Raw genomic sequence first — 115,343 nt, 5'->3', positions numbered from 1 at the left:
GATAAATCAGACCCTTCTTGTACAGTTTAACGAATACCTCACGTACCGCTTGGGACAGTCCCTCATCCAGCGTAAAACGCTCACGAGAATAATCGAGAGAAAAGCCCATCTTTTCCCATTGGTTATGGATATTATCTAGATAAAGATCCTTCCACTCCCACACTTTCTCCAAGAACTTCTCGCGGCCCAAATCATAACGTGTCAGGCCTTCTTCACGCAGCTTTTGCTCTACCTTTGTTTGGGTAGCAATACCCGCATGGTCTGCCCCTGGCAGCCACAAGGCATCATACCCCTGCATCCGCTTGGCGCGAATAATAATATCCTGCAAAGTAAAGTCAAGAGCATGTCCAATATGCAACATACCTGTAACATTCGGTGGTGGAATAACGATTGTAAAAGGCTCTGCCTCTGGATGTTGCCCAGCGCGGAAATAGCCCTTCTCCATCCACGTTTTGTACCATTTTTGTTCTGCTGATTTTGGATCGTACGTTGTTGGCATTTCCAAGGTTGTCTTGTTGTCTTGTTCTGACATATCAGGATACCTCCATGATTTTTCAATTGGCAAATAAAAAAAGCCTTTCATCCTCAAAGGACGAAAGGCTGTTCTCTCGCGGTACCACCTTTGTTTCACCCCTTGTGTATGTATCCACTGATCCATTACACATGGTGTGACACTTTATGCAGATAACGGTTGCGGACCGGCCTTATTCTACCGTGAGCCTCTTATCTTCCGTAGGAATTAAATGAGGAACCGTTCAAACAGGCGACTCCCGGGTGACTTCGGCCAGTAGCTTCCTGCGGAACCTCACAGCGCTGCAATTCCACTCTCTGAAGGGCTTGCTGCCTACTCTTCCCGATCTCAGTCTTTCAATAACTATACCACATCATACATTTCCCATTGACTATAGTCAACACCCGCCGTGCATTTTTCAGCAACCGGATCAAGGGATATACAATACCTGTCCTTCTTCCACATGATGCTCCGCCAATCTGTTATACAGTTGAAGCTCACGTGTGCTGAGCTGATAACGGTCAGCTATGGTTTCCAGTGTATCCTCGCGCTGTACAATGCATAACCGCACCTTACGAAAAGGTGTTTCATCTTGTGTATGAAAAAAAAGGTTCTTCCACTTGGCATTCTCTCGCTCTTCTTCGGCTTTATGATCCTGATCCTGCGGCTCCTGCTCCAACTGCTGCTGGTATTCGGCTTCCTTCACCGAACGGCTGGATTGGAGCAATGATGAGTAGACAACCGGGTCTGGCTCGTCTGCCCCTTCATCCTTTTTACTGTTGAGCGCTACACGCATCTCTGGCTTATCCTCAGTAAAGGTATCATGGGCCTCGTGGTTAACCTGTTCTGACGCTTCAGGCCTGAAGTCGAAGTTATCTACTTGACTCGCTTCCAACTGTGTCTCCAGATAGACCTCGGACTCCGTGGCATGATGCGGTTCAGACAGCAAAGGTTCATATACTATATTAGGAGATGCGGAAGATACTTTAGGCTCATTTCCCCCTGCCCATGCTTCCTCTTGCTGAAATCCCCACACTTCCGGAGACCCATGCTCATGCTTGACCTCGGGAGAGCTGTCTTCAACTGCTTTGCCCGTCCAAGGCTCATAGAATCGGTTAGGATCTACTGCCGACTCATAAGCTTGCTGTTCCGACAATGACTTCTGTTCCTCATGGTCCTTAGACGGCTGTTCCCAAGAAACGGACTCCTGTTGTGCTGGCACTCTGTAGGAAGTTTCAGGATCTGTAACGTAATCGGAGGACGAGTCATTGGTAGAATAGGCCTCTGCATGATGCTCTCCATCGGCGGAAAGGGATTGAACCGGATGCTCAGGTGCATGCACTACGGTAAATTCCTCATCCAGCCAAACCGCCGTCTCCTCCGCGTGCGAGCTTTCCACGCCATGCAAAGAAAGAACGCCTGTAATATTTAGACTACGTAAAGAAAGCAGGTCCACATCAAAATTTTCAATCTCGACAGAGATATCTTCCAATCTCCCTACGCGGTTTAGCGGAATGGTAATTTCCACAGGGATCAAATGATGAAGCTCGCTCGTGATCTGTTCAGGTGTGCGGTACACGCCCTCCAGCAGCAAATGCCCTCGCAAAGCGGCATGGTCGCCGTGGGTTACAACCTGAATGCGTGGCAGAAGCTCAATTTCCTCCAACTCAGCAATCCCGGCAGCTTCCTCCGTCAAATGAATGCGTTCATAAATATCAAAACGCAAGCCTTGCGGCTGATCATTCTGTTGTTTGTTCAAGGATGGCATCCTCCTTTGGGCAGTCTCCGCACATCCTCTGACTTCTGGTCAGGCGCACGGAAACTCCATATTGCAAACCGTTTCTAGGTTCAAGTATATGCGCCAAAATAGAAGGCATGCCATCTTTTATAGCTGTTTGTGTAGCTTTTGAAAATCATCCGGCCAAGCATCCTCCACGGTAATCGTTTCGCCACTCAGCGGATGACAGAAGGTAAGACGCTCTCCGTGCAGCGCCTGCCTGCCAAAATCAGTAGCCCGCCCCCCGTATAATACATCCCCAAGCAACGGGTAGCCAGCATGACTAAGATGTACGCGAATCTGGTGCGTCCGGCCTGTCTCCAGCGTCAGATATACGAGACTCACTGCACTTGGACCGCTTCCCCATACTTCCCCGAGTTCAATATGGGTAACCGCCTTTTGCCCAGTTGGAGATACACGACGGCGCTGCTTATGATGCCTGTCCTTGCCAATCGGCCAATCCAACGTTCGCAGCGATGGGGGTACTTTCCCTCGTACCAAAGCTACATACCTGCGGCCTATATCCTTAGCTCGCATTTGCTCGTCCAGCTTGAGCAACGCAAATTCATTTTTGGCATATAGCACTGGGCCCGTCGTATCCACATCCAGACGATGTACATGCCGTACCGCCGCATGAATGCCATTCATCTCATAGTAGGATGCGACAGCATGATCCAACGTCAGCGGACCATCCTGCACAGCGCCGTCCGGATGTACTGCCATACCTGCCGGTTTATGCACTACCAGGCAAAAATCATCTTCATACAGTACCTTCAAATCATACCAACGAGGGGTGATTCCAAGGTTTATTACAGGAAAAAGGGCCAGCCGCAGCCGGTCCCCTGTAAGTTCAATCTCTTTTGCATGACGCAGTCTGCGCCACAGCTTTTCCGGTAATTTCAAACGATTCAGCAACCACTGATCTACAGCATCAGCATTGTTTTTTTCCCCGTCTGTGATTTCCCGTCCTGGCGTGACTTCCAGCCACGGTCCTCTTCTTTTCCAGCCACCTTGCCAGCTCATAGACGTTTGAGCGCGCGATAGTTCGCCTCAATGGTGGCATCAATATCCTCTACCGTATGCACGCCCGACACAAACATACCCTCAAATTGAGATGGTGCCACACTGACTCCCTCATTCACCATTTCAGTAAAGTAACGGCGGAAGTGGTCCTGATTACTCGTTTTAGCTGTGTCAAAATTGACAACCTTTTCTTCTGTAAAAAATGGACAAACCATGGAACCCACGCGATTGATCGTGACAGGGATACCCAGCTCGCTCGCATTACGTTCGAATCCGGCTTGAAGTCTTGCTGCCCGCTCTTCCAGGCGATCGTATACTTCTGGCGTCAGCAATTTAAGTGTCGAATAACCTGCTGCCATAGCCAGCGGATTTCCGCTAAGCGTACCCGCTTGATAAATTGGCCCCGATGGAGCAATCTGCTCCAGAATATCCCGACGTCCGCCGTAAGCACCTACAGGGAGTCCACCACCAATCACTTTACCCAGACAGGTAAGATCCGGCGTCACACCAAAGCGACCTTGAGCCGAATGAAGTCCAACCCGGAATCCAGTCATCACTTCATCAAAAATCAGCAGACTTCCGTACTGCTGGGTTACCTCACGCAAACCTTCCAAAAATCCAGGCTGTGGCGGTACAACTCCCATATTGCCTGCTACAGGCTCGACAATAATTGCGGCAATCTCTTCGCCAAATTTCTCAAAAGCTAGCTTCACCGAAGCCAAATCATTATAAGGGACGGTGATGGTATGGGTAGCTACGACTTCAGGTACACCCGGACTATCGGGCAAGCCTAATGTCGCAACACCAGAGCCTGCTTTAATCAGCAAACTGTCCGCATGACCGTGATATGATCCCTCAAATTTAAGGATTTTACTACGGCTCGTAAATCCGCGTGCGAGTCGAATCGCACTCATAGTCGCCTCAGTTCCGGAGTTAACCATACGTACAATGTCCATAGAAGGAACACGCTCACATACGAGCTTGGCCATTTCGGTTTCTGCCAACGTTGGTGCGCCGAAGCTGGTTCCTTTTACAACAGCAACCTGTAAAGCTTTAACCACTTCGGGATGTGCATGGCCCATAATAAGCGGTCCCCATGAACATACATAGTCTAAATAGGATTGACCATCAATATCATATACACGCGATCCTTCGCCATGGTCAATATATACAGGTGTAATCCCAACAGATTTAAAAGCCCGTACCGGGCTGTTAACGCCACCCGGAATGTATTGTTTTGCCTCATCAAAGGCTACTTTGGAGTTCGTATCCTTGCGCACTTTCCGTTGTTCGTCGATCAATCTGACCACTCCTATCTTCTGAAAATAGACTTATTGCTTCAACCATCTTGCCGCATCCTTGGCCGAATAGGTAATAATCATATCTGCACCCGCACGCTTCATGCTTGTCAGAATCTCCAGCACCATTGCTTTTTCATCAATCCAGCCTTGAAGAGCGGCTGCCTTGACCATGGCATATTCACCACTAACGTTGTAAGCCACCATAGGCAGATCAAATTGATCCTTAATCGTGCGCATCACGTCCAGGTAAGAAAGAGAAGGCTTCACCATCAGCATATCCGCACCCTCCAGCACATCAGACTCCGCTTCTCGCAATGCTTCACGTGCATTGGCAGGGTCCATCTGATAGGATTTGCGGTCACCAAACTGCGGCGCAGAATCTGCGGCTTCCCGGAAAGGACCATAAAAAGCAGACGCATATTTGACGGAATACGACATAATCGGAATATGTGAAAAGCCTTCCAGATCCAGCCCCTGCCGAATCGCTTGTACAAAACCGTCCATCATATTAGATGGCGCGATAATATCCGCACCAGCTCTGGCCTGAGAAACGGCTGTACGCACCAGCACCTCCAGAGATTCATCATTCAATACTTCACCGCATACCTCACCATCATGCTCATGCATTTGTACCATACCGCAGTGACCATGGTCCGTAAACTCACACAAACAAGTGTCAGCCACAACCAGCAGTTTGGGATAACGAGACTTGATCAAACGAGTAGCTTCCTGAACAATACCATCGTCCACAAAAGCCGAAGTCCCTACACTGTCTTTTGTTTCCGGTATGCCAAACAGGAGCACGGCGGGAATGCCAAGCTCACTAATCTCTTTCAGTTCTTCCTCCAGCCGATCCAGAGAAAAACGGTATACACCTGGCATAGAGCTAATTTCCTGTTTCACCCCAGTGCCAAATGTTACGTAGATCGGTTGGATAAAATCAGCGGGATTCAATACCGTCTCACGCACCATACTGCGAATTGCAGACGACTGACGCAAACGACGATGTCTAGTAAAAGGAACACTCATGAATACAAACCTCCATTTTTTATACATTCATTAGCAAAAACAAAAAATTATAATGTCATAAGAGTACTTGATCGTTTCCAGTCACATAACGATTGGATCAGACTTTCAATGGTTGCCTTCTCTGACATAAAACTCACAGTCAAACCGGCTTGGGTAGCTGTCTCACCGGTCAAAGGACCTATTACAGCAATCGTAACTCCCTCCAGCAGCGACAACGGATCATGGATCCCCATTTGCCTGAGCGCTTCCAGAAAAAAGGTGACGGTTGAGGAACTCGTAAACGTAATCGCATGAATGGCACGTTCCTCAAGCAGCTTGAGGAGCTCGTCATCCTGTGTGTTGGCTGCCAGCACAGTTTGATACAAATCAGCCTCGGTCACATGAAGCCCCATCTCCCTCAGCTTTTCTGGCAGCCACGGCCGTGCTAGATCACCTCTAGGTAGAAATACGTTCTGCCCTGCCTGCAAGTCCTGCTCAAACCCTTCGAGCAAGCCTTCTGCCTGAAAAGGGCCTTCGATCTGTTCTGCCACAATTCCGTGTGTCCGAAGCGCGGCTGCTGTAGCCGGTCCGACTGCGGCAATACGCGCTTTGAACAGCATGCGTACGTCCTTGCCCTGTTCCTTTAAGTGCGTGAAAAAGTATTCAACTCCATTAACGCTGGTAAAAAACACCCAATCATATTCAGGTAGTCGCGCAAATGCCTCTTTAATTTCCTGTTTGGTTGACTCGTCCGAAGGGGCGACAGTCTGAATAACTGGAAATTCATAAGGCTCGCCGCCAAGCTCCTCAATCCGGTGAACCAGACTGCTGGCCTGCGCACGCGCGCGAGTAACCAAAATCCGCTTGCCAAACAAAGGCATGTCCTCAGCCCATTTCAACTGTTCACGTTGATTGACCACTTCTCCGACAACGATGACGGCGGGAGGTTGAAAATTCGCGGCCTTCACCTTAGCTTCAATATCCGCCAGCGTACCCACCAGCGTATCCTGCTCGGCGCGGGTCCCCCAACGGATCAAGGCAACAGGAGTATTTGACGGCTTGCCGTGTTTTATCAGCTGTTCACTGATATAGCCGATCTTGGCTACACCCATCATAAAGATCAGTGTGCCCGTTGCGTTCGTCACTTTATCCCAATGAATACTTTTGTCGAGTTTATCGGGACTTTCATGACCTGTAATGATAGACAGCGATGAGGCCATATCCCGGTGTGTGACTGGAATGCCCGCATAGGCGGGCACACTGATTGCTGATGTGATGCCGGGTATAATTTCATAAGAAATACCATGTTTACGCAGTAGCCCGGCTTCCTCGCCGACTCGTCCAAATATAGTGGGGTCTCCCCCTTTAAGACGAACAACTGTTTTTCCTTCCAAGGCCAAATCCACCAGCAGCTGATTAATTTCCTCTTGCTTCATGGTGTGACGATCTGGCAACTTGCCGACATAGATTTTTTGGGCACCTGGCTTCATCAATCCCAAGAGGCGCGGGCTTGCCAGTCTGTCGTATACAATGACATCGCCCAATTGAATGCATTCCCAACCCTTGACCGTAATTAATCTTGCGTCTCCTGGTCCTGCACCTACCAAATATACTTTTCCTGCCATGCTATCATCCCCTCACCTGCGCAAGAATCTGTTCCGCTCCTTTGGCTATCAAACTGGCCGCCACCGCTTCTCCCAGCTTTTGCGGATCATTTCCCTGGAGCGTTTCCTTCAAAATAACCTCGCCATCTGGCGAGCCTACCATGCCCGTGAGGCTGATTTCTTGACCAGCCCAGACCGCATGAGCCCCGATCGGCACTTGGCACCCCCCATTTAACACGCCCAGAAAGGTTCGTTCTGCCGCAACGGTAGCCGAGGTATCCCGATCGTTGTAAAGGCGCAGCAAGGCCAGTAGCTCTTCATCGCTCGCACGACATTCAATACCTAGCGCTCCCTGCCCGACTGCCGGCAAACAGTCTTCTTCCGGTATATAGGACGTAATTCGCTCTTTCCAGCCCATCCGATGCAAGCCTGCTGCCGCCAAAATGATAGCGTCAAAACCTTCCGTCTCCAGCTTTTTCAGACGGGAATCAATATTACCACGCACAGGCTCCAATTGTAGATCAGGTCGCATGGACTTGATTTGACTGGCTCTGCGCAGACTGCTCGTGCCCACCTTTGCCCCTTGAGGCAAATCCTCCAGGCTCTTGGCGCCCAATGTGATCAGGCAATCACGCGGGTCCTCACGGCGCGGCACAGCGCCGTTAACAAGCCCTTCCGGCAATTCGGAAGGCATATCCTTCATACTATGTACTGCCATATCAATCTCACCAGCCAGCATGGCCTGTTCAATTTCTTTGACAAAAAGCCCTTTGCCACCCACTTTGGACAAGGTTACATCCAATATTCGATCACCCTTGGTCAGGATTTTCTTCACGACAAATTGCAAATCCATTCCATGCTTTGCGCACAGCGCGTTCAAATCTTCAATGACATGCCCGGTCTGAGTTAACGCCAGCGCACTCTGTCTGCTGCCTACCACAATTGTTCGCATGTTATTCCTCCTGATTTTGCGCAATCCATAGGTCTATTTCTTTTTCGGTCCAAGCCATAAATTCATGACGCCGTATTTGATCCAAAATTCCGCTACTCGCCAAGCGCCTCAGTAGTTTGGTCCTTTGCTGTGGGGAACTTATCTTACGTTTGATGATCTGTCGCATATCGTGCATGAAATCCAGATATGGCTCGTATTCGCTACCAAACAACGTATTCAAAGCTGATGTAATATCAGTGGTCACAGCAGGGCCAGCCCCTTCTGTGGAAATACTAATCGTCAGTCTTCCTCGTCGAATGATACCCGGCGTTATAAAGTCTCCCTCTTCCGATCGATCCGCCACATTTACCAGTATACCCCTTTGTCTGGCCTCATGCGCAACCTCATAATTCACTTCTCTCTGGTTCGTCGCCGCATATACAAGAAAGGCTCCCTGGAGGTCACCCTCGCGATATACGCGATTTACCCAGTGGAGCTGCTTGTGATCCGCCAGAACCTGTAAATCCGGCGTTATATTCGGGCTAATGACGGTAATGAATGCCCCACTTTCCATCATCCCCTTTACCTTTCGTTCCGCAATCCTACCGCCACCTACAACACAACAGATCTTATTCTTACAATTCAACGAAATCGGGACAAAATGCTGCAAAAGGCTTTCACTCTCCCGTCCACTGATGAAATACAGACCAGGAATTCAGCAAAAAATTAAGAATCAATAGCGTGTAGCCCACCAATGCCCACTTTGCCATGACAAGCCCTGAACGCTGATTCAATCTTTTGCTCACTAAAAATATAATATACACGCACAAGGCAATCGCTGTCATCAGCACCTTGGTATCTAGCAAAAGACGCCAGCGTTCCTCGGCAATAATAGAAATAACGGCAACTACAATAGAGACTCCCAACAAAGGAGTACCAATCAACAGCGCCATATGCGTATACCGATCCATCATTTCCAGACTCGGCAGGCGTCTGATCGTGTCATTCCATTTCTTTACTTTCAATTTACGATGCAAAAACAGATATAACCCCGAAAATACAGCTGCTACCGTCATTGCTACAAAACCAAGATTAGCCAGCGCAATATGAATCAGGAGCAGACCATGAACTGTATGCCAATTTCCAAGTGGGTTGTCGAGAGGCTCCATCCATATATTGTTGAGCACTAGCACTGCAAAACTAATAATATTAAGCAACAATACCGCAAATTCGGATCGCTGATAACGTGTCAGAATCAAAGAAATCAGTACCAAAATAACTGAGAACAGAAATAGAAAATCGTAGGTCACAAAAATAGGAAGATGCCCTTCATTCCAGGTTCTTATCCCCATATAAGCAAGCTGGAGCACCAGAACGACAACAAGAAGCCCTGTACCTGTCCGTTTAGCATTCGCATTGCGACGAATCCCATCCGAGAATACAAACAGAAGGCTCAGGGCAAAAACATAAATCATTGAATCATATATAAGCATGCCTGAAGCCACTTCTGTTCACCCACCTTTACAGGCTGGCCGGCGCAAACGACGCTGGCAAAGCCTGAGCCTGAACGGTTTTTTCATGAACACCGGCTTCCGGTTTCATTAACGCAGACGCATCGCTTTTATCTACTTTCTGAGCGGCGTCATCCAAACGATCCTCTAGAGCAAAAATATGGCTAAACATGTCTAGGGCCTCATTTCCCTGCTTTTGAACAGCCAGTTCCTTTACCCGATTGATCGGATCATGCATCATCTGATTCAGCATACTTTTCGTCAAGCGGCTAATCACTTTGCGTTGCCGTTCATCCAGCTCGGGAAGCTTATTGAACAAGCTTTCCAACGTATCCTGATGTACAGACTCCGCTTTTTCTTGTAATGCACGAATCACCGGACGCACTCCCATCGTTTTCAACCATTGATAAAACTCGCTAAGCTCATCTTCGATCATGTGCTCGATTTTTGTAGCTTCGGTACGGCGCATTTCCAAATTGCTCTCCACGATCCCTTCCAGATCATCAATATCGTACAGGAAAACATTCTGTAATTCACCAATAGCCGGGTCGAGATCACGTGGAACCGCAATATCAATCATAAACAAAGGACGGGACTGTCGACGTTTCATACTTGCTTCAACCCGAGTCCGATCCAGAATATAACCCTGGGCACCTGTCGAGCTAATGACAATATCCACATCCGCCAACCGATTCATACCTTCCTCCATCGTAACCGGCGTTCCATGGAACTTGGAGGCAAGGTCTTCAGCACGGGACAAGGTTCGGTTTGCTACAATAACCTCGGCTGCTCCACCGCTGTACAAATGCTTAACGGTAAGCTCGCTCATTTTACCAGCACCGAGAATCAGTACCTTTTTATCGGTAAACATCCCGAAAATCCGTTTGCCCAGCTCAACTGCTGCATAGCTGACAGATACGGCACTTTCTCCAATAGACGTCTCCGAATGGGCACGCTTGCCCAATGTGACGGCCTGCTTAAACAACATATTAAACCACGTTGCCGTAATTTTCTGGGATTGAGCCTGAAGAAAAGCGTTCTTTACCTGTCCCAAAATTTGTGTTTCTCCGATTACCATAGAATCAAGGCCACAAGTCACACGGAACAAATGCCGAATCGCCTGCTCGTCCTCATATATATATAAATGTTGTGTAAATTGATCACGCGGAATGCCAAACCATTGCTCCATAAAACTGCGTATAAAATAACCGCACATGTGAAGGCGGTCCACCACAACATATATTTCAGTCCGATTGCAGGTTGCGACAACTACGCCCTCCAACACACTTTTGGTAAGTTTGAGTTGTTTCAGCGCTTTTGGCAAATCTTCTTCTGCAAATGTAAAACGCTCTCTGACTTCCACAGGCGCCGTACGATAATTCAACCCAACAACGACGATGTGCATTGCAAATTCACCTGCCTAAACTGTAATAAGAATAACCACTGTTATCATAAACTATGTTAATTATATCACAGAAGTCCGAATCTCCTCCGGCTGTTTTATGAATTGTTTATGAAAATTGGATGGCTTTCATGAACATCTAGCACGTTCTGTATGATTTGATTTAGTGTAGACCACTTTTAAAACAAATAACCATGGAAATGTTCCATGGTTATAATATAGGACGCACAAATGGCTCCATAAAAGAACGATTTACACCAACTCGGCCAGCTTGCACTCCGGTGATTCCACCTGAAGTTCTCCCAAGCCGCGAATCAGCTTCTTCGCATATGTTTTTTTCGGTTTTAGAACGGATACCAGGTAATCAATAGCCAGCTGCGGATCAACAGTCTCACCGCAAGTATAACAATCAATAGCGGCAAATCCTCTCTCAGGATACGTATGAATAGAGAGATGACTCTCCGACAACAGTACAAGCACGGTAGCTCCCTGTGGTTCGAATTGCTTGGATTGAACGGACATCACCGTTGCTCCGCAAGCTTCAGCTGCTTCAACTAATTGAGCCTCCAAAAACTGCGCATCATTCAGTAATTCAAACTCAACACCCCAAGTATCTACGGCAACGTGTCTTCCGAAAGTTGAGTACTCCAATTCCATCTTTCGGTTCCCCCTTCCTAGGAATAAAATGTTTGAAAAAATTTCATCCGCTAGGACCTACGTCATTCACTTCCCGAGGGAATAACCTCTCGCAACATTCAATGTCCTGAGTGAACCCTGGTTCCTATATTCATTTTCAACGAGATTAAAAATAACATCTATGTGCAGCAAATGCAATCATTTTTTTGGAATAAAAAAGCCCCTTTCGGTAAAGAAAGGGACTACACTGCATAACGATTCATTCCATGTATTCATGCCTTATTAAGCTTCCAGTGCAAATAATTTCGAGCAACTCATTCGAAGCTTGTGGTCAATCTGTTCCAACTCCGAGAAAGTACGCGCCAAATTCCGCTGGTCAAGCAACGAATTAATGAGATGATATACGTCTGATATTTCATTTTCGACGTTCTGATGCTGAAAAAGCTGTTGCAGTTCCTGAACCGTATTTTTATATTCAAATACCAGCCTGGAGCCTACGGCATTCTTCTCCATAATTTTACGAACCGTACCTTCATTATAAAAATACACCATAGTGAATCCTTGATACATTCGGTAAACGATGCCTTCGCCCTTAAAACGAACAAAAAGTTTGCGTATAAACAGGGTTAGTTGCGGATGAATTAAGCGGCAAGTCAATTCACACACAAACGCTCCCTCTTGGGCTTCAAAAAACAAATGAACTTCCTCACCCGCACTATGCTCCAGAACGATTTCCTGTCTTCCGTTATCTAGAACTTTAATATAGTAATGCACCTGGGGATCATCCACTGCCCGCAAAAATTCGTCCATTTGAGTTTCCGACAAGGTCAAAGTGGTTTTAACATACTCTGTGGCTAACCGCTGAGCCATACCAATCTCCTCAATTCTTTCCTGAACCTATAAGTTTAAGCTTTATGCTTTATTATACATCAGACCTACAACGCTTTTCTTGCACATCAAATCATAAATTTCCGCCATACATCGGAAATAAACGGAAAATGATAGGGTTGAGACTGCATTATACCCCATATCCTCACTCTTCTACTTAAATTCCACGAGTTCCTTTAGTTATTATATATTATTCCCACCATTTTAGTGAGTTTAATATTTTGTGAAGCCCGAATCATGAAAAAAGGACGCCCTCAAGGACGTCCCTAACCTTACAATTCCGTCTGCTCTTCGTCGTCATTCTCTATATAGCTGGAGATGACAGACCACAGCTCTTCTTTGCCCATACCTTCTTCGGATGAAAAGGGGATAAACAATCCCCCGGGAAGTATTCCGAGTTCCTGCTTGATTACCTTATAATGCTTTTCTCGCCGCGTTTTAGGGATTTTATCTGCCTTAGTGCCTACAACGCAGACTGGAAGCCCGTGATGGCGCAGCCAATCGTGCATCATGATATCGTCCTTGGACGGCGGATGACGCAAATCCACCATTTGAAGCACCAGCTTAAGTGGCTCACGCTCCAGCAAATAAGACTCAATCATCTGCCCCCAAGCCTTGCGAGACGTTTTGGATACCTTGGCATAACCATAACCGGGAAAATCGACAAAATAGAGGTCATCATTAATCCGGTAATAATTGAGTTGCTGGGTTTTACCTGGCGTAGAACTGGTACGCGCCAAATTTTTACGGTTAATCAACCGATTAATCAGTGAAGACTTTCCTACATTGGAGCGCCCCGCCAGAGCAATCTCTGGCAAAGCGTCCACAGGAAACTGATCGGGGCCAACCGCACTTATTATAAATTCTGCTTTTGTTACTTTCATTGTGTTCTTAATTCCTCTCTAATGTACCCTTGCCTGCTCAACCAAAGCATGCTTTAGCACCTGATCCATATGGGCAACGGGGACAAATTCAACATCCTGCCGGATACTGTCGGGAATATCCTTCAAATCCCGTTCATTATCTTTGGGAAGCAGAATTTTTTTGTAGCCTGCCCGATGGGCAGCCAGCGACTTCTCTTTCAAACCACCAATCGGCAATACTCGGCCGCGCAAAGTAATTTCGCCTGTCATAGCTACATCCTTGGATACATGACGGTTGGTCAAAGCTGAAATTAATGCGGTAGCAATAGTAATTCCCGCAGATGGGCCATCCTTCGGAATCGCACCCTCAGGAATATGAATGTGGATATCATTTTTCTCATAAAAGTCCAGTTCAATGCCCAGATCAACTGCTTTGGAACGAGTGTAGCTGAATGCCGCCTGGGCAGATTCCTTCATAACGTCTCCCAGTTTACCCGTAAGAATCAGTTTACCACTACCAGGTACGACCGTCACTTCAATCATCAGTGTTTCACCACCGACCTCTGTCCATGCCAAGCCTGTAACCGTACCGATCTGATCCTCCAGTTCTGCAACACCGTAACGGAATTTAGCGATACCCAAATAATCCTTCAGATTATCCGGTGTGATTTGAATCGGCCCTTCGCCACCAGATACAACGGACTTCGCCGCCTTGCGGCACAGAGAAGCCATTTGCTGTTCCAGATTCCGCACACCGGATTCACGGGTATATTCACGAATGACACGCAGGAGCGTATCCTCCCCGATGACCAACTGTTCCTCGTTCAAGCCATGCTCTCTCTTCTGCTTGGGCAATAGGTACCGATTGGCGATTTCCAGCTTTTCCAGTTCGGTGTAGCCTGGAATATAGAGTGTCTCCATACGTTCCATTAGCGGACGCGGGATGTTGTGTGCAGCATTGGCTGTCGTTACAAACATTACATTGGACAGATCAAACGGCAGCTCGACAAAATGGTCGCTGAACGTATTGTTTTGTTCAGGATCAAGCACTTCGAGCAATGCCGCCGATGGATCCCCCCGAAAATCGGAAGCCATTTTATCAATCTCATCCAGCAAAAATACCGGATTAGACGTTCCTGCGGTCTTCATCCCTTGAATGATCCGCCCCGGCATCGCGCCAACATAAGTCCGGCGGTGACCACGGATTTCCGCTTCATCCCGCACACCTCCGAGAGAAATGCGGACAAATTCCCGACCCATGGATTTGGCAATCGAACGGGCCAACGAGGTCTTGCCGACCCCTGGCGGGCCTACGAGACACAGAATCGGTCCCTTAATGGTCTTCACCAGCTTGCGCACAGCCAAATACTCCAATACACGTTCCTTCGGTTTATCGAGTCCGTAGTGGTCGTTATTGAGTACCTCTTCAGCTTTGACGATATCCAGATCATCATCGGTAAACTTGTTCCACGGCAAGCTTAACAACCAATCAACATAATTACGGATGACGCCACCCTCGGCAGAGCTTGCCGGCATTTTTTCCAGACGATCGATTTCCTTTTCGACCTTCTCCTTCACCGGAACAGGTAACTCCAGTTCACTTAGCTGGTTGCGCAGTTCTTCAACTTCTCCTGCGCGGCCTTCCTTCTCGCCAAGTTCCTTTTGAATCGCCTTCATTTGTTCACGCAGATAATACTCCTTCTGCGTCTTCTCCATTTGCTTCTTCACACGCTGGTTGATTTTACGTTCCAGCTCCAGTACTTCACGCTCATTGTTCAAAATATCCAGAAGCTTCTCCAGACGCTGAGTAACGTCGACCGTCTCCAGTATATCCTGCTTTTCCTTAATTTTAAGCGTCAGATGACTTGTAATCACGTCTGCAAGCCGCCCCGGCTCTTCAATATCGGATACCGCAGCGAGAGTCTCCGGTGTTACCTTTTTGGACAAGTTGATATAATGCTCGAACTGAGTTAATACAGTGCGCATAAGCGCATCCGTCTCAGGCTGTACGTTTTCTGCCTCGTGCAGCTCCTTCGCCATTACCTCGTAATATTCTTCATTGTCCGTATATTGAATAATCTCGGCGCGTTCCAGCCCTTCCACCAATACTCGAATGGTTCCATTAGGAAGCTTGAGCATCTGGCGTACCTTGGCTACCGTGCCGACTCGAAAGATGTCCTCTTGTGTAGGTTCTTCAATATTTACTTCTGATTGAGAACACAGGAGAATCAAATTGTCTTCAACCATCGCTTTTTCCAAAGCCTTGACCGATTTTTCCCGGCCCACATCGAGATGCAGAACCATGCTCGGGTAGACCAGAAGTCCTCTTAAAGGCAGCAAAGGAAAACGACGACCTTTTGTCTTGGTGGGTCCCATTGCTTTCGCACCTCCAGTGATTCTCAGGTTCCGGATTTTACAATCCTCACGTTGTTATCTTTCATATTTTATCAAATGTTTTATGAAAAAACCAATGAAAGGGTGGTTCATCAGCAAGATCCTGTATCTGATATCGTCCCGTTATGCGTTCCATCAGCCTGTAACAAGGAAGATTGGGATGGGCGAAAAGTCTCAATTGGCGCATGCACAGGCAAATCTGACGTCATCTCTTCCCCAAACACATGTCGGAACACTTCGGTAACTGACTGTACAGGAATGACTTTTAAACCCTCAATACCGTCAAAAAGAGCTTGCCAGTTGTCCTGCGGAATGATCACCTTTTTAGCTCCAGCCTGAAAAGCGGCTTCAACCTTGGCTAATACACCACCAATCGGTTTGACACGACCATGGATGCTAACTTCGCCAGTCATAGCAATTTCATGATCCACCGGAATTCCCCGCATCGCGGAAGCAATAGCTGTTGCCATTGCAATTCCTGCGGACGGGCCATCTACTGGCGTACCCCCAGGGAAATTGATATGCAAATCGTAATTCGATGGAGACAATCCGAGCGTACGCAAAACGGTTAGAACATTTTCCACAGAACCTTTAGCCATGCTCTTACGGCGCAGCGTGCGGGACCCACCTCCAATTTCTTCCTCATCCACGACCCCCGTAATATTATAAATTCCCTTTCCCTCAGGAACCGGAACTGCTGTAACTTCAATTTCCAGCAGCATCCCCATGTTCGGGCCATATACAGCTAATCCGTTAACGAATCCGATTTGCGGCAAGCCCGGTATTTTTCGGTCAGGACGTGGTTGAATTTGACTGCTGCCCGCTACCCATTCCACGTCGGAAGCATTGAGACGCTCCCTTTTCTCGGTAAGTGCCAAACCAGCAGCCAGCTGGATCATATTGACCGCTTCCCGACCGTTCGTTGCGTAACGCTGTACAACTTCTACCGCCTCAGGGCAAGGGCCAAAGCCTAGCTTGTGGACAGCATCCTCTGCAATACGAGCAATCTCTTGTGGCTGCAAGGCACGGAAATAAATCTCCATGCACCGGGAGCGAATCGCAGGTGGCAGTTCATGCGGCGAACGGGTCGTCGCACCTACCAAACGAAAATCGGCTGGCAAACCGTTTTGGAAAATATCGTGGATATAAGCAGGAGTGTTCGAATCTTCCGAGTTGTAATACGCACTCTCCAAAAATACCTTGCGATCCTCCAGTACTTTCAACAGTTTATTCATCTGCGTTGGATGCAGCTCACCAATCTCATCAATGAACAGCATACCCCCATGCGCCTTCGTCACAGCTCCGGGCTTAGGCTGCGGGATTCCCGCCACCCCCATCGCTCCTGCCCCTTGATAGATTGGATCATGCACTGAACCTATCAGCGGGTCCGCAATACCGCGCTCGTCAAAGCGGGCCGTCGTAGCATCAATCTCCGTGAATTTGGCATCTCCCTTGAACGGGGAGGACAGATTCTTCTTAGCCTCTTCCAGCACCACGCGTGCAGCAGCCGTCTTCCCTACACCCGGCGGGCCATAAATAATGACATGCTGCGGATTCGCACTACATAACGCTGCCTTGAGTGCGCGCAGTCCGTCCTTCTGACCCACGATATCCTGTAATGTGGCAGGACGTGTGCGTTCAGCCAACGGCTTTGTAAGTGAAATAGAGCGCAACTTGCGCAGCTTATCCAATTCCTTGCGGGATTCCCGATCCACCGCACTACGGTTCGTTTTCTGGCTCCGCAGGAGGTTCCAGAAATACAGACCAATTACAATCCCGAAAAACATTTGCACCAATAACAAAATCATAGTCAAGTCCATCGTATTTCCTCCGTTTCTCATCTCAGCAATTTGAAAAATGCCACTCTATGAAAAACAGTATTTCCTTTTCCGCGATAGCTAAACGGCGGTCTTTCAAAAGATCAGAGAGAAATACAAAAACGCCGTGAAGAACAGTTCTGTAGCAGAGCTGCTCTCCACGGCGTTTAAATGATGACAATAGATTATGACTATGCCTCTTTATATAACTGCTTTGCCTACACCTTCTCGGCGGTATGACGTTCTTCACGTCCAGGGATTTTCCCTGTTTCCTCATAAGCCTTGACGATGATATCAATTTCTTTTTTCAATTCGTCGACCATATCAGCCTCTGGTACTTTGCGAATCATTTTTCCATAACGGAACAAAAGGCCTTCACCGCGTGCCCCAGCAATTCCGATATCAGCTTCCTTCGCTTCACCCGGGCCATTTACTGCACAACCCAGTACTGATACTTTAATCGGTACCTTGAGTTTTGCAATGTAGTCCTCCACCTCGTTGGCAATAGAGAACAGATCTATATCCAGACGTCCACACGTCGGACAAGAAATCAGTGTAGCTGCGTTTGTGATCAATCCAAATGTCTTGAGCAACTCACGTGCTACCTTCACTTCTTCCACCGGATCAGCACTGAGCGAAATACGCATTGTAGAGCCGATGCCTGAGGCCAGCAAAGCGCCCATACCTGCCGCGCTTTTAACCGTACCAGTAAAGAGCGTACCCGCTTCGGTAATACCCAGATGGAGCGGGTACTTAATAATTTCAGCGGCCTTCGTATAAGCTGCAATCGCCATAGGAACGTCAGACGCTTTCAGTGACACAATAATGTCATGGAAATCAAGTTCTTCCAGTATCCCGATATGATACAGTGCGCTTTCTACCATCGCTTCTGGCGTAGGGTAGCCATACTTATCAAGTAAATGCTGTTCCAATGATCCGGCGTTCACACCAATCCGAATCGGAATCCCTTTTTCCTTACATGCCTTCACGACAGCTTCCACTTTTTCACGTCGTCCAATGTTACCTGGATTAATGCGAACCTTATCAATTCCATTTTCAATTGCCAGTAGAGCCAGCTTGTGATTAAAGTGAATATCTGCAACCAACGGAATATGAATCCGTTTTTTTATTTCCTTAATGGCTGCGGCAGCTTCCTCATTGTTGACGGTAACCCGCACCAGTTGACATCCAGCTTCTTCCAAGCGAAGAATCTCGGCTACAGTCGCTTCCACATCTGCTGTTTTGGTTGTACACATACTTTGGATGATGACTTCATTGCTGCCGCCAATCGTCAGATTCCCGACTTTAACGGGACGTGTGTCTTGTCTTAAGAACATGTACTTTTCTCTCCCATTAACGCCAAACCTCCACCCCTTAAAACCTCATACAGGTTTAGTGAAGTGGAGATCCGGCTTCTCATGTTTTAGAGATCGCGAAGTATCAATCCTTAGGCGCTCTCTTCTTGTTTTTTATCCTTATCTGTACCACCGAGTTCCGGTGCAATTTTGTCTTTTACAACCTGCTCATTGATGACGCAAGTAGTCACATCCTCACGGGAAGGAACCTCATACATTACGTCCAGCATAATACCTTCGATGATCGCACGAAGGCCACGGGCACCCGTGTTACGCTTGATCGCTTCACGAGCAATGGCTTCCAGAGCATCTTGCTTAAACTCCAGTTGCACATTATCCAGTTCAAGCAGCTTCTGGTATTGCTTGGTTAACGCATTTTTCGGTTCGGACAGAATACGAACCAATGTGTTCTCATCAAGCGGCTCCAGCGTAGAAATTACTGGCAAGCGTCCTACAAATTCCGGAATCAGGCCGAATTTCAAAAGATCCTCAGGCAATACCATTGAAGTATATTCGCCTGGTTTCAGATCTTTTTGTTCGCTAGTAGCGTTGAAGCCGATAACCTTTTTACCGATACGGCGTTTGATCATTTGCTCCAGACCATCAAAGGCACCACCGCAAATGAACAGGATATTCGTGGTGTCAATTTGAATGAACTCTTGATGTGGATGCTTGCGACCGCCTTGCGGAGGTACAGAAGCAACTGTGCCTTCCAAAATCTTAAGCAACGCCTGCTGTACACCTTCACCCGATACGTCACGCGTAATGGACGGGTTTTCGGATTTGCGGGCTACTTTATCAATTTCGTCAATGTAGATAATGCCGCGTTCGGCTTTTTCCACATCATAATCGGCAGCTTGAATCAGTTTCAACAAAATATTTTCAACGTCTTCACCCACATAACCTGCTTCCGTAAGGGAAGTGGCATCTGCGATAGCAAAAGGAACGTTCAAAATTTTAGCCATGGTTTGCGCAAGCAACGTTTTACCCGAACCAGTAGGTCCAAGCATCAAAATGTTACTTTTTTGCAGTTCCACATCATCAATTTTGTTTTGAGTATTAATACGTTTGTAGTGATTATATACCGCTACAGACAACGATTTTTTCGCTTGATCCTGACCAATGACATATTGGTCCAGAATGTCACGGATTTGCATTGGTTTCGGAATGTCTTTCAGATCTACTTCTTCTTCATGACCCAATTCCTCTTCTACAATCTCCGTGCACAACTCAATGCATTCGTCACATATATATACGCCCGGTCCAGCAACAAGCTTGCGAACCTGATCCTGAGATTTACCGCAGAAAGAACATTTCAATTGTCCTTTTTCATCATTAAATTTAAACATAGAGCCACCCCTTTACAGATTAATCGGTTTAGACAGCACCTGGTCAATGATACCGTATGCTTTTGCCTCTTCCGCTTCCATGAAGAAATCCCGGTCAGTATCACGTTCGATTTTTTCGAGGGGCTGACCCGTACGCTCTACATAGATTTGATTCAGCTTAGCACGTGTTTTGATAATCCAGTCCGCATGAATCAGCATATCGGAGGCTTGCCCTTGAATGCCACCGAGCGGCTGATGGATCATGACTTCACTGTTGGTAAGCGCGTATCTCTTGCCTGGCGCACCCGCTGTGAGCAGCAACGAACCCATACTTGCAGCCATGCCTACACAGATCGTCGATACGTCCGGCTTAATGAATTGCATTGTATCATATATACCCATGCCCGCAGTTACAGAACCGCCTGGCGAGTTAATGTACAAATTAATATCCTTCTCTGGATCTTCCGCAGAAAGGAACAATAACTGTGCAATGACGAGATTGGCGACATCGTCATCAATCGGGCCACTTAGGAAAATAATACGATCCTTAAGCAACCGCGAGTAAATATCGTAAGATCGTTCTCCTCGATTCGTTTGTTCCACAACCATAGGGACGAGACTCATCACGACCAACCTCTTTTCTTTATTAAAATGAACACCTGTATTCATCCGCTTCCTTATGTCTCATTAAAACGGAAGCAGCAAGCATGAAACGTGAACACCTTACAAAATATTTTAACATGTTCAGAGTCTCGTGTCATATTTGCATGCGCTCATATATGCAGTGCGGGCTGTTTAAAGTACACTCTGCCGAGACCTTCTCATATTTAACCATGTTTCGTATGTATGTGCAAATATACGGTAGTGACTTATGTAAAACAAAAAACACGACTCACAGCACTTTCCATAAACGACTAAAATTTGGGTTACCAAAGGTAAAAATAAGGCACGTAACTTTCACTACGTGCCTTATCCCTATCTAATTGCTACGTTGCAGCTTGTTACAGCATACTCCGTATATTTTATCGTCTGAATTATTCAGCAGCTTCAACTGGCGCTTCTACTTCTTTGCTGTTTTCCACCAACAAAGCAATCGTTTTGCGCAGTGAAATTTCTTCTTTCAGGTTAGCGAACGAGCCGTTACCTTCCAGAATGCTGCGGATTTCCTCAACTGAACGTTTGTAAGCTTCAGCCATGTTTTTCAGTTCTTCATCAATTTCCGCTTCGGAAACTTCGATGTTTTCTGCTTTAGCCACTTGCTCCAGCACGAGGTTGTTACGTACGCGCTTCTCAGCATCAGCTTTCATTTGCTCTTCCAGGTCTTCCTTGCTTTGACCAGAGAATCCGAGGAACATTTCAAGGTTCATACCTTGGCTACGCAAACGGTTGTCGAAATCGCGAACCATGTTTTGCACTTCGCTCTTCACCATTGCTTCAGGAATGTCGATTGTTGCATTCTCAGCAACTTTCTCTACTACAGCACCCTCGCGGGCTGCTTTAGCTTCGTTTTCCTTACGATCCAACAATTGCTTTTTCAAGTCTTCCTTGAATTCAGCCAGTGTGTCAAATTCGCTTACATCTTTAGCAAATTCATCGTCCAGTTCAGGAAGAACTTTGCGTTTCAGTTCGTGAACCTTCACTTTGAATACCGCTTGTTTGCCAGCGAGGTCAGCAGAATGGTAGTTCTCAGGGAACGTTACTTCAACGTCCTTGGAATCGCCAGTGTGCAAACCAACCACTTGCTCTTCAAAACCAGGGATAAATGTGTTAGAGCCCAGTTCCAAAGAATACTTCTCAGCTTGTCCGCCTTCGAATGGTACACCATCCACGGAACCGTCGAAGTCAATAATAGCTGTATCACCGGATTGAGCAGCATCTTCATCAACGACAACCAATTCAGCATGACGTTGTTGCAGGCGCTCCAGTTCTTGAGCCAGTTCTTCGTCGCTTACTTCGAGTTTGCTTACAGGCACTTCTACGCCTTTGTAATCGCCCAAAGTCACTTCAGGTTTAACAATAACCTTTGCTTTGAATTTGAAAGATTCGCCTTTAGCAAATTGATCAATTTCAACGTCAGGGCTGTCAACCGGGAAGATGTCTGTTTGCTCTACAGCTTGGCTGTAAGCTTCTGGCAACAGGATGTCAATTGCATCCTGGTACAGACTTTCAATACCATAGCGTTTTTCAAAGATAGGACGTGGTACTTTACCTTTACGGAATCCTGGTACACTTACTTGTTTTGCCACTTTATTAAAAGCTTTGTCGAGTGCAGCGGCTACACGATCCGCGTCAACCTCAACTTCAAGAACCCCAAGGTTCTTCTCTATTTTCTCCCAAGTTGCTTTCATTTTATGCTTTCCCCTCCAACAAAATCTTCACTTAGTTTTCATTACAATCAACGCACACAAAATAACCACTATAGTATATCTAACATTACTGTCTTTTTCAAGAGCAGCCCTTTGAATGCTTCACAGGTAAACGTTTCCGGTCATTAAGGAGTGTTCATTCCCGCCGCTACGAATAGTCGCATCGACCGATACGCCTGCTCAAAACGGAAGCGCAGCGCATCTGTAATACCATATATAGCACGGGTTTCTTCCTCATTATTATTTCCGTTCAAACTTTCCGAAACTGTCTGATGGAGTGCTGCAGCCCAAATATCCGGCATTCCGTCCTCTTCCACCAACATTGATCTATAATCTTTTGTACCGTATACCGCCATCACAAACTGTGACCACAACTCCTGTGCAAAATAGAATAGTGTAGGCTCGTGCACCTCAGTTTGATCGGCCACCCGTTCCAAAATACGCATAATAGACTCTGGAAAATCACCTGGCTGTAACGGAACCGTTTCAATGTCGATTTCCGCTTGTTCATCACCCCGTCTGATTTCTATCGTCCCTTCCATTCCGCGTCGTCGCATTGTCTGTAGAACACGGAATTGAAGTAAGGGATGGATTTCCCGTTCCGTAATCCAGCGAAGCAAGGCATCGTCGATTTCTGGCAGTTCCAGATAGGACAACTGCTCCAACGCTAAAATCGTCTGTTCGGATAAGGGTTCATCCATAGCCATCCGCAACAGCTTGTTGCCGTAGCCTGCATCCTGCTCCTGCTTAAAGCGTGCATGACGGCGAGCTAACTCTACTTCACTGACCTCTTCTTCCACAGCGTCCGTTACCGCCCCGCTGTCAGCGTACTGTGGAAATGCAGCCTCCAGCCATTGTAATAGAGCGTTCCATTCATCGTATTGCTTCTGCTCCTGTCCCTGACACTGCATTAAAAAACGCAGCATCGCCATCGCCTCTCCGTAACGTTCGTTTTCAAGCATCACAGTAAGTTGAATTTGATAATAGTCCAGTGTCTTCGGAAACAATACAATATTATTTTCTTTTGTCGTCACCTTGGAGTCCTTTATTCAAGGCACCCCCTCTCCTTCGCAAGCTCAAGTATTTGTAGATTATATGAGAAACAGTAGCCGAAGTCCAACCACTCGTCTTACACATATTCACCTGTATTCTAACATACCCTTTTATAAGGCAAAAAAAACTACGTCTACTCAGAATTTATGCTGTATAAAGCCTAAATAAGCGATATATGCAAAATAAGACTTGAATTTCTTTTATCCATATGATATATTAATATTCGCTTGAATTTTATGTCCCAGTAGCTCAGCTGGATAGAGCAACGGCCTTCTAAGCCGTCGGTCGGGGGTTCGAATCCCTCCTGGGACGTCATAACAAGAAGCCTCCATAATGGAGGCTTTTTTTGTTCTCATGAGATAAACCACGGGGGAACGTCGGGTCATCGGTATCGTTAGCCTATACTTCGCAGCCGACCATAGGGAGAGTATCTCTCTTAATAAATTACACCAAAAATAGCTTCCGCAAGGGAGCTTTTTTTCATTATAAATAATGTAGAAAGATTAGTCTGCCCATCACTACTTTAGGCGCTGGTTTCAAGTCTCTACTCTTTCAAAAAAACGCAGAAATTGCTATCATCTATCATGTTGCACCATTTCAGGACCATTTTGATGAAAAACCTATGAAATCCAGCTAGAAGACATTTATAAGCTTATGTCAACAAAGGATATACAAATCACATCGCTTGACCGCGTGAATTAGCAAGGAGATTAACAAATGAAATTAATATCTTGGAATGTAAACGGCTTAAGAGCCTGTGTGACCAAAGGATTTTATACTTATCTAGAAGAAACAAATGCCGATATTTTTTGCGTACAGGAAACCAAGCTTCAAGAAGGGCAGATCCTCATGGAGAACATGGAGGAATACACACAATACTGGAATTATGCTGAGAAAAAAGGATATTCCGGCACGGCTATTTTCACCAAAATCAAGCCGCTTTCTGTGCACTATGGCCTTGAAGAAAATGAAGAACCGGAGGGCCGAACCATTACTTTGGAATTCGAAAAATTTTATCTCGTCAATGTGTACACACCAAATACCAAACGGGACTTATCCCGACTGCCCTACAGACTGGAATGGGAAGACCGTTTTCGCAGCTACCTGCAACAACTGGATGCTTTGAAGCCTGTCATCGTTTGTGGAGACTTGAACGTAGCTCATCAGGAGATCGACCTCAAAAATGCCAAAGCTAACTACGGAAATGCCGGATTTACGCCTGAGGAACGGGAACGCATGTCACAGCTGCTAGACGCCGGATTTATAGATACCTTCAGATACTTTTATCCTGACCGGACGGATGTTTATTCCTGGTGGTCCTACATGCTAAAGGTGAGAGAAAGGAATATCGGCTGGCGGATTGATTACTTCCTCGTCTCGGAGAGACTTCGTCCGCTATTGATGGATGCGAGCATTGATTGTCATATTACAGGCAGTGACCACTGTCCTGTGATATTGGAGTTGCAAGATATTTCAGCATAGCCCCCCCCTGCCTGGCACAAGGATTTATGAAGTCTTAAAAAGCCGTCATGCTCTGTTATTGCAGCATGACGGCTTTAATTAATGGAGCTATTTCCCCAAATATACCTCGATACGGGAAATCAACCGCTCTCTCACATCTTGCGCCTCTTTTTGATCTAATACAGCCTGGCTTATCGTCTTCTTTTCGCCACTGGCGTAATGCAGTACATACTGGGTCACTATGCATTCCGGTGCATAAGTATCCTTGCGATCCGTATTAAAATAAGTCACCTGGCAGCTTCCGAGAAAACAGAAAGATAGCTCACCTGTAGCTGTGAACAGCCAGCCTGGCAGCTTGGGCTCCAGTCTCAAGGATAGGCCCCTATGATCATAGCCAAACGGTTGCCCGCCGGTCATCATCCATATCCACATATGAATAAATTCTGCCGTAGATCCGCTCAGCCTCGCAATATATCCCGTTCCATGCAAACTTGCATCAGGATTAGCAATACTAGCAATAAAGGAGCTGTTCTCCAGCGTGCTTCTTCCGTAGACCTCTGGGTCCATAAAAGGCGGTAACGCTTTTTTAATGTCTGAAAAAAATTCAGTGTATAGACCCGCCCTTAAACACTCAAGTAAATATTTATATTCCATATGCATAAATATAGATTCATTTTCTAGCCAACCCGGCGTAAAAGCTCTGGAACGACCGAGTTCAAACGGCTGCCCCGCCAGACTTTCATTCACCTTATACATACCCAGCTTCCTGTCGTAAAGCCCGCTCTGCCTGATTTGCCGATATAGCTCCTGCCCATTTACAATGTCGCCAACCACTTTCATAGCCCGGGTCGGTCCCTCTAGAAAATATGGTGTATCCTTACGTTCGAAGGAATGTATGTTTACGAGCTTGCCCCCGCAGTCATCCTCCTGTACCTCGAATTCTCTGGCTTCGTAATAAAAGAAAGTTGGGTATATCCCCCCACCGATAAGCAGAGCCTTATCCATCCCCTGCTGGAGTTTACGTTCAGCCTGGCGCAAAAACACCAGTACATTTTCAAACGCTAGTGGTGTTTCTGTTCCTTCAAATCCAAAATGAACTGTTTCTCGATACGCTTCCCTAGCATCCGAAATTCGTGACCAGAAGCTGTAATCCTTGCTTTCATCCCTGCAATCAGCCTCATCAGAAGCGTGGTAGTATTCCTCCATTGAGAGCCTCAGCTGTTGGATCAACTTAGCAACTTCTCGCGGCAACCGTAGCACAGAATCGCCCGAAAGCTTCACCTGTGTATTTATTAAAAATCTTACGAGTCTCTGTAATTCACACAGTTCACTGAATCCAGAAGCAAACAGCCCCGGAAGTCCGTTCATGGAATCATTCCATCCCGGCTTGCCCGCCTCCATCTCAATTCCCAAGCCCTCCGGGTCCAGCGTGGACAGCTTGATGGCTGCTAATGACAGCAGCTTTTCATATAAATTTGACTTATAAATCTCTCCGCTTCCATGTTCGGTTCGAACCCAATGAACATCGCGATCCCGGGCGTGCAGCTGAGCTTCTTTCTCCTTGCTCTCTACGACCGCCCCGTACTGACGGATACGTCCGTCCTTCATCTGCACGTATTTGTTTCGACGTGGCTGTACCCATGCCGGACTGTCGTAATACATGTACTCTCGGGTCGTTAGCAAGAGTTCCTCTTGTTTGTCTGGATAGATACTTAGATAACTTTCGATTAGATCCATGTTATATGTCCAATGGTCGATCCAGAAACCTTCACCAAAATCAGCCTCATAGCATTGTTCGGAATGCTTGAGAGCTTCGGTTACAAACGTCTCAACCGTTTGCTTTAGCGCGATGTTGTCATGAATGATATGTTGAATCAGCTCACCCGGGGTGAACGACGATTGAAAAAAAGCACGCAAAGACGAATGATCTGCCACCTCCACCTGTCCCAGCAACGGTTCCAGCTCTCGTATTTGAAAGCTACACCCCTTTACAACAAGCGGATTATAGCCGTCCGGCTGAATCAGGCTCATAAACAAACGGATATTGAAATCTCCTATGCCGGGGTTAAACCACACATCATTTCTCCGGTTCTGGTTTGCATCGCGAAAATTACCATTTCCTTGAGAATAATATCCCGCCTGGAGCTTAAAGAAATTATAGTCCCGTTCCAGATCCCCATGCTTGCGTGAAAATACATGATATACAAATGGTTGCTCAGTGCCGTTGTCCAGCAGCAATGGATAACCACCACGTAACAGGTTATCCAGATAGTTCTGACGGCAGTATTCGTCAAATAACGGAATGGATGTCCACGTTGCCATTTCATCCGTCAACTCCTCGATCAACGCTTTGGCTTCCTCCGCCTTCCGCTCGATATAAGGCATGGTTGCGATTTCCGTAATCCGTTCATTGATAGAGTGAATATCATTCACATGCCCGATGATCGTACAGTGATTGACGGCAGTACCTACTGCTAGTCGTGCTGTGTAGCCGCTAAACCCACAAGGCACTTTATTCGTCGTCACAGGCTGCTGTGAAACCAAGTCTTCGACGCGTGTTTGGATAAAGCGATCCGGGAAGGTCAGTGCCGTATTTTCACCAAATATTACGGACGGATCGACAATTGGACTCAATAGCCTGGTCTTGCCCTCCTCCTCCACAAAGCTGTACATAAAATGTCCCGCTTCAATTTGATGAATCTCACTTGTATCTGCTGTACTTCCACGTACCTTATAGTAAGGAATGCTATTGTTGAGATTATACACATCCATCCAGCTTTTCAGTGTATGTCCAAGCTCCTTGTATGCCGCATTATCAATACCGAAGGGCAGTACGGCAGGCATGCCGTCCAGCACCTCCAGTTCAAGCTCTTGAGCGGAATGATTGACAATCTCCACCTTGCGCACCAAAGCAGCGTAACTTTCATGAGGAAGTGTGAAATATTGCACACGCACCTCAAGCCCTGTGTCTGGATTAGAGCTGTGTATTTCCAGCATATGGCGGGATATCAGCATTTTTTGCTGTTCACGCTCCACAGGATGCACAGCCGAAAATGGCTCCACATAGCTCCACTCCCCCTGCATCTTCACCTTTAAAAACGTTCGAAAGCCATGTATCGGCACGAGACTATAGCTGCGGTTGGCCGGAAAAAACTCCATGATTGCTCCATTCTTATCCTCCACACCAAAGCTCGCAATTCCTTGTCCACGATTAACATAATACGCCCACAGAGGAATTCCCTGAACACCAGCAATACCGGGTAGAAAACTGGAAAAGGGCTTAGCCTGCGCATAATTCTCAATCACAAAACGTCCTTGATCGTCAAAATAATACTGCTGCATCGTGCACCCCTTTTCTATTTAAAACCCGTTATTCGCCATCACTTGCTTGAACCACAGCGCACTTTGTTTGGGTGTCCGTTCCTGCGTGTCGTAATTGATGTGTATAATACCAAAACGTTTGCTGTATCCCCAGGCCCATTCAAAGTTATCGAGGAATGACCAGACAAAATAGCCCTTAAGATGACCTCCCTCCCCAATAAAGCGATGGCATGCCTTTAAATGTTCCTCAATGTAATACTGACGTCCAATGTCCTCAATCTTTCCATTCACCAGTTCGTCCTTCATCGCTGCTCCGTTTTCCGTAATCAGGATGGGTAATCCCTTGGAAAAATCCTTCTCAATCCGCGTTAGCAGCTTATAAAAGGATTCAGGGTGAATCTCCCATCCCATATCCGTTACCGGTTCCTCTATGGAAACCTGCTCGACCTGAAGCAACGAAGCGTCTGTAGTCGCTCGAATGATACTGCGGGCGTAGTAGTTGATGCCTAAAAAATCCCCTGGCTGCTGAATCAGCTCCATATCACCAGGCTGTACAAAATCCAATCCATTCAAGTGCGCCCCGTACCATTCCACCATATCCTCAGGGTATTTCCCGTTAAACAATGGTTCGGCAAACCATCGATTAATAAAACCATCCCGCCGGACAGCAGCGGCTACATCTTCGGGGTGTTCAGAGGCTGCATCGACATGCTCCATGTTCAGCGTAATACCGATGTTGCCCGTCAGGCCCTTTTCCTTGTGTAAGTTCATGGCTATCCCGTGACACATCAGAATATGATGAGCGGCAGCAAAGGCTTCCCTCCAGTTCTCATGGCCGGGGGCATGCTCTCCTGTGCCATAGCCCAAAATAGAGGCGCAGTAGGGCTCATTTATCGTATTCCACCAGCTTATACGCTGTCCAAATCGATCCAAGATTACAGAAGCATACGTTTTAAAATGTTGGATAATCTCTCGCTGCGTCCAACCGCCTTCGTCCTCAATCCACTGCGGTAGATCCCAATGATACAGCGTCAGCATTGGAATTAGCCCGGCCGACTCAATCTCATCCAGCAGACGCTCATAGAAGAGCAACCCCTGTTCGTTAACCACGCCGGGTGCGGGAATAATGCGCGGCCAGGCCACGGAAAAACGGTAATGTAAAAAGCCAAGTTGCTTCATTAATTGCACGTCTTCCTTAAAGCGGTGAAAATGGTCACAAGCCACATCTCCGCAGTCCCCTCCTATCACCTTCCCGGGTGCTCGACAGAAAGTATCCCAAATAGAAGGCGTTCTTCCTTCCTCATCCACGCCACCTTCAATTTGATAAGAAGAGGTCGAAGTTCCCCACATAAACGTGGTGGGGAATGTATAGGTATTCTCACTCATACTTGGTATCATCCTTTCAGGAATCAAGACTTCACAGCTCCGGCCATTGCACCGCCGACAATAAAGCGCTGGAGGAAAATATACAAAATAACGAGCGGTAGTGTAACAATCAGAATGCCGCAAGCGAGCAGCGGCCAGTTGTTCATGTATTGTCCGTAGAAGGAGAACAATCCCTTGGTCACTGGCTGATAAGCAGGATCAGACAAATAAATAGTAGGACCTATAATGTCGTTCCACGCCCCAATCGCTGTCAAAATAATGCCTGTCGCCAACACCGGCTTCATCAGCGGGACAAGAATTGTAAACAAATATCGTGAATATCCGCACCCGTCCATGGCAGCCGCTTCATCCAGCTCTCGGGAGACAGACTTGATATACCCCACAAACATCAGAAAAGCGATGCCGGTACCTGTTGTTTTCAGCAAAATAAAACCAAGCTGGGTATTGTAAAGTCCCAGGCTATTAATGAGAGCAAATTGCGGAATCAGCGGATTCGGGAGATACATGGATATCAGGAAAAACACATAAAAGAAGGTGCTGTACTTAACGTATCCCCGCGCCAGCGGAAAAGCCGCAAACACGGATATAATCAGTGTTAATAACGTAGATACACCTGTATACAAAATGCTGTTCCACATATATTGAGAGAAGTTTCCTTTTTCCCAAGCATCCATGAAATTCTCCAAGCGTATACTCTTGGCTAGAGCTACAGGGTCCATCAGATACTCACTTTGAGTCTTCATCGATACATTAAAAAGGTAGAAAAGCGGGAACACATACAACGAAAGCATGAGCAGTACGATAATGTAGCTCAGTATTTTGGCTCCTTTGGTACTGCTCATTACATTTCCACCTCTCTTCTACGTAAGTAATACAGGGCAATCATAGATACCGTAAACACGAACACGAACTGGATCATAGCAACTGCGGAAGCAAGGCCGTAATCTGACGTCCCAGTACCAAAGGCAGTTGCATATACATCAAACGCAAGTGTCGTCGTGTTGAATTTACCACCTGTCAGCACATAAATAATGTCAAAGGTCTGCAATGCGCCGATAATGGACAGCAGCATATTGACGGTAAAGGAAGGCGCAATCATCGGAAAAGTAATATTTTTGAACGCTTTCCATCCAGAGGCACCGTCCATATACCCTGCTTCGTATAAGTCACTGGGGATAGATTGGAGTCCGGCTAAGAAAATAGTCATCGAGTAACCCATGTACATCCAAATTTGCACAAAAATAATTAACTCAAATGCAATATCGTAATCCCCGAAGAAGTTGGAGCTGGTTCCAAAAAAGTTCATCAAGGCTTGCGCAGGACCCCCAAGCGGATTGGCAAGCAGTTGCCAGATCAGGCCGGATACCGTTACCCCGAGCACAACCGGCAGGAAAAATACAGAGCGATACAACATATCCCCTTTGAGCTTTTTATTAATAAGGATGGCCATGAACAGCCCTACTGCGTTTTGAATCACAACCACCGCTACGGCAAAATATAAGGAACGGCCAATGGAAGCGATGCGATCTCCAGAGTCGGAGGAGGTGAAAAAGGTCGTGTAATTCTCGAATCCGATAAAATGCCACGTCTGCCCCGGAACCCCGGTAGCATCTGTAAAGGAAAAAAGCACGGTTACCATAGAGGGTCCAAAACCAAGAAGCAAATAGAGCAGCACCGGAATACTCAGCAAAAGATAGGGCATTATCCGGGCCGCACCCTTTCCGAAGGGATACATGGGTCTCACACCTTTTTACATTATTATGGGAGCTTTGCAGTTGCCCATTTGTTCTCCTGTAAAATCTATAGATTTATTTAGGGGCTGCCGCATCCCAGTCTGCCTGAGATTTCTGGGCAAGCTCCAAAGGCGTCTTTAACGGACCGGCAGGCGCCAAAAATTCCGCATGTACGCTGGCTTCCTTAATGTACTGTCCAACATTCTTACGATTGATAAACAGCTGATCCCAAGAGAGCTTGAAGTTTTCCAGTGAAGGCTGGATTTCATTAACAAAGTCGCTGCTTATCTTCACATCAGACTGTGTTGGCAAAAATCCAGCAGCGTTCACGAAATCGGTATAGTTCTGCTTCTCGGAGAGCATTTCAAGCCATTTGATCGCATAATCCTTGTTTGGCGATTTTTCCAATACCAGCCAGGTCATATCGTACTTGCCTGCAAGGTTTTTATTTTTGGCTGGATCGTTACTGCCCGGAATCGGGAAATAACCAAATTTCAGCTCTGGATTGGCTGTCTGGATCGTAGTTGCATCCCACGTACCATCCGCAATCATAGCTACACGCCCTGAAGCAAACAAACTTGGCAAGGTTCCATAGTCAATCCCCATAAATCCACCAATGGCGTTGTTCATCAAAACTTGTGTTTTTTCCAGCACTTCAAGCTGGGCGGGGTCTGTCAGCTTCGTCTTACCTGTCCACAGCCCTTTGATATACTCCAGCTGATCATCATGGATAGAGGCTTGAAGTCCTTGGACAGCAAGGTTAATAGGCCATACATCCTTACCGCCAAAACCAAGCGGCTCTACGCCATTATCCTTAAGTACCTTCATCACATTCACCAGTTCGTCCCATGTCGTCGGCACAGTAAGATTATATTTTTCAAAAATCTCTTTGTTGTAAAACAGACCTGTCAGGGCCACCTTTCCCATGTTTACGCCGTATACTTTGTCGTTATAGGTCATGGCATTTTTGACATCTGTAGGATTATAGTTTTTGATAAAAGCTTGATCCGACAGATCTGCAATGAGTCCTCCCTCAATCCACTGCTTCCACATCGGATCAGCAGCTCCCTTAGACCATTCCTGCGGTGCGCCTACGAAGCTGAATTTCAGAGGAATAATGTCTGCATCACCGGTCGAACCAGCATTCATACGCGTTTGCATCAGTTGATCATAAGTTGAATCAGCAGGAACCGTCGTATACTCCACCTGAACATCGGGATACTTCTCTTCAAACTTTTTATTAAATTCCTTAATATAGTTATTAATATTTTCCTGCTGCCAATGAATAATCTTTAACGTGACCTTTTTATTCCCGTTCTGTCCAGCTTCACCACCTTTGCCGCAAGCGGCCAACACCACTATTAAAGCGGTTACAATAAGTAAAGAAAAACACTTTTTCAGCATTGCAAAATTCCCCCTGTACTCTTAGAATAAATGCATTTACTTTCACGAAAGCGGTTTAGTTAATTACAGCTACTATTATGTATCGGATAGCCTGTATTTGTAAATAGAGAATTGTAAATTATCAAATAAAACATAAATCACCGTTATTACTCCTTAAAATATTAGGCAACATCCTTTATTCACACTGTTGACTCACTTCTATGAGGTAGCATAGAATACGAGTAATCATTAAGTTTGAAAAGAAAAGTCAATTTAACTAAATCAGTTTAGTTACGGAGGATTCCATGAATATAAAAACAATAGCTAACATGGCAGGCGTTTCAGTGGCAACGGTTTCGAAAATCATTAACAATTACACAGACATCAGTGAGGAAACCCGACAGCGGGTACTTAAAATCATGGAGGAAACAGGCTATAGACCCTCCTCCTCGGCTAAAACGCTTGCTACCAAAAAATCTAACCTGGTAGGCGTTATATTTGCTGGCAAGCTGAATGTTGATTTTAGTCATCCCTTTTTTGTAGATATCATTAATGTCTTCAAAAAACAGATTGGCTTGCTCGGTTACGATCTGCTATTTTTCTCAAATGAGAAATTTCTGGATAATGGAGAGGACTATTTGGCTCGCTCGAAATATTTTTCAGTGGACGGGTGCATTATTATTGCTGGAGATGAAGTGGAGAAGAGTGTTTTTGATCTCGATGCCAGCCCTATCCCCTGCATCGGTGTCGATATTGAGCTAACCGGAGCTAGTTCCTGCTACATTATGTCTGACAATCAGAAGATTTCAATGAAGGTTGTTGAGCACTTTTACATGAATGGATACCGCGAAATGGGTTTTATAGGCATTGAACGCCCCTCCTTAGTTATTAAAGAGAGAGAGGATGCCTTTATCGCTTCACTAAAACGGTTTAGTCTTGATGTTAGACCTGAATGGGTCGTGTATGGTAAGGACTACGCGGCAGAAGATGGATACCAGGTCGCGAAGGCGTGGATACAGCAAGGAAATTTACCAAAAGCTATTTTTGCAGCTACCGACCTGCTTGCTTTTGGTGCCGTACGTGCTTTCAAGGAAAGCGGCTTGAGGGTACCCGAGGATATTGCTGTGGTGGGATGTGATGATATAGAAGCCTGTCGTTATACCGAACCTCCACTGACGACTGTAAAACAAGACAAGCAAAAAATAGGCCGTCTAGCCGCTATGGTGCTGTTTGACCTGATGAATAAACAAATGGATACGAAATGTATTAAAGTAGAACCGGAACTAGTCATTCGTAGCTCCTGCGGAGCCCGGCAACATTGGAACCATACGAAGGTCAAGAGTTAGCATATGCCTTAAAAAAGATGACTCCTGATAAATTCAGAAGTCATCTTTTTGCAGTTTAATATTCATAGACCCATCGCTTAATCTATTACTTGTAGGCCATCGTCGCATTCACAGCCTTTTTCCAGCCTTTATACAAGCTTTCACGTGTTGCTTCATCCATATTCGGGGCAAAAGAGGTTTCCACTCTCACCCGCTTGCGAAGTTCATCCGTACTCTTCCAATATCCAATAGCCAAACCTGCCAGACATGCAGCTCCCAGTGCCGTCGTCTCATGGATAACTGGCCGCTCCACTGTTGCATCCAAAATATCGCTCTGGAATTGCATCAGAAAATTGTTCAATACAGCTCCTCCATCCACCCGCAGCAATTTCACTGCAATACCTGAATCAATCTCCATGGCTGTAAGCACATCCTTGGTCTGATAAGCGAGTGACTCCAATGTGGCGCGGATAAAATGCTCCTTCGTGGTCCCGCGTGTCAAACCGAACATCGCTCCGCGCACCTCGCTATCCCAGTAGGGGCTGCCCAGTCCGACAAAAGCGGGGACAAGATACACTCCTTCCGTAGACGAAACACGGGCGGCATAAGGCTCACTGTCCTTCGCTTCACGGAACATACGCAGCCCGTCTCGCAGCCACTGGATCGCCGACCCCGCTACAAACACACTCCCCTCAAGTGCGTATTGCACTTTGCCTTCCTCCAGTCCCCAAGCGATGGTCGTAATCAGGCCGTGCTTGGATTCCACTGGTTGATCCCCCGTATTCATCAGCATGAAGCAGCCTGTGCCGTAAGTGTTTTTGATCATCCCTTTTTCGTAACATGCCTGACCAAACAAGGCTGCCTGCTGGTCACCTGCTGCACCAGCGATCGGTACATTCTGACCAAAGAAATGATAATCCACAGTGTGCGCATATACCTCGGAAGAAGGTCTTACCTCAGGTAGCATGATTTTCGGAACACCCAGAATGTCCAGCAGCTCTTCGTCCCACTTTAGTTCATAAATGTTGTACATCAGCGTCCTGGCTGCATTGGAGTAGTCCGTTACATGTGCCGTTCCGCCGGATAGTTTCCAGATCAGCCACGAGTCAATCGTACCGAATAACAGGTCACCTCGTTCTGCCTTTTCCCGCGCGCCCTCCACATGGTCCAGTATCCACTTTACTTTAGTGCCTGAAAAATACGGGTCGATCAACAGGCCTGTTTTGCTGTGAAATAGCTCCTCGTGCCCTTGCCGCTTCAATTCTTCACAGATGTCCGAGGTTTGGCGTGATTGCCATACGAGTACGTTATACACGGGCACTCCTGTATTTTTGTCCCATACAGCCACCGATTCTCGCTGATTGGTAATGCCGATGGCAGCCACTTGATTTGCTTTTACACCGGATTCGGAAAGACAGGAGGCAATGACCCCGAGAATAGAGCTCCAGATTTCATTCGCATTCTGCTCTACCCAGCCCGGATGAGGAAAATACTGCGGAAATTCTCGCTGAGCCGAGTACACTACATCTCCTTCGCTATTGAACAAAATTGCTCTTGAGCTTGTCGTTCCCTGATCTAGTGACAAAATATATTTTCCCATTGTTCATCTCTCCCCGTGTAAATCCATCGTTTTTACGCTGTAAGTTTGTGATCCATTTTATGATTTTTATAAGTTTGACTCATACGGAAGGTAAACAAGAGTACAACCACGATGACCCCTAGCAAAATCCAGAAAGCCGGAGTCACACTCCCCTTAAAAACAGCCTGATAAAATGGCCCTGCGAAAGATCCCCCCAATAGCGGTCCTATAACGGGCACCCATGCATATTTCCAGTTGGACGCCCCCTTACCGGGAATCGGTAGTAAATAATGCATCAGACGCGGCCCAAAATCCCTCGCTGGATTGATGGCATAGCCCGTTGTGCCTCCAAGGGATAAACCGATACTGACAACTAAAAAACCAACAATCAGCGGTTTCAGGCCGTCTGTAAATGAATTGGCGCCAAACGACAGTAAAGCAAGAACAAAGATGAAAGTACCTATCATTTCACTAAGCACGTTGCCAAACGGATGATCAATAGCTGGTCCTGTCGCGAATACACTGAGTTTGGCTGCTGTGTCCTCCGTCTCTTTCCAGTGGGGCCAATAATGCAAAATAACGATCACTGCACCTGCCATAGCTCCAAGAAGCTGAGCCACAATATAGCCGGGAACATCTTGCCATGGAAAACTACCCTGAAATGCCAACGCCAGTGTAACTGCCGGATTCAAATGCGCTCCGCTGATTTGACCCACTGCATACACCGCAATAGCTACCGCGAGCCCCCAACCCATTCCGACCACAATCCAGCCGGAAGCGTGGGCAAATGACTTTTTCAGGGATACCCCTGCGCACACTCCGCCACCTAGGGCAATAAGAATCATTGTCCCTATGAATTCGGCTGCGTATGGCGACATACAACCTACCTCCTCAATAGATCATCCGATTTTGATCGCTTTCATCGCACAAAAAAAGAAAAGCCATCACAAACCAACCCTGTGCTGTACCATGGGATGTCTGCGTGGCTCTCTTGTCTCCGTCACGATTATTAACTTAAATTTGATACTATATAAGCATGTAAGCGATGTCAACTGCGGATTTACGTCTTTTCATAGCTTAAAATAATCGTTGACCATGTTAGATTCTCCGATTTATGATGTAAAAAAATGGTTTAATGTGAGGATTTCAGGATGAATACGACACTCCCAAACTCGATGAAGAAGGGAAGAATGTTATGCTGAAATTTCTGCAAAAAATCGGCAAGTCGTTAATGCTTCCAGTAGCCACTCTACCCGCTGCAGGGATCTTGCAAGGATTAGCTCTGATTAATTATGAAACGGATATACCACTTGGTCCCGGAGTTGGCGGATTTCTGAATCATTATGTCACACCTTTTCTGAACGAGGGGGCGGGGGCCATCTTCGGTAACCTTGCGCTCATTTTCTCCATTGGTGTTGCCATTGGTCTGGCAGGCGACGCAGTAGCCGCATTATCGGCAGTCATTGCCTATATGGTGCTGACCCGTATTTTGGCGGCAGTGCCGGGTATATTTGCATATATTCCAGACGACGTCAAGCTGGACATGGGCGTATTGGGTGGTATTTTTATCGGTGGATGGTCTGCTTTTCTGTTTAAAAAATATCATAATATTCAGCTCCCGGATTGGCTTGGCTTCTTCTCAGGCAAACGCTTTGTCCCCATGATCACCGCCTTCACGACCATGATTCTGGCCATTCTGCTCGGTATGATCTGGAGTCCGATACAAGATGGGATTGCAGCCTTCGGCAACTGGATTGTCGGCTTTGGTGGAATTGGGTCGATGGTATTCATGGTTGCGAATCGGCTGCTGATCCCGCTCGGTTTGCATCATGTGTTGAACTCGATCGCGTGGTTTCAAATTGGTGACTACACCAATGCTGCAGGTGAGGTTGTTCATGGTGACCTGACGCGTTTCTTCGCAGGCGATAAATCGGCAGGTATGTTCATGTCCGGCTTCTTCCCCATTATGATGTTCGCTCTGCCGGCAGCGGCCCTCGCATTCATTCATACAGCCAAACCGGAAAAACGTAAAGCAATCGCTTCCATCTTCATCGGTTCTGCGGTGGCATCATTCCTGACTGGAATTACCGAACCCCTCGAATTTTCATTTATGTTCATTGCACCATTGCTTTACGGCGTTCATGCTCTGCTGACAGGACTGAGTGGCCTAGTCGTGTATCTCCTGGATGTCAAACTCGGTTTTTCTTTTTCAGCAGGACTCATTGACTATCTGGTCAATATGAAGCTCTCCACCCACCCATTGCGAATGATCCCAGTCGGGCTTGCCTTTGCCGGCGTGTATTACTTCCTGTTCCGATTCATCATTCTCAAATTCAACCTAAAAACTCCTGGGCGTGAAGACGATGTAGAAGACAGTCTCCTGTCTGAGGCTAACGAATCTGTACCCAATGGAAAGGCAAGCACCACATCCAACACTCAGTCCAGTCAGGCAGGCAAGGTACTAACCTACCTCGGCGGTTCAGACAATATCCAAAGCATTGATGCCTGCATCACGCGGCTGCGTCTTGTCGTCAAAGACGACAAAGCGGTTAACGATCAAGCTCTCAAGCAGCTCGGAGCGTCGGGAATCATCAGGCTTGGTAATGGTACCCTGCAGGTTATTTTCGGGACTCGGTCCGAAATTCTGAAAGATGAAATACAGCGGCTGATGTAAGTAAAAGGGTATCTCTTCAATCATCGAGATACCCTTTTGGGTTGCCGTCAATCTGCCAATAACTTAGGTACACCTAAATTGTAGTATAATATATACGTTGTTACATGTACTATTTTCTTTTAGGTACTTATCTTAGATTGGTGCTGTGCGCTCTTTTTTTGTTTCAACAATAACCATTCACGACATACCTTTACCTTTATCTGCGCAAAGGCATAGACGACGCCGAAGGAGCAGGCCACAGTCGTCAGATAAACCAAAAGCAACGCTACAAATAAAGGAAGCTGACTTACCAAGTCACCGACCAAGCGCAGCACGATGACCAGAATGAATACGTTCGCTGTAAAGGCCCTGTACGCATAAGTAGAGAACCATTTGTAATAGGGAAGTGAACGGGAATTTACGCTGATCAAATGTCTTGCCAGCATGTAAATCAGGAAAATCACTACCAAACTGTACAAGGTCATGGACGGCTTCAGATAAATCAGATTGCCAAATGACATATGCTTGAATCCAAAGCTGAAAAATTCGCGATTTATCCAAATGAGAATAAGTAGCATCACCGGAATGAGTATGAACTGAATCCGTCGAAGCACCCCGTCAAATTTTCCCTTGAACACCCAAGCGATTCCGCCTAGTAGAGCATATATAAAATAGCTGACGAAAAAGCGGTCAAGGTATAGCAAACTGGACGCATAAGCTCCATGGAATACATAGGTATGATACATCCATACCCAGGCGCCGAAGATTATAAAGCTCACAATAAGCAACGGAATGACCCGTAAAGGCTTAGCCAGGTACTTATAGCAGACGAAAATAATGACTGGCATCAGTAATTGAAATTGCAGCATCATCACTGTGTACCAATATTGCGGTGATGAATTACCGAGCACATAAGACTCAATGAGCGTCCAAAACGAAGTAACGTGTTGATTAACCTGTATGTGCGGGAAGAAGAGCAAGCTGGCTGACGCCCACAGAAAATAAGGAATCACGAGCTCGCTGAATTTTTCCTTGTAAAAATGTGATACCCTGGTATGCTGATTATTCATCACCATTCCATACACGATGGCAAAAATAAAGACTGGCGCGGTATATTTCACTAAATTATAAATAACGCCTAGTAAGGCCAGATCCGTGTTAGTGTGGGCATACTTCAGTAACATGCCCAGCACGCTTTGCAGGATCGCTCCGCTGACGGCAAACACCTTTAAGATGTCGCTTTCATTAATATTAACTTTTGGGCCGGTAGTGTTTTCCATAATACGCACTTCCCCTTTGAGAGCTTATGTTGGCTTACGTCAAATGGTCGTGCATTCCTCCCTTTTGCCGTTGGTATAGTACATCCATCATTGCCAAGGATTGCGGACGAGCTTCGGACCTGAAGAAGTTCGCAGCACCACGGTGCTGGTCCGTCGCTCAAGGATCTCGCGCAGGACGTAGGCGCCGCCCTTCACCTCCAATTGAATATCGATTCGAACATCCAACTGCTCCAGCTTGCGCAAGAGGCCTTCAGCTGTAGAATAATCAATAGTCTCAGAACCATCTATTACGAGATCAAGATCACTAGTTGCCTTCACAGCGGGGTATCCTGTCGCTATTTCGAATCCCGCACTTCCCGCTGGCCCCCAGCGCCAATCTGCCATCATTTCTGCTAGCAAGTCCATCAACTGAAGAACAGGCTGTTGTCGTCTCTCTGTGGACAAGGAGTTCCACATCTGATGTTTCGCTATCGCGTAGGGAGACACGATCTGGCACACCCCCTTCGGGTCCAGAAATGCAGCTTCCCGTTGATTCCGTTCCTGTCCACGTACTCCGACGGGAATATAACCATCCGCCGACGGATCAGATCGGCGAACGACCACAAAGGGGGTCCGCCTCAGCGAGGCGGTTACCCACTCCTTGTCTTCATTTAAGGAGAGATATTTCAAATTGGACACTTCAATCAGATCATGTGGATGGATTACCATTGCTCCAAAAGCGCATCTCGAACGCTACGGGTTGCAGTCCGCCCGCCCGCCATAGCTTCCTTGGTCTGCAATCGGAAGCTAAGGTCACGGGGCGCTCCTTTCGTACTCTCGATAGCCTCGGAAACGGTCTTTTCCACGATGGCTACATCGCTGCTCTGTGGATCGTCTGCATGGATACCGCTCAGCATCTGATATAATGCCCCCAGAGTACTGTAGCTACGAACGTCGTAGGCCATAGCTGGAACCTTCTTGGTAGCTTCATCAAGCTCGGCAATCGTCCGCTTGGTAATTCGAGCAGCAGAAGCCTTGGACATGGCCTGAATATTGACCTTGCTGTCATCCAGTGCGATCAAACGATTCGATTGCAGCCCATGCGCGAGGAAGCCTCCGGAAATCGCGTTACCGACAATCACACCGATGACTGGATGACCTTCTAATCTAGCGGTTGCGTAAGCATCTGCACTTGCAGCCAGTGCAAGACTGATACCGACCATTTCTTCCTTATAGCCATAGGCTTGACTCGGTACATCAATGATGGCAATGATCGGACGTTTGGTTTCTTTTTTCTCATCTTGACGGATTGCGTCTCTGATGATTTGAGCCACCGTCCAGCCTTCAAGCATACCAACCTCGCCGTTTCTGACACGCGGGAATCGGTTGGAGGCATCCGGAACAATGGCGACATATCTGCACAATTGCCCGTTCTTTTCCACGTCGACCGCAAGTACTGAAGGAACATCGCTGACCGGGTGAGCAATGCCCGTCAAGCGGGAGAACCAGCGATAACCTCTACTGTCCGACATGTCGGTTGCGCCCTCTTTTGCCAGCGGGACAGGCTGCTTCACAGGCTGTATCTGCTTGTAAAATTCGCGATAACGATCAGGTGTCCAAGGTTCTGTAGGATCAAGATTTTTCAACAGGGTCAGATAGAAATCGATTTGCTCTGTTTTAGCAGGCTTCGCCGGTGCCTTGAGCGCAGTATCAATCGCTTCGATAACTGCATCCGTCGTATCTTCCACCATTTCGTCAATCAATCCGGTTTGGAAGCGCTGGTTGGCTCCGATTGTGTTCCAAATTAAGGCTTTGTCGCTTGAATCGAACTCCATAACCCCTGCTTCCTGCTCAATGACCTCCGGCCCGTTCAGACCGAGGCGCGCTTTCTTCGTAGCAATCAGAGTGGTAAACAATTCTGCAGTAATGGACATTCCCCCAAATGCCCCTACGCGGCCCGGGATCAATCCGATAACAGAAACGTATTTACGCAGGGCAACGATCTGGGTGGCAACCTCCGAAATCGACAACAACCCATAGTTCGCTTCCTGTAGCCGAACGCCTCCTGTATCGAAGATCATGACGGGATATAGTTTGTTCCCTCTCTTATTCTCTTCCAGTGCCAGTTCGAGCGCTCCGGAAATTTTGGCCCCGCTGACTTCTCCAATCCCCCCTCCTTGAAAAGCGCCTTCCATCGAAATGATCAAGACCTTCTGTTTGTGTATTTCGCCAAGAGCCAGAATGATCCCGTCATCGCTCTGAGGAACAATGCCTTGCGGCTCTAGATGGGGGGATTGGATTTTGTCCAACGGCCCAAGTATCTCACGGAAAGTCCCTTCGTCCAGCAGCGCTTTAGCTCTCTCGCGTCCATTCAGCTCCACAAAACTATTCTGCATAATCCAGCACCTCCAGCACTTGCGTAAATCTAAGCATTACTACACCCGGAGTAGCTCCGAAGTCATGAACTGTAATATTAGCAGTAATTGAATAACGGTTAAAAAAACGGGTCAGAACATTCTCCCATACTTGTCCAAATCCTTCACTGCCTGTTAAAATGCTGACGTTGGTGGTCTGGCCTTTTACAGGCTCTACAATAATCTCCAAATCTCCCGAACCGACAACACCGATATGTGCCGGCTTACAGATGGGCTTCGTAGTCTGGTATTGAAACTGTAATTTTTCCATCCTTCAGAAACACCTCCAATTAAAGTATCAATCGATTAGAAATAATGTGGCAGCTAGCAAATCGGCACTGCCTCCGGGTGAGAGTTGTCTAACATTACAATACTCGGACAAGCGGTAGAGCAGCTTTCTGCCCGACTGGGTTCTTAATCCATCTGCTGCAAGGAAGGCTGCGGCCATACTCTGAATCGCCATCAGATCCGTCAACTGACCGCGGTGTAGGATGCAGGTATCATCCACACATGCCACCAAGGCCAATAAAGCTTCTAAGCGTGCTTCGACCTCTGTCTTCCCACAAGCCCTGGCGCGCAGCAAAGCAGGTAAAGCTTCGTCCCGGATGTGCGGAAAGCCTAGCTTCGCTTCTTCCTCTGCCCCCACTACCGCGTATTTCTTCTTAACCGTTCGTCCATTCGTCTGCTGCATCGGACGGTATCGGTCATGGAACGATGCGATTCTTCCTGCAATGCTCATAATCTGATGTGGGTCCCGCTCCCTTGGAAAGGCTGCCCGTGCACTGGTTAAAAGCCCAAGGGCCCAAATGGCACCCTTATGTGTATTGACACCGTTCGTTGCACTGAGCATCACCTTCTCGCCCTCCCGCCCGATTAGAGCGATCTGCTCACGCAAAGTCTGGTCCACCGGGTGAAGGTATGACACAATGGCTATTTCCCGAAACGTATCCTCCAATACTCTCGCGGATGCAAGCATTAGCTCGATGGACATATCTGTATGAGAGCCATTGTCTCTGGCATCGACAAGTCCAGGCTTGGGCGTAAGAAGAGCCTCTTCCATCAGTGCCTTTACAGCTTTGGTAGCCAGAGAAGCCGCGAAAGCTGAATGCTTCATCGTGAGCATGGCTTTAAGACCAGCTCCGGAATTTAGCCGGCGGATCATACAATCCGTCTGACCAATCTACGAGATCGTTAATCGTCTGTGCTGCCAGCAGCGAGCGTTTGGCTTGTCTGCGCATGATCCCAAGATCCTCCGGATAGGCCACGATCCCTCTGTCACGCAGCAGGCTTACATCGCTCTCATTGCTTTCCATCCCTAAAGGCGTTACGCCTCCGATTGCCGCGAGCGCCTTCTTTCTCTCCTCTATGCTGTCCGTCTTGTAGAGGTATGCAATGCCTTCCTCGGTAAGGACGTGGGTGACATCATCCCCGTAAATCATGACTGGCGTAATGGCGAGACCAGATTCATCCTTCACCTTGATGGCATCTAGCGAATCTACAAATACTGGCTTTTTGTTGGCACCGTATGTTTCAACCATCTGAACGACCAATTTCCGGCCTTTGGAGAGTTCCGTCGGGCGCTCGATCATGTCAAGCCAGGCAGGAGTCGCATGTCGCCGCCCCCGAGGATCATGCCCCATATTCGGCGCTCCTCCAAAACCGGACAATCTGCCGGAAGTAACGGTAGACGAATTACCTGCACAGTCCATTTGTAGCGTTGATCCGATAAACATATCTACAGCGAACTGGCCTGCAACCTGACACATCGCGCGGTTGGAGCGCATAGATCCGTCCTTGCCGACGAAGAACACATCTGAACGAGCCGCAATGTATTTCTCCATGCCGACCTCGCCTCCAAAGCTGTGAATGCTTTCGACCCAACCCGATTCAATCGCCGGAATCAAAGTTGGGTGCGGATTCAGGGCCCAGTGCTTGGCAATCTTCCCTTTCAGGCCAAGCTGTTCACCATAGGTCGGCAGCAAAAGCTCAATCGCTGCAGTATTAAAGCCAATGCCGTGATTAAGCGACTGCACCTGATGTTTTCCATAAATACCCTTGATCGCCATCATGCCCATCAGGATTTGCAGTTCAGTAATATTCTGCGGATCACGGGTAAACAGTGCTTCCAGTGCGTACGGTTTTTCGGCCTGTACAATGACGTCGACCCAGGACGCTGGAATATCGGTTCGCGGTAGCTCATCCACGATTTCGTTAACCTGCACGATTACGATCCCATCCTTGAAAGCCGCCGCTTCCACGATCGTCGGAGTTTCTTCCGTATTGTTTCCGGTATACAGATTGCCCTCGCGATCTGATTTGTCTGCCGCTACCAGCACCACATCTGGAATAAGGTCAATGAAGAGACGTCCGAACAATTCCAAATACGTATGGATGTCACCGAGCTTAAGTATCCCGTCATCAATCATTTGCGCAACACGCAGGCTTTGGGAGCCACTGTAGGAGAAGTCCAGCTTCCCGGCGATGCCCTTCTCGAAAATATCCAAATGTTCGGGTCTTGAAATGCTGGACATAATCATATGCAAATCATGCACTTTGCCAGGATCGACTTCCAGCAGCTTCTGGGAAAGGAAAGACGCTTGCTTCTGGTTATCTCCTTCCAGGACGACCTTCGCGCCTGGATCAATTAGCGCCTCCATCAGGTCGACAATTCGGGAGGAGTCGATGTATTTTCCGTCGAGCCACTTTTCCACCTTTCCTAACTTTTCCTGCTTTTTATCACGTTTTTGTGACCAGGATCGCAGTACTTTATTCATTCTTCTTGCTCCTTCCATTTTCTAATCAGATACTGAGTCGCTTCCAGACCGATTTCGTCCACGGCCATTTGCCGGGTACTCTTGTGGGCTTGCTTAACAAGTCTGGAAAGAGTATGGCCCGGCGGCATTTCAATGAAACAGTCAGCTCCCGATTCGACGCAGACAGCCGCCATATCCATCCACTGGACGGGATTTGCTACGTTTAGGGCAAGGTCCTCCGCAATTTTTTCCTTGGCTTTCGTCTTTCTGCCCGTATGATTCACCAAATATGGTATTTGAGCGTCCCGCAAAGAAAAAGTGTGTATTTTCAGCAATAGCTTATTGGCTACCTCTGACATCAGCGGGGAGTGTGAAGGAATCGGAACCTTCAGAAGCGCCGTTTTAGCGCTCCCAAGCTCTTTCACTTGCATAAATGCTTTATTTAACCCTACCAATGATCCGGATACGACGATTTGTTGCTCTGAGTTTATATTCGAGAGATAGACTGGCGTCGCCTCACTATGGGAGAGAAGCACGGCTTGTTGAACCTCTGCCTTCGTAAGCCCCATAATCACACCCATTCCATAGCCTTCAGGGAAGGCTTCTTCCATCAACCTGGCACGGAGCCATACGATCCGAAGCGCATCCTCGAACGAAAGAACTCCCGCGATGACCGCCGCAGGAAATGCACCAATGGAGTGCCCTGCCACGAATTGGGGCCGGATACCCTGCTCGATCAACCGATAGGCTATTGCCGTCTCCTTAACGAAGAGTGCCGTCTGAATCCAGACCGTTGAGCCCATAGCCTTCTCATCATCACGCAGTTCATTTCCGATGATACTTGTTGCCTTTTTCACATACTCGGGCACATCTTGGAGCATTCCAGGAACCTGTGACCCCTGGCCGGGAAATGTAAAAACGATGTTCAGAATCTCACCACCTTTAGCGGATTCAATTTCTTACATTGTCAATTGTAATAAGTGAGCAAATACCTGTAAAATATATATATTCACATATAATCGATAACCTAATGGTTATAAAGGAGCTACTCCATAATGGATTATTTGCAGCTTAAGTATTTTCAAGTGACCTCGAAGTATGAACATGTCACACGTGCCGCGAACGAATTGTTTATCTCACAGCCTGCCTTAAGTAAAATGATTAGAAACCTGGAGACAGAATTGGGTGTGCAGCTATTTGACCGCGAAGGAAAACATATCGTACTGAATGAATATGGAAAGAAATTTCTGAAAAGAGTGAATCAGTCGCTCTCAGCGCTAGAGCAAGGCGTATCCGAAGTCAAAGAAATGAAGAACGAAAAGGTAGAGGTCATCACGTTATACGTCGCCGTTGGCTCTATGCTATTACCCAACCTTGTCGGTAAGTTTCGCGATCTCTACCCTCAAATTAGATTCAACCTGACCCAGCACCCTGCGATGGTGAAGAAAGGACTGGCGTACGATTTTGCGATTACGTCCGAAGAGTTGGCAGACAACGAGCATGCGATCCTGCTGGAGGAGGAAATTTTGCTTGGCGTACCAAATTCTCACCCTCTGAGCGCTCAGAACACCGTATTACTGAAAGATCTAGAGCATGAGAAGTTTATCAGCCTTACACCTGGTAATTCGCTTAGGAAAACAACGGACCGCTTTTTTACTCATATCCCTTTTGAACCGAACATCGTCTTTGAAAGTGATGATCCGGCTACGGTAAGAGGGTTGATTCAAACAGGACTTGGCATCTCCTTTATTCCTTCTATCCTGTGGAGGAACGTCGTAACCGAAGACATCAAGCTGCTTCAAATCAGGGAGCCTCGATGTATGCGAACAATCTATCTGTCCTATCCTGCTGGGGAACTGCACACTGATATAGAGAAATCGTTCTTCGAATTCATCATTGAATTTTTCCAGGATATTGCTCAGCATTGACGATTTAGATTCCTTTTGACATAATATCTGCCTTATTGTTTTATCATCCTTCGAATCAGTAGGATCAATATCTTTATAGTATTTAATTTCTATACATGCTTTGTTTCAATTTTTTTGTTTTTGGTTAAGTCAATGCACATAAATGGGTAACAGCTTCATATGATGGAGCTAAACCATTTACAACTTGTTTAGCAGGCAGATTATCTCAGACAGCAAGGAGGGAAATGATGTGAAGACAGTACAATGGCTGGTATTATGTCTTGCTTTTCTCACGATGTTCAGTGCTTGTAGTGAACCCTCGTCCTCTGAAAGTCAATCATCTGAAACTAATTTGTCAAACAGAAAAAAGATAACGCTTACATTATGGTACTGGAACCGTTCCATTGACGATGAACTACTCGCTCAGGCGGAAAAACAATTTCCCAACATTGAATTAAAAACTCAAAAAATAGGCGGTGACTTCAAAGCCAAACTGAAGACAACGCTCGCAGCCCGTTCCGGTGAACCAGACATCGTAGCTCTGAACGATTGGATGGTGGAGCTGTTCCCCAGTGCGGATCGTTTTTATGACTTAAGGGAACTCGGAGCAGACCGCTTGAAGGATCAATATTTGGAATGGAAATGGAATCAAGGGATCACTCCTGATGGTAAAATGATTGCATTTCCCATGGATACTGGGCCTACCGCCCTCTTCTATCGAAGTGATCTGTTTGAACAAGCAGGCTTGCCTAGTGATCCTGAAAAGGTTAGTGCCTCCATCCGCACATGGGATGATTACATGGCAGCCGGAGAACAACTTCAGCAGAAATTCGGAAGCCGTTCATTTTTGGCTGATAATATTGTAAACGTTTACAATCAGGTACTCGCTCAGCACACAAACCTTTACTTCAAGCCGGATGGCAGCTATATCGGCAATCAATCTCCTGACATCCGTCTGGGCTGGAAAACCGCTGTCGATTTCCACAAGAAGCATCTGCTCGCCAATGCGGATGGCTGGACTCCCGAATGGAACGCTTCGGTCAATAACGGCAAAATTGCCTCTTTTGTAGGGGCTATCTGGATGAAGCAAGTTCTCACAGAGGCCGCGCCGGATACAGCGGGCAAATGGAGAGTCGCCCGTGCTCCTGGAGGAGACGGCAACTTGGGTGGTTCTTTCATTTCTATCCTCAAGTCCAGCAAACATCCCAAAGAAGCCTTTGAAGTCCTGACCTGGCTGCAAAACCCGGAACACCAGCTGGAAGCCTACCACAAAATCGGACTGTTCCCGTCCACTCCCGGCGTCTATAACGATCCTATCATGGGGACACCCGAGCCTTTCTTTGGTGGTCAGGCCACCGGACTCATCTTTGCCACCTCCGCACGTCATGTGAAAAGCAGCTATTTCGGCGAGCGCTATCCTGTCATCCACGGCATTGTGACCCGTCGCCTTGCTAATGTCGCCAAGCAGGATGCTAATCCTGATGCATTATGGACGGAAACCATGGATCGAATCGAACGAGAATTACAGCGGTAAAAAACAAAATTCAAAAAAGGCGTGTGGACATTATGCTGAGAGAAATCTGGAAGCACCGTGCCGTTTATGCTGCGATCTCGCCGTTTTATCTGCTGTTTGGCATCTTTGGACTGTTTCCGATTGGCTTTTCATTATATCTAGCGTTTCACAAATGGGACGGGATCGGGGACATGACCTACAACGGCTGGGGCAACTTTCGCTACCTTGTGACAGACAATGAATTTTGGCAGGCTGTAGGCAACACCTTTGTGATCTGGGTGTATGCAACGATTCCGATGCTATTCTTCGCACTGATTATTGCCTTTCTGCTTTATGCCCCTTTTGTGAAAATGCGCACCTTATGGCGAGTTGGATTCTTCCTGCCCAATGTGACGTCTATTGTGGCTGTTGCCATCATATTTGGTGCCTTATTTGCCAACAATTTTGGATTTCTCAACTACCTTCTGCAACTCTTGGGACTACCCATGGTTCAATGGTTGAATGTGCCATGGGGTATCCAAATTGCCATTTCTTCTATGGTCGTATGGAGATGGATGGGCTATAACGCAATCATCTATTTGGCCGGACTCCAGAGTATTCCGCATGTGCTGTATGAGGCCGCCAAAATAGACGGGGCAACCGGAGCGCAAGCTTTTTTCCGCATCACTATCCCCATGCTGCGCCCAGTCATTCTGTTTACAGTCATTACGTCCACCATCGGCGGTATGCAGCTCTTCACCGAGCCACAGGTCCTGGTCGGTAATGACGGCGGTTCCGGGGCAAGTGGCATGACCATCGTTTTATACCTGTACCGCGAGTCGTTCATTAACAACTATTTTGGATATGGTGCAGCCGTCGGATGGGGCATGTTCCTCATCATTGCTCTATTCTCCATCATAAACTGGAAACTCGTTCAAGGTAAAAAATAACGATGGGAAGGAGCTTCACAACATGATGCAGACACGCGCAAAATCCTTTGTTTTATATGCCGGATTGTTGGTGGGAATCATCCTGTCGATGTTTCCATTTTACTGGCTGATCGTCATGGCAACCCGTACAACCTCAGACATCTATCGTTTTCCACCGCAATTGTGGTTTGGCAGCCACTTCTTGGATAACATAACGAGAGTATTACAACAGATTAATTTTGCCGGAGCCTTTTTTAATACCCTTTTTGTAGCCGGTTCGGTTACCCTATTAGTTCTGTTTTTCGATTCACTGGCAGGTTTTGCATTCGCCAAGTTTGATTTTCCGGGCAAAAAAGTGCTATTTATCGTTCTGCTAGCTACGATGATGGTCCCTTCACAACTTTCGCTTGTCCCCTCCTTTGTCATGATGGCCTCCTTTGGATGGGTAGGTACGTTCAAAGCGCTTATCATCCCGGGGATGGTAAATGCCTTCGGCATTTTCTGGATTCGTCAATATGCGGAAGAATCCATCCCAAAGGAGCTGCTGGATGCGGGCCGGATGGACGGATGCAGCTTTTTTCGACTGTACTTGAATGTAGCACTGCCTATTCTACGTCCTGCGTTCGCTTTTCTCGGCGCCTTTACCTTTATAGGAGCCTGGAATGATTATTTATGGCCGCTAATCGTCTTAACGGATGAGCGTAAATTCACGCTCCAGATTGCACTGTCACAATTGAACGGGATTTACAATACGGATTATGCGATGGTCATTGCGGGCACCCTGCTGGCTGTACTGCCACTTATTATTTTGTTTCTTTTCATTAGTCGCCAGTTTATTTCCGATCTTGCCGCTGGAGCGGTCAAAGATTAGATTTACTTGAATTCCCTTATTCATTTCATGTATAATGGTTAATCGTCATTTCAAATAGCTTACATGATGAAGTTAGGTATCCAACAGGCAATCAGGTTAAGCGATTTACGATTTGAACATGAACTATGAACTGAGGGGAACTTTCCAGATGAACAAATTCACATATTATAACCCCACCAAATTAATATTTGGAGACAATCAAATTGAAGAACTGCAGCAGGAGCTGCTGAATTACGGCAAAAATATTTTACTGATATACGGAGGCGGAAGTGTCAAGCGAAATGGTCTGTATGACCAGGTATTAAACGCGTTAGAGCCGCTACATCTTAACATTCATGAATTGTCCGGCGTAGAGCCGAATCCGCGCTTGTCCACCGTTAAGAAGGGCATCGACATTTGCCGAAATGAAAACATCGACTTCTTACTTGCAGTAGGCGGCGGAAGCGTTATTGATTGCACCAAAGCCATCGCAGCAGGGGCTAAATATGACGGCGATGTGTGGGATATTATCAACAAAAAGCACATGCCGACCGAGGCTCTACCATTCGGCACCATCCTCACACTCGCCGCCACCGGTTCAGAAATGAATCCGGATTCTGTCATCACCAACTGGGAAACGAACGAAAAATACGTATGGGGCAGCGCGGTGACGCATCCGAAATTTTCGATTCTGGACCCCAAAAACACCTTCTCTGTGCCACGTGATCAGACGGTATATGGCATGGTGGATATGATGAGCCATGTGTTTGAACAGTATTTTCACAATGTTAAAAATACACCGTTGCAAGATCGTATGTGCTTTTCCGTGCTGCAAACCGTGATCGAAACTGCACCTAAACTGCTGGAGGATTTGCACAACTACGAGCATCGTGAAACGATTTTATATGCCGGAACGATTGCTCTTAACGGAACACTGCAAATGGGCTACTTCGGGGATTGGGCTTCGCATACGATTGAACATGCATTATCCGCTGTATATGATATTCCTCATGCTGGCGGTCTGGCAATTCTGTTTCCCAACTGGATGAGACATACAGTGGATCAGGATGCTGCACGCATGAAGCGGCTGATGCTCAGCATGTTTGACTTAGACACCGTAGGTAAAACAGATAGAGAAATCGCCTTGGAAGGTATTGACCGTCTTAGTGCATTCTGGACAAGTCTCGGTGCCCCTTCCACCCTGGCCGATTACAATATTAATGATGAGCAATTGGAAAAAATCGCAAACATTGCAGCCCGTGAAATGGAATACGGAGGCTTTGGTAATTATAAAAAGCTAAATCAAGAAGATATTTTAGCTATTTTGCGTGCATCGTTATAACATTCAAAAGGGAGTGTCCTCAAGCCTGTGATGGCTGAGGGCACTCCCTTTTGGAATTTATGAATTAACCGTGTGTCCCTTTTCTTCTACTTGAATAGCTGCCCCTACACTGGCACCTGCAAGAATGCCCTTTTTCTTACTAGAATTCAGAGAATCCATATAGGTTCGGGTTTCTGCAACTACAATTCCTGATAAGCCGAGCAGTGCAATCAGGTTCGGGAAAGCCATCATTGCGTTAAAGATATCTGCCAGCAGCCAAATCGCATCCAGTTTAATGAACGCGCCCCCGGCAACGAGTAGAATGAACAGATAACGGTATGGCTTAATCCACTTGACCCCAAGCAAGTATTCAACACAGCGTTCCCCGTAATAGTTCCAGCCGAGCATGGTGGTGAACGCGAACATAATCAGAATAATTGTGAGCAGTTCTGCCCCCAGCGGGAATGCGCTGGAAAATGCTTGCTGAGTCATCAGGCCCGCATCGGTAGGCCCGCTCCACACACCGCTAACCAGCAGCGTCAATCCGGTCATCACACAAATAACCATCGTATCAATAAACACGCCTGTCATGGAAATTAGCCCTTGCTCCGCAGGCCATTTGGTTTTAGCAGCTGCGGCTGCAATCGGTGCGCTCCCCAATCCGGCCTCATTGGCAAAAATACCTCTGGCTACCCCACTTCGCATCGCCAGCATAATCGTAGCTCCGGCAAATCCGCCCGTTGCAGATGTAGTTGAAAATGCCGAATGAAGCACCAGCGCGATTGCGGCAGGAAGTTGGTCAGCAAACCGAATCAGTACGATGAGACAGATCAGTACGTACAAGCCTGTTTTAAAAGGAACGACCTTCGTCGATACCTTGGCAATGCTTTTGAGTCCTCCAATGGTAACCAGTCCTGTAAGGATCGCAATAATCAGTGCCGTTACAATAGGCGGAACGCCAAAGCTGTTCTCGGTCGAAGATACAATCGCTTTGACCTGCGGAAACGTTCCAATCCCGAACAACGCTACCAGCATGCCCGAAAAAGCAAACAGCATCGCCAGCGGTTTAAAACGGCGTCCAAGACCTTTCTCAATATAATACATCGGGCCGCCGGAAAATTGTCCATTCCGATCTTTCACCCGGTATTTTACCGCAAGTACACCTTCCGCATATTTTGTCGCCATCCCAAAAAAGGCGGCAACGACCATCCAGAACAAGGCACCCGGCCCGCCCAGCTTAATGGCTGTTGCTACGCCGACAATACTTCCTGTGCCAACTGTAGCCGCCAACGCTGTACTCAAAGCCGCAAAACTACTTACATCCCCGCTGCCTTCATTCGGGGCTTTACCGATCAGCTTGATCGCTAGGGGCAGGCGGAATACCTGCAGCATCTTCAAACGTATGGTCAGCCATAACCCCGTTCCCATGACAAGAATGATGAGAGGCGCCCCCCATATCCAGCTACTAATCGCTTCTAACACATGTACCAAATTCATTTCAACCCGCTCCTCCAGCATATTAGAAAACAAAAAAGAGTCAAATCCGCTGATTCGACTCCTGGAGAGGTTAAAGGCACGAAAAAATACAACCATCTTGTGCAGGTTTCTACCTCTAATAGCTCATAAAAAAGCCTAGGGCATTCCCTGTCACAGGTTATTCGCGTCTCTGTCCTTTTGCCTGAGAGTTTAAGCAGATGTTCTCTGCGGTGCACCTTCGGCGCCCAATTAAGGGTCTCTCCAGAGTTCTGTCCGTTTACGGTCCCCGCTTGTTGCTGTAATCAGCCTAAGCACCTGAGAGTTTTGCCCCTTCGGTCGGAACCTTCGTTCCATCTCCCGCAAACATCAACCAGACATATGAAATTTTTATTCATTATACAGAAAACTTTCAGCTTATTACAAGTGAAAAGTTTGTGAAGCCCTCTGAAATATTATTATTGTGTCTATCAAAAAAGCGGGTACAGCAGATTGCATCCTTAGGATGTCCTCTGCTATACCCGCCCGAGATGATATGAAATTACAATTCTTCACCATTGGTTGCTATCACATTTTTATACCAGTTAAAAGAGTCCTTTTTGGAGCGTTTGAGCGTTCCGTTACCGTCATCATCCAGATCGACGTAAATAAATCCGTAGCGCTTGGACATTTCGGAAGTAGACATGCTCACAAGGTCGATAGGGCCCCAGCTGGTGTAACCAATCAGATCAACACCGTCGGCAATCGCTTCCTTCATTTGGGCAATATGCTGACGCAAGTAATCAATGCGATACGTGTCATGCACAGAGCCGTCTTCTTCCACCTTATCATACGCACCCAAACCATTTTCCACGATGAACAGCGGCTTTTTATAGCGGTCATAAAACGTATTCAGCGTAACACGCAGGCCGATCGGATCGATCTGCCAGCCCCAGTCGGAGGACTGCAGATACGGATTTTTCACGCCACCAATCAGGTTTCCTGCTGCTTTCTCACCTTCTGGACCTGCAGATACGGTCAAGGTCATATAGTAGCTGAATGAGATAAAATCAACCGTATTATTTTTCAATATTTCGGCATCGCCTGGTTCTGTGTGTATTACAACATTATTTTCTTCAAAATAACGATTCATGTAGTTGGAATATTCCCCACGGGCATGCACATCCGTAAAGAACAGGTTCATCTGATTTTCATGCTGGGCTTTCAGTATATCCTCTGGGTTACACGTATGTGGATAGCTTTCCATACGTGCCAGCATACAGCCGATCTGAGCGCCCGGGATGATCTCATGTCCCCGTTTGGTCGCCAGTGCACTAGCTACAAATTGATGATGCAATGCTTGATATATCGCTTGTTGTTTGTTTTCTACACGGTCAATAACCACACCGCCACCGGTGAACGGGCTCATGGTCATTACATTGATTTCATTAAAGGTCAGCCAGTATTTTACTTTATCCTTATAGCGTGTAAACACCGTTTCGGCATAATTTACGTAATGCTGTATGACTTCACGTCCCAGCCAGCCATTATACTTCTGAGTCAGACCTAGCGGTGTTTCATAATGCGACAATGTTACCAAGGGCTCAATATTATACTTGCGCAGCTCATCAAATACATTGTCGTAGAATTGCAATCCTGCTTCATTCGGCTCGGCATCATAGCCATTCGGGAAAATCCGCGACCAGTGGATGGACATACGAAATACTTTAAAGCCCATTTCAGCGAACAATGCAATATCTTCTTTGTAATGGTGGTAAAAGTCTACACCTTCACGCTTTGGAAAACGTGCATTGACTTTGCCTGCCAAAATGTCTTCGAGTCGTTCGGACGAAATCTCTATAGCGTGATCGTTCTTGCGCTCTGCTTTGGGTACATAGGCAACCATGTCTGCGCTGGACAATCCTTTTCCATCTACGTCAAAAGCGCCTTCCAATTGGTTGGCTGCGGTTGCCCCGCCCCACAAGAAGTTTTTCGGAAACCCTTTTAGCGTCTTCGTCATAGTATAAAACCTCTTTCCGTATTTAAGATTTTTACTTTGGTCAAGTCATCCCATCAAGTGCTGCAAATATGAATCAATACCTAACGATAACCGTTCTCCTTTGAAATGCATTGACAGATACTTTAAAATAAACGTAATGCCTTCATAAGCATCCTAATCGTTGTAACGCGTTTCATGTCAAGAATTTATTTTTTTCTTATGTGAGGAGAAGCACCATGTCGAATCTTGATCAAATTGCAAAACTGGCGGGCTTTTCCAAAGCTACGGTATCCAGAGTATTAAATCAGTCCCCCCATGTTAGTCACGAAACAAGAGCTAAAATTTTGAAAATCATGCAGGAATTAGATTATGTTCCTAATCGAAATGCCATTTCTCTATCCAAGGGTCAGACGCTTCAGATCGGTATCATTACTTCAACTATTAATGAAATTGTTCTCGCTTTTCTGGACAGCTTTGTGGAAGTAGCGGGCCAATATGAATTTCAAACCATTATTTATACTTCGGGAGAAGACAAAAAGAAAGAGCTTCAAGCTTTTGAGGACTTAAAAAGAAAAAGAGTCGATGCGCTGGTCATCATTTCCTGCGTGAATGACACTGATTTTTTGAGCACCTATTGCAAATATGGCCCGATCGTGTCGTGGCAACGAATGGAGCATACCGATATTCGCTCCGTCGCTATGGATCAGTATGAAGGATATATGTTAGCGCTCAAACATTTGATACAAAAAGGCTATACTCGTATAGCCAATGCTTTTGGCCGTCCGAGCAGCATCAATACCCATAGTAGACAACGAGCCTACGAACAGATCATGAGTGAGCACAATCTGCCAGTGTTGCAACACTGGAATCACTCTTCTATTTATAATATCCGTGATGGCGAACAGGTCGTACGGGATTTGTTACAGCATCGGGACGAATTCCCAGAGGCTATTTTATGTGCTAATGATTATGTAGCAGTGGGCATTCTCTGCGAAGCACGCAGACAAAAACTGAACGTACCGGAAGATCTGGCAATTGTTGGATTCGATAACACGGAGCTGGCGCATACGCTGGGGATTACAACGATTCAAAATCCTATCATGGCTCAAGCACAAAATGCCTTTTTCATGCTTTCCCCTCAGCTGATTGGACGCCAAATGAAGCTTCATTCGCTAGAGTACAGCCTCATTGAACGTACGACTACATAAGGTAACGATTTACTTGCAAATTAGGCAAAAGGGCCTTGATATGAAATATTTTTTGTCGAAACAGAATAAAATATGTTGAAATCGCTTTTTTTTGTGCTACAATAGCACTATATCGAAGGATTGTGACCGGTGATGCGGGCAATGCCTGAGTTCAATTGAGTGCTATTGCTAACAATAGTATTGAATTGTGCTTAGGCATTTTTTATTGGTAAAGGATGGGAGGGGGAACTTCAATGATTATTGAGAAGGTGCTCAATAACAACGTCCTATTGACTAAAAACGATAAAGGCAAAGAGGTCATCGTGATGGGAAGAGGTATTTCCTTCAAAAAGGTGGCTGGTGATCAAGTCGATGATGATAAAATAGATAAGATTTTCATGTTAAATGAAAACGAGTTCACGGCCAAACTAACCGAGTTGCTGAACGATATTCCTGTATCTCATCTGGAGGTCGTGAATGAAATCGTAAAGCATGCAACGGAAGTGTTGGATACGGAGTTAAGCGATAATATTTATTTAACGTTGACCGACCATATTCATTTTGCCATACAACGGCAAGAAAAAGGACTGGCACTCCAAAACGCGATGCTGTATGAAATTAAACGCTTTTACAAAAAAGAATTTGCAGTTGGACTGGATGCTCTCCAAAAAATTGAAAATACGCTCGGAGTAAAATTGGGCGAAGATGAAGCGGGATTTATTGCATTGCATATGGTGAATGCACGAATCGACGGTAACGAAATGAAATCTACGCTGAAAATGACTGAGATCGTCCAACATATCTTGAACATTATTACGTACCATTACGGGATTGTGCTGGATGAGTCTTCTTTTAGCTATTCGAGATTTTTGACACATTTGCAATATTTTGCGATGCGAGTGATTCGCAAAGAAGTCATTCACAGTGGCGAAGAATTTTTGTACAACCAGGTGAAGCAGACGTATACCGAAGCTTTTGCTTGTGCCCAAAAGATCAATGAGTATCTGGAAAAAACATACGATCAATATTTAAGCAAGGATGAATACGTATATCTAACTATCCATATTCATCGGGTAACTGAGCGTAATAACATATAAGACTAACAACTTCATACCCCTCATCGTTCATGGATTGTGACTGGTAAGGCAGGCAAAACCTAAACTGATGGTGAAATCGACGTTCCTCTATAGGAGAGTGCGTAGTTTTCACCACGAGTTTAGGTTTTTCTTGTTTACGAGTTTAAAAAGATGCACGCCGGCGCATCTTAGCAACAGATGTAAACAGTAAACCCTATCAGTAGCAAGAATAACCCATAAGGAGTTCTGAATATGAGTGATAAAGAACTATCTAAAAAAATAGTGACCCTCGTTGGTGGCGAAGAGAATGTCAATTCGGTATTCCATTGCGCTACACGCTTGAGATTTAAATTAAATGATCGTACAAAAGCAGACAAAGCCGCACTGGAAGCAACCCCTGGTGTCATTACAGTAGTGGAAAACAGCGGCCAGTTTCAAGTGGTCATCGGCAACAATGTAGGTCAAGTGTTTGAGCATATGATGGCAGAAACAAATTTACAGGATGCAGATAATCCAAATGCGAAAAAGGAAGATTCTTCCGAAAAAACGAATTTTCTTGGCAAAGCGGTCGATATCATTTCCAGCATTTTTTCTCCCATTCTCGGTGCTCTTGCCGGGGCGGGTTTGCTTAAAGGACTACTGGCGTTAATTTTATCTTTTCAATGGATTAATGATAAAAGCGGTACGTACCTGATCCTAAGTGCAGCTTCCGACAGTGTTTTCTATTTTCTACCTGTGTTTTTGGCTATTACATCGTCCCGTAAATTTAAGACAAACACCTTTGTATCGGTGGCAATCGCCGGAGCTCTGGTCTATCCAGCAGTTATAGCGGCGGTAAGCAATCCAGAAAGATTGGCGTTTCTAGGTATTCCGATCATTCTGATTAATTACAGTTCCAGTGTCATTCCAATTATTCTTGCGGTCTGGGTTCAGTCCTATGTGGAGCGCTGGTTCAATTCCTTTATCCATCAATCGGTTAAAAACATTATCGTGCCGATGCTTTCGCTCTTGGTCGTTATTCCGTTAACATTTCTGGCCTTTGGTCCAGTAGGTAACCTGATCAGTCAGGGCTTGGCAAACGGTTTTACATGGGTATACAACTTAAGTCCATTGATCGCTGGGGCTGTTGCCGGGGCATTTTGGCAAGTATTTGTTATTTTCGGCGTACACTGGGGCTTCGTTCCGGTCATGCTGTCGAATATTGCAACATTGGGCTATGACACGATGCTTCCGATGCTTACAGCAGCCGTACTTTCTCAGGCTGGTGCAACATTGGGGGTATTCCTGAAATCCCGGAACACTCAGATGAAGGCTTTGGCAGGTTCCTCTACACTGGCGGCTATTTTCGGGATTACAGAACCAACAATTTATGGCATAACTTTAAAATTGAAAAAACCGTTCATTTATGCTTGTATTTCCGGGGCAATCGGCGGGGCGATTATCGCTTCTGGCGGAGCGCACGCACAATCCTTTGCATTACCGGGTCTACTGGCGTTGCCGACTTATTTCGGACCTGGATTCTTGTGGGTAGTCATCGGTTTGCTCGTTGCCTTTGTACTCGCAGTTGTGTTGGTTATGATTTTGGGCTTTGAAGATCCAAAAGAAGAAACTGCAAAAACAGAAGCTGCACCCGTAAAGAAAGAAGTGGCAATCGAGAAGGAAATTCTCGTAAGCCCACTGCAAGGTAAAGTATTGCCTTTGGAACAATCTTCTGATGTTGCTTTTGCTTCAGGTGCTATGGGGAAAGGAATCCTCATTGATCCTACAGAGGGTGTGCTGACATCTCCTGTCAATGGAACGATTACGACAGTATTCCCGACCGGACATGCAATCGGTATTACTTCCAATGACGGAGCAGAAATTCTGATTCACGTGGGTGTGAATACAGTGAAGCTGAAAGGACAATTCTTTGACAAGCGCGTCAAGGAAGGCGATATGGTTAAGCAAGGACAATTGTTGCTTGAATTTGATATCGAGCAAATTAAGGCGGCAGGCTATACTACAGCTACACCAATTATCGTAACAAATTCCGCTCAATACCTGGATGTGTTGAACACAATGGAAACTGAAGTGAAGCGTGAGGATTACTTGTTGACTGTTGTGGTCTAACGTTTTAACTATCAGACTAAAGAAGCTTTCCCAACAATGGAAAGCTTCTTTTTTTATACATAATGAGACAAGTGTTACAGCTAAAAATGGAAATATCATTTACTGTAAGTGTAAGATTGTAAAAAAAGGAGGATTTCTGTGAAAAAAGGATATATCGCCGGGTTAAGTGTCATTGTATTACTTATCATTGGTATCGCTATTTCAGCTGTAGCTAAATTTCAAGACCTGGAGCAGGTTGTTCAACAAAAAGACAAAGAAATCCAAGCGAGCAAAAGCAATTACCCGGAAATATATGACCACTTGAATGCGGTTACAGTTGATGGTTTTAAGCGTTTGATTCAACAGGATCAAAGTGTATTTGTCTATGTCGGCAGACCGAGTTGTGGCGACTGCAATCGGTTTGAGCCTAACTTTAACAAGATGATTGAGCAGTATAATCTAGGCTCTAAAATTACTTTTTTGAACGTTCACAAAATCCATAAGGACAAGTCCCAATGGAATAAATTCAAAGAGGATTACAACGTTAAATACACCCCCACCATTGCAGAATTCAGAAACGGCAAACTGGTTGATAAAATAGAATGGACACCTAAAAGAGACCTCAGTACGGACGCCGTAAAAGAGTGGCTGACTTCCAAGAAAATTATTTTATAAGTCTCTTTTCTATTCCTTTTATTACAAACACAAAGAACTGTTTATGCAAAAAAGGTATTCATGTCTATAATGCATGAATACCTTTTTTAGGAATGTACAGGTCATCTAAGCTCTAATAAAAAATAGTTCCTCCTACTCTTCACTGCGTTCTGATAAACGCTCATTCATATCTATCAGTCCCTATATTGTATACACTTCATAGAGTATGGTCGTCAATCGAATCAGGAAATTCATATCGGATAATATCTGTTTCGGATACGATATGTCCGATTTGTGACTCAATGAATTCTAAATCTCCCTCTACTGCCCCTATAAAATGCTTTGTACCGGGTTCTACGACAATAACCTCACCTGGGCTGACTATCTGTGTCACACCATTGATAGAGACACTTCCGGTTCCAGAAACTATGGTCCATACTTCTTTACGGTACTGGTGCTCATGATAGCTGATAAATCTTCCGTTCGATATGACCACGCGTTTGGTCACTGTCTGCAATCCACTTGCCGCCTGCTGATGGGATAATACAGTTTGCTTTCCCCAGAAGCGCTCCTCAAAACGCGGGCCGATTTCAATTTCCGCCACCATATCCTTAATTCCTGTTGACGACTGTCGGTCCGTAACCAGCACGCCATCTGGACCAGCAACGACAATAATGTCCGGGACATTCCAGATGCTAACCGGAATCTCCAGTTCATTGATGATATGCGAGTCATGTGAAGCCTCTGAAATATATCCCGGGCCACTTAGCTTCGAACTTACTTCCCGCACCAACGAATCCCATGTGCCCAAGTCTCTCCACTCTCCATGGTATGGAAGCACTGAGAGCTTATGAGTATGCTCTACTACTGCAATATCGAAGCTAGTTTTAGGCAAGTCTGCATAATTTGTCGAAAGAGAATTGTAGTCGGCTGGTAAACCCATTTGCTCCAGAATATCCAACAAAAAGCCCAGTCTAAAAGCAAACACCCCGCAATTCCATAAGGCCCCTTCGCGGATCAACGCTTCTGAACGGATCAGATCCGGCTTTTCTACAAATGAACTAACTCTATAATATGGCTGGTCAAGTGAAGAAGAGGCTGAAGGCACAATATATCCGTATTTATCAGAGGGCTCCGTTGGCGCAGCCCCCATTAATGCGATATGGCTTCCTGATTGCTCTAATATTGAAGGAAGCCTGCGCAGATGTTCAAAAAATTCATCCCCCGCATACCCGTCCACAGGCATGACCCCTACGATCTCGTCGCGTGATGCGCCTGCAACGTCATGCAAGTAGGCCGTAGCCAGGGAAATGGCCGGGAAGGTATCCCGCTGAGTAGGCTCCTCAATGACTACAGCACCTCCGCCAATTTGCCCCCGGATCAGCTCGGCCTGAGTTCCACTCGTCGAAAAATAGGCCTCATCTGCCAAATTCGCCTCATCTAATTGCCTCCATATTCGTTGCAACATGCTTTCTGGACGTTCATCATGACGTAAAATAGAAAGAAACTGCTTGGGGCGGTTCACATTGGATAAGGGCCATAGACGTTTACCCGAACCTCCAGATAATAAAATCATTCGCAAAGATGCAACCTTCTTCCTCTAAATTAATATTTTTCTTTCATTATAGGACTGTTCGATTTTCGCATTTCTGCCGAATACATAAGTATGTATTATTGTGGAAAATACATACTTATGCACTGCTATTGTATCTTTGTCTGTACAGGAGATGTCAGTCATGCCCATAAAAATACTCATCATTGAAGATCAAAAAAGTTTGGCAGATATGATTGCTCTTCATCTGCAGGAGGAAGGCTATCATACCGAGCTTATTTATGACTCTAAACTTGCAATTCCTACACTTATGCGTTTTAAGCCCGATATTATTGTGACCGCTCTAATGTTTTCCGGTAAAGTCGAATGTGCGCTGATCAGCCAAATCCGTCAATTTACCACAGTCCCTATGCTGGTCATCTCTAATAACACCCTGCTGAATATAAGAATAAAGGCTCTGGACGACGGAGCAGATGACTTCTTATGCAAACCATTCAGCCTGATAGAGTTAAATGCCCGCATCAAAGCCCTGCTGCGCCGCTGCGGCCCCAACATGCCCATTGAATCGCAAACGGTAACTCAAAAGCTTAAAAAGGTAAGGGTTTGGGTGAATGATTACCGTCATAGCCTGTTAGTCGATGACCAAGAAATAGAAGTCACTCAAATTGAATTTTCCATTATAAAAGAGATGTCCTGCAATCCAGGTAAAGTCTTTACCCGCAGCGAGCTGATGGATCGGATCAAAGGCGGAGATGGCGCTTATCTGGATCGTACCATCGACGTACATATTTCCAGCCTTCGCAAAAAAATAGAACGTGACCCTAAAAATCCTCAGCATATCCGTACCGTCTGGGGCAGAGGCTACAAATATGAGATGTAGCCGTATCATGGCTACCTATTTCCCCACTGAGCAGCTTGCTTTTTATGGAAGATTTCGCTTCTTCCATCGCCGATAAGGAAGAAAACAAGCTGCTCCACCCAGTATCCCTATGAGGAACAGTACCCAGCCGAAACGGTAGGCGGAAGCCAGAATAACGACGACTTTCCCGTTCCCGTTACCATTGGTAATGAATCCGGTAGTCACTCCATTGACGGACAGACGGGCTCGCTGATTTTCGCTACCTAGCCTGAACTCCCACAGTGGATTGGGTGATTCGGTCTCCCGGATCAGCACCTGTTCATGCGTTGGATTATATAGCGTAAAACTGCGTTCCATGGAATTTTCACGAGTTGCCTGAATGCTCTCCGATGCATGTGGAGCCATAAAAAAGGTATCCATATCCGTTCCCTCAAACAACGTAAACTGATCCACTGTAATCATGGCTTGATAAGGGATGATGGAATATTGCTTCATTTGAAATAAGCCTGACTGCTTCTTGTGCGCATGCGCCAAAATCTGAAACTGAATCAAGGCAGTTCCTGCCGGAGCCTTCACAATTTGATCGTAATGATTCCATTGTTCCTTATCTCTCTCCTCCACCTCATCAATATAGGAGGTTTGGAGAACCTGGGACGCTTTATTCAAAAAAATGACCTTCATATGCCGACTTCCAATTTGTTCTGATCGCGCATCCAACTGAACGGCATACTCTTGCAGCGGCTCTGCCTTCATTTTCTTGGACGCATAAATATTCCAGTCACAGGAATAGCTAGGTGCGTAACGGATAGAGAGTCCTTCGTCCTTGATTGACAGATTCGTCTGCCCAGGTCGAATATCCGCCACACATCCGACATCCGTCGTGCTCAATGATTCCTTCGTATCCTCCCCCGGCATCACCGTCACTTCCTGCGCAGCCATTCGATGAATATCTCCAAAACGGCTCAATGAAGGCACCTGACTATCCAGGACAAGGGTTAAGCGATACTTCCCCTTGGTTAGGAACAGATTTTTAAATTCGACTCGGCCATAGTCATTCAGCAGACCGGGAATCTGTATGATTTTCTTGGCAAAACCATCCTGATTGGGCACCGTTTCAATAACCTGCTTTTCGGATAAAGAGGTAGCAGGTAATCGCTTATACGACTCCCCCGTATGAATCGTTCTGGTCAACACCTCTCCCGTCTCTTCATTCGTCCACTTCATCGTTAATGACCCATGGTATCCTGCAGGTAGATTAGCCAAAATAGCTGTGGCATAGGTTCCCGTTTTAGCGACTTCCACATCCCTGCTTAACGTCCCCTTCTGATAGCTGATTCCCCGCCCCATACTAAGTCTTGGTAAAGCACGCTCCGTCTGCACATTCCCTTCGGCGTTAAAATCGTTCTCTGCCTCCAAGGTGAAAAAGAGCTTGCCCCGCTTCAATGCTTGCTCCACGGGAAAAGATAGCTGATCTAGCTGGTCTGTAGGCACAATCGCAAATTGATTGACCGCATTAAAGCCTTGCAGGTTATTAACCGTGACCGAGGTATCTCCTTTGGGAAAGGCATGCACTCCCAGATCGACCCATTGGAATTGGTTCAAGCCATCATCCTGAGTTTTGATATTAACCACTTTGTCGGGCAGTGTGACTTGCAATTTCCCGCCTGCCTTATTCATAAACACTCTAGCATATACATGCGAGGTTTGAGGTTGATCCAGTTTTTTGTGCATCGTAAACGTGTTAGGCTTGCTGTATTGCCCCAAATCACGCAGCTGGATATCATGAATCCACCAGTAATTTTTTTGCTGTGGACGCTGTAAGGTTAACAAATCCATTCGCATCCAATAGCTGCCGGGCGGCGACACGTATTCCCCGTAAAATTTCACACTGTCAAAATTATATCCCTCCGAAGGCGCCACGACATAGCTAACCCCCAGTTCACGCATTTGCTTATCGTAAAATCTCATTTTCACATGCATTTTGTTCGTCCCGCGACCGGAAACAGTAATTTGGAACTGATACGGATTATTTTCCTTGGCTTCCAGCAAACCCGATCTAGCGACCTGCCATATATTACTCGGGTCTCCCTTCATAATTTCGCCGTGCAGAGTTGGCACATCATTCAATTCCTCACGGGGATTAGCCTGCACACTGAACAACTGCGGGTTATCCGGCTTGAAGAAGGTTTCGGTCCGCAACATGGAATCAAAGTCCACGACCGTCTTCCCATCGATGCTGCTCATCTGATACGGGGCCACATCCAGCTTCTTACTGGCAAAGGTGACCGCAATCCCTGCATCCATTTCCATATCGAACGGAAAGTTCCGTATATTTTGGGAGGATAAATACCATAACCAATCGTTAGTCGAGGCAAAGGTTTTGGACCATTTTAAAAAGGCATTACCATCCTCAATAGCATCAAAAGGCCGTAAGTAATCCTCTGCTGGAAGCTGTGACAACAACAAGTCATTAAAGGACGCCGCTTCCACATAATCCCCTTTGTTAATCGTCTGGATGGTTTTTAGCTCAGGCTTTAACGCACTGAACAGCACTCCAAAGCGGCTAAAATCAAAACCAGGCAGATGGCTGTAGCTCTCCAGTCGGCTAAAACCGTAAGGTGTTACAATTTTACTCGCAAGGATATTCATATAGGGCGGTGTCTGATCGAGATTGAATATGGAAAATAGCCCGTTCTGGTACGTACGTTTCAGCCCAGTCTGACCTTCCAGCTGAGACAGGTGGAAATCCTGCCGCTTCTCCTGCCCCACATATTCATCATGGTAGACCAACTGATTGACCCCAAAGGTAGAGAACAGCCAGCCTAATCGGGAGCTTAATCCATTGTCCATGACATACTGCAGAAAATTCATATAGTATGTAATGCCGGGATCATTCCCCTCATGATGAAAAATCGTATTTTTAGGAGAAGAGTATACCTGAAAATCTCCGGTTGCCTTCTCGTTTGCGGTCTTCCCTTTATTCCATTTGGGCGTGGCTACTCCGTTATAGCTTTGAATCATATTGTCAGCAATCGGAAAGTATAATGCCTTGCTATCGAAACGATCTGGGTCAGTCAGCTTTTCAGCCATTTGACCATAAGCCTCCGGCACTTGTACCGGCTTGTAGTACCCCTCAATGAACTGAGTACGCAAGGGAGCAAAATATACCCCGAGGCACAAGACAACGATAATAACTGCCAGCCTTTTATATACACGCTGCAACGGGGATGATCCGAACCATTCCATAAATTGAATAACACCAAAGGTCAACAACACCCCGAAATTAAGGGCAATCAGTCCAATAAATTTGTTAGGATCACGGAAAACCGAACCAATCACAGGGGTTTTCGTAACCAAAATGACAAACCACTTGGCAATGGATGGGAACGTCGTCCCGGTAGCTGCAACCAGAAACAGCAACGTAAGTAGCGAGAAGATTAGAATGATCGGATTTTTATATGAACGTGTCACCATCGCATACCCGATCAATAGCAACAAAAATCCCCCTCCTACATAAAACATGCTAGGCAGTGAGGACAAGGAAAACATGGGCCACCAATAGCTCAGTAAATAACCCACATTATATAAACTGCTGTTGCGGCTGAACAGAGACAACGTATCCACGACGTTGATATTATGCTGAGACGCTTGAGCGTCCATCAACATGCTACCGACATATAGAGACAACCAATAAAAACTGAGCAGACCGAAAAAGACGCCAAAAATGATCCCTTTACGCAAAAAATTGCCGTATAACGGCTGCAAATAGGTGCGACCGGCCTTACGGTGGGTCCAGGTCAACTTGATCAATAGCAACATGGTGAACAAGCCCAAATAAATCATGCCGAAGAAAAAATAATGAATTGCCGCAGCACTAACGGTGAATACCGCAGCCAACAGGAACAGGTCGATCCAGTTCCGTTGATAAAGCTTGTGGGGATGATAGTTTTTTATTTGTTGAATTTGAAACTTGGGGTCCACCGCACTAAAGAAGAATCGCAGCATTAACGGAAACAAACTATATCCACAAAGCAAATAAATATGCTGAATGCGGAAAATAACCCACGGATTCAGCGCATAAAACAACGAGCCAACCATGATGGCAAAAATACGGGTCTTCGTAAAGCTTGGTGAATAATAAACGCTAACCAGACGCTTAGCAAAGGCATACATCGAAAATGCCGAAACAAATAACAAGCCTGTAATAAACGACTTGAGCAAGACCGGGCCGCTTTCGTCAAATAAGAGTGACAGTCCATAGAAGGGCAAGATGTACAGGATACGTGGAGCATTGAACAAGGTCGAGGTAGACCATCGCTCGTTCCATACTCCGGTTATTTCCTCCAGATACCGATGAGAGGTGGCTCCAAAAGCAATGTCGCTAAACACAATTTGCCCTTGTCCATAGATGGGTGCAAGATATGCAACAATCGCAATCAGCATCAACATCATTGCCGCCATATCGTAGCGGTAGCGAAATATCCATTTTTTCATGCTTGTCCCCCTCTCTTGAACTTCTCGTATATCTGTCGGTTATCTTGGGTCTATCTTCTCAAACGAACGATTGCCTGCAAGCCCTGATCGGTATTACGCAGCTTTAAACGACCGCCTATGGTCTTCAGGTATGCATCCATATGATACAGGCTGAACGCTTGCTCCTGCGAGTTTTGGGAATAGTCTGGCTGGAAATAGCTCCAACGCATTTTATCATCAATCCCGCCGCCCGTGTCTTCAATGTTAATAATAATTTCTCCTTCTTCCAGCCGTGAACTAACCTTAAGCACTTGAGATTGCCGCTTGGACCGCAGACCTGTTCGGGTCTTTTCCTGATTCTCGGGCTGCTCTCCACCTTGGCCCATGGCCTGCACTGCATTTTCTAGCAGCCCCTGAATCGTTTTGTACAGCATGGGTGCTTGTGCTGCAATTGATGGAACAGGCTCTTGCCGCAAGATCACTTGAATGTTCTTCATGTTCAATGAACGGTTCGCCCATTTCAGCGACTCAGACAATACTTCATTCATATCTGTAAAGCTAATTCCACTATTATCATGCATCTTCTCTTCCAGCTCATCGCGCAAGCTACGAACTCCCGTCAGTAACTCTCCCAGTGAGGATTCCTGTCTGAGACGACCCTGGATGAAATTTTCATTCAACTCGCGAAAATACTCCAGTTCCTCATGAGAGGCTCCTTTTCCCTGACTCGAAGCCGCTTCAAAGCGGTTTGCTAGATCATGATAAAATCCCAGCAGTTTCAAATCGTCGCCGCCCGTGAGACGGCTAGTCTGCTCCTGCAGCTCTTGTAGCTGCTGCTCAATCGTCTGCATTAACGGCAAATAATAGGTGTCCTGCTGCTGTCGCATATCTTCATCTCGCCGTTGGTCACGCACCTGATTGTTCACGATGGCATCCTTTACAATCCGTTTGCGAAACTGTACGAGCATGGCCCACAGAATGAACAATATCAAAACCATGACCATCCATAACTGTTTGCGAAAGGAGTTGATTCGCTGAGCTGTATCCTCACTGACATCCTTAACCGATATGTAAAGGGCCTCTTCCCCAATGCGGCTGAATCCTATTCCGTGTTTCTCTCCGCCATCTTCGATGATACCTGTATTGCCTTCCAGCAACCTACGGGTTACGCCCGTGATGTCCGTTCGGTTAATATCCGAAGTACTTCGGGAAGCTACGACCTTAAATTGACCGTTATAAAATAAAGTCTCATGCTGGTTAATCGGTTTACTTTTAATAATCCCGCTGAGCATATCAGCGTCAACCGTGCGCACCATAAAACCGCCCATCTGTGCCCCTTGAATCCTGCATGCTATATACTGGGCAGGCTGATGATCCTCTGTCACAAAAGAGCTTACTGCACAACCATTTTGCAGCCATTTAATCTGCTGGACTACACTTTTCATCTCACGATTGTCTCGTCCGACCATCACATGATACTGTTCATCCAGCACATAAAAGGCCCCGCTTTCACGCTTAAAACCCTCAGGGTACTGGCGTGTTCCCTGATTCAGCATATCTCTGCCCAGACTGGACGACAGCTCCTTCAGTTCAGCCTGCCATGCGGCATAACGCTCGGTTATGCTGCTAGAAAGTTCCTGTACCTCATACTGGAGCTGTTCGTTCTGAATCTCCGCCAAGTGAACACTGAATTGTCGCACGACAAACCATTGAAGCACAGCGGCCAAAAACACTGTCACACCCAGAACGATCAGGTACAGGATCAGCTTTTGCCAACCTGGTTTCAACAAAGCCCATTGTTTCATGCTTCCCTGTCCCCTCCATTTTGTTCAAGACGGCTCAAAATAGCCTGCATCAGGCATTCCAGCTCGTAGCTGACCAGCGGTAGCCGTGCGCACAGCAACCGGGGAGTGCGACGCTGGAGGGCAGCAAACCTCGCAGCGGTTTCCGTTGCCCCGTCCGTCAGTAGGATCAACTCGCATGTTTTTGCGATATATAAGCGATCCAGCTCTTCCTCGCCGTATTCTCGCAGATCAACAACGTAAATATCATGACGATCGTCCATATGCTGAAGTGCGCTGGAGACAGCCAGGGTTACCCCTGTATGCCGTGCAGCATGATACTGATGAAGGAGACGCATACCTTTTTCCCAGAGGGCATGTTCAGCCGAATCAAATCGTTCACAAAAAAGACGCAACGCCCGTTCTGTATTGACATCTTTCAAAAATGCCAAAACGCTGATATTATACATGTAGTTCCTCATTTCTTACTTCCTGATTGGAGTTGCGCAGTTCTTATGACACCCCAAAACATTCTATTTGTTGACGACAGCCCTATGGTTCTGTCCCTGCTTGAACGGACCTTGACGCAAGAAGCATTTACCTTACATACCGCTCACACACCCAAAGAAGCCTTACAAGTGCTGGAACAGCACCCAATTGATGTGGTCGTTTCCGATCTGCTCATGCCTGGTCTGGATGGGATTACCTTCCTTCGCATGATTAAGAAGGATTATCCACATATCGTACGAATCATTTTGTCTGGTCACCTGCATACGCAGTCCATTTTATCGGCGATTAATCAAGTCGGTGTGTTCCGTTTTTTGACGAAACCGCTGGAGCTGGATGATGATACGCTAAAAAAAATACTGTATGAGGCGCTTGATCAGGCCAAACTCAACCGAAATAGCCTGCATGCAGAACAGAACGTAGCTTCCGACCTGTCAGCATTTATAGACAGCATTTTGAACGCTCCGTACCGACCCTATGTGCTGCTGAATGAACAAGATATCGTAACCGCTGTACACATTGCACTCGCTGAGCTGTATCCTGTCGGCTGCTCACTACGTCATCCTGACGGGGAAGGTATTCAGTTAACCACGCATTCATTATATATACCGTATGAGGAGTCGGAATCTTCCGATCCCGACTTGTACACGCTGGATACACTGACCCTCGGCCATTCATCGTTACGCCTTATCCGCCTTAGCGAGATCGCCTGAGTGACGGGTGCCGCCCTTTAACACGGCGGCTACCCCAATCACAGTCAGGCATACATACATCCACAACATCCCCATCGTCAGCAAGGGGTGACGGATATAGCTTTTCATATTCCCCCATGTATACAGCACCGGACGGAAGAAATACCAACGTTCCAGCGCCTTTCGCAATCCGCCCTCTTCAGATGACATCGTACGATCCATCACCGAAAAGTAGTAGGCTTTTTTACGTAATACATCGTGCAGATACACCTGTTTTTCATCATGGTATACCCGTGTAAATACCGCCCGGCGAATAACTCCGCCAGACTCTATATAACGCAAGGTTGGCTGTATTTCTTCAAAAGCAATCTGCTCCGCATTAAAACCGCCCGTCGATTCATAAGCGCTCATTCGCCAGAAGCGTGCCGCTTCAATGGAGCGTTTTCCCAAGGTCTCACCCGCATTGTTAATCACATTTCGCTCAAAAACTTTCACTTTGGAAAAAAAATTGTCCGCTTCCGAATACGCCTCCTCCGGAATGACCAAGGCGCCAATATCCTGATGATCGTTAAAAAAGTCGATGCTCTGCTGAATCAGATGTTCGGCTAAAATCATATCGGAATCCAATACAAATATGTATTCGGCCCCCAAGTGTTTTGCTTCCTCAACCGCCCTGACCCTAGCGACTCCCCGCTCCCCATGGGGAAGCTCCAGTACCGTTACGGGTACTGAACTCCCTGCCGACAGCATACGAATCGTCTCGACGGTCCGGTCATTGGAGCCATCATCAGCAATTACAATATGCAGATCCTTGTAATTTTGCCCCATACAGCTTCGCAAACAAGGCTCTATCGTCCGCTCATTGTTGTACGTGGAGAAGAGAATGACCACTTTGTCCACTCTGTTCCGCCTCCTCTACCCAATCTTCCATCAACTGCTCAAACGCAGCAGCCGTATGATCAAAATGGAATCTTAACGCATATTGATACGCCCGCTCACGGATGGCCATGTAATCTTCGCCGCCCTTCGCTGCTCTTTCCATTTGTTCAGATAATCCCCGGATGTCGCCGTGAAAGCATAGATACCCGCTTTTTCCGAAATCCGTTGCATCCACCAGCCCCGGTGAATTGCTGACAATGCTGGGCGTTCCAACGGCTGCCGCTTCGGTAATCGTCAACCCCCAGCCTTCACGCAAGGAAGGAAACACCAGCGCGTGGGAACGACTCATCAGCTCCAGCTTATGCTCTGCTGAAACAAATCCGTAAAAGGTAATATCGGCTTGCGATTGCCCCTGTTCATCCGGTTCTCCGTATGTTAATCCATATCGTTTCATAATCGGCAACAATTGTTCTGCCACATAGGTTTTATCGGTTTTTCCGGCAATCCATAACATAGCCTGAGGGAACTTTTCCTTGAGCTGCCCAAAGGCCTCAACAACCAGATCAATGCCTTTATATTTGACGAAGCGCCCAGCATACATGAAGGTCGGATTAGGCTCCTTCGTTAAAAATTGTTCGCGCGGCCAATGATCAAACTCAATGCCTTCCGGTAAAAGATGGACACGATCCGGGTGAAAGCCCAGCTTAAGTAGATCGTATCGAGTAGACGGAGATACCGTAAGCGTCCGATCCTTACGAGCCAGCTTAAGCATCAAGGGCTCCATATGAAACCCAATAACATTTAGCGGGAATTTGGCGTTCTCAAACCATATCTCCCTTGTTAGCTGATGTATGAAAAAGATCCGCTTGGATGCCTCCACCCAAAATCGGGTAAAGAATTGATGCGTATTTGCCTGGTTAATCACATAATCGATCTTCCTTCGATGACGACGGTAATAGCGCATCGCATAATAAATAACACTGTATATGTTCCCTTTTCGAATATACGTAATACCGTCAATAACTTCATGCTCAGACATCCCCTCAAATTGAGGTGAAAAATGAATGAATTGGAAGCGGCCTTGCTGTGAGCGTTTAAGCATTTCGTGGGTGAAAATTTCTGCTCCCCCGCTTTTAGGTGAACGAATGTCACGCCAGGAAAGCAATAGAACTACGGTTTTACCGTCCTGTTCATGTATGGTATTCATGGGGTAAATCCCCCTTTATCTTTATTTTGAACAAATGCACATAGGCGTCTATCACAAAGTAGAGAGCCATAGCTCCGTAAACAATGAACTCAGATAGCAAAAAATCTACCGGGTCTGTGTGGGCTATATGAAAGGCTACTAATAAGGCCGCGGCTCCTGCCATCAGACTAAACATAAATTTGCGTCTGCCCACCAATACGTGCACATGCACAAAAAACAGTACGATGGAAAATAGCCAGTACACCCATCCTCCCCATGGAATATAAGTCTCGGCCGATTGGTAAGAGGCTCCGAATAATATGGGAATAGAGGATGGGAACACAAAGGTCGTGCCCACATATACACAGATCGCGGCTACAGCCATTAATCCGGCATAGACGGCAATCAACTTGCCCAAAGCTTGGCGGTCATGCCCCTGCGCACCGATCTTTGGAATAAAGGCAGCAATGAGGCTATACGAAACGTAATAGACCAACTGGCTGTACTTCAGCGCAATGGCATAGCTGCTGGCCTGCTCGGGAAAGTAATGCTGTACATACAACATGTCGATGGAGATGCAAAACAAAATAAATAAATTCGTCATAAGGCTATCGGTGAAATCCTGACCCAATGATTTCCATAGCCCAGAAGGGATATGTTCTCCACTGTATGTGAAAAGGGACAAGCCGCGAGCCGAAACGATCCAGCCGTGGAGCAGCGACAGCAACATTCCTCCACAGCTCGCTAACAGTAGGGCTTCCAGCTTTAACCCCAGTGCAGCCAGAACAAAAAACAGGCTCAGCTTCCCTAATACCTCAATGTAATAGTTCACATTGAGCGCCAACATGCGTTCCCTGCCCTGTAAATCTCCGCGGCACGAACTCACAAGAATATGCAGTCCGATCAAGCCATACAGCATGAACAGCGGGCCGGATTCGACGCCTAATAGCGAACGCAGTAACGGATGAAAGATGAGTAAAATGATCATGGCAAGCACGGTTAGCACCAGAGGTGCTTTGAGTAATAGAGAACCGAGCGGTAAGCTTCGTAGCGCAAGCTTTTGGTCTCCCTTAGAGACCAGTTTGGCAGTTAATAGCTGGATGGATAAACCCAAAACGGATAAAAGCGCAAAAAGCGCCAGCAGCGCATTCGCCTGGCCATAAGCTTGTCCGGTAAGATACCAGCTCGCTGCAATGTGGAAGAAAAAATTAAATCCGTTAAGCAGCACATTAAAGAGAGGAAACATCAACGATCGTACTCGGTTGTTCACGTTGTTATCTCACCCGCCGATCCAGTCGCCAAATATCAATGATGGAGCGCAAAAAACGAATAGAATCCTTCCAGACATGGATGTGCGAGCCATCCCTGTCAATACATTTGACGGGTAATTGCAGCACACGAAGCTGGAGTCGCTTGGCAATAAACATCATTTCCAAATCCAACGCCAGTCCGAGCTGTTCCTTTAAATGCGGAAACATTCGCTTCACTGCAACCGAACTCATCACTTTAAGCCCAGTCTGGGAATCCACCACACCTGTGGGTAAAAAAGGACGGGAAATGACTCGCTTACCAAAGCTGACGACAGATCGCAATAAAGATCGATTCTCAGCGGTCATATCCTTGGTTCCGATCACGACATCATAATAGCCCTGCTGAACAACATTAATCATTCTGGCAATATCCTCAATAAAAAAGGAGTCATCTGCGTCCACAAATACGTAGTAATCCGCACCAATGGTCCGCATCCCTTCCAGATACGTCCCTGCCTTACGTGTATTGCGTCCCAATTCCCTTGTTTGAAGCAGCGGGCTAAGATTCTGATTAATCCGGTTTACGGACAAGTCCGTGGCTACCTCCAGCGCTTTAATCAAGGCATTCGTACCATCGTAGCTGCCATCATCAATGAGATAAATCGAACCTTCAATAATATGGCTGCGGATAAAGACCTGCAATCGTTCAGCAAAGGTTTTGACATGAACAAAACGTTGCTCTTCGTTATATACAGACAAGATAAATGCAATATGTTGGCTTTTGGTCGAATACTCGGGATAGAGCAAGCTTTGTATTTCCGAAAGCATTTCTTCGTTGTCATTGGCTTGCCAAAATAGCAGCCGCAAACGACCTACTCCGATGATTTGCACCATATGCTGATCACTGAACGGAAATGTTACATCCGTCACTAGTAACAATGGCATTTGCGGAAATTGGCAACGGATCTGATTGGCTTTCCGCACTGCCTGCCCCGGCTCCCTATAATCAATCAGGCAACAACATGCGTTCTCGTAGACTGAAGCTGCCTCCGTGTCCTCGCACTGTATAAATTGGTAAAAACAAATCACATTGGGATAATCAATAGCCCTGTCGTTATCGCTAAAAATGGCTATAGGTCCCTGCACACAAACCTCTCCTTTTCCTCCGAATAGTTCTATTTTGTTGAAAAAGAATTAAGAATGTTTGCTTATAGGGATTAAATTAATGTCCAAATGCTTCATATTTTCTTAACAAAATAGCTGACACTCCATGATATATATGGAGATAAGAGAAGAAAAACTAATTTTCATATTTGATAAAAACAGAGCACTTAGACCTGATTCATTAGAACCAAAGTCATCAGGAATGGTTAGCGAATCTAAATCGAAAGTTAGTTCATTTATATCATTAGAAAGAAACAAATATGGTTATTTTGTCATAGATAAATGCAAGAATAAAACATATTTGCACGTCCATACTATGGACAACATGTCATCTTTCGTTATGAATAGTTATGAAAATGAAGAGAAGGAAGGTCTTTCTATGGAAGCATTTTATGTCAATCGCGATGGGTCATTATCTACTCCATTACGGGGAAAGGATGTGTTGGCAAATCCCCTTTTGAACAAAGGTGTCGCTTTTACAGAAGAAGAACGCAAGGAGCTGGGTTTGGAAGGAATCCTTCCTCCAACCGTCCTTTCATTGGAGAAACAGAGCGTACGGGCATATCAGCAGTTTCTGGCACAACCCACCATGCTGCGAAAAAATGCTTCTCTCAACGACCTTCACAACCGAAATGTCGTACTCTACTACCGGCTGCTAACCGATCATTTGAGTGAAATGCTGCCCGTAGTCTACACGCCGACCGTAGGAACCGCGATTCAAGAATATAGTCACGAGTACAACCGCCCTGGAGGCATATATTTGTCGATAGATAACCCGAACGGTATTGGACAAGCATTCCATAATTCTGGTTTGAGTGGCCATGATGTGGATCTGATCGTCGTGACAGATTCCGAAAGTATTTTAGGGATTGGTGACTGGGGCGTCGGGGGGATTAACATTGCTATCGGCAAGCTTGCAGTGTATACGGCTGCGGCAGGCATTCATCCCGGGCGGGTGCTGCCAATTGTACTAGATGTAGGTACAAATAATGAAAAGCTGCTGAATGATCCACTGTACATCGGAAACCGCCATAAACGGGTTCGCGGAGAAGCCTATAACCAGTTTATTGATACTTTTATCAGCAAAACGTTAGCGCAATTCCCAAAGGCGCTTTTACATTGGGAAGACGTGGGCAGCGTAAATGCACGCCATATTATAGGAAAATACGGTCAAAGCATACTCACCTTCAACGATGATATACAAGGTACAGGAGCGGTGACCTTGGCTGCGATTCTTTCGGCGGTGGGTGTCACCAAGACTCCGCTGCGTGAACAAAAAATACTTGTTTTCGGCCCAGGGGCAGCAGGAATCGGTAATGCTGATCAAATTCGGGGTGCTATGATCGAGGACGGCCTTTCCGCAGAAGATTCCTTCAAGTCCTTTTGGGCCTTTGATTATCGCGGGCTGTTAATGGAAGATATGGAAGACGTATTGGAATATCAGAAACCGTATGTGCGCAAAAAGGATGAAGTCAGCTCATGGACCCGGTCGGGTGACGGCAAAATACCACTGCTAGAGGTCATCCGTCAGGTGAAGCCTACGATATTGATTGGAACTTCCGGTGTAGCAGGTGCCTTTTCTGAAGAGATCATCAAGGAGATGGCGAAACATGTAGAACGCCCGATCATTATGCCCATGTCCAATCCTACAAACCTTGCAGAAGCAGTACCCGAGGATTTGATCCGGTGGACCGATGGCAAAGCACTGATTGCAACCGGAAGTCCTTTTGAGCCCGTCACCTATAACGGTACGAAATTTGAGATTGGACAGGCGAACAATGCCTTTGTTTTTCCGGGACTGGGTCTGGGTGCGATTGTGGTTAAAGCCAAAAGGATTACCCCTGCGATGTTTACAGCGGCAGCAGTTGCTGTTGCCAATGGTGTAGATTCGAATACGCCTGGCGGTGCGCTACTCCCTCATATCCGAAAATTACGCGAAGTTTCGTACGCTGTTGCGATTGCGGTTGCAAAAGCCGCGATACAGGATCAGGTAGCTCAGGCGCACATTTCAGATGTGGAACAAGCTATACGAGATGCAATGTGGAAACCGGAATATGCCAAGGTCAAAGCTGTGGAAAGTGTAATTCATCACCCTCACTAAGCTCAAAACACCTAACTAGAGGAAATTTCATATTTTGCACACTATGTTTGACATAGCGTATGAACGTATGTACAGTAATAGTCAAAAGAATAGAAGTCCACTAGGGGAGCCGCTATGGCTGAGACAAGAACGTATCTTGGACCCTTTGAACCTGATCTAGTTCGTACTAGCGTAGGAAAGTGGAGCCTTCGTATATAAGGTTTCAAGCGTTTTTTTGCGTATTGGGCCTATTGTTGAAGCCGCTCCCATTTTTCCGGGGCGGCTTTTTAGCGTTGTTCCGGAATTATATTCTTACAGGACTTCTTGCTCTTCAATTTGATGGAGGTGGGGAAATTGAGTTTTACACAAGAACTCCGTCGGCAGGCGGACGGCATTTTTCAAGCGATTTTTGAGCACCCCTTTGTGAGAGGTATTGCTGAAGGAAGTTTGACAAGGGGACAGCTGATTCACTATGTAAAACAGGACTTTGAATATTTGAACGCCTACATGCGGATATACGGCATCGCAATCTCCAAATGCACCAATCGGGAGGATATGGCTGTATTAAATGAACAAATCTCTTTTATTCTCCACAGCGAGGTTCATCCGCATCAAAATTTCTGTGCTGTTGCAGGGGTGACCTATGAAGAGTTGCAGGGATATCCGCTCGCTCCGTCGGCTCATCACTATATCCGTCACATGCTGACGGTTGCCCATGAGGGTAGCCTGGGCGAGATCTTGGCTGTGCTGCTGCCATGTATGTGGACGTATGCCGAGATTGGTCGCAGGCTGCTGGATGAAGTAAAGCCGGATGAGTCTCATCCGTTCTATGAATGGATGGGCTTCTATGGAGACCAGCTTGATGATACAACACTCAAGTTCCGAGAACGTGTAGATGCTTGGGCGGAAGGCGCAACGGCTGCTGAGCGAGAGCGGATGATTGAGCATTTTATACTGAGCTGCCAGCTGGAATATAAGTTCTGGGATATGGCTTATAGGCAGGAAGAATGGCCGGTCCATATGCAGGCAGCGGTCTTGGAATAGTCAGCCTGGCGATTCGATGCGTGAAGTACGGTTAATGCCCTGTTGGACCACTAACTATAGAGAGGATAAACATTATGAGTACATGGGAAAAAAGTTATTCGGATCTCCTGACGAAGGTACAAAACAGCAAACCCCTCGTTCACAATATGACCAATGTGGTAGTCACCAACTTTACGGCCAACGGCCTGTATGCATTGGGCGCCTCCCCGGTGATGGCCTATGCACCCGAGGAAGTAGCAGACATGGCAAAAATAGCGGGAGCCGTCGTATTAAACATCGGTACACTGAACCGCGAACTGGTGGATGCCATGATCATTGCTGGACAATCGGCGAATGCACACGGTGTTCCGGTGCTGCTAGATCCGGTCGGTGCGGGAGCAACGAGCTTTAGAACTGAATCGGCACTGCGAATCCTGAGTGAAGTCAAAATCTCATTGGTGCGAGGCAATGCAGCCGAAGTCGCACATCTTGTTGGAGAAGCGCGTGAGATTAAAGGCGTAGATGCCGGTGACAGTGCTGACAGCGACCATGTCGATCTGGCAATTCGGGCTGCTCGAACGCTCAATACGATGGTTGTCATTACTGGAAAAGAGGACGTCATCACCGATGGGGCCGAAGCACGAATGATTAGCGGCGGAGACGCGCTCCTCACGAAGGTAACCGGAGCAGGCTGTCTGCTGACCTCTGTGTTAGGTGCCTTTGCAGCTGTTGAACCCAACCTGCTGCTCGCAGGTACAGCAGGTTTGGCATTTTACGGTGCAGCAGCTTCTCGAGCCGCAGCACGTACCGCAGAGCTGGGGCCCGGCAGCTTCCAGATTGCCTTTCTCGACGAGCTGGCCAAACTGCATACAGGTTCACTAGAGGGGCATGTCTCGATCCATGAAGCCGGAACAACAGCAGCAGGTGGTGCGCGATGACAGACGTTCGTGTACCCAGAGCGCTGACGATTGCTGGTTCGGACAGTGGCGGCGGGGCTGGAATTCAAGCTGATCTCAAAACCTTTCAAGAACTTGGCGTGTACGGCATGTCGGCTATTACAGCCGTTACCGTACAGAATACCTTAGGAGTCCACGGCGTATATCCGCTACCAGAGGAAGCAACAGCAGAACAGATCGAAGCCGTAGGATTAGACCTTGGAGTGGATGCCCTGAAGACTGGTATGCTGTTTAATGCCGGCATCATCCGTCTTGTGAGCGAGCAGATCCGAAAGTTCGGCTGGAAAAAGGTCGTCGTCGATCCCGTGATGATTGCCAAGGGAGGCGCTGAACTGCTGCAACTGGAAGCGGTGCAGGCTTTGAAGGACGACCTGCTCCCCTTGGCACTGGTCGTTACACCGAATATCCCGGAGGCGGAAGCCCTGACAGGGATAAGTATCCATACGATGGAGGATCGCCGCGAGGCTGCGAGACATATTAGCAGTATGGGACCAAAATTCGTTGTGATCAAGGGTGGCCACGCTGACGAGAGCGAGAGCAGCGGACAAATTGTTGACCTGCTTTTTGACGGAACCGCCTTTATAGAGCTGAGCGGCAAGCGAGTACGGACTGTCCATACACACGGAACAGGGTGCACTTTCTCGGCAGCGATTACCGCGGAATTAGGGAAAGGGATGTCTGTACCGGAGGCTATCTCGAATGGTAAAGCCTTCATCCAGGCGGCGATTGAGGATACGTTGTCTCTGGGACAGGGACACGGCCCAACCAATCATTGGGCCTACCGACGTCGTCAGGAGATGCTTCTATGAGCGGCAGAATATTGTCAGAGGTGGTGCGCCGCCATCTACAGATATACCTGGTGCTTGGAAGCGTGAATTGCCTCGCGGAACCAGGCTGGGTCGTGCAGGAGGCTCTGGCTGGCGGGGCAACCATGGTCCAGTTCCGAGAAAAGGGTCTCGGCGCGTTAACGGGCGTTCCTATGTTCGAACTCGCGCGCCAGCTACAGGAACTGTGCCGTCACGCTGGTGTCCCCTTCATCATCAATGACGATGTGGAGTTGGCTCTTGAACTCGACGCCGACGGTGTTCACATCGGTCAGGACGATGAATCCGCCGATTCCGTCCGCGAGCGAATCGGAAATCGAATTTTAGGCGTCTCCGCCCATACCATTGAGGAAGCACGTCGAGCCATCCTGCAAGGTGCTGATTATCTTGGCGTCGGGCCCATCTATCCCACCATCTCGAAAGATGATGCCCATGCCGTACAGGGACCGGCAATTTTATATGAGATGCGTAAAGCGGGAATTGATGTGCCGATTGTTGGGATCGGAGGTATTACAGTGGACCGTGTTGAGGAAGTCGCACGTGCAGGTGCAGATGGTGTAGCGGTGATTTCAGCCGTGACACAGACAGAGCAGGTTAGAGGTGCGGTCAAGGAATTAAAGAAAAATATGGTCTCATTTCTCAATGATCCGATCTACATGTTTGATATTGATTCAACAGATCATCCAGCTTTTTAGATTGTTCTATTACTTTGGGATGTGTTAAAAATCCATACTTTTTCTGGACCTGGTACAGTTTCTTCCTAGCTCTTTCGACACAAAGTAAAGTCACACTTTGATTCATCAGCATGATCCCTCCTATATGTCATATTTTATAACAAAAAGACGTTTTTTGGATTTTCAAATGATGCGCCTAACAAAAAAAGAACATCCCAAAAGTTTGCATAAACAGCGAAGCCCCAAAATCCACGTAAAAAAGCCTCCGTTCCACTAATAAAGCGGGACCGAGGCTCTTTTTCATAAAAAGATTCAATGAATATTAGAACATACAACCTAACCGTTTTAAGCACCTCCAATTTGTACTTGAGGCGTTATTCTTTGATTTTGGTTATGCGACTGAACAGGCATTGATAAAATAAACAAGAAGCTAGCTGCGATGACCAGCAGAATCATTTTTTTCAACATTGTCTAACCACACCTTTTCTAATAGTTTGAAATACTCTTCCCTTGTTTCGGGAAGCGCATGTGCTTGGAAATGTGCAAAAAGTCCCGTACAGTTTATAAAATAAGTCTCATTATTTAGTATGTGGGCTTTTACCAATGCATATATTAAGTGTTTAAAGCCATCATTGAACATTCCCCGTCTTAAATAGTAATAAGCCAGTTCATAACCAAACCATGCAAAATAATCCGGCATCACTTGTTGGGTGTACATATCAGTAGATTGTGATAGCAGAGCAAAAGAATTAATCTCCACTTCAAAACGTGAAAGGACATCATTGATATCTATTGCATATCGGTTAGCAGCTATCATAACGTTCAGCAACTTGGATAGCTTTTCATTCTCGGAAGTGATTGATGTGGATGCAATATATTCAACATAATGAGGAAGCACATTCGTATCTCCAGATAGGAGTTTATTTACATAAGTATTACCTTCTGCCCAATGCTTGAACAAGTTGACCCAGTGTTGAGTTTTCTGGTCTGTCTCGATCACCCAATCTAAATCTGCGTAGGCATTTGTAAATTGTAATGCTTGCTGATAATCGCCTTGGGCTTCACAGACACTCGCACACAGTAAATCAGCATAGGTAATGTACACAAACATCGGGCGACTCAGCCTCTTTTCAGACTCCTCCCACTCTCGCTTTTTCTGTTGATGTTTCAAAGAATATTGGATCTCCGCTTTGGCTCTCATTTTCCGAGCAGTTGCATCGAGCTTGTCCCATTCACGCAGAGAACGATACACATTCGCCAAATCTTTTAACGCATCGAGTTGATCTATTTCATTCAGACGTTCGACAAAGGGTTCAAATCGTGTAGCCGCCTTGAGATTTCGAATCTGATTGTTACCCACCTGAATGGTAAACATACGATACTGACAGATAGCCAAACGTTCAGAATGCTGGTACTTCTCGCCTTCCGCAATCCCTTCGTAGAGCAACAATGCAGCATTGTGCTGACCTTGTGCGAATAATTTTTCTGCTGCATCAAATAACTTTGGGGAATATAGAAGGTTGTCCATAATATGTCCCACTACAAGCTGGATAGCATCCAACTTGTCCAGTTCCGCACAGCGAAACAACAACGGCTCAATTCGCCTCCAATCCGGGGAACGCTCAATGATGTAGTTATCTATGTATAGTTCGTAAAAAAAACCTTCTGGTAGTCCCATAGCCCAAGTGATTCGATCAAGCTGATGTATAGCAACAGGACGATGCTTGGCAATCCAATTATTAAGTGTTCTTTGATGAACACCTGAATGTTCGGCAAATTGTGCCAGCGTCAAATTGTTTTCCCCTAAATAATCCTCTAACTTCGTCAAAATCGTAGGTGTATGTCCCAAGTCATAACCACCCTTCATACAAAAAATCCAAATTTTATACTTTCACCTCAAATTATTCACCATGTTTTAACATGTGTCAACATTTTTCTTCCATTATTCCTACTATATAAACTTGAATATGGAAATTAATAACCACTAACATGAAGTCCCTTTTGGAATCAGGTGGTCGCTCGCTCTACTAATTTGAATTCCAGATGATGTATCGTTTCATCCAGCCCTTCAAGGGCATTGCGAATCATAATGAACGCATTCTCAGCTTGCTTGTCTATCGGGTAATGAATCGTTGTCAAATCAAGCAAATGCGATATTTCGGTGTTATCAAAGCCTACTACTGCAAAATCGCTTGGCACAGAAACACCGAGTCTCCGTGCTTCAGTCAAAAGACCTGCTGCCAAATAATCGGTAGAACAGGCAAAGGCATCCGGCCTTTCTGTTTGTGCTCGTTCTGCCCACCAATGAGCTATTTGTTCACCAGCTGCTATTGAATTTAAATCATAAAAATGCGGGAAGGCCTCAGCATCCAAATCATATTTTTCACAAAAGTCATGATAAGCTCGAATGCGTTCTTTCGTATTCAACCCCCGCATGCTGCCGTACACATTCACAATTTTCCGATATCCTCGGGCGTACAAATGTTCCAATGCCAGCGTATAGCCCTGATACTGATCCATAAATACAGACGGGATTGCCTCAATGTTTACACGCTGCCAGGTCACAATCGGGCCATATTTTGTATAATGCTCAATCACACTCCACTCATTGACGCGAATCATGCAGACCAAGGCGTCCAGTTGCTTTCTCCGCAACATTTCCAGCGCTTCAAGTTCTCGCCCCTTCTCCCCATTCGTAATAAACAGCGCTATATTAAAGCCATGCTCCTGAGCATACATTGTAAATCCACGCACAAATAAACCCAATGAATCATTAAAAGAAAGTGAAATAATACCTATGAGCTTGGTCATGCCCTTTTTTAAAGATACCGCATTTAAATTAGGAACATAATCCAGCCGATCTATGACCTCCTGCACTCGCTGCCTTGTGGGTTCACTCACGTACGGATGGTTGTTAATGACACGGGATACCGTAGCCGAAGATACCCCCGCCAGCTTTGCAATTTCATGAATATTCGCCATTTTTCTCACCTCGTTCTTTCTATTTTAGCATGTTCGTAGTGTCCGCCCTATAATTGTCACCTTCCCAAAATAAGTTTTTTAAAAGCGCTTGACCTGTAATGCATTACAGGGATTACAGTGAATTTGTGCTTAAGAAAGCGGTTTACAAAACATACTTAGGAGGCACTAACTATGAAAAAAGGCATAAAGATTGCAACCATTGGCGGAGGCTCCAGCTATACACCAGAACTAATAGAAGGCTTCATCAAACGTTATGCAGAGCTTCCCATTCGGGAATTGTGGCTGGTAGATATTGAGGCAGGACGTGAAAAATTGGAGATCGTAGGTGCTATGGCCAAACGGATGGTGAAGGCTGCAGGCATTGATTGTGAGGTACATTTGACGCTGGATCGTCGGGAAGCGTTGAAGGACGCCGATTTTGTAACGACCCAATTTCGGGTAGGCTTGCTGGAAGCCCGGATTAAGGATGAAAGTATTCCGTTAAAACATGGCATGATCGGTCAGGAGACCAATGGTGCCGGAGGAATGTTCAAGGCGTTTCGCACCATACCCGTTATCCTCAGTATCGTCGAAGATATGAAAGAACTGTGTCCGAATGCATGGTTAATTAATTTTACCAACCCTGCAGGTATGGTCACCGAAGCCGTGCTTCGTTATGGTCAGTGGGATAAAGTCATCGGATTATGTAATGTTCCAATCGGCGCGATCAAGAGTGCATCAGCTGTGCTGGACAAACCGGAAGAAGAGCTGTTCTTTAAATTTGCAGGAATTAACCACCTTCATTGGCACAAAGTTTATGACAAAACAGGGGCCGAATTAACAGAGCAAGTCATTGAAGGACTGTACGCTCCGGGTGCAAAGCCAGAGAAAGTCGTTGAAAATATTAAGAACATGCGCTTCCTGTATGATCAAGTTCGTCAATTGAAAATGCTGCCTTGTCCTTACCATCGGTATTACTATATGACGGATAATATGCTCAAGGAAGAATTAGAGGAAGCCAAAAACGAAGGAACTCGGGGCCAAGTGGTTAAACGTCTGGAAGAAAGTCTGTTTGAATTGTATAAAGATCCGAATCTGGATTACAAACCAGAGGAACTATCCAAACGCGGCGGTGCGCATTACAGCGATGCAGCCTGTGAGATCATTAATTCCATTTATAACAACAAAGGCACATTGATGGTGGTTAGTACACGCAACAATGGGGCCATTGATGATGTTCCTTATGATAGTGCCATCGAAGTGACTAGTGTCATTCGCGCCCATGGTGCCGAACCTGTCAACTTTGGCAAATTCCCACCTGCACAGCGGGGCTTGCTACAAGTGATGAAGGCAATGGAAGAGCTGACGATTGAAGCGGCGGTCACCGGTGACTATGCAACCGCACTACAAGCCTTCACCCTGAATCCGCTCGTGCCAAGCGGGGATATTGCTCAAACCGTACTGGATGAATTACTAGAAGCACACAAAGAGCATCTGCCGCAGTTCTTTGCTCATAAAGCGAAGGCGACGGTATAAAGCTAGCAGCAATCATCCTGCTGGAACACAAAAAAGCTTCCTACATGTAGGAAGCTTTTTGCTATACGTCCCAGGAGTACTTGCTGGGACATTGGTGTTATTGGTTTGTACTTGGCTTGACAATCCGTCATTAAGCTTATTGATAAATTTGTTAGACTTTTTTAAAGTATGATCTCCGTTGAAAAAGCAATAACCGCTTTCCCCGTAATTTGAACTAATACGGGTTTTCCCTGTTCCTTTTTCACATGAACATGCATTGTTCCCTCTCTTTTGATTGCCTCACCTTGTAAAATATCAAAATCAAAAGACTGCTCATTCTCATTTTGCAAAATGTTATAGTGTACCAAATAGGCTCCAAGCGGTCCGTTTGCATTTCCTGTCACCGGGTCTTCAGCTATTCCAATTGCAGGAGCAAACATTCTTCCGTGAACCAATATATCCTCTTGTGGATTTAATGTAAAAACATAATATCCATTACATCCAATATGCTTGCTGATTTCTGTAAGCTTCTGCAAATCAGGTTTTAAACTATGTAGTATTTCATTGGAGTAAATCGGAACCATTACCTTAGAATGACCTGTTGAAGATATTGCAACTGGATATTCCATGCAAATATCTTTACAAGAAATACCTAACGCATTTGCAATCTGACTTCTTATTTCATCATTTAAAGGCTCTGATACAGAAGGTTCTCCCTGTGTCATTACAATAGAATAGTCATCTTCATACTTTATAACATCAACAGGCAATATACCTGCTTTTGTTTTTTGAATAATTCTTCCAGTTTCAGCTTTTCTCTCAATTGCATAAATATAATGCGCTGCTACTGTTGCATGACCACAAATTGGAACCTCTGTTGTTGGAGTAAAAAATCTTACTTCAACATCATAATTTGAAGAATCTGTTTCAAAAATAAATGCAGTTTCCGAATTATTTAATTCTCTTGCAATTCTCTGCATCTGCTCATCTGTAAGTCCATTTGCATTTGGAACAACCCCAGCAGGGTTACCATGAAATCTATTTTTTGTAAATGAGTCTACTTGATATATTCTATATTTTTTCATAATTTCGCCTCTATAAATACTAATTTGTCTGTCTGTTAAATCTGATATTAACATACTTTTTAGGCAGTTTCACTTAAATTAAAAGATATAATATGGCCCTTTAATGAAAACGAACTGATCCTTATTATAGAATCGCGCTCTTTTATGGAAGATTGTTATTAAACTAAAGCCGCAGTTAGCTGAAATGGTCTTCTCAATCCTTATCTAAAAGTGGAATAAATCTTTTATGATTATAGATACTTTTAGATTCTGCCACGCCTGTTGAATAACCAAAATAAGTAACTCAATTCATGAAACAAGAGGTGCACTGAAGAAGAACGCGCCGAATCTGAATCAGCCATTCAACAGGTAGTTTTGAAGAAGAAATAGAAGAGAAAATCGCGCAAAGGAAAGAACGGCATGTTGGGGCCATGAAGTCTGAGCAGCAACAAATAGCCAATCGAGCAGGACATAGACGATTAGAGCACAGAATAATTGCCCTTAGACCGCATTTTCAGTCGTACCGAACAGCGTTGGAATATTCAAATGTTGCTTGATCCAACGAAAGAAGACTTCAATCTGCCATCAAGCCTTATTGATCTGTTTCGACCCCCTGAAGGGGTTGCCCATTTTCTGCTCGTAAAGCGACATGAAGTTTAATAGCTGCACGCTCTCCGTGATAAGGAGCCCAATGGATCGATAGCTACCCCATTGTTCCAACGCAGCCATGCACCAGTATTGGAGTAAATGGTACACCGTAAACTTGCGGGCTTTGTCTTCATAACCTATTAACTTCACAACCCTTTGAACTTCTTCAGGAGTCAGCATGGATTGAAGGATAGATGTAATCGTGATAGAATTTTTCATGAGATCGTCTTCTTTCGAATTCGTTTGGATGGTACCAACGATTCTGCAGAAAAGACGATCTTTTTTCTGCCATTTTGTGGTTATTCAACAGGCGTGCTATTAGGGGTATTAGTTTATATAGCGTGTAAAAATCGTGTGTATAATTTGTGTAAACAGGTGTATTAATCACACCTTTTTCTAACGTTTTCTATCGTAACCCCAATAAAAGAAAAAAAAACGCCCCAAACCCTTATATATCAAGGATTTGAAGCATTTTTAATTTCGTACAAACTTTACATATCTGAACGCTTCGACGTCCCAGGAGGGATTCGAACCCCCGACCGACGGCTTAGAAGGCCGTTGCTCTATCCAGCTGAGCTACTGGGACAAGATGGTGATCAATAAAACCTTATGTATTCAGCGCATTGATTATTATATCACATTTCGGGCAACTGTCAAAAGCATTTTTTCATGATATAGGGAAGTGGGCTGCAAAAGGAATCATTTGGACGCTAACGGGGTATTATGTACAAAGAATCATGCCATTAAAGGAGGGGTAAAGCCGTGAGAGGTCTTTTGTCGTCACTTTGTTATTTCAGCATTTTCTTCGCACCTTTTCTAGTGCCTGTCATTGTGTGGATTGCAGTACGGGACGAATATGTTCAGGGACATGCAAAAAAGGCTATTTTATCGCATATTTTCCCCATTATTGCGGCAATTCCGCTAGTGTATTTTATTATTACGGCGAATCATGCAGGTTCAGTGATCGGGTTTGTGCTGCTATTCGTAGTGGTCTATCTCGGGGTTTTTGTTTATAACATCTACAAAGGGATTATGACGCTGCGTGAAGCGGCTTAGTTCAAAAAGAAGCCTCCTACATACCGCAAATTTGGCGGGATACGGAGGCTTCTTTAGGGTCATTTTTAATGAGTTGCTGTTGCTATTTGGTTCAATGGCTGCTTATTTATTCCCAAAGCGTTTAGGACTTCTCCGTACTTCATGTCTTACGTTTTTCTCCAGCACTTCTTCCGCGAACTCATTGTTATGAATATAACTGCTGCCTTTGTTTTTCTTATAATTCGCTTTACCGTCTATGATTTCCCCCTCCTTTCACGCTGATCCGGCGATGGCGCCGGGGCCCAAATCAACAAAAGCCGAGGCATAGCACACCATATCCTCATGCCCCGAACTCCTTGGCGAACTCTGTGCTGAGCTGCCCATAGGAGAGCAATTCTTTTTTAAACTTCTCTCGCTCCTCACCAGCAGTAATGTGTGTAGAGTCGGTAAAAGCCTTGTCTGTCACTTCCTCAAATGCCGAATGCAGATTATTGTCGTACCAATCCAGCTCCAGATCGGCGTCATTGCGGATGATCCGTACCATGTCATAGTCATGCTGACCATCCGTCTGATCCTTGGCCGTGATATAGACCAGCAATTCCGGGTCATCTGCGGCACCGGGCCGCACCTCTACCTCAGCGCAGCGCACTCCGTCAAGTTCAGTGAAGCGGCGTATTTTGGCATCCTTGATGTAGTACATGGTCTCCCTCCTTCCTTGCGAGTAGACGGGTTGTCCCATCTGTAGTTTTCGGAACGGACAGACATTTTATGCTTCTTTTCGGCATATATACTGATGAACTGGGGATTTAGTTTTTGATTCATTCCAACACTGGATGAACACGACAAAGAGAGGATGAACAGACATGTGCGGAATTACAGGTTTCATACAGTGGAACGGAGACTTAATGCATCAATCTGAGCTGCTGCTGAATATGACACAAACGCTCTCCGATCGCGGACCGGATGCTGCGGGTACCTGGATATCCAACCCGTGTGCCTTCGGACACCGAAGATTGAGTGTTATGGACCCGGAAAATGGTGCTCAGCCCATGATCCGGCAGCTGGAGGATATCACTTATACGATTGTATATAACGGGGAAATATATAACGCGCCTGAGCTGAAAAAAGAGCTGCAACAGCGCGGGCATTTTTTCCGTACACAATGCGACACGGAGGTGCTGCTCGAATCCTATATCGAATGGGGCCCTGAATGTGTGGATCGGTTAAACGGCATTTTTGCATTTGCGGTCTGGGATAGCGAGCGGGAGCAGGTATTTCTGGCACGGGATCGGCTGGGAGTGAAGCCGCTATTTTATAGCCAAACCGAAGAAGTATTCGTATTTGGCTCAGAACCCAAAGCACTGCTCCAGCATCCAGCGGTAGAGGCAGCAGTGGACGCCGAGGGATTGGCCGAAATTTTTATCATCGGGCCTGCACGTACCCCCGGACACGGCGTCTATTCGTCTATGAAGGAGCTACGCCCCGGGCATACGTTAACCTACAGCCGCGACGGCGTGCGCATCCATGCCTACTGGAAACTGGAAAGCATTGCGCATGAGGATAACACCGAAGAAACGGCACTTAAGGTAAGAGAACTGTTACTGGATACGGTGGAGCGGCAGCTCATTTCGGATGTTCCAGTGTGCACCTTATTGTCTGGCGGGCTGGATTCAAGCGCTCTATCCGCATTAGCTGTCGATTATTACAAACGTACCGGGCAGGGACAAGTTCATACGTATTCGGTCGATTATGTGGATAACGACAAGCATTTTAAAGCCCATGCGTTTCAACCCGGAGCCGATGCCCCCTGGATTCAGCGGATGGTGGATGAATTAGGGACAAATCATCACTGGATTGAATTCGATACGCCAGAAGTCGTAGCAGCTCTGAATAACTCCACGCTAACGCGGGATTTACCCGGAATGGCGGACGTGGATTCGTCGCTATATCTCTTTTGCCGGGAGATTAAAAAAGGAGCTACGGTCGCTATTTCCGGCGAGGCTGCGGATGAAGTTTTTGGCGGATATCCTTGGTTCCACCGGGAGGATATGCTGAATTCGGGTACATTCCCGTGGGCAGTTGCACCCGATATGAGAGCCAGTCTGTTGTCTCCAGAGGTACGGGACTGGATCAAGCCGCTAGAGTATTTGAACGATCGCTACTCAGAAGCGATAGGAGAAGTGCCGAAGCTACCAGGGGAAACAGGAAAAGCTGCGCAAATGCGCGTCATGTCCTATTTGAACATCACCCGCTTTATGCCTACTCTACTGGATCGCAAGGATCGGATGAGTATGGGGGCCGGACTGGAAGTGCGGGTGCCGTATTGCGATCATCGATTGGTACAATATGTATGGAACATTCCGTGGAGTATCAAGATGACAGGCGGACGTGAAAAAGGTATTTTACGCAAGGCGCTGGAGGGTGTATTGCCGGATGATGTGCTGTATCGCAAAAAAAGCCCGTATCCTAAAACGCATAATCCTTCCTATCTTGCCGCTGTGAAAAAGCAGGCGCTGCAGCTGCTGGATGATTCCTCTTCCCCACTGCTCAAGCTGATCGATGCGCAAAAGGTACGTGATATTGCCGCCTCACCGGAGGCATCCACCAATCTGCCTTGGTTTGGTCAGCTGATGTCGGGTCCCCAGTTGTTCGCCTACTTGGCTCAAGTGGATAACTGGTTGCGCACTTACAAGGTTGCTATTCGATAAGCTACGCTGAATGCTGAAGCAATAGAGCTTCTAAGCGGCAGCGGCAATTTTTCGCTGTGTACTATATGGGGAACAGAAAGTACACAAAAAGGCTATCCGCAGCTTATGGCTGACGGATAGCCTTTTTTTCGTTATGTGAATGGGGGATGATTTCGCCCCTGTTACCAATGCTATGCCTGTGGATTACCCAGTTTTGTTGCCAAATCACGCAGAGCTATCCCTCTGTGACTGATAGACTGCTTTTGTTCCAACGTCAGCTCGGCCATTGTCTTTTCAAACTCTGGCAAATAAAACAGCGGATCATACCCAAACCCGCCGCTGCCGGCGGTTTCAGTAGTAATCCAGCCCTCCACAGAGCCTGTCGATTCCAACGTCTCGCCAGTCTGCGGATTATATAGAATCAAGGTACAGACGAATTGAGCCGGGCTTAGCAAAGGCTGTCCCGTATCATCACCCAGCTGCTTCGATTCTAGAACGTCGAGCAGCTTAATATTGTTTTCGTGATCGCTGGCACCTTCTCCAGCATAACGGGCAGAGTATACCCCCGGTGCACCGTCCAGCAAGTCCACGCAGAGGCCGGAATCATCGGCCAGTACGGGCAAACCGAGCACATCTCCAACCGCTTTAGCTTTTTTCAGTGCATTTTCGGCAAAGGTTTTGCCATCTTCAACGACATCAGGAATGTCGGGATAATCGTACATGCTTCTGACTTCCTTGCCAAACGGCGCAAAAGCATGCGCAAATTCCCGCACCTTTCCTTTATTTTTCGTAGCGACAATGACGACCGGGCCATCCAGCCGCATTAGGCGCCAGCTCCTGTACGTCCAGCACCGATCTTATCAGCAATCGGTCCAAGCACTTCTTTTTGGCGCTCAATCATTTGCAGAATCCCTTGTTCGCCCAAGCTAAGCAGTTGATCCAATTCGTTACGGTCAAATGGGCTTTCTTCACCTGTACCTTGCAGCTCAACATATTTTCCACTGCCAGTCATGACAAGATTCATGTCTACTTTGGCCTTGGAATCCTCTTCATAGTTCAGATCCAGCAACGCTTTTTCACCAACAACCCCTACGCTGACGGAAGCCAGGAAATCGGTAATTGGAAAAACAGGCAGCTTGTGCTGGGTGGCAATTTTATTAACCGCAATCGCCAACGCTACGAAAGAACCGGTAATTGAGGTTGTGCGTGTTCCGCCGTCCGCCTGAATGACGTCACAATCCAACGTAATCGTCCGTTCACCAAGCGCATGCAAATTGACCACCGAACGCAACGCTCTTCCAATCAGACGCTGAATTTCCATGGTACGGCCTGTCAGCTTGCCACGCGCAGCTTCACGCTGATTACGGCTATGAGTCGCACGCGGAAGCATGGAATACTCTGCGGTCACCCAGCCCTTTCCTTGTCCCTTCATAAAGGGGGGTACGCGTTCTTCTACAGTAGCCGTGCAAATGACTTTCGTCTCGCCAACCTCTATAAAAACAGAGCCCTCCGCGTATTTATTTACTCCTGCTGTCAATTTCATCGGGCGCAGCTCATCACCGTTTCGTCCGTTAGATCTACTCATGCTTTTTCCTCCTACGTCGTATGCAACCTGTTCTTATATGTTTATTTTACCAAAGTGTGCAGGCAAAAGCACCCCAAGGACGATTCCCGCCCTTAAAGAGGGATTTCGTTAATATGTTGCGGCTTGGCTACAGGCTCTCCATAATTTTGATTATTTTGTCCAATTACGCTTTTTTCACCATTCAGTTCAATCCGAATTTTTGTTTTGACCGCATCATCTGAATTGTCTGCCGCTGTCAGCACAACCGATTCCAAAAATTCAGCAGGCACAGCTTCTCCTTTAGCAAACATATCATCTGAGAGAGATACCGTAATTACGTTGTCTTTGGAGCGTTCTACCGATTTCAGCGCCGTCTCCCCTGTCATCACTTCTTGTAACCCATCTTTGGTCTGCGGCCCTTGAATCAATTGATGCAGTGCTGACTGGACACGATCTTTCTCAGGGCTAACCAACCGTGTTACAGGTACATAGTATTGAACTCCAGCAGGAGAAGAAGAAGAGAAATACACAGTGACTGGACTGGAATCCAGGGGTGTCACGCCATGACCAATTTCCAAATTAATACCTACTGCACGCGTCAATGGATGATCCAGCGGTGTGCCGCCAACAGGCATTTCGTTCAGCTTTTTGCCCTCCACCCAGATCTGTACGCTCTCAATATCGGGACGGTCGGTTAGGGTCCAAGTCAAGCTCTCCATTAATTGGCGTTCTTCCTGTGGCTTATAGTTGGCGAAAGATTTGTTGAATTCGACAACAGCCAGCTTGTTGTTCTTGTCCACTGTCACACTTTTTACTTCTGTACCCTGAGGTATTACCCCTTTAAATCCCTCTGGTAATAATCCAGCATACGGCCCGCCCTCAACCAATGTTTCTAGCGCTGACTTGGCATCTGCCTGTACATCACCTGTAGCAATCGGTAAAGATACTGGGGCCAGCAAACCGTTATGATCTTGCAAAAAAACAGCCCTCAGTTGCCCTGTACTGGCAGGTGCTTTTCCGGTTACAGCCTTAATCATGGACTGCTCTGTCGTGGACGGCGGGGGGTCAATAGATGCCGATTCATCGCCGAAAAGGCTGCAGCCTGACAACAACAGCGGTAGGGATAGCAGTCCAGCTACAGAGGTCATACGCCATGGGTGTTTTATATTCATAAGTGAAGTTCCTCCCTAACAATTTTGTACAGATTGTACTAATATGTATACGAGCCTCGCGTAAAAAATAACTACTTTTTCAGCAGACTGGACACACTGGTCATAATTGCAGTAGAAATCAGGATCTATACGAGGAGGGAATTTCAACTTTATGGACAAGAAAAAAGCACCATACAGCCTGAATAGTAAAAAGGTAGCCGATGCCACCCGCGAGTTGCTGCACAAGCGTGGTGTACACCTGACTGAAATCGCAGAACTGGTCATGCTTTTACAAAAGAAATATTACCCGACCCTAACGATGGAAGAATGTATTGAGAATGTGGACAAGGTGCTGATGAAGCGCGAGGTTCAAAATGCAGTGCTCACGGGCATCCAGCTGGACATCCTTGCCGAACAGGGCGCTCTTCTTCCCCCATTGCAGGACATGATTGAGAATGATGAGGGATTATACGGAGTGGATGAGATTCTGGCCTTCTCCATCGTAAATGTGTACGGCAGCATTGGATTTACCAATTACGGTTATGTCGATAAGCTCAAACCGGGTGTGCTGGAACGCCTGAACGATAAAAGCCTCGGGCCGATCCATACGTTCCTGGACGACATCGTGGGCGCTATCGCAGCTTCGGCCAGCAGCCGTATCGCCCATCGCAAACAGGCAGAGCGCGAGCAGGAGCTTGGGGAAGAAAGCGCACCGAATACAACACGTTAAATAACAAACAACGCTTGGAATACAACAGATATATACAGGGTTAGAGGAGAACTAGACATGGCAAACGTAACTGAAGGATATACATTCCGTACGATGCAGGCTGACGATTATGATCAGGCTATTGAGCTTTGGAATGGCTTAGACGGATTGGGATTAAGCGAGGCCGATTCACGGGAGCGGATTGCACGCTTTTTACAACGGAACGAAGGACTTAGCTTTGTCTGTGAGTACAACGGAAACATTATAGGCACGATTTTAGCGGGTCACGATTCTCGCAGGGGGTTTTTGTATCATCTGGGTGTAGCCACAGCACATCGTGGTCAAGGGATCGCGCCCAGACTGGTGGATAAGGCGTTATCTGCTTTGCTGAGAGAAGGCATTGATAAATGTCATCTGTTTGTAATGGAGCATAACGCAGGGGGGCAACGCTTCTGGTCAGCTAACGGCTGGGAGAAACGGGATGGAATTTTACTATATTCCCGAGGGCTTGAATAGGGTCTAAGTGCTTGATCTATACAAATAGGAACGCCGGGTCTGATTCAAGTCGAGTTAGAAACGATCAGACCCGGTGCATAAAACTCACAACATATTGATTAGCAATCCTGACATTTCAAGCCCAGATTACCTTCATTCATAAATTACAATCCATTTTTTGGACGCAGTGCACGTTCTACAATTCCCAGCGTGGATTGACGAGAGAATAACCGGGACACCTGAGCTACCCAATAGTTCTGGCGACCGGAAATGATGTGACTACGCCCCTTTTCAAATGCTCTCAACGCGTTCTTCACAACGGTTTGGGGAGTTTCCCTAATTCCAACTGACGCTTCACTTGCGCCAACAATATCAAAAAAAGGCGTTTCTGTTGAGCCTGGACAAAGGGCCAGAACTTTAAGCCCCCGTTTCCGATTTTCGGCCCATAGCGCTTCAGTAAAAGAAAGCACAAATGCTTTGGTTGCTCCATACACCGCCATATAAGGATCGGGCTGAAATGCAGCTGTGGAAGAAACATTGATTAATCCACCATCCCGCTTACGCAATAAATCAGGCATAAATGCATGTGTGATGTCGACTAAAGCAGCCACATTGAGCATCACTTCCTCATGCTGTCGTTCTCCTGAAACCTGCTCAAAGTATCCATAGGTGGCAAAACCGGCGTTGTTAATCAAGAGATCTACCTTTAGCTGTTGCTTTTGAACCTCCTGATGCAATGCTTGTGATGCTCCTGGTGTGGAAAGATCCATCGCAATCACCGTTGCTTTTACGTTATATTTAGCTGAGAGTTCTTTAGCCAGCGTCTCTAATTTGGTTTCATTGCGTGCTACCAAAATGAGATTACATTTCTTAGCTGCGAGCGAATAGGCAAAGGCCTCGCCAATCCCGGATGAAGCCCCAGTGATCAGAGCTGTTTTATTTGCGTACATAAACATGATGATAACCTCCATAGTATCGTTGTTTTATTTTAGAAACATTGTTGCCACTACTCTATAATGAACTGAAGTCATCTACTATGACGACCTCAGTACACTTCATATTTACGATGGGGATGAGGATGTTTTAAATGCTACGAGCGTATTCTTCAGTGTAAATGTATACACTCCTTGAGCCATATCTACATCTGAAAAATGACCTGCAAACTGAAGATGTATGACTCCATGTAAAGCAGACCACAGCATTCGGACAACTAACAGCGGATCTTCCTCTTTCAGTGCCCCTATCTCCATAGCATGTGTGACGGTGTGCAGAATTCGTGACAATGCCGTTGTGGTACCCTCCAAGCTCTGTTCATCCGGCTTGAAATCAGATAATGCACCGCCAAACATCATTTTGTAATAAGCTGAATGAAGCTGCGCAAATTCCCAGTACGCCCAGCATAGAGCTTCAAGATCAGCGAGTACGCTTTCGGTAACAGGTACTTGCTGGAAGGATTCAGCCAATAGCCGACATCCATCCAGGTACATCTCATTGGCAAGACCGTCCTTACTGCCAAAAATACTGTAAATGATCTTGGTGGAACAGCTTAATTTCTGCGCAACTCGCCGCACGGTCACGGCCTCTGGCCCTTCTTCCGCAAGAAGGATGCATGCCGCATCGATGACATTTTTACGTAGCAATTGCTGCTGCTGTAGCTTCACTTCCGAATAGGTTTTATAGGGATGCGATGGCTCGGACATGATTCAATACACTTCCTTTTGCTTATTAAGAACTGTCGCTTGATGCTACTATAATAAATTAAAGATCTACACAAGATTTCAGGAAACAGTGTTTCCTTTAAGAATCATAGTATTCTAAGCCTGAGTATTTGTCAAATTAAAAAAAGAACGCAATGAGTAGGTACACTTACCGCGCTCTGGTTGAATACTTAAAAATGAAGCTATGTTTGGCGTTCCATGATTAGTAGGCAATGCCTACCCGTGTACGGACAAATTCGTAACTCTTGCATTGACGATAGGTAAAATCAGCCGTATCCGCGGTGTTAATTTGTGAGCCACCTTCAGGCAAAAAATCTTTTTCCACACGATAAATCCCTGTCCGCGCTCCATCCGGCAGATAGGTTGGACATACGATTGTCCAGTCTAGTGCTGATTCACGCAGCAATTCGTACACTCGCCGATGTTCCTCGGCCGCACGAGTGCTGCGTCGCCGGGTCTCGGAGGACTCGTACCGATACAGGTCCGGTTCGGTCCGGCTTTGCAAAATCCCTGCCGTTCCTACCGTAATGAGCCGGGAAATGGACCGCTCCTGCATGAGCCGGATCAGCAGGGCTATATTAGCGGATAAGGTAGTCGTTCCATCCGTATTCAGCGCACTGATCACAGCCGTTGCCCCACCCTTCAGCGCTTGTGCTACGTCCTCTGCATTAGTGGCATCGCCTTGTACGATTTGCAGCTGATTCCCGTATCCGGGTGCGTAATCCTCCAGCTTGTCTGGTGAACGAACAAGGATCGTAACGGCATGGCCGTCCGCTAATGCATAATCTAATATGTACCGTCCTACGCGTCCGGTAGCTCCCAGCAGCAGCAAATTCATAAAATCCTCTTTTCCGGCATGCATGCCGCTTGTCATGTTGCTCTTGTCATGTCACTTTGTTGGTTAACTTTCCGCGACTATTGACGGCAAAGGGGATAGAAGCGCGTGATTGAGTCCGTCTCGCTCATAGAGGCCCGTTCACGGCGCACCAGTTCCACCAGATGAGCCAGCGTCTCGGACATGGCAAACCTTAGCTGGTGAATACCCAGCTTGCCACCGAACATGGCAATGCACAGCTCATAGGCTGTGCTGCCCTCCGGTTGGATCAGCTGCTGGAATTTCTCCAGCCGTTCTTCATGATGCGCCAGCAACGCTTGCGTCCGCTCCCGAAAATAACCAAACGGATTGCGGTGCCCCGGATATGCCCACGCTACCTCCAGCTCGCCTAGACGCTGCAAGCCGTCTACATAAGACTTCAACGGCTGGGCATCACTGTCTGGCAGCAGACTGATATTAGGAGAAATCTGCGGCAAAACTGCGTCACCGCAGAGGATAACGCCGCTATTCGGATCATATAAGGACACATGTCCGGGCGCATGTCCTCCTGTCTCGACGGGAAACCAACTGCGTTCACCCCATTCCAGACGAGCGTCCATTCCGGTAGGAATAACGGTAATTTCAGGCTGTGGATTCACTTGCAAATATGCCTGCCGCATATGTAATTCCAAGGCCGACACTTGCTCCAAAGGAAAGCCATGCTGGACAAAAAAGCTGGGAAGCCTGTTCTCCATAGCGACCGTCGATTCTGGAGCGTCCCACATCATCATCGCTTCCTTATGGCTTCGAGCTGACATATGTACACGAGCCTGACTTTGCTGCTGCATCCAGCCCGCCAATCCGTAATGATCGGGGTGATGATGAGTCACCACAATGTCAGAGATATCCCCAAAGGACATCCCCAGCTGTTGAAAGACATGCGCCCATTCTGCCTCAGTGTCCATATTGCGCGGCCCCGGGTCTACAATCGTAAAACCGTGCTGTCCCTTGAGCACATAGCTATTCACCCAGCGCAGCGGAAAGGACATGGATATTTTGACCTGAAAGCCTCCGTCTATTCGCTCACATGGTGTAAGCTCTGGCAATTTCATGGCTTCCATCCGCCTTTCTGTTTCAAGCCCGCACGCCGACAAAAATCATTCGAGGCGAAGCATCTTCAATATATTGATCTTCATTATAGCTTCCGTGTACCTGCTCTACAGATAGTCCGGCTTGTTCTAGCAATCCACGAAACTTTTCATATGGATATAGCTTCACTCGTTCATGATACACGCGCGCAGGTTCTCCCTCAGTAGGAGTCGTGCCCAGAGCAGAGGCTACCTCAGTGCCCACAACGGATGCAGCTGACCGAATCGCAATTTGCTTTTTCACAAAGCCATCTTCAATGACCCGATGCTCCTCAATCCAATTCCCTTCATCCTCCCGTGACGAATGCGGTACCAAATGAGCGGTTACGTAAGCAGGGTTCAAATAATCTATGATAAAGCGTCCCCCCGGCTTCAACAGCCGATATATTTCCTTTAGTACTTTAAGCTGCTCCTCATCCTTTTCAAAATAACCGAAGGAGGTGAACAAATTCATCACCGCGTCATAGCTTTCATCCAGCGGCACCTCTCTCATATCCCCTTGATGCCAACTTACCCGCCCTTCGGAATCAGCTGCACGAGCCTCTCTCAGCAACACATTGGAAAGGTCCACACCGGTCACCTTATAACCTGCATCTGCGAGCGCAAGCGAATGACGGCCCATCCCACAGCATAAATCCAATACGCTGGAGCCTTGCGGTAATTTGAGCCAGGAGATCATTTTTTGCACTTCCTGATAGGCTCCCTGAAAGTCGCGATGCTTGTATACCAATAAATAATCTTCCCCAAAGCTTTGCTCGTACCATTCTGCCATACCGTTTCTCCTCCATGAACTCATTTTCACTCTATTACATACTATATTAGCTTTTTCAAACTGGAAACTCAAAAGCATTACGAATAAGGTTTTTACAAAATCATGAACATCAAACCGTGTTACAATAACCGTATTTGAGCTTAAATAATCATAGGAACTTCATACCAACTTCATGTGATTCACCCCATTTTATCATTAAAATGATTCATGGGAGCGCCTTTGGAAGTATTCATAAGAGAAAGGAGCGGGGAAGTTATGATTCAAATTGGACTTACGGGTTGGGGCGATCATGATGACTTGTATCCAACGGGCACCAAAGCTAACCAAAAACTAAGCGTCTATGGAAGCCATTTTCCGGTAGTAGAGATGGATAGTTCTTTCTATGCGGTGCAGCCCACAGATCGTATGGCACGCTGGGCGGCGGAAACCCCTGACTCTTTTTCATTTCTCGTCAAAGCCTATCAAGGCATGACTGGACATACCCGCGGCAAGCAGCCTTACTTCAAAACAATAGATGCCATGTACGAAGCACTGCATGCATCTATACAGCCTCTTCGCGAAGCGGGTAAGCTCAAAGCCGTGCTGTTTCAGTACCCACCCTGGTTCGACTGTACACGTGAGAATGTCGCTGTACTGCGAGACACGAAAAAAAGGATGGGAGAGGTCCCATCCGTACTTGAATTCAGACATCAAAGCTGGTTCACATCCGACTTTCGGAAACAAACGCTGGCATTCATGCGTGAAGAAGGCTGGATACACAGCGTATGCGACGAGCCGCAGGCGGGACCGGGGTCGGTTCCTATTGTGCCGTTGGCTACAGACGGCAATCTGACAGTCGTACGTCTCCACGGACGGAACATATCGGGCTGGAATCAAAGCTCCGCGCCTAATTGGCGGGAGGTTCGTTATCTGTATCGGTACAATGAACAAGAATTGACCGAATGGAGAGACAGATTGCTGGAGCTGGAGCAGCAAAGCCGTGAGGTGTGTGTTATTTTCAATAACAATTCAGGTGGAGACGCCGCTGCTAACGCCAAGCAGCTCATGACCATGCTTGGCATGGACCCTAAACCTTTTCCCCTTCGCAAGCCACCCGAAGAGGATAACGGACCGGAACAGCTTGAACTATTTTGAGGAACGGGCTGAGGGTGGGGAGTTGGAAATAGCCTCCTTGAGCTTGCGTGCATTATCCAGTAAATGCGGGTCGTCGGGCAAATAGCGTAAAGCGGTTTGGTTATGCTCATACGAAGCGTCCAGCTGACCTACATGGGCATAGCAATGGCTAAGCCGCACATGAGGTAACCAGGAGTAGCATGGTAGTGGAACAGGTCGCATACCCGGAAGGTGATGCTGTTGCTCCAATGCCTTTTCATACCAGTATGCGGCGGTGGTCCATTCGTTTCGTGTGAAAAACCAGTCACCGATCATGCAGCACAAGTCTGATTGCGGTACACCGTATCGAAAGGAGCGTAACAGACTATCCAGCTGTTGCTCCGGCTTCCCGAGGTGAAGATAGCATTCCGCCGACCGCGCACAAGCGGTAATCCGATCCTCACGGTAGCCGCTTGGCTCCTCCAACAGATGGTTGAACGCCTCTGCCGCCTCGGCATATTCTTTACGGTCAAAACATTCATTGGCGTGCAAATACAGCAGACGCCCCTCCAGCTTGCCGCTTTCGCTGATCCACCGGGCGAGAATACGTTGGTTACGGAGCGTGTGGTCTTGCATTCGGCGGTGAGTTACTGCCACATCCGAATGCACGATTTGCCCCTGAGGTATCACCAGATCCTCATGCAGACGCCCTTCCCAGCGGTATTGTCGCTCACGCTTCACGAGACGGATACGGCGTGAGGTGAACAACAGTTCACCCTGCTCCCCCTCTGCCAAATGAAGTGGCATCACCACTGCGTCGATATCCATAGACAAACGCCGCTTCAAGGCGCGCAGGCGCTCACGGTCCGGCTCCAGCAGCACATCGTCCGCATCCAGCCACATGATGTAGGAACACGCCGCTTTGTCAAACGATTCATTACGGGCGGCTGCAAAATCATCCCTCCATTCAAACGTATATAGCCGATCCGTATAGCGGGCTGCTATCGTCTTCGTCTGATCCGTCGATCCCGTGTCCACAATGATAATTTCATCCATCAGGTCTGCGACCGAATCCAGACAGCGGGCCAGTGTCTGCTCCTCATTTTTTACGATCATACACAAGCTGATAGTCATTGGATGCTCAGTCATGACTTCACGTCTCCCCTTTACCTTTGGCTGAATCTGCCGTCGTTTTTCCGGTAGACTCGCCATCAGTATATGCACCTCTCCTTTCAGCCTGCGTCTTGTCTAGCTGTTCGACACGTGCATACCTGTGCAACGTCAAAAGTTGTTCCTCCATATGCCGGATTCGCTGTACCGCCTTGTCGAGTGCGGCCTTTCGCTGATTCATTTTGCGAACATGCTGCTGCTCCACCAGTCGAAATTGCTCCTCGTCTAGTTTCATCCACTCATTCAGATGCTCTACCCCTGGTTTGGCCTCACGCAGTTCTTTCGACTTCTTGCGGCCGGCAAAGCACAAATATTTGTGATGCACCTCCAGCGCTTGTTCATCAAAATAAGGATACAACACACGGGAGAGGCTCCCAGCATAGTAAGTCCGCTTGTGATCATGAAACGGATGGTATCCATAAGGTACAGACAAGACGAGCGTTCCCTTTTTATTCAACAAGCGATAAGCATGAGCCAGCAGGGTGTCAGGATGCGCAAAATGTTCCAAAATCTCCCCTAAAATAATGGTGTCAAATCCACCGGGAGGACGCTCGAATTGTGAAATGTCCTTTAACTGAAAGTGGACTCTTCCCCGGACGGGTGCGGATTCCTGGCGAAGTTCTTTTTTCGCATAAGAAATGCTGCCCTCTTCCAAATCAATGGCTGTTACCTTAAATCCTTCCCGCCCAAGCAAAATGGACGTTATGCCCTGACTGCACCCAACATCCAGCACAGTATGGCCCTGTACATGGCGGCAAATCCAGTGAATTCTATTGCGGGTGGCTTCATGGGACTCTTCCGAATTGATTTGCCCGTAATAACGTTCATTTACCTGATCACGGTTAGCCAACAGCGGCGCCCCCTCCATCACCGGGATGCCCCAAGATGACGACATGTCCACCTGTACAATGTGCAGTCGCATTACGTGTATCGAAGACCAGCGGGGCATGGTCGACCAGCTGTTGGTAATCCACCACAGAATGGTCTGTCGTGATGACTACGATATCTGCACTTTCCCATAACTGGGCATTTGCCGTTCGAGAGGAGATTGCTTCACCGTTCAGCTTAAAGCTCGATACATACGGGTCGGTGAAGCTCACCGAAGCTCCCAGTTTTATTAGATGTTCAAACAGGACAAGAGCTGGGGATTCCCGAACATCATCAATGTCCTTTTTGTAGGCCACACCTGCCAGAATAATTTTGGCTTTGTTTATGGCTTTACCTTTCTGAGCGAGCATGGCTTCAATTCGCTCCGCGATATACAGCGGCATACGCCGGTTCATGCGATCTGCCAAGTCCACGAATTCCAGTGGAAAACCATGCTGCTCGGATTTCCATGACAAGTATAGCGGATCAACCGGGATACAGTGCCCCCCGATCCCAGGTCCCGGATAAAAAGGCATATAACCGAATGGCTTGCTTGCCGCCGCATCCAGTACCTCCCATATATTGATGCCAATTTTCTCACAGGCGGCTGTCAGCTCATTAACCATTCCAATGTTGACGCTGCGGAATGTATTCTCGAACAGCTTGGCGGCTTCCGCCACGGTTGTCGAGCTGACTGGTACAATCTGGTCCAAAAAGGACCCATAAAAACCTACTCCCGCTGCCAGACAATCCGGTGTGCAACCGCCGATCACCTTGGGTGTGTTGCGAATGTTAAAATGAACGCTGCCCGGATCAACACGCTCCGGTGAAAAGCACACATAAAAATCCTTACCTACTGTCCAGCCCCTGCGCTGCTCTATCACCGGCCGAATCAGTTCCTCGGTCGTTCCGGGATAGGTGGTGCTTTCCAGAATCAACAGTGTTTGTCTACGCAAATGAGGTATGGCCTGATCAATAGCCGTTTCAATATAGGACGTATCCGGCTGGTGTCCGTCCGTCAGTGGCGTAGGCACGCAGATCACAACGACATCCGCATGCTCCAGCACCTTGATATCCGTAACCGGATGCAATTGCTGCCCGATCAGACCTTCCAATGCATCGTCACCAATGTCTATGATGTACGACTTTCCTTGAAGCAGCTTGGCTACTTTGACGGGATCGGAATCCACACCATATACATCATAACCAGCCTTTGCCATTTCCACTGCCATGGGCAGCCCTACATAACCGAGGCCGATTACCGCAACCTTCACAGTTCCTTTAGTTATTTTTTCCATAAGCTGCAAAATACCCACCTCTTTCATCGTTACTCCATGCCTCGCAGTAGCTCAGCAATTCCAGCGCGATCCATTAACTCATCGTCCGAGCGATATTGATCGAAGCTCACTCGTTCCAATCCACCGTATTGGCTCAGTAAGCGCTTGTCTGCTTGCTGGGGAAGAATAACAAAATAGCGATCATCATAGCGATACGTATGCGGCACCTCATAGGGCGAAATCAGCACTTCATGCAGCTTTTCCCCACCACGTATACCAATCTCCTTCACTTTCAACGCAGGCTGACCCGCCTGTTCTTTCATCACTTCTGCCAGATCTGCAATATTGCAGCCCTTCATTTTCATCACAAGTGTCTCTCCCCCAATCGCCGTGACAGAAGCCTTCAGCAGCAAGCCAATCGCTTCTCCGAGCGTGAGGAAAAAGCGTGTCATATCTGGGCTCGTCAGCGTTAAATCCTGCCCTTCCGCGATTTGGCGCTTGAAAAGAGGCACGACACTTCCACTCGTCCCCAACACGTTGCCGCCGCGAATACACACAAAGCGAGTACGCTCACTTAAAGTGTTGGCGCGGATCATCAGTCTTTCACCTATCGCCTTCGTCATGCCATATACATTCACCGGATCTACCGCCTTGTCTGTAGAGACATCAATTACCTTGGCGACTCCCTGCTCAATGCTGGCCCGGATCACGTTTTCCGTACCGTGTACGTTCGTCTTGAAAGCCTCTTCCGGCTGTCTCTCACACACAGGGACATGCTTTAATGCCGCCAAATGGAATACATAGTCCACTCCGCGACATGCCTCCTGCAATGCCTGAAGATCTCGTATATCTCCAATCATGAAATTCAGGCGAGGATCAGATTGAAACTGCCGCTGCATGGCAATCTGTGCAAATTCACCGCGTGAGAAAATACGAATCTCCGCCGGTCCCTCCTTCAGCAATTCAGCCGTTAGGCGTTGCCCCCAAGATCCCGTTCCTCCGGTCACCAGCAGTTTTTTTCCTTTGAACAATATAATCTCCTCCTGCCGTTACGAATTGGCAATGCCTGTTCCCAGAAATTCAGCCAGCACAGCATTCATTTCATTCTCTGACAGCCGATCCTTCGCCGGCACTTTTTTCACCGAAGTATTTGCGGCATGAATGACGTTCACATAGTTACGAAGTGGAATGACCTCATGCGGCAGCTCCGTTACATATCCATGCGTACCCTTCCCAGGAATGACGACACGGTAATCATTCAGAAAATCCTCCACTTGATAGCGAAACACATAAAAGGAAGGCGAACGGTGAAACACCGGTGCCATCTGCCCCTCAACCGCATCCCACAGGTAACCCATCTGGTTCACCAGCGCAACTGTCTCCGGTTGAAACTTGTAATCATGCAACTGTTGTACAAATGACTGGTGATACAAATCGTCGGAATCTATTCGAGCAATGAGCAGTTCGTCCGCGCCTTCGATGTACGTATTAATACGGCGTTTACTTTCAATGCTCGTACCAAAACGAATGTGGTCGGGAATGGGCTCCTGCTTGGCCAGTTCCTCTTCCACAATGTCACTGCATCCGCCCGCCAGCTTGACGACAGATAAGAAATCCGTATTCGTCTGACTGAGCAGACTGCGCAGCGTAAAGGTTCTGAATATATCCAGTCGCTCACTGATCCACTCACGTGTCAGGCGGTTGGGATTCATCCCATAGTTATTAAAATTAATTTCAATTACAATCTTGCGATTCATTGATCTTCCTCCCTTTCAACCGTCTTCTCTCAAGTTATGAAGACGCTCCCGAAACGGCACGTACAGATGCAACGAATCTTGTAAAAATAGGTAGAATCCAAAAAGAATAGCCGTTCATACAAAAACCTTTTCGCTTTCGACATATGATAGAATACAAAGTTTTTTACTCCATCTGAAAAGTTGAACAAGCAGGAACGACAGGGAGGTAACATGATATGACGAATCCAAAGTATCTGGAGATTGACGAGGTACTGAAACGTTTGAAGCTGGCACTCGAACAACACCAGCCCTTTTCGCTCATACGTATTGGAGATGGTGAAAATTTAGTGTTGGCGCAGGACACCGTCTGGCCGATGGAAAAGGTATTACAGGAACGTTGGGCGGTCAAAGCCAATCTCGGTCAAAAGGGACTGTTTCTGCCGAACACGGAACTGCGAGATGCGGTGGCTGAGGCAGTGAGCAAAGCCAGTATTGCTGGCATTTTGCCATATGATGACGAATCTATTAAAGCACCATCCTATATGAAGCGGGAGCTGACCGATCAGGTCTTTGCTCACTATGCTCTCTCCCCCGCGCTGACCTGTCACGCCTGCCTGAATCGGTATTTGGCTGAGACACCCGCTTTCTGGGACATGCTGAAAAATCGACGCATTCTGCTAGTCACCCGAGCGGCTGCTGAAGTAAAGCCTGTTCTTGAGGCCGATCCGTACAAGCTGTATATCGCGCACACGCTAGCATTTCATCAATATGAACAAATGCCCGAAACACTCCAATGGATCGCAGCACACAAAGATGACTTTGATATTGCGCTGTTCTCTTGTGGTGTCAATGCAGTCGTATTAGCACAAAAAACAGCAGAGCTAACTGGAAAAATAGGTATAGACTTCGGCAAGGCGATTAATATCGTCATGTTTGGCAAAGCTAATTAATAGATAAAATAATATTTGTGAAAAAATCCACTTAGCAAGTAATCTTTGCTCCGTATATCAAAGAAGCACCAGCAAAATTCAATGGGCTGGTGCTTTTTGATATCATATGTTGTCCTAAGTCCATGATCGAAAAGAATAATCCATATAAAGCCTTGGACCCTTGCTTGTTTAGAAATAGAATTTGAGATTCCTTGTCACTTCTTTTACAATATTACAGAAACTAGCATTCATTTATATATCATGAGGAGGGTGTTGAAATGTCACATAACAAGATATTGAAGACATACCCACTTACAAAAGCAAAGCATGTAAAGGTTCATGGTCGAACTACGCACACACGTACACCTCTTACTCTGTTTTGGACAGGCAGTGGCATTGAATTGAATATCAAAGGCTCAGAGCTGTGGATTGAAATTGAGGCCGATTACCAGGTGTATGAACCCTGGATCAGTATTGTCATCAATGGTGTTCCGATGAGTCGCCTGATGGTGACCGCAGGACGGCATTGGATCTGTGTTTTGAGAGGGTTGAACCCTGATACGGTCAAAAATGTCCGTGTGGTCAAGGATGTCCAGCCTATGAGTTCGGACTCGCGCTGCTTGTTGCAAATCCATGCCCTGAAGGTTGACGGGGAATTGCTGCCAGTCACTGATAAGTCCCTCAAGGTGGAATTTATCGGTGACAGCATTACCTCGGGAGAAGGAACGATTGGAGCGAAGGAGGAGACAGACTGGGTTCCCATGCTGTTCACAGCACTACGCAATTATACAGCCATAACAGCCGAAGCACTGAATGCAGACTACCGAGTGTTATCACAAAGCGGATGGGGTGTCCTAACAAGCTGGGATAATAATCCGCATGCAAACATACCCGCATATTATGAGCAGGTATGTGGTGTGCTAACCGGTGAGAGAAATGAAGCATTAGGGGCATTTTCAGACCATGATTTTACCTCATGGCAGCCGGACGTGGTCGTAGTGAATTTGGGGACTAATGACGGGGGAGCCTTTTATTCTCCTGCATGGACGGACCCAGCAAGCGGGAAAGTGTACAAGCAACGCTTGAACGAGGACGGTACATTCAATGAAGAGGATTTACAAGATTTTGAAAGCGCTATCGAACGTTTTCTTGTCAAGCTTCGGACCTACAATCCTGCTGCCCATATTGTGTGGGCCTATGGGATGCTGGGTACTCCGATGATGCCCTCAATCTACCGAGCGGTAGACGCATACAAAAAAAGAACGAGGGATCGGAATGTGTCGGTATTCCAACTACCTAATACGACGGAAGAAACGATAGGATCTCGCAGCCATCCCGGGCTCCCCGCCCATGCCAAAGCAGCAGATGAGTTGACAGTGTATTTGCGAGAGATTCTAAAGAGATAGAATCCGAGAAACACAATCAACTCTGTAGAACACGCTCATAAAGGAAATTACGACAACTAGGTCATTTGTGCTCTAGGTGTTGTTGAGAATTATAGCCACGAGTCTGCAGCAGATGTCTGTCTATGCTCGTGGCTAGATAGCTTGGGCGCAGCGGCCTATCCTAGGAGAACCACGAACAGGCAGCGAGCATTTACTAAAAAAATATTCACCTGATATATTTACAAAAACGGAGTCGAAGCGATGCCCGTGAACACCTCTGGACCATTACGAACAGTGGTCGATACACCAGAAATATAAGAAGAATATACGGTTTGTATTGCCCAGGGAGCGGACAGATCCTGTGCATTAAAAGCTTGCGTTTCATTAGCCCCTGTCACGCACAGTACCCCCTCGGCGCGGTAGACTACTTCGCTCGGATTATAGTCGGCTCCACGCACGATTTCAACCGCATACGTATCGCCAAGCTCACCGATCAGACCAATGGAACCACTAAAAGTTACAATCGGACCCGGCACAAGAAAGGTTCGCAGGGTGATCAAACCGAACCGCTCTGGTATAGGACCCAGCTGTATATCGGGACCCTCACCTGTTTTTGATGAATTGGTGGAGCTTCTCATATCCAGAAAAAAACCCATACCCTATCCCTCCAAATTGCAAGATACTCCATGCTATGCAAGAAATTCTTTAGCGTATTGGACAAATTAGTAATAAATCTATCAATTCAGCTCAAAATAACCGATAGTAATTACATATGGTATAAATATGAGAAATGAATATGTAGATAGAAAGCAGGGGTTTGATGAAACAACTGAGACGACTGAAAACATTAACACTACGCAAGAAATTGACAGCAGCATTTCTACTGGTCATGCTTGTTCCTAGTATTATTGTGGGCTCTTTCTCCTATCAGGCAGCGTACAACCAGACAGATCGTCAATTACTGGACAGTGCAACGTCTAGCGTTACCGCATCTGATCGTGCTGTTACTCAAACGATTCAGGCCAAAATCGCTGATCTCGAATATTACTCTACAACGATGACGGTTAGTGATAACAGTGCTGAAGCAGATGATGCCATTCTGAAAAAATTACAAGTATATTTAAAAATGCATGCAGAAGCTGTTGATATGTTTGTAGGAACTCCCGAAGGTAAACTCATTATTGGCAAAGCCGTAGGCTCCACAAACGATCCTCGTGAGCGTCCGTGGTACAAACAGGCCATGGAGAAACCCGGACAAACCGTAATCAGCCCTGTTGGACTCAATACGGCTAAGGTCCCCGTTGTGTATATTTCACGCACACTTCCCGACAACAGCGGTGTTCTCGGTCTTTCTCTGAACCTGAATAATTTGAAAGAAATCACAAATTTAAAAATCGGACAAAATGGTTATATTATGATATTGGATGGTACCAAACGTATCGTTACCCACCCGACAGAAGTCAGCGGAAGTACCAAAATAGGGGAAACCATACCCAAACTGTTTGCCTCCAAGGAAGGCAGCTTTAATTACGATCTTAATGGCGTAAACAAACACTTGATTTTCAAAACTAATGCGCTGACAGGCTGGAAAATTGCCGGAACGATGGATAAATCAGAAACCAGTGCCTCAGCCCAACCGATTCTTATCACGACCATCGTCGTGTTGGTGATTGCAGCCATCATCATTGGTGTACTCGCAATGTGGCTAATCAGCAGTATACTTAAGCCCATCCAAAGATTACGTAATTCTATGGATGCCATCAGCAAAGGTAATCTTTCGATTAACGTAGCTACGACCAGCACAGATGAAATTGGTGAATTATCAAGATATTTTCAACAAATGGTAGATAATCTGCGTAACATGATTAAAGAAATTCAAGCGATGACAGGCAATTTGTCGGCATCCTCGCAGGAGCTTGCAGCAGGTGCAGAACAAACGACCCGGGCTATCGAGCATGTGACCATAGCCATTCAAGATGTAGCCGCAGGCAGCGAACGCCAAGTGGGCAGCGCTAAAGCTAATCAGACACGGGTTAGCGACATGGCAACAGACATCACCGCGATGACTGAAACTATGGCTGAAATGACCACTTACTCCACACAGGCCATTCAGGCGTCGGATGCAGGCAGTGAGCATATCGGCAACAGCGTCGTCTCCATTGACGGCATTCGTACTACCGTGGAAGAACTGGATACGATTATCGGTGCTTTGAGTGACCGATCTGGACGAATCGGAACGATCGTCACTGTCATTACGGAAATTGCCAGCCAGACTAATCTGCTCGCATTGAATGCTTCCATTGAGGCAGCACGCGCAGGAGAGCATGGCAAAGGTTTTGCTGTCGTGGCGACAGAGGTCCGCAAGCTGGCTGAAAACTCAGCTCATTCCGCACAACAAATTCGTGAACAAATTCAAGGGATACAGAACGGTGTGTCTGAAGCTCTGGTTGCTATGGAATCAGCGAAGGAACGCGTAAATGATGGTATCAATTCCATTGACCTATCCGGTCGCTCCTTCTCTCGCATCCGTAGAGCAGTAGCCAAATCAGCGAAGCAGCTTGATAACGTCGCAGCTTCTACCGCTGGCGTCGCAGATGGAACGAGTACAGTCGTCAGCAGCATGGAGGAAATTACACGCATCGCTGAAGAAGCGGCATCCCATACAGAGACCGTGTCCGCAGCCGCAGAGGAGCAACTCGCCTCCATGGAAGAGATCGGTTCGTCTGCCGCAGATTTGACCCGTCTGGCAGAGCAGCTTCAAGATTTACTGACACAATTCCAATTGGATGAAACAAAATAACCGTTCCAACCGATAAATACAGAGAAAGAGTCTTCACAATGAAGGAGGGTTGGAACATGGATATCGCAGCATTATCCACAGGTATGAGTCAGGCCAGCTTAGCTCAAGCCGTAAGTGTGAAAGTATTAAGTATGGCTAAGGATCAGGCCAGTGAACAAGGACAGGCTTTAGTGCAGATGATGGAAAAAAGCGTACAGCCTCATCTCGGGGGTCAACTGGACATTCGCGCATAAGTGCATCCATATGCTTGGTTAAGGGCGATTCTGCTCAGGTCTGAACAGACCCGGGTAGAATCGTTTTTGTATCTCCCTATTTTTCGTTCAGCACAAAACGTAGTAAACTAGACATATCGTCCACAACCTCGGTTCGGAGGATAGCGAAACATTCACACGATTTACATTGAAAAAGGAGGATACATAGTTTATGAGTTATTCCGAATATTTTGAAAAAGCCAGAGAGCAACAACTGGGCGAGTTACAGGAGTGGTTATCCATTCCGAGTATCTCAGCATTATCGGAGCACAAAAAGGACATTAACCAAGCAGCTGATTGGCTGGCTGCCAAACTGACTGCTGCCGGTCTGGAAAACGTTGAAATCATTCCAACCAAAGGGCACCCGCTGGTATACGCCGATCATTTGCACGCACCTGGTAAACCAACGATCCTTGTGTATGGACACTATGATGTACAACCCGTAGACCCGCTTCACCTGTGGGAAACGCCGCCGTTTGAGCCATCCATCCGTGATGGAAAATTGTATGCGCGCGGAGCGACAGATGATAAAGGACAGGTTTTCTTGCACATAAAGGCAGTTGAGGCCATTTTGAAGCAGGAAGGCAAATTGCCGCTGAACATCAAATTCTGCATTGAAGGCGAGGAAGAAGTGTCCAGTCCGAACTTGCTTGAGTTTTTGCAAACTGGAGCTGAACGTCTGGCTGCCGATGCTGTACTGGTGTCCGACACTTCCTTGATCGAAAAAGGGAAGCCTGCCATTTGCACAGGTTTGCGTGGACTATGTTCACTGGAAGTCGCCATTCACACGGCGAACACAGATCTACATTCCGGCTCTTTCGGTGGCGGCGTGCCGAATGCCCTGCATGCTCTGGTGTCCTTGTTGGCAACCCTGCATGACGACAAAGGCCGCGTTAGCGTCGAAGGATTCTACGACGATGTCGCTCCATTATCGGCAGAGATGAGAGAAGAATTCGTGAAGCAAGGCTTCAATGAGAGCAAGCTGCAACAAGATCTTGCACTTGATTCCCTCTATGGCGAAGAAGGATTCAGCTTCGTTGAGCGTGTTGGGGCGCGTCCGACACTGGAGCTGAACGGCGTGTACGGCGGCTTCCAAGGGGAAGGCACGAAAACGGTCATTCCGAAAGAAGCTCATGCTAAAATCACGTGCCGCTTGGTGGCTAACCAGAATCCGCAAGACATTCTGGACAAAATCGAGCGCCATTTGCGCGCCCATGTCCAGGCAGGAGCTACTCTGGATATTCAACAGGGTGAAAAAGCGAACGCCTTTAACATCGACCCGTCACACGCGTTTCTGCAAGCGGCAGCCGATGCTTTTGAGAAAGTATACGGTGTGCGTGCCCTCTTTACCAAGGATGGAGGCTCCATCCCAATCGTGGAAACCTTCTCCCGTGTGCTGACTGCCCCAGTCGTGCTGATGGGCTTCGGCTTGCCAGATGAGAACCTGCATGCGCCTAACGAGCATTTTAACTTGGATAATTTTGACAAGGGTCTACTGACAATTGTAGAGTTTTTGAAATCGGTGTAAGCACATGACAACTTCTTATGGCTAAGTTACAATAGAGAGGGCGAAAGCCCTTTCTATTTTTTTTGGAGGAGCGCTACATAATATGATTATTCAGTTTATTCGTTTACGGTAATGTGAGGTACAGTTCATGAAAACTCAACCATTTTTTCCAAAAATGGGTTGGGTCTATTTGGCTGTGCCTTTTTTCATTCACCAAATACGAATGAACGGGGTGCTTTTCTGTGTCCAAATGGAATAAACACGAGATGAAGGCTGGCCTGATTGGTAAGCATGAACATCTCTTTAGGTGTCCTCTATGCTCTCAACCGATGCGTATGGTGGAAGGTAAAAGCCTCCTATGTACGAGTCAGCATTGCTATGATCTTTCAAAATACGGGTATTTACATTTAGCCGCCCGGTCCTATAAGACCAAATATGATAAACAACTATTTTCCTCCAGAAGAATGATGTGCAATAGCGGATTTTTCGATCCCTTAAATGAAGCGATAAGCAGCACTATAATGAAATTTATGATGCCGCTGTTTGATCAAAAATCACACCTTTACTTGCTCGATGCAGGTTGCGGGGAAGGCACTCATTTGAGCCACATTCAGGATAAGCTGACCTGGAAGGGAATCACTGAGCTTACAAGCGTAGGTATGGATCTGTCTAAAGAAGGTATTGTGGCCGCAGCCAAAGAATATCCTCATACCCTCTGGTGTGTTGCGGATCTGGCTCATTGTCCGTTTTCAAATCAACAATTTGACGGTGTATTCAATATTTTATCCCCTTCTAATTATGCTGAATTTACAAGAATCCTTTCGGAGGACGGCTGCGTCCTGAAGGTCATTCCCGAACAATATTATCTTCGGGAATTGAGATGCTTGTATGAACAGAAAAAGAATAAGCCTGCTTATTCGAATGACAATATATTAAGCCGATTTAAAGATCATTTTAAACTTCTATCCGCCGAACGGTTAACCTATCGTTTTATGTTAAATGCCGACCTCATGAAACCTTTGCTCCATATGACTCCCTTATCGTGGGGAGCTACGGAAGCAGACTGGCAGCAAGTGCAGGAAATACATTTACCGTATGTCACAGTAGATTTGCTCATCTTATGCGGTAAAAAATAGAATACTAAAAAGCATTCACAGCATGGAACCATCCATGCTTCGTGAATGCTTTTTTTACGTTAGTCCCGTCGCTTAAGAAAAACGGGTGTAGCGCAACAGGTGAGCTAGCCGATTGAGCCGTTCTATCTCCCGATCCAACTCATGCAGCGGCTGTCCAGCCAAAGCAGCGTTTGCTCTCAGATCCCGTAGCGGGTTCATTTTTCGACCCATGAGTTTGAGCACCGTGGCCTTCCCCATGTTATTCACCACCACATATTGCGTTAGCGGGTCAAGCTCAATCCACAATACATGATGCTGTTGAAAAAACGACAATAGTTGCTCTTTTAACGCCTCCAGCTCTTCAAGCTCACCTGTGATTTGCGGATGATGATGAAAAGCCACATAGCCCATCACCCGTAGGTCACTTATGATTTGTTCCATATGGAGCGTTTCGTTTATGTACACATTGTTTGTGCTCATGCGGTTTCTTGCACCATTCGTATGATCTTCCCGTATGACGTTCACCACCTGACTATCGTTATATCAAGATTCATCTTTCCCCTTTTTCACTATAGCGCAATCGGCTTTGAAAAGTCAGGACGTATACAAACCTTGCGAAAAAAAACAACCGGCTTATACGCCAGTTGTTTCTCTTTCTACAAAATACTTATTGGTCATATAATGGGCCTTGCCTCTGGAAGTATCCACCATTCCCTTTTTGTTGTCGAGAAAAACAATCTCCCGGCATTTGGTGCAGTACCACTTGGTCCGCTTAAAGGGAGATTCTGTTACATACGATGTACCACATTTGCAATCTACTTTAATTAAGGTTTCAGTTGATTTGTAAGCCTGGGACAACTCTTTTAGGCCAGTATCCGGCTGTTGAATCGGGATAATAACCTCCTGATAGCTAGAATACTGATTATGCACCTTAAAATCAGCCACCAGTTCCGAATGCAGTCCAAAGTACTCTTTGCCAATCTCGGTTACAAATTTCTTGCCGATTCTGTAACACTCAAGCCATTCCTGTATCTGTTGATTAGACAAAGGCACTGTGCCCTTGATACCACTATTTAATGTGTAAGTCATGATGTATAAAGTATCATCTTGTCTATGTCCGTACATGAGAAGCCTCCTTATAATACACTTGATAATGTACTACAAAGCGTAAAAAACATCAATTTTATTATTTGGCAAAAGACCTAATATCATTTTGGTAGGCACACAAGAGGTGTGAGTGTATAGTTAGAAAGCAACTGACAATCTGTCAGTTGCTTTGTCTTTCCACATAGTATTTGTTGGTCATGTACCATGCCTTGCCTTTATCTGTATCCACCATGCCCTTTTTACGATCCAGGAACACAATGTTATTACACTCCTTGCATGACCACTTGGTTCTTTTGTGCGGTGACTCTTCTATATAGGAAGCACCACATTTACATTCTACCTGAATTAATGTTTTATACTGGCTGTACGCCTCTACCAGTGGGTCCAGTTCTACAGCTTTGCGTTCTATTACAGGCTGTATTATGGATATGTGTTCTCTCTGCTCCGAGTATTCATTATGTACCTTGAAATCTGCTACCAACTCAGGGTTTAAACCAAAATACTGTTTCCCCACAACCGTTACAAACTTGCTGCCAATTCGATATGCTTTGATCCATTCCTGCACCTGCTTACTGGTTAGGTCGACAGTTCCCTTTATACCGCTGTTCAGCGTATAAGTCATCAAGTGTTGGTTGGGTGTCATATGTCTTAACATTCACCTCCGATCAAGAATATACCACAGGTAGCTCTAGGCAAAAGCTACTTCCTACTACCTGAAGCAATGAGCTTTTTCTGCCTTGTGATTCTTCTTCAACACCTATATATAAAAGTATAGCTCAAAACCTGATCCATCTTCCATCCTGTCGTCATGCTGAATACTGCTTTTGTAGGGATTTATATTCTTAGACTATCACCAGATGCATTTCTATCTTAGTATAACTTTGTGGTACAGTCTTATGTTTTGATCACTCCTGTTAGTTGCACTATGATCCCTAATGGTAGTTTCTTCCTTATATATATAGTACATCATTTACACGCAAATTCCCACATATTTCAGCGGTTTAATCGTTTTACTTTTTTACATACCACAAAACAAAAGCCTTCCCGACCACCCTTCACTGTCGAAGGATCATCGAGAAGACTTTGTACCCCGCAAGGAACGAGAGGTCAGATTTTTAATTCTCCAAGCCTGATTAATTCCACGACCGCCTGTGAACGACCTTTTACGTTCAATTTTTGCATCACATTGGAAATATGGTTTCGGACCGTTTTTTCGCTAATGAATAGCTGTCCGGCGATGTCACGTGTTGTTTTGTCCTGCACGAGCAGTTCAAATACTTCACGTTCACGGTGAGTTAACAAAAACTTGTTTTTGTGGTCGTTACCCTTCGTCAATTTCACCCCTCCTTGCTCGGGTTTTGTGTGGTGTAACAAGGTTAAGGGATACAGTCAACACATTTTATGTCATGTGCTCAGGTATGGTTCAATATGCGGATAAAAATGGGCATAGGCACCTTACCATCCCCCTCCGATGGAGGGTTGAACTCTGCGTCTAATTTATGTATTGACAGGCATATGGGCCAGCCTTATGATAAGAAAAACCGCGACTGATAATCATTATCAAAATAAAAATTCGATATAGATATCGCGCAACAGACTATGGTTCAAGGCCAGTTTGGCCAGAAAGGGTGTTCATTGATTATGAAACTACGTTATGCCGTACCGGCCGGAGTGCTGGTCTCTTCTATTCTGTTCACAGGTTGCGGACAAACCGGAACTGCTACTCAACAGCCTGCCGCAACGACCAAAGATGCAGGAGCAACAACACAGACAACGACTCCTGCCGCTTCTGCTCCTAATTTTGATCAAGCGGTAACAGCTTACCGCACCTATGCCATCGAGCAATGCGATACGTTTGTGAAGAAGACAGAAGAATTCACGAACGCAGTCAAAGCTGGCGAGCTGGATAAAGCCAAGGCGCTGTATGCTCCTGCAC

General features: G+C 46.5%; 100 protein-coding genes, 2 tRNA genes, 2 pseudogenes and 3 riboswitches (2 of these 107 cut by a window edge). Of the genes and pseudogenes, 34 read left to right on the top strand and 70 right to left on the bottom strand.

Features of this window, described 5'->3' with window-relative positions; genetic code table 11:
• The 20 genes from MHB46_RS20925 to MHB46_RS20830 all read right to left on the bottom strand — a co-directional run.
• A protein-coding gene (locus MHB46_RS20925; RefSeq protein ID WP_039272580.1) for a valine--tRNA ligase crosses the window boundary here: on the bottom strand, positions 1-532 show its 5' portion. It extends 2,135 nt beyond the left edge of the window; the window shows 532 of its 2,667 coding nt (coding positions 1-532); the start codon lies at positions 530-532; its stop codon lies off the left edge, out of view.
• A 409-nt stretch (positions 533-941) separates the two neighbouring features.
• Positions 942-2,270, bottom strand: a complete 1,329-nt coding sequence (locus MHB46_RS20920; RefSeq protein WP_165179227.1) for a LysM peptidoglycan-binding domain-containing protein — start codon at positions 2,268-2,270, stop codon at positions 942-944.
• 126 nt (positions 2,271-2,396) lie between these two features.
• Complete coding sequence (locus MHB46_RS20915; protein ID WP_328800638.1) at positions 2,397-3,311, bottom strand: RluA family pseudouridine synthase; 915 nt, start codon at positions 3,309-3,311, stop codon at positions 2,397-2,399.
• Positions 3,308-4,612 carry a glutamate-1-semialdehyde 2,1-aminomutase gene (gene hemL / locus MHB46_RS20910; RefSeq protein WP_341163292.1) on the bottom strand — a complete coding sequence of 435 codons (1,305 nt, stop codon included), beginning with the start codon at positions 4,610-4,612 and terminating at the stop codon, positions 3,308-3,310. The genes MHB46_RS20915 and hemL overlap by 4 nt, the downstream gene beginning before the upstream one ends.
• 30 nt (positions 4,613-4,642) lie before the next feature.
• A complete protein-coding gene (hemB, locus tag MHB46_RS20905) occupies positions 4,643-5,641 on the bottom strand; it encodes a porphobilinogen synthase (RefSeq protein WP_341163291.1) in 999 nt (332 codons plus the stop codon).
• Positions 5,642-5,688: 47 nt separating this feature from the next.
• Positions 5,689-7,245: a uroporphyrinogen-III C-methyltransferase gene (gene cobA / locus MHB46_RS20900; protein WP_103050161.1), complete on the bottom strand. Its 1,557-nt coding sequence runs from the start codon at positions 7,243-7,245 to the stop codon at positions 5,689-5,691.
• A 4-nt stretch (positions 7,246-7,249) separates the two neighbouring features.
• The gene (gene hemC / locus MHB46_RS20895) at positions 7,250-8,176 is read right to left on the bottom strand and encodes a hydroxymethylbilane synthase (RefSeq protein ID WP_061828815.1); all 927 of its coding nucleotides are present in this window, start codon (positions 8,174-8,176) and stop codon (positions 7,250-7,252) included.
• 1 nt (position 8,177) lies between these two features.
• Positions 8,178-8,825 (bottom strand): precorrin-2 dehydrogenase/sirohydrochlorin ferrochelatase family protein, encoded by a 648-nt coding sequence (locus MHB46_RS20890; RefSeq protein WP_165179223.1) that lies wholly within the window; start codon positions 8,823-8,825, stop codon positions 8,178-8,180.
• A 7-nt stretch (positions 8,826-8,832) separates the two neighbouring features.
• Entirely contained in the window at positions 8,833-9,660 is an 828-nt protein-coding gene (gene ccsA, locus MHB46_RS20885) for a cytochrome c biogenesis protein CcsA (RefSeq protein WP_061828817.1), read from the bottom strand.
• A 16-nt stretch (positions 9,661-9,676) separates the two neighbouring features.
• Complete coding sequence (hemA, locus tag MHB46_RS20880) at positions 9,677-11,071, bottom strand: glutamyl-tRNA reductase (RefSeq protein WP_341163290.1); 1,395 nt, start codon at positions 11,069-11,071, stop codon at positions 9,677-9,679.
• Positions 11,072-11,320: 249 nt separating this feature from the next.
• Positions 11,321-11,719: an adenosylmethionine decarboxylase gene (speD, locus tag MHB46_RS20875; protein WP_025365654.1), complete on the bottom strand. Its 399-nt coding sequence runs from the start codon at positions 11,717-11,719 to the stop codon at positions 11,321-11,323.
• A 267-nt stretch (positions 11,720-11,986) separates the two neighbouring features.
• Positions 11,987-12,574: a non-ribosomal peptide synthetase module gene (locus MHB46_RS20870; protein WP_134904425.1), complete on the bottom strand. Its 588-nt coding sequence runs from the start codon at positions 12,572-12,574 to the stop codon at positions 11,987-11,989.
• 290 nt (positions 12,575-12,864) lie between these two features.
• The gene (gene yihA, locus MHB46_RS20865; protein ID WP_061828820.1) at positions 12,865-13,476 is read right to left on the bottom strand and encodes a ribosome biogenesis GTP-binding protein YihA/YsxC; all 612 of its coding nucleotides are present in this window, start codon (positions 13,474-13,476) and stop codon (positions 12,865-12,867) included.
• Between the two features lie 18 nt (positions 13,477-13,494).
• The gene (lon, locus tag MHB46_RS20860) at positions 13,495-15,831 is read right to left on the bottom strand and encodes an endopeptidase La (RefSeq protein WP_341163289.1); all 2,337 of its coding nucleotides are present in this window, start codon (positions 15,829-15,831) and stop codon (positions 13,495-13,497) included.
• A 110-nt stretch (positions 15,832-15,941) separates the two neighbouring features.
• Positions 15,942-17,669: an ATP-dependent protease LonB gene (gene lonB, locus MHB46_RS20855; protein WP_061828822.1), complete on the bottom strand. Its 1,728-nt coding sequence runs from the start codon at positions 17,667-17,669 to the stop codon at positions 15,942-15,944.
• A gap of 215 nt (positions 17,670-17,884) precedes the next feature.
• Entirely contained in the window at positions 17,885-19,003 is a 1,119-nt protein-coding gene (gene ispG / locus MHB46_RS20850; protein ID WP_025718670.1) for a flavodoxin-dependent (E)-4-hydroxy-3-methylbut-2-enyl-diphosphate synthase, read from the bottom strand.
• A gap of 110 nt (positions 19,004-19,113) precedes the next feature.
• Positions 19,114-20,370: an ATP-dependent protease ATP-binding subunit ClpX gene (clpX, locus tag MHB46_RS20845; protein ID WP_013311623.1), complete on the bottom strand. Its 1,257-nt coding sequence runs from the start codon at positions 20,368-20,370 to the stop codon at positions 19,114-19,116.
• Between the two features lie 12 nt (positions 20,371-20,382).
• Positions 20,383-20,973: an ATP-dependent Clp endopeptidase proteolytic subunit ClpP gene (gene clpP, locus MHB46_RS20840; RefSeq protein ID WP_016324659.1), complete on the bottom strand. Its 591-nt coding sequence runs from the start codon at positions 20,971-20,973 to the stop codon at positions 20,383-20,385.
• A 410-nt stretch (positions 20,974-21,383) separates the two neighbouring features.
• Entirely contained in the window at positions 21,384-22,697 is a 1,314-nt protein-coding gene (gene tig, locus MHB46_RS20835) for a trigger factor (RefSeq protein WP_341163288.1), read from the bottom strand.
• A gap of 143 nt (positions 22,698-22,840) precedes the next feature.
• A complete protein-coding gene (locus MHB46_RS20830) occupies positions 22,841-23,749 on the bottom strand; it encodes a hypothetical protein (protein WP_013311626.1) in 909 nt (302 codons plus the stop codon).
• A 257-nt stretch (positions 23,750-24,006) separates the two neighbouring features.
• Between MHB46_RS20830 and MHB46_RS20825 the strand changes: the two genes are divergently transcribed.
• Together MHB46_RS20825 and MHB46_RS20820 are read left to right on the top strand one after the other, a co-directional pair.
• Positions 24,007-24,080: transfer RNA gene (locus tag MHB46_RS20825), tRNA-Arg, on the top strand.
• A 405-nt stretch (positions 24,081-24,485) separates the two neighbouring features.
• Entirely contained in the window at positions 24,486-25,250 is a 765-nt protein-coding gene (locus MHB46_RS20820; RefSeq protein WP_279834219.1) for an exodeoxyribonuclease III, read from the top strand.
• A gap of 87 nt (positions 25,251-25,337) precedes the next feature.
• Here the strand turns inward: MHB46_RS20820 and MHB46_RS20815 are convergent, their stop codons facing one another.
• The 5 genes from MHB46_RS20815 to MHB46_RS20795 all read right to left on the bottom strand — a co-directional run bounded on the left by MHB46_RS20815 (position 25,338) and on the right by MHB46_RS20795 (position 33,073).
• Entirely contained in the window at positions 25,338-28,571 is a 3,234-nt protein-coding gene (locus MHB46_RS20815; protein WP_341163287.1) for a cellobiose phosphorylase, read from the bottom strand.
• 18 nt (positions 28,572-28,589) lie between these two features.
• Entirely contained in the window at positions 28,590-29,936 is a 1,347-nt protein-coding gene (locus tag MHB46_RS20810; RefSeq protein ID WP_341163286.1) for a GH1 family beta-glucosidase, read from the bottom strand.
• Positions 29,937-29,959: 23 nt separating this feature from the next.
• Positions 29,960-30,778: a carbohydrate ABC transporter permease gene (locus MHB46_RS20805; protein ID WP_103050151.1), complete on the bottom strand. Its 819-nt coding sequence runs from the start codon at positions 30,776-30,778 to the stop codon at positions 29,960-29,962.
• Positions 30,778-31,671, bottom strand: a complete 894-nt coding sequence (locus tag MHB46_RS20800; RefSeq protein WP_103050150.1) for a carbohydrate ABC transporter permease — start codon at positions 31,669-31,671, stop codon at positions 30,778-30,780. The genes MHB46_RS20805 and MHB46_RS20800 overlap by 1 nt, the downstream gene beginning before the upstream one ends.
• Positions 31,672-31,744: 73 nt before the next feature.
• Positions 31,745-33,073, bottom strand: a complete 1,329-nt coding sequence (locus tag MHB46_RS20795) for an ABC transporter substrate-binding protein (RefSeq protein ID WP_341163285.1) — start codon at positions 33,071-33,073, stop codon at positions 31,745-31,747.
• Positions 33,074-33,357: 284 nt separating this feature from the next.
• Between MHB46_RS20795 and MHB46_RS20790 the strand changes: the two genes are divergently transcribed.
• The gene (locus MHB46_RS20790; protein ID WP_341163284.1) at positions 33,358-34,398 is read left to right on the top strand and encodes a LacI family DNA-binding transcriptional regulator; all 1,041 of its coding nucleotides are present in this window, start codon (positions 33,358-33,360) and stop codon (positions 34,396-34,398) included.
• Positions 34,399-34,483: 85 nt separating this feature from the next.
• Here MHB46_RS20790 and glpK read toward each other — a convergent pair whose 3' ends face one another.
• Both glpK and MHB46_RS20780 read right to left on the bottom strand, forming a co-directional pair.
• Positions 34,484-35,977, bottom strand: coding sequence for a glycerol kinase GlpK (glpK, locus tag MHB46_RS20785; protein WP_165179216.1), 1,494 nt, complete (start codon positions 35,975-35,977; stop codon positions 34,484-34,486).
• Between the two features lie 32 nt (positions 35,978-36,009).
• Positions 36,010-36,834 (bottom strand): MIP/aquaporin family protein, encoded by an 825-nt coding sequence (locus MHB46_RS20780; protein WP_341163283.1) that lies wholly within the window; start codon positions 36,832-36,834, stop codon positions 36,010-36,012.
• Between the two features lie 317 nt (positions 36,835-37,151).
• Here MHB46_RS20780 and MHB46_RS20775 point away from each other — a divergent pair, with 317 nt between their 5' ends.
• Positions 37,152-38,630, top strand: a complete 1,479-nt coding sequence (locus MHB46_RS20775; protein ID WP_341163282.1) for a PTS transporter subunit EIIC — start codon at positions 37,152-37,154, stop codon at positions 38,628-38,630.
• Positions 38,631-38,749: 119 nt separating this feature from the next.
• Here MHB46_RS20775 and MHB46_RS20770 read toward each other — a convergent pair whose 3' ends face one another.
• The 7 genes from MHB46_RS20770 to MHB46_RS20740 form a co-directional block, all read right to left on the bottom strand.
• The gene (locus tag MHB46_RS20770) at positions 38,750-39,889 is read right to left on the bottom strand and encodes an acyltransferase family protein (RefSeq protein WP_341163281.1); all 1,140 of its coding nucleotides are present in this window, start codon (positions 39,887-39,889) and stop codon (positions 38,750-38,752) included.
• An 87-nt stretch (positions 39,890-39,976) separates the two neighbouring features.
• The gene (locus MHB46_RS20765; protein ID WP_341163280.1) at positions 39,977-40,597 is read right to left on the bottom strand and encodes a malonate decarboxylase holo-ACP synthase; all 621 of its coding nucleotides are present in this window, start codon (positions 40,595-40,597) and stop codon (positions 39,977-39,979) included.
• A complete protein-coding gene (mdcD, locus tag MHB46_RS20760) occupies positions 40,591-42,264 on the bottom strand; it encodes a biotin-independent malonate decarboxylase subunit beta (RefSeq protein WP_341163279.1) in 1,674 nt (557 codons plus the stop codon). Before mdcD ends, MHB46_RS20765 begins: the two co-directional genes overlap by 7 nt.
• Entirely contained in the window at positions 42,254-42,553 is a 300-nt protein-coding gene (locus tag MHB46_RS20755) for a malonate decarboxylase subunit delta (protein WP_103050141.1), read from the bottom strand. Before MHB46_RS20755 ends, mdcD begins: the two co-directional genes overlap by 11 nt.
• A gap of 27 nt (positions 42,554-42,580) precedes the next feature.
• Positions 42,581-43,405 carry a triphosphoribosyl-dephospho-CoA synthase gene (locus tag MHB46_RS20750; protein ID WP_341163778.1) on the bottom strand — a complete coding sequence of 275 codons (825 nt, stop codon included), beginning with the start codon at positions 43,403-43,405 and terminating at the stop codon, positions 42,581-42,583.
• A 4-nt stretch (positions 43,406-43,409) separates the two neighbouring features.
• Entirely contained in the window at positions 43,410-45,056 is a 1,647-nt protein-coding gene (gene mdcA / locus MHB46_RS20745; RefSeq protein WP_341163278.1) for a malonate decarboxylase subunit alpha, read from the bottom strand.
• Positions 45,053-45,892 (bottom strand): ACP S-malonyltransferase, encoded by an 840-nt coding sequence (locus MHB46_RS20740; protein ID WP_341163277.1) that lies wholly within the window; start codon positions 45,890-45,892, stop codon positions 45,053-45,055. The genes mdcA and MHB46_RS20740 overlap by 4 nt, the downstream gene beginning before the upstream one ends.
• Before the next feature lie 198 nt (positions 45,893-46,090).
• Here MHB46_RS20740 and MHB46_RS20735 point away from each other — a divergent pair, with 198 nt between their 5' ends.
• From MHB46_RS20735 to MHB46_RS20715, 5 genes are all read left to right on the top strand, one after another.
• Complete coding sequence (locus MHB46_RS20735; RefSeq protein WP_341163276.1) at positions 46,091-46,963, top strand: LysR family transcriptional regulator; 873 nt, start codon at positions 46,091-46,093, stop codon at positions 46,961-46,963.
• 229 nt (positions 46,964-47,192) lie between these two features.
• The gene (locus MHB46_RS20730; RefSeq protein WP_341163275.1) at positions 47,193-48,476 is read left to right on the top strand and encodes an ABC transporter substrate-binding protein; all 1,284 of its coding nucleotides are present in this window, start codon (positions 47,193-47,195) and stop codon (positions 48,474-48,476) included.
• A gap of 32 nt (positions 48,477-48,508) precedes the next feature.
• A complete protein-coding gene (locus MHB46_RS20725) occupies positions 48,509-49,384 on the top strand; it encodes a carbohydrate ABC transporter permease (protein ID WP_165179212.1) in 876 nt (291 codons plus the stop codon).
• A 22-nt stretch (positions 49,385-49,406) separates the two neighbouring features.
• Entirely contained in the window at positions 49,407-50,234 is an 828-nt protein-coding gene (locus MHB46_RS20720; protein ID WP_023989996.1) for a carbohydrate ABC transporter permease, read from the top strand.
• A gap of 148 nt (positions 50,235-50,382) precedes the next feature.
• Positions 50,383-51,555: an iron-containing alcohol dehydrogenase gene (locus MHB46_RS20715; protein ID WP_341163274.1), complete on the top strand. Its 1,173-nt coding sequence runs from the start codon at positions 50,383-50,385 to the stop codon at positions 51,553-51,555.
• A gap of 57 nt (positions 51,556-51,612) precedes the next feature.
• On the opposite strand, the gene MHB46_RS20710 is transcribed toward MHB46_RS20715, so the two are convergent.
• Together MHB46_RS20710 and MHB46_RS20705 are read right to left on the bottom strand one after the other, a co-directional pair.
• On the bottom strand, positions 51,613-53,031 hold the full coding sequence (locus MHB46_RS20710; protein WP_341163273.1) for an alanine/glycine:cation symporter family protein: 1,419 nt from the start codon (positions 53,029-53,031) through the stop codon (positions 51,613-51,615).
• A gap of 159 nt (positions 53,032-53,190) precedes the next feature.
• Positions 53,191-53,285: riboswitch (glycine riboswitch) on the bottom strand.
• Between the two features lie 18 nt (positions 53,286-53,303).
• Positions 53,304-53,380, bottom strand: a riboswitch (glycine riboswitch).
• A gap of 168 nt (positions 53,381-53,548) precedes the next feature.
• On the bottom strand, positions 53,549-55,006 hold the full coding sequence (locus MHB46_RS20705; RefSeq protein ID WP_341163272.1) for a glycoside hydrolase family 1 protein: 1,458 nt from the start codon (positions 55,004-55,006) through the stop codon (positions 53,549-53,551).
• A 215-nt stretch (positions 55,007-55,221) separates the two neighbouring features.
• Here MHB46_RS20705 and MHB46_RS20700 point away from each other — a divergent pair, with 215 nt between their 5' ends.
• The 4 genes from MHB46_RS20700 to MHB46_RS20685 all read left to right on the top strand — a co-directional run bounded on the left by MHB46_RS20700 (position 55,222) and on the right by MHB46_RS20685 (position 60,011).
• Positions 55,222-56,193 carry a LacI family DNA-binding transcriptional regulator gene (locus MHB46_RS20700; RefSeq protein ID WP_341163271.1) on the top strand — a complete coding sequence of 324 codons (972 nt, stop codon included), beginning with the start codon at positions 55,222-55,224 and terminating at the stop codon, positions 56,191-56,193.
• A 233-nt stretch (positions 56,194-56,426) separates the two neighbouring features.
• On the top strand, positions 56,427-57,269 hold the full coding sequence (licT, locus tag MHB46_RS20695) for a BglG family transcription antiterminator LicT (protein ID WP_341163270.1): 843 nt from the start codon (positions 56,427-56,429) through the stop codon (positions 57,267-57,269).
• A gap of 231 nt (positions 57,270-57,500) precedes the next feature.
• Positions 57,501-59,357, top strand: a complete 1,857-nt coding sequence (locus MHB46_RS20690; RefSeq protein ID WP_341163269.1) for a beta-glucoside-specific PTS transporter subunit IIABC — start codon at positions 57,501-57,503, stop codon at positions 59,355-59,357.
• Between the two features lie 138 nt (positions 59,358-59,495).
• Positions 59,496-60,011, top strand: a complete 516-nt coding sequence (locus tag MHB46_RS20685) for a thioredoxin family protein (RefSeq protein ID WP_341163268.1) — start codon at positions 59,496-59,498, stop codon at positions 60,009-60,011.
• A gap of 196 nt (positions 60,012-60,207) precedes the next feature.
• Here the strand turns inward: MHB46_RS20685 and MHB46_RS20680 are convergent, their stop codons facing one another.
• On the bottom strand, positions 60,208-61,566 hold the full coding sequence (locus tag MHB46_RS20680; RefSeq protein WP_341163777.1) for a sugar phosphate nucleotidyltransferase: 1,359 nt from the start codon (positions 61,564-61,566) through the stop codon (positions 60,208-60,210).
• Between the two features lie 160 nt (positions 61,567-61,726).
• Here MHB46_RS20680 and MHB46_RS20675 point away from each other — a divergent pair, with 160 nt between their 5' ends.
• The gene (locus MHB46_RS20675) at positions 61,727-62,422 is read left to right on the top strand and encodes a response regulator transcription factor (protein ID WP_023990005.1); all 696 of its coding nucleotides are present in this window, start codon (positions 61,727-61,729) and stop codon (positions 62,420-62,422) included.
• Positions 62,423-62,464: 42 nt separating this feature from the next.
• Here MHB46_RS20675 and MHB46_RS20670 read toward each other — a convergent pair whose 3' ends face one another.
• From MHB46_RS20670 to MHB46_RS20660, 3 genes are read right to left on the bottom strand one after another with little or no spacing between them, the layout of a single operon-like run.
• On the bottom strand, positions 62,465-66,895 hold the full coding sequence (locus MHB46_RS20670; protein WP_341163267.1) for a hypothetical protein: 4,431 nt from the start codon (positions 66,893-66,895) through the stop codon (positions 62,465-62,467).
• A 50-nt stretch (positions 66,896-66,945) separates the two neighbouring features.
• Entirely contained in the window at positions 66,946-68,679 is a 1,734-nt protein-coding gene (locus MHB46_RS20665) for an ATP-binding protein (RefSeq protein WP_341163266.1), read from the bottom strand.
• Entirely contained in the window at positions 68,676-69,125 is a 450-nt protein-coding gene (locus MHB46_RS20660; protein ID WP_023990008.1) for a hypothetical protein, read from the bottom strand. Before MHB46_RS20660 ends, MHB46_RS20665 begins: the two co-directional genes overlap by 4 nt.
• A 45-nt stretch (positions 69,126-69,170) precedes the next feature.
• On the opposite strand from MHB46_RS20660, the gene MHB46_RS20655 reads away from it, so the two are divergent.
• On the top strand, positions 69,171-69,875 hold the full coding sequence (locus MHB46_RS20655; protein ID WP_069290230.1) for a response regulator: 705 nt from the start codon (positions 69,171-69,173) through the stop codon (positions 69,873-69,875).
• On the opposite strand, the gene MHB46_RS20650 is transcribed toward MHB46_RS20655, so the two are convergent.
• From MHB46_RS20650 to MHB46_RS20635, 4 genes are read right to left on the bottom strand one after another with little or no spacing between them, the layout of a single operon-like run.
• Positions 69,843-70,754, bottom strand: coding sequence for a glycosyltransferase family 2 protein (locus tag MHB46_RS20650; RefSeq protein WP_341163265.1), 912 nt, complete (start codon positions 70,752-70,754; stop codon positions 69,843-69,845). The genes MHB46_RS20655 and MHB46_RS20650 overlap by 33 nt on opposite strands.
• Positions 70,714-71,940 carry a glycosyltransferase family 4 protein gene (locus MHB46_RS20645; RefSeq protein WP_341163264.1) on the bottom strand — a complete coding sequence of 409 codons (1,227 nt, stop codon included), beginning with the start codon at positions 71,938-71,940 and terminating at the stop codon, positions 70,714-70,716. The genes MHB46_RS20650 and MHB46_RS20645 overlap by 41 nt, the downstream gene beginning before the upstream one ends.
• Entirely contained in the window at positions 71,924-73,189 is a 1,266-nt protein-coding gene (locus MHB46_RS20640) for a lipopolysaccharide biosynthesis protein (protein ID WP_341163263.1), read from the bottom strand. Before MHB46_RS20640 ends, MHB46_RS20645 begins: the two co-directional genes overlap by 17 nt.
• A gap of 4 nt (positions 73,190-73,193) precedes the next feature.
• On the bottom strand, positions 73,194-74,315 hold the full coding sequence (locus tag MHB46_RS20635; protein WP_165179198.1) for a glycosyltransferase: 1,122 nt from the start codon (positions 74,313-74,315) through the stop codon (positions 73,194-73,196).
• A gap of 397 nt (positions 74,316-74,712) precedes the next feature.
• Here MHB46_RS20635 and MHB46_RS20630 point away from each other — a divergent pair, with 397 nt between their 5' ends.
• The 5 genes from MHB46_RS20630 to thiE all read left to right on the top strand — a co-directional run bounded on the left by MHB46_RS20630 (position 74,713) and on the right by thiE (position 79,911).
• Positions 74,713-76,434 (top strand): NAD-dependent malic enzyme, encoded by a 1,722-nt coding sequence (locus MHB46_RS20630; RefSeq protein ID WP_341163262.1) that lies wholly within the window; start codon positions 74,713-74,715, stop codon positions 76,432-76,434.
• 92 nt (positions 76,435-76,526) lie between these two features.
• A riboswitch (TPP riboswitch) is annotated at positions 76,527-76,629 on the top strand.
• 138 nt (positions 76,630-76,767) lie between these two features.
• Positions 76,768-77,457 carry a thiaminase II gene (gene tenA / locus MHB46_RS20625; protein ID WP_341163261.1) on the top strand — a complete coding sequence of 230 codons (690 nt, stop codon included), beginning with the start codon at positions 76,768-76,770 and terminating at the stop codon, positions 77,455-77,457.
• A 74-nt stretch (positions 77,458-77,531) separates the two neighbouring features.
• On the top strand, positions 77,532-78,374 hold the full coding sequence (gene thiM / locus MHB46_RS20620; RefSeq protein ID WP_341163260.1) for a hydroxyethylthiazole kinase: 843 nt from the start codon (positions 77,532-77,534) through the stop codon (positions 78,372-78,374).
• Positions 78,371-79,201 (top strand): bifunctional hydroxymethylpyrimidine kinase/phosphomethylpyrimidine kinase, encoded by an 831-nt coding sequence (thiD, locus tag MHB46_RS20615; RefSeq protein WP_209949757.1) that lies wholly within the window; start codon positions 78,371-78,373, stop codon positions 79,199-79,201. The genes thiM and thiD overlap by 4 nt, the downstream gene beginning before the upstream one ends.
• Positions 79,198-79,911 carry a thiamine phosphate synthase gene (gene thiE, locus MHB46_RS20610; RefSeq protein ID WP_134904756.1) on the top strand — a complete coding sequence of 238 codons (714 nt, stop codon included), beginning with the start codon at positions 79,198-79,200 and terminating at the stop codon, positions 79,909-79,911. The genes thiD and thiE overlap by 4 nt, the downstream gene beginning before the upstream one ends.
• Here thiE and MHB46_RS20605 read toward each other — a convergent pair.
• From MHB46_RS20605 to MHB46_RS20595, 3 genes are all read right to left on the bottom strand, one after another.
• A complete protein-coding gene (locus MHB46_RS20605) occupies positions 79,856-80,023 on the bottom strand; it encodes an aspartyl-phosphate phosphatase Spo0E family protein (protein WP_080682975.1) in 168 nt (55 codons plus the stop codon). The two genes, thiE and MHB46_RS20605, sit on opposite strands and share 56 nt — an antisense overlap.
• Positions 80,024-80,320: 297 nt before the next feature.
• Complete coding sequence (locus MHB46_RS20600) at positions 80,321-81,739, bottom strand: helix-turn-helix domain-containing protein (RefSeq protein WP_069290239.1); 1,419 nt, start codon at positions 81,737-81,739, stop codon at positions 80,321-80,323.
• A 158-nt stretch (positions 81,740-81,897) separates the two neighbouring features.
• On the bottom strand, positions 81,898-82,872 hold the full coding sequence (locus tag MHB46_RS20595; protein ID WP_341163259.1) for a LacI family DNA-binding transcriptional regulator: 975 nt from the start codon (positions 82,870-82,872) through the stop codon (positions 81,898-81,900).
• 171 nt (positions 82,873-83,043) lie between these two features.
• On the opposite strand from MHB46_RS20595, the gene MHB46_RS20590 reads away from it, so the two are divergent.
• Positions 83,044-84,387, top strand: a complete 1,344-nt coding sequence (locus tag MHB46_RS20590; protein ID WP_341163258.1) for a 6-phospho-beta-glucosidase — start codon at positions 83,044-83,046, stop codon at positions 84,385-84,387.
• Between the two features lie 161 nt (positions 84,388-84,548).
• Here the strand turns inward: MHB46_RS20590 and MHB46_RS20585 are convergent, their stop codons facing one another.
• The 4 genes and pseudogenes from MHB46_RS20585 to MHB46_RS20575 all read right to left on the bottom strand — a co-directional run bounded on the left by MHB46_RS20585 (position 84,549) and on the right by MHB46_RS20575 (position 86,664).
• Positions 84,549-85,451, bottom strand: a complete 903-nt coding sequence (locus MHB46_RS20585; protein ID WP_069290241.1) for a PhzF family isomerase — start codon at positions 85,449-85,451, stop codon at positions 84,549-84,551.
• A gap of 283 nt (positions 85,452-85,734) precedes the next feature.
• Positions 85,735-86,015, bottom strand: a pseudogene (locus tag MHB46_RS26270) (transposase); the annotation flags it as partial.
• Positions 86,016-86,297, bottom strand: coding sequence for a hypothetical protein (locus tag MHB46_RS20580; protein ID WP_341163257.1), 282 nt, complete (start codon positions 86,295-86,297; stop codon positions 86,016-86,018). It lies immediately after the preceding pseudogene.
• 293 nt (positions 86,298-86,590) lie between these two features.
• Positions 86,591-86,664, bottom strand: a tRNA-Arg gene (locus tag MHB46_RS20575).
• A 176-nt stretch (positions 86,665-86,840) separates the two neighbouring features.
• Here MHB46_RS20575 and MHB46_RS20570 point away from each other — a divergent pair.
• Positions 86,841-87,134, top strand: coding sequence for a DUF4870 domain-containing protein (locus MHB46_RS20570; protein ID WP_016324668.1), 294 nt, complete (start codon positions 86,841-86,843; stop codon positions 87,132-87,134).
• 319 nt (positions 87,135-87,453) lie between these two features.
• Here the strand turns inward: MHB46_RS20570 and MHB46_RS20565 are convergent, their stop codons facing one another.
• On the bottom strand, positions 87,454-87,813 hold the full coding sequence (locus tag MHB46_RS20565) for a hypothetical protein (RefSeq protein WP_013311672.1): 360 nt from the start codon (positions 87,811-87,813) through the stop codon (positions 87,454-87,456).
• Positions 87,814-87,976: 163 nt separating this feature from the next.
• Here MHB46_RS20565 and asnB point away from each other — a divergent pair, with 163 nt between their 5' ends.
• Positions 87,977-89,821 (top strand): asparagine synthase (glutamine-hydrolyzing), encoded by a 1,845-nt coding sequence (asnB, locus tag MHB46_RS20560; RefSeq protein WP_341163256.1) that lies wholly within the window; start codon positions 87,977-87,979, stop codon positions 89,819-89,821.
• Between the two features lie 170 nt (positions 89,822-89,991).
• Here asnB and MHB46_RS20555 read toward each other — a convergent pair whose 3' ends face one another.
• The 3 genes from MHB46_RS20555 to MHB46_RS20545 form a co-directional block, all read right to left on the bottom strand.
• A complete protein-coding gene (locus MHB46_RS20555; protein ID WP_341163255.1) occupies positions 89,992-90,624 on the bottom strand; it encodes an XTP/dITP diphosphatase in 633 nt (210 codons plus the stop codon).
• Positions 90,624-91,385 (bottom strand): ribonuclease PH, encoded by a 762-nt coding sequence (gene rph, locus MHB46_RS20550; protein ID WP_341163254.1) that lies wholly within the window; start codon positions 91,383-91,385, stop codon positions 90,624-90,626. The genes MHB46_RS20555 and rph overlap by 1 nt, the downstream gene beginning before the upstream one ends.
• Before the next feature lie 92 nt (positions 91,386-91,477).
• The gene (locus MHB46_RS20545) at positions 91,478-92,536 is read right to left on the bottom strand and encodes a GerMN domain-containing protein (RefSeq protein ID WP_254350225.1); all 1,059 of its coding nucleotides are present in this window, start codon (positions 92,534-92,536) and stop codon (positions 91,478-91,480) included.
• 151 nt (positions 92,537-92,687) lie between these two features.
• Between MHB46_RS20545 and MHB46_RS20540 the strand changes: the two genes are divergently transcribed.
• Together MHB46_RS20540 and MHB46_RS20535 are read left to right on the top strand one after the other, a co-directional pair.
• Positions 92,688-93,245: a phosphatidylglycerophosphatase A family protein gene (locus tag MHB46_RS20540; protein ID WP_039272599.1), complete on the top strand. Its 558-nt coding sequence runs from the start codon at positions 92,688-92,690 to the stop codon at positions 93,243-93,245.
• Between the two features lie 57 nt (positions 93,246-93,302).
• The gene (locus MHB46_RS20535; RefSeq protein WP_165179188.1) at positions 93,303-93,740 is read left to right on the top strand and encodes a GNAT family N-acetyltransferase; all 438 of its coding nucleotides are present in this window, start codon (positions 93,303-93,305) and stop codon (positions 93,738-93,740) included.
• 143 nt (positions 93,741-93,883) lie between these two features.
• Here MHB46_RS20535 and MHB46_RS20530 read toward each other — a convergent pair whose 3' ends face one another.
• The 5 genes from MHB46_RS20530 to MHB46_RS20510 form a co-directional block, all read right to left on the bottom strand.
• Entirely contained in the window at positions 93,884-94,675 is a 792-nt protein-coding gene (locus MHB46_RS20530) for an SDR family NAD(P)-dependent oxidoreductase (RefSeq protein WP_341163253.1), read from the bottom strand.
• 105 nt (positions 94,676-94,780) lie between these two features.
• Positions 94,781-95,419, bottom strand: coding sequence for a TetR/AcrR family transcriptional regulator (locus MHB46_RS20525; protein WP_061828860.1), 639 nt, complete (start codon positions 95,417-95,419; stop codon positions 94,781-94,783).
• A 220-nt stretch (positions 95,420-95,639) separates the two neighbouring features.
• Positions 95,640-96,275 carry an NAD(P)-dependent oxidoreductase gene (locus tag MHB46_RS20520; RefSeq protein ID WP_341163252.1) on the bottom strand — a complete coding sequence of 212 codons (636 nt, stop codon included), beginning with the start codon at positions 96,273-96,275 and terminating at the stop codon, positions 95,640-95,642.
• A 77-nt stretch (positions 96,276-96,352) separates the two neighbouring features.
• Positions 96,353-97,363 (bottom strand): MBL fold metallo-hydrolase, encoded by a 1,011-nt coding sequence (locus tag MHB46_RS20515; protein ID WP_341163251.1) that lies wholly within the window; start codon positions 97,361-97,363, stop codon positions 96,353-96,355.
• 22 nt (positions 97,364-97,385) lie between these two features.
• Positions 97,386-98,171: a class I SAM-dependent methyltransferase gene (locus MHB46_RS20510; protein WP_341163250.1), complete on the bottom strand. Its 786-nt coding sequence runs from the start codon at positions 98,169-98,171 to the stop codon at positions 97,386-97,388.
• 255 nt (positions 98,172-98,426) lie between these two features.
• Between MHB46_RS20510 and MHB46_RS20505 the strand changes: the two genes are divergently transcribed.
• Positions 98,427-99,305 (top strand): DUF72 domain-containing protein, encoded by an 879-nt coding sequence (locus tag MHB46_RS20505; protein ID WP_341163249.1) that lies wholly within the window; start codon positions 98,427-98,429, stop codon positions 99,303-99,305.
• Here the strand turns inward: MHB46_RS20505 and MHB46_RS20500 are convergent.
• From MHB46_RS20500 to MHB46_RS20480, 5 genes are read right to left on the bottom strand one after another with little or no spacing between them, the layout of a single operon-like run.
• Positions 99,297-100,412, bottom strand: a complete 1,116-nt coding sequence (locus MHB46_RS20500) for a tetratricopeptide repeat-containing glycosyltransferase family 2 protein (RefSeq protein ID WP_341163248.1) — start codon at positions 100,410-100,412, stop codon at positions 99,297-99,299. The two genes, MHB46_RS20505 and MHB46_RS20500, sit on opposite strands and share 9 nt — an antisense overlap.
• Positions 100,413-100,416: 4 nt before the next feature.
• Entirely contained in the window at positions 100,417-101,283 is an 867-nt protein-coding gene (locus tag MHB46_RS20495) for a class I SAM-dependent methyltransferase (RefSeq protein ID WP_341163247.1), read from the bottom strand.
• Positions 101,276-102,625, bottom strand: coding sequence for a nucleotide sugar dehydrogenase (locus MHB46_RS20490; protein WP_341163246.1), 1,350 nt, complete (start codon positions 102,623-102,625; stop codon positions 101,276-101,278). The genes MHB46_RS20495 and MHB46_RS20490 overlap by 8 nt, the downstream gene beginning before the upstream one ends.
• Positions 102,626-102,627: 2 nt before the next feature.
• Positions 102,628-103,608, bottom strand: a complete 981-nt coding sequence (locus MHB46_RS20485) for a polysaccharide biosynthesis protein (protein WP_250240170.1) — start codon at positions 103,606-103,608, stop codon at positions 102,628-102,630.
• A gap of 18 nt (positions 103,609-103,626) precedes the next feature.
• On the bottom strand, positions 103,627-104,334 hold the full coding sequence (locus MHB46_RS20480) for a glycosyltransferase family A protein (RefSeq protein ID WP_341163245.1): 708 nt from the start codon (positions 104,332-104,334) through the stop codon (positions 103,627-103,629).
• A gap of 215 nt (positions 104,335-104,549) precedes the next feature.
• On the opposite strand from MHB46_RS20480, the gene MHB46_RS20475 reads away from it, so the two are divergent.
• Both MHB46_RS20475 and MHB46_RS20470 read left to right on the top strand, forming a co-directional pair.
• Complete coding sequence (locus tag MHB46_RS20475; RefSeq protein ID WP_341163244.1) at positions 104,550-105,263, top strand: GT-D fold domain-containing glycosyltransferase; 714 nt, start codon at positions 104,550-104,552, stop codon at positions 105,261-105,263.
• A 257-nt stretch (positions 105,264-105,520) separates the two neighbouring features.
• A complete protein-coding gene (locus tag MHB46_RS20470; RefSeq protein WP_341163243.1) occupies positions 105,521-106,648 on the top strand; it encodes an SGNH/GDSL hydrolase family protein in 1,128 nt (375 codons plus the stop codon).
• 218 nt (positions 106,649-106,866) lie between these two features.
• On the opposite strand, the gene MHB46_RS20465 is transcribed toward MHB46_RS20470, so the two are convergent.
• Complete coding sequence (locus tag MHB46_RS20465) at positions 106,867-107,283, bottom strand: hypothetical protein (protein ID WP_341163242.1); 417 nt, start codon at positions 107,281-107,283, stop codon at positions 106,867-106,869.
• A gap of 164 nt (positions 107,284-107,447) precedes the next feature.
• On the opposite strand from MHB46_RS20465, the gene MHB46_RS20460 reads away from it, so the two are divergent.
• The 5 genes and pseudogenes from MHB46_RS20460 to MHB46_RS20440 all read left to right on the top strand — a co-directional run bounded on the left by MHB46_RS20460 (position 107,448) and on the right by MHB46_RS20440 (position 112,321).
• Complete coding sequence (locus MHB46_RS20460) at positions 107,448-109,427, top strand: methyl-accepting chemotaxis protein (protein ID WP_341163241.1); 1,980 nt, start codon at positions 107,448-107,450, stop codon at positions 109,425-109,427.
• A gap of 56 nt (positions 109,428-109,483) precedes the next feature.
• Positions 109,484-109,660 carry a YjfB family protein gene (locus MHB46_RS20455; protein WP_023990044.1) on the top strand — a complete coding sequence of 59 codons (177 nt, stop codon included), beginning with the start codon at positions 109,484-109,486 and terminating at the stop codon, positions 109,658-109,660.
• A 190-nt stretch (positions 109,661-109,850) separates the two neighbouring features.
• On the top strand, positions 109,851-111,206 hold the full coding sequence (locus tag MHB46_RS20450) for a dipeptidase (RefSeq protein ID WP_254329174.1): 1,356 nt from the start codon (positions 109,851-109,853) through the stop codon (positions 111,204-111,206).
• A 245-nt stretch (positions 111,207-111,451) separates the two neighbouring features.
• A pseudogene (locus MHB46_RS20445) lies at positions 111,452-111,583 on the top strand (putative RNA methyltransferase); the annotation flags it as partial.
• A 123-nt stretch (positions 111,584-111,706) separates the two neighbouring features.
• Positions 111,707-112,321, top strand: coding sequence for a methyltransferase domain-containing protein (locus tag MHB46_RS20440; RefSeq protein WP_341163776.1), 615 nt, complete (start codon positions 111,707-111,709; stop codon positions 112,319-112,321).
• A 72-nt stretch (positions 112,322-112,393) separates the two neighbouring features.
• Here the strand turns inward: MHB46_RS20440 and MHB46_RS20435 are convergent, their stop codons facing one another.
• The 4 genes from MHB46_RS20435 to MHB46_RS20420 all read right to left on the bottom strand — a co-directional run bounded on the left by MHB46_RS20435 (position 112,394) and on the right by MHB46_RS20420 (position 114,742).
• Positions 112,394-112,780, bottom strand: a complete 387-nt coding sequence (locus MHB46_RS20435; RefSeq protein WP_341163240.1) for a hypothetical protein — start codon at positions 112,778-112,780, stop codon at positions 112,394-112,396.
• A 153-nt stretch (positions 112,781-112,933) separates the two neighbouring features.
• Positions 112,934-113,425 (bottom strand): hypothetical protein, encoded by a 492-nt coding sequence (locus MHB46_RS20430; protein ID WP_341039932.1) that lies wholly within the window; start codon positions 113,423-113,425, stop codon positions 112,934-112,936.
• Positions 113,426-113,567: 142 nt separating this feature from the next.
• The gene (locus MHB46_RS20425; RefSeq protein ID WP_235308509.1) at positions 113,568-114,050 is read right to left on the bottom strand and encodes a hypothetical protein; all 483 of its coding nucleotides are present in this window, start codon (positions 114,048-114,050) and stop codon (positions 113,568-113,570) included.
• A gap of 464 nt (positions 114,051-114,514) precedes the next feature.
• Positions 114,515-114,742 carry a helix-turn-helix domain-containing protein gene (locus tag MHB46_RS20420; RefSeq protein ID WP_007431813.1) on the bottom strand — a complete coding sequence of 76 codons (228 nt, stop codon included), beginning with the start codon at positions 114,740-114,742 and terminating at the stop codon, positions 114,515-114,517.
• A gap of 306 nt (positions 114,743-115,048) precedes the next feature.
• On the opposite strand from MHB46_RS20420, the gene efeO reads away from it, so the two are divergent.
• Positions 115,049-115,343, top strand: the 5' end (the start) of a protein-coding gene (gene efeO, locus MHB46_RS20415; RefSeq protein ID WP_341163239.1) for an iron uptake system protein EfeO. Its footprint extends 584 nt past the window's final position; only the first 295 of its 879 coding nucleotides appear in the window; its start codon is at positions 115,049-115,051; its stop codon lies off the right edge, out of view.

It is taken from the genome of Paenibacillus sp. FSL H7-0703 (genome assembly GCF_038003485.1).
Lineage (GTDB): Bacteria > Bacillota > Bacilli > Paenibacillales > Paenibacillaceae > Paenibacillus > Paenibacillus polymyxa_B.
Note: the sequence above shows the minus strand (reverse complement) of the source record. Positions and strands in the feature narration are given on the sequence as shown.

Bases quoted from the DNA above. Each gene is read 5' to 3' on its own strand.
- MHB46_RS20915 (WP_328800638.1), bottom strand. From the start codon at position 3,311: ATGAGCTGGCAAGGTGGCTGGAAAAGAAGAGGACCGTGGCTGGAAGTC.
- hemB (WP_341163291.1), bottom strand. From the start codon at position 5,641: ATGAGTGTTCCTTTTACTAGACATCGTCGTTTGCGTCAGTCGTCTGCA.
- cobA (WP_103050161.1), bottom strand. From the start codon at position 7,245: ATGGCAGGAAAAGTATATTTGGTAGGTGCAGGACCAGGAGACGCAAGA.
- hemC (WP_061828815.1), bottom strand. From the start codon at position 8,176: ATGCGAACAATTGTGGTAGGCAGCAGACAGAGTGCGCTGGCGTTAACT.
- hemA (WP_341163290.1), bottom strand. From the start codon at position 11,071: ATGCACATCGTCGTTGTTGGGTTGAATTATCGTACGGCGCCTGTGGAA.
- MHB46_RS20870 (WP_134904425.1), bottom strand. From the start codon at position 12,574: ATGGCTCAGCGGTTAGCCACAGAGTATGTTAAAACCACTTTGACCTTG.
- yihA (WP_061828820.1), bottom strand. From the start codon at position 13,476: ATGAAAGTAACAAAAGCAGAATTTATAATAAGTGCGGTTGGCCCCGAT.
- lon (WP_341163289.1), bottom strand. From the start codon at position 15,831: ATGGGACCCACCAAGACAAAAGGTCGTCGTTTTCCTTTGCTGCCTTTA.
- lonB (WP_061828822.1), bottom strand. From the start codon at position 17,669: ATGGACTTGACTATGATTTTGTTATTGGTGCAAATGTTTTTCGGGATT.
- ispG (WP_025718670.1), bottom strand. From the start codon at position 19,003: ATGTTCTTAAGACAAGACACACGTCCCGTTAAAGTCGGGAATCTGACG.
- clpX (WP_013311623.1), bottom strand. From the start codon at position 20,370: ATGTTTAAATTTAATGATGAAAAAGGACAATTGAAATGTTCTTTCTGC.
- clpP (WP_016324659.1), bottom strand. From the start codon at position 20,973: ATGAGTCTCGTCCCTATGGTTGTGGAACAAACGAATCGAGGAGAACGA.
- tig (WP_341163288.1), bottom strand. From the start codon at position 22,697: ATGAAAGCAACTTGGGAGAAAATAGAGAAGAACCTTGGGGTTCTTGAA.
- MHB46_RS20820 (WP_279834219.1), top strand. From the start codon at position 24,486: ATGAAATTAATATCTTGGAATGTAAACGGCTTAAGAGCCTGTGTGACC.
- MHB46_RS20815 (WP_341163287.1), bottom strand. From the start codon at position 28,571: ATGCAGCAGTATTATTTTGACGATCAAGGACGTTTTGTGATTGAGAAT.
- MHB46_RS20810 (WP_341163286.1), bottom strand. From the start codon at position 29,936: ATGAGTGAGAATACCTATACATTCCCCACCACGTTTATGTGGGGAACT.
- MHB46_RS20805 (WP_103050151.1), bottom strand. From the start codon at position 30,778: ATGAGCAGTACCAAAGGAGCCAAAATACTGAGCTACATTATCGTACTG.
- MHB46_RS20800 (WP_103050150.1), bottom strand. From the start codon at position 31,671: ATGTATCCCTTCGGAAAGGGTGCGGCCCGGATAATGCCCTATCTTTTG.
- MHB46_RS20795 (WP_341163285.1), bottom strand. From the start codon at position 33,073: ATGCTGAAAAAGTGTTTTTCTTTACTTATTGTAACCGCTTTAATAGTG.
- MHB46_RS20790 (WP_341163284.1), top strand. From the start codon at position 33,358: ATGAATATAAAAACAATAGCTAACATGGCAGGCGTTTCAGTGGCAACG.
- glpK (WP_165179216.1), bottom strand. From the start codon at position 35,977: ATGGGAAAATATATTTTGTCACTAGATCAGGGAACGACAAGCTCAAGA.
- MHB46_RS20780 (WP_341163283.1), bottom strand. From the start codon at position 36,834: ATGTCGCCATACGCAGCCGAATTCATAGGGACAATGATTCTTATTGCC.
- MHB46_RS20775 (WP_341163282.1), top strand. From the start codon at position 37,152: ATGCTGAAATTTCTGCAAAAAATCGGCAAGTCGTTAATGCTTCCAGTA.
- MHB46_RS20770 (WP_341163281.1), bottom strand. From the start codon at position 39,889: ATGGAAAACACTACCGGCCCAAAAGTTAATATTAATGAAAGCGACATC.
- MHB46_RS20765 (WP_341163280.1), bottom strand. From the start codon at position 40,597: ATGGTAATCCATCCACATGATCTGATTGAAGTGTCCAATTTGAAATAT.
- mdcD (WP_341163279.1), bottom strand. From the start codon at position 42,264: ATGCAGAATAGTTTTGTGGAGCTGAATGGACGCGAGAGAGCTAAAGCG.
- MHB46_RS20755 (WP_103050141.1), bottom strand. From the start codon at position 42,553: ATGGAAAAATTACAGTTTCAATACCAGACTACGAAGCCCATCTGTAAG.
- MHB46_RS20750 (WP_341163778.1), bottom strand. From the start codon at position 43,405: ATGCTCACGATGAAGCATTCAGCTTTCGCGGCTTCTCTGGCTACCAAA.
- mdcA (WP_341163278.1), bottom strand. From the start codon at position 45,056: ATGAATAAAGTACTGCGATCCTGGTCACAAAAACGTGATAAAAAGCAG.
- MHB46_RS20735 (WP_341163276.1), top strand. From the start codon at position 46,091: ATGGATTATTTGCAGCTTAAGTATTTTCAAGTGACCTCGAAGTATGAA.
- MHB46_RS20725 (WP_165179212.1), top strand. From the start codon at position 48,509: ATGCTGAGAGAAATCTGGAAGCACCGTGCCGTTTATGCTGCGATCTCG.
- MHB46_RS20720 (WP_023989996.1), top strand. From the start codon at position 49,407: ATGATGCAGACACGCGCAAAATCCTTTGTTTTATATGCCGGATTGTTG.
- MHB46_RS20715 (WP_341163274.1), top strand. From the start codon at position 50,383: ATGAACAAATTCACATATTATAACCCCACCAAATTAATATTTGGAGAC.
- MHB46_RS20710 (WP_341163273.1), bottom strand. From the start codon at position 53,031: ATGAATTTGGTACATGTGTTAGAAGCGATTAGTAGCTGGATATGGGGG.
- MHB46_RS20705 (WP_341163272.1), bottom strand. From the start codon at position 55,006: ATGACGAAGACGCTAAAAGGGTTTCCGAAAAACTTCTTGTGGGGCGGG.
- MHB46_RS20700 (WP_341163271.1), top strand. From the start codon at position 55,222: ATGTCGAATCTTGATCAAATTGCAAAACTGGCGGGCTTTTCCAAAGCT.
- licT (WP_341163270.1), top strand. From the start codon at position 56,427: ATGATTATTGAGAAGGTGCTCAATAACAACGTCCTATTGACTAAAAAC.
- MHB46_RS20690 (WP_341163269.1), top strand. From the start codon at position 57,501: ATGAGTGATAAAGAACTATCTAAAAAAATAGTGACCCTCGTTGGTGGC.
- MHB46_RS20680 (WP_341163777.1), bottom strand. From the start codon at position 61,566: ATGATTTTATTATCTGGAGGTTCGGGTAAACGTCTATGGCCCTTATCC.
- MHB46_RS20675 (WP_023990005.1), top strand. From the start codon at position 61,727: ATGCCCATAAAAATACTCATCATTGAAGATCAAAAAAGTTTGGCAGAT.
- MHB46_RS20670 (WP_341163267.1), bottom strand. From the start codon at position 66,895: ATGAAAAAATGGATATTTCGCTACCGCTACGATATGGCGGCAATGATG.
- MHB46_RS20665 (WP_341163266.1), bottom strand. From the start codon at position 68,679: ATGAAACAATGGGCTTTGTTGAAACCAGGTTGGCAAAAGCTGATCCTG.
- MHB46_RS20660 (WP_023990008.1), bottom strand. From the start codon at position 69,125: ATGTATAATATCAGCGTTTTGGCATTTTTGAAAGATGTCAATACAGAA.
- MHB46_RS20655 (WP_069290230.1), top strand. From the start codon at position 69,171: ATGACACCCCAAAACATTCTATTTGTTGACGACAGCCCTATGGTTCTG.
- MHB46_RS20645 (WP_341163264.1), bottom strand. From the start codon at position 71,940: ATGAATACCATACATGAACAGGACGGTAAAACCGTAGTTCTATTGCTT.
- MHB46_RS20630 (WP_341163262.1), top strand. From the start codon at position 74,713: ATGGAAGCATTTTATGTCAATCGCGATGGGTCATTATCTACTCCATTA.
- thiM (WP_341163260.1), top strand. From the start codon at position 77,532: ATGAGTACATGGGAAAAAAGTTATTCGGATCTCCTGACGAAGGTACAA.
- thiD (WP_209949757.1), top strand. From the start codon at position 78,371: ATGACAGACGTTCGTGTACCCAGAGCGCTGACGATTGCTGGTTCGGAC.
- thiE (WP_134904756.1), top strand. From the start codon at position 79,198: ATGAGCGGCAGAATATTGTCAGAGGTGGTGCGCCGCCATCTACAGATA.
- MHB46_RS20605 (WP_080682975.1), bottom strand. From the start codon at position 80,023: ATGCTGATGAATCAAAGTGTGACTTTACTTTGTGTCGAAAGAGCTAGG.
- MHB46_RS20595 (WP_341163259.1), bottom strand. From the start codon at position 82,872: ATGGCGAATATTCATGAAATTGCAAAGCTGGCGGGGGTATCTTCGGCT.
- MHB46_RS20590 (WP_341163258.1), top strand. From the start codon at position 83,044: ATGAAAAAAGGCATAAAGATTGCAACCATTGGCGGAGGCTCCAGCTAT.
- MHB46_RS20585 (WP_069290241.1), bottom strand. From the start codon at position 85,451: ATGAAAAAATATAGAATATATCAAGTAGACTCATTTACAAAAAATAGA.
- MHB46_RS20580 (WP_341163257.1), bottom strand. From the start codon at position 86,297: ATGAAAAATTCTATCACGATTACATCTATCCTTCAATCCATGCTGACT.
- MHB46_RS20565 (WP_013311672.1), bottom strand. From the start codon at position 87,813: ATGTACTACATCAAGGATGCCAAAATACGCCGCTTCACTGAACTTGAC.
- asnB (WP_341163256.1), top strand. From the start codon at position 87,977: ATGTGCGGAATTACAGGTTTCATACAGTGGAACGGAGACTTAATGCAT.
- MHB46_RS20555 (WP_341163255.1), bottom strand. From the start codon at position 90,624: ATGCGGCTGGATGGCCCGGTCGTCATTGTCGCTACGAAAAATAAAGGA.
- rph (WP_341163254.1), bottom strand. From the start codon at position 91,385: ATGAGTAGATCTAACGGACGAAACGGTGATGAGCTGCGCCCGATGAAA.
- MHB46_RS20545 (WP_254350225.1), bottom strand. From the start codon at position 92,536: ATGAATATAAAACACCCATGGCGTATGACCTCTGTAGCTGGACTGCTA.
- MHB46_RS20540 (WP_039272599.1), top strand. From the start codon at position 92,688: ATGGACAAGAAAAAAGCACCATACAGCCTGAATAGTAAAAAGGTAGCC.
- MHB46_RS20535 (WP_165179188.1), top strand. From the start codon at position 93,303: ATGGCAAACGTAACTGAAGGATATACATTCCGTACGATGCAGGCTGAC.
- MHB46_RS20530 (WP_341163253.1), bottom strand. From the start codon at position 94,675: ATGTTTATGTACGCAAATAAAACAGCTCTGATCACTGGGGCTTCATCC.
- MHB46_RS20525 (WP_061828860.1), bottom strand. From the start codon at position 95,419: ATGTCCGAGCCATCGCATCCCTATAAAACCTATTCGGAAGTGAAGCTA.
- MHB46_RS20520 (WP_341163252.1), bottom strand. From the start codon at position 96,275: ATGAATTTGCTGCTGCTGGGAGCTACCGGACGCGTAGGACGGTACATA.
- MHB46_RS20515 (WP_341163251.1), bottom strand. From the start codon at position 97,363: ATGAAATTGCCAGAGCTTACACCATGTGAGCGAATAGACGGAGGCTTT.
- MHB46_RS20510 (WP_341163250.1), bottom strand. From the start codon at position 98,171: ATGGCAGAATGGTACGAGCAAAGCTTTGGGGAAGATTATTTATTGGTA.
- MHB46_RS20505 (WP_341163249.1), top strand. From the start codon at position 98,427: ATGATTCAAATTGGACTTACGGGTTGGGGCGATCATGATGACTTGTAT.
- MHB46_RS20500 (WP_341163248.1), bottom strand. From the start codon at position 100,412: ATGACTGAGCATCCAATGACTATCAGCTTGTGTATGATCGTAAAAAAT.
- MHB46_RS20490 (WP_341163246.1), bottom strand. From the start codon at position 102,625: ATGAAAGAGGTGGGTATTTTGCAGCTTATGGAAAAAATAACTAAAGGA.
- MHB46_RS20480 (WP_341163245.1), bottom strand. From the start codon at position 104,334: ATGAATCGCAAGATTGTAATTGAAATTAATTTTAATAACTATGGGATG.
- MHB46_RS20475 (WP_341163244.1), top strand. From the start codon at position 104,550: ATGACGAATCCAAAGTATCTGGAGATTGACGAGGTACTGAAACGTTTG.
- MHB46_RS20470 (WP_341163243.1), top strand. From the start codon at position 105,521: ATGTCACATAACAAGATATTGAAGACATACCCACTTACAAAAGCAAAG.
- MHB46_RS20465 (WP_341163242.1), bottom strand. From the start codon at position 107,283: ATGGGTTTTTTTCTGGATATGAGAAGCTCCACCAATTCATCAAAAACA.
- MHB46_RS20460 (WP_341163241.1), top strand. From the start codon at position 107,448: ATGAAACAACTGAGACGACTGAAAACATTAACACTACGCAAGAAATTG.
- MHB46_RS20455 (WP_023990044.1), top strand. From the start codon at position 109,484: ATGGATATCGCAGCATTATCCACAGGTATGAGTCAGGCCAGCTTAGCT.
- MHB46_RS20450 (WP_254329174.1), top strand. From the start codon at position 109,851: ATGAGTTATTCCGAATATTTTGAAAAAGCCAGAGAGCAACAACTGGGC.
- MHB46_RS20440 (WP_341163776.1), top strand. From the start codon at position 111,707: ATGAAATTTATGATGCCGCTGTTTGATCAAAAATCACACCTTTACTTG.
- MHB46_RS20435 (WP_341163240.1), bottom strand. From the start codon at position 112,780: ATGAGCACAAACAATGTGTACATAAACGAAACGCTCCATATGGAACAA.
- MHB46_RS20430 (WP_341039932.1), bottom strand. From the start codon at position 113,425: ATGTACGGACATAGACAAGATGATACTTTATACATCATGACTTACACA.
- MHB46_RS20425 (WP_235308509.1), bottom strand. From the start codon at position 114,050: ATGACACCCAACCAACACTTGATGACTTATACGCTGAACAGCGGTATA.